This window comes from Litchfieldia alkalitelluris (genome assembly GCF_002153425.1).
Classification (GTDB): domain Bacteria; phylum Bacillota; class Bacilli; order Bacillales; family Salisediminibacteriaceae; genus Evansella; species Evansella alkalicola.
Window position 1 is genome coordinate 3,441,109 of sequence record NZ_KZ119600.1, and the last position, 98,127, is coordinate 3,539,235.

Annotated in this window: 70 protein-coding genes, 18 tRNA genes, 1 rRNA gene, 1 pseudogene, 1 riboswitch and 3 other annotated features (1 of these 94 only partly in view); of the genes and pseudogenes, 16 read left to right on the forward strand and 74 right to left on the reverse strand. The window is 37.5% G+C overall.

The genetic code is table 11. From position 1 onward, the window contains the following. On the forward strand, positions 1–398 hold the end of the coding sequence (locus BW724_RS16620; protein WP_235848995.1) for a polysaccharide deacetylase family protein. 514 nt of this gene lie to the left of the window's left edge; only the last 398 of its 912 coding nucleotides appear in the window; its start codon lies beyond the left edge, outside the window; it ends in the stop codon at positions 396–398. A gap of 75 nt (positions 399–473) precedes the next feature. Here BW724_RS16620 and BW724_RS16625 read toward each other — a convergent pair whose 3' ends face one another. Beyond that, complete coding sequence (locus tag BW724_RS16625; RefSeq protein WP_088076291.1) at positions 474–725, reverse strand: YuzF family protein; 252 nt, start codon at positions 723–725, stop codon at positions 474–476. Between the two features lie 249 nt (positions 726–974). Here BW724_RS16625 and BW724_RS16630 point away from each other — a divergent pair, with 249 nt between their 5' ends. Beyond that, on the forward strand, positions 975–1,766 hold the full coding sequence (locus tag BW724_RS16630) for a hypothetical protein (protein WP_088076292.1): 792 nt from the start codon (positions 975–977) through the stop codon (positions 1,764–1,766). A 106-nt stretch (positions 1,767–1,872) separates the two neighbouring features. On the opposite strand, the gene BW724_RS16635 is transcribed toward BW724_RS16630, so the two are convergent. Further along, positions 1,873–2,505, reverse strand: coding sequence for a hypothetical protein (locus BW724_RS16635; RefSeq protein WP_088076293.1), 633 nt, complete (start codon positions 2,503–2,505; stop codon positions 1,873–1,875). 130 nt (positions 2,506–2,635) lie between these two features. Here BW724_RS16635 and BW724_RS16640 point away from each other — a divergent pair, with 130 nt between their 5' ends. Further along, positions 2,636–3,379: a class I SAM-dependent methyltransferase gene (locus BW724_RS16640; RefSeq protein ID WP_176371444.1), complete on the forward strand. Its 744-nt coding sequence runs from the start codon at positions 2,636–2,638 to the stop codon at positions 3,377–3,379. A gap of 57 nt (positions 3,380–3,436) precedes the next feature. Here BW724_RS16640 and BW724_RS16645 read toward each other — a convergent pair whose 3' ends face one another. Next, positions 3,437–4,375 carry a glycerophosphodiester phosphodiesterase family protein gene (locus BW724_RS16645; RefSeq protein WP_088076295.1) on the reverse strand — a complete coding sequence of 313 codons (939 nt, stop codon included), beginning with the start codon at positions 4,373–4,375 and terminating at the stop codon, positions 3,437–3,439. A 1,849-nt stretch (positions 4,376–6,224) separates the two neighbouring features. Beyond that, complete coding sequence (locus BW724_RS16650; RefSeq protein ID WP_088076296.1) at positions 6,225–7,175, reverse strand: ABC transporter substrate-binding protein; 951 nt, start codon at positions 7,173–7,175, stop codon at positions 6,225–6,227. Between the two features lie 207 nt (positions 7,176–7,382). On the opposite strand from BW724_RS16650, the pseudogene BW724_RS16655 reads away from it, so the two are divergent. After that, positions 7,383–7,571 (forward strand): annotated as a pseudogene (locus tag BW724_RS16655) (alcohol dehydrogenase catalytic domain-containing protein); the annotation flags it as partial. A 115-nt stretch (positions 7,572–7,686) separates the two neighbouring features. Here BW724_RS16655 and BW724_RS16660 read toward each other — a convergent pair. Next, complete coding sequence (locus BW724_RS16660; protein WP_088076297.1) at positions 7,687–8,589, reverse strand: SDR family oxidoreductase; 903 nt, start codon at positions 8,587–8,589, stop codon at positions 7,687–7,689. A gap of 266 nt (positions 8,590–8,855) precedes the next feature. Between BW724_RS16660 and BW724_RS16665 the strand changes: the two genes are divergently transcribed. Continuing rightward, entirely contained in the window at positions 8,856–9,713 is an 858-nt protein-coding gene (locus BW724_RS16665; RefSeq protein WP_088076298.1) for a DegV family protein, read from the forward strand. Positions 9,714–9,823: 110 nt separating this feature from the next. Here the strand turns inward: BW724_RS16665 and BW724_RS16670 are convergent, their stop codons facing one another. Further along, positions 9,824–10,108, reverse strand: coding sequence for a hypothetical protein (locus tag BW724_RS16670; protein WP_088076299.1), 285 nt, complete (start codon positions 10,106–10,108; stop codon positions 9,824–9,826). A 241-nt stretch (positions 10,109–10,349) separates the two neighbouring features. On the opposite strand from BW724_RS16670, the gene BW724_RS16675 reads away from it, so the two are divergent. Beyond that, the gene (locus BW724_RS16675; protein ID WP_088076300.1) at positions 10,350–11,216 is read left to right on the forward strand and encodes a 5'-3' exonuclease; all 867 of its coding nucleotides are present in this window, start codon (positions 10,350–10,352) and stop codon (positions 11,214–11,216) included. Between the two features lie 183 nt (positions 11,217–11,399). On the opposite strand, the gene BW724_RS16680 is transcribed toward BW724_RS16675, so the two are convergent. Continuing rightward, on the reverse strand, positions 11,400–13,457 hold the full coding sequence (locus BW724_RS16680) for a cation:proton antiporter (protein ID WP_235848996.1): 2,058 nt from the start codon (positions 13,455–13,457) through the stop codon (positions 11,400–11,402). 513 nt (positions 13,458–13,970) lie between these two features. Here BW724_RS16680 and BW724_RS16685 point away from each other — a divergent pair. Genes BW724_RS16685 through thrB form a run of 3 tightly spaced genes read left to right on the forward strand, consistent with a single transcriptional unit; the run spans position 13,971 to position 17,246 of the window. Then, positions 13,971–15,266, forward strand: coding sequence for a homoserine dehydrogenase (locus BW724_RS16685; protein WP_176371445.1), 1,296 nt, complete (start codon positions 13,971–13,973; stop codon positions 15,264–15,266). Further along, a complete protein-coding gene (thrC, locus tag BW724_RS16690; protein WP_088076302.1) occupies positions 15,266–16,333 on the forward strand; it encodes a threonine synthase in 1,068 nt (355 codons plus the stop codon). Before BW724_RS16685 ends, thrC begins: the two co-directional genes overlap by 1 nt. Then, positions 16,323–17,246, forward strand: coding sequence for a homoserine kinase (gene thrB, locus BW724_RS16695; RefSeq protein ID WP_088076303.1), 924 nt, complete (start codon positions 16,323–16,325; stop codon positions 17,244–17,246). Before thrC ends, thrB begins: the two co-directional genes overlap by 11 nt. Positions 17,247–17,483: 237 nt before the next feature. Here the strand turns inward: thrB and BW724_RS16700 are convergent, their stop codons facing one another. The 27 genes from BW724_RS16700 to BW724_RS16830 all read right to left on the reverse strand — a co-directional run bounded on the left by BW724_RS16700 (position 17,484) and on the right by BW724_RS16830 (position 63,654). Beyond that, positions 17,484–18,932 carry an aldehyde dehydrogenase family protein gene (locus BW724_RS16700; protein WP_088076304.1) on the reverse strand — a complete coding sequence of 483 codons (1,449 nt, stop codon included), beginning with the start codon at positions 18,930–18,932 and terminating at the stop codon, positions 17,484–17,486. Between the two features lie 32 nt (positions 18,933–18,964). Further along, positions 18,965–20,005, reverse strand: coding sequence for a homoserine dehydrogenase (locus BW724_RS16705; protein WP_088076305.1), 1,041 nt, complete (start codon positions 20,003–20,005; stop codon positions 18,965–18,967). Positions 20,006–20,020: 15 nt separating this feature from the next. Further along, positions 20,021–21,229, reverse strand: a complete 1,209-nt coding sequence (locus BW724_RS16710) for a M24 family metallopeptidase (protein ID WP_088076306.1) — start codon at positions 21,227–21,229, stop codon at positions 20,021–20,023. A 235-nt stretch (positions 21,230–21,464) separates the two neighbouring features. Continuing rightward, entirely contained in the window at positions 21,465–23,135 is a 1,671-nt protein-coding gene (locus BW724_RS16715) for a PucR family transcriptional regulator (protein WP_235848997.1), read from the reverse strand. A gap of 450 nt (positions 23,136–23,585) precedes the next feature. Next, positions 23,586–24,872: a glycoside hydrolase family 27 protein gene (locus BW724_RS16720; RefSeq protein ID WP_088076308.1), complete on the reverse strand. Its 1,287-nt coding sequence runs from the start codon at positions 24,870–24,872 to the stop codon at positions 23,586–23,588. Positions 24,873–24,918: 46 nt separating this feature from the next. Further along, the gene (locus tag BW724_RS16725; protein WP_088076309.1) at positions 24,919–26,439 is read right to left on the reverse strand and encodes an arabinosylfuranosidase ArfA; all 1,521 of its coding nucleotides are present in this window, start codon (positions 26,437–26,439) and stop codon (positions 24,919–24,921) included. Positions 26,440–28,033: 1,594 nt separating this feature from the next. Then, complete coding sequence (gene tkt, locus BW724_RS16730; RefSeq protein WP_088076310.1) at positions 28,034–30,040, reverse strand: transketolase; 2,007 nt, start codon at positions 30,038–30,040, stop codon at positions 28,034–28,036. Between the two features lie 417 nt (positions 30,041–30,457). After that, entirely contained in the window at positions 30,458–31,573 is a 1,116-nt protein-coding gene (locus BW724_RS16735; RefSeq protein ID WP_088076311.1) for a GntR family transcriptional regulator, read from the reverse strand. 32 nt (positions 31,574–31,605) lie between these two features. Then, positions 31,606–32,655, reverse strand: a complete 1,050-nt coding sequence (locus tag BW724_RS16740) for an aldose epimerase family protein (protein ID WP_088076312.1) — start codon at positions 32,653–32,655, stop codon at positions 31,606–31,608. Between the two features lie 376 nt (positions 32,656–33,031). Next, positions 33,032–33,754 carry an HAD family hydrolase gene (locus tag BW724_RS16745; RefSeq protein WP_088076313.1) on the reverse strand — a complete coding sequence of 241 codons (723 nt, stop codon included), beginning with the start codon at positions 33,752–33,754 and terminating at the stop codon, positions 33,032–33,034. A 17-nt stretch (positions 33,755–33,771) separates the two neighbouring features. After that, positions 33,772–34,929: a sn-glycerol-1-phosphate dehydrogenase gene (locus BW724_RS16750; RefSeq protein WP_235848998.1), complete on the reverse strand. Its 1,158-nt coding sequence runs from the start codon at positions 34,927–34,929 to the stop codon at positions 33,772–33,774. Positions 34,930–35,067: 138 nt separating this feature from the next. Continuing rightward, the gene (locus BW724_RS16755; RefSeq protein ID WP_088076315.1) at positions 35,068–35,400 is read right to left on the reverse strand and encodes a hypothetical protein; all 333 of its coding nucleotides are present in this window, start codon (positions 35,398–35,400) and stop codon (positions 35,068–35,070) included. Positions 35,401–35,533: 133 nt separating this feature from the next. Then, on the reverse strand, positions 35,534–36,943 hold the full coding sequence (gene uxaC, locus BW724_RS16760; RefSeq protein WP_088076316.1) for a glucuronate isomerase: 1,410 nt from the start codon (positions 36,941–36,943) through the stop codon (positions 35,534–35,536). Between the two features lie 109 nt (positions 36,944–37,052). Next, entirely contained in the window at positions 37,053–37,691 is a 639-nt protein-coding gene (locus tag BW724_RS16765; RefSeq protein WP_088076317.1) for a bifunctional 4-hydroxy-2-oxoglutarate aldolase/2-dehydro-3-deoxy-phosphogluconate aldolase, read from the reverse strand. Between the two features lie 20 nt (positions 37,692–37,711). After that, positions 37,712–38,665: a sugar kinase gene (locus BW724_RS16770; protein ID WP_088076318.1), complete on the reverse strand. Its 954-nt coding sequence runs from the start codon at positions 38,663–38,665 to the stop codon at positions 37,712–37,714. A 344-nt stretch (positions 38,666–39,009) separates the two neighbouring features. After that, positions 39,010–40,080: a mannonate dehydratase gene (gene uxuA / locus BW724_RS16775; RefSeq protein ID WP_088076319.1), complete on the reverse strand. Its 1,071-nt coding sequence runs from the start codon at positions 40,078–40,080 to the stop codon at positions 39,010–39,012. 278 nt (positions 40,081–40,358) lie between these two features. Further along, positions 40,359–42,431: an alpha-glucuronidase family glycosyl hydrolase gene (locus BW724_RS16780; RefSeq protein WP_235848999.1), complete on the reverse strand. Its 2,073-nt coding sequence runs from the start codon at positions 42,429–42,431 to the stop codon at positions 40,359–40,361. An 83-nt stretch (positions 42,432–42,514) separates the two neighbouring features. Continuing rightward, positions 42,515–43,516: an endo-1,4-beta-xylanase gene (locus tag BW724_RS16785; RefSeq protein WP_235849000.1), complete on the reverse strand. Its 1,002-nt coding sequence runs from the start codon at positions 43,514–43,516 to the stop codon at positions 42,515–42,517. 291 nt (positions 43,517–43,807) lie between these two features. Continuing rightward, positions 43,808–44,737: a carbohydrate ABC transporter permease gene (locus BW724_RS16790; RefSeq protein WP_088076321.1), complete on the reverse strand. Its 930-nt coding sequence runs from the start codon at positions 44,735–44,737 to the stop codon at positions 43,808–43,810. Between the two features lie 12 nt (positions 44,738–44,749). Next, entirely contained in the window at positions 44,750–45,613 is an 864-nt protein-coding gene (locus BW724_RS16795) for an ABC transporter permease (RefSeq protein ID WP_088078007.1), read from the reverse strand. Positions 45,614–45,843: 230 nt separating this feature from the next. Then, positions 45,844–47,547, reverse strand: a complete 1,704-nt coding sequence (locus BW724_RS16800) for an extracellular solute-binding protein (RefSeq protein WP_088076322.1) — start codon at positions 47,545–47,547, stop codon at positions 45,844–45,846. Positions 47,548–48,202: 655 nt separating this feature from the next. Then, entirely contained in the window at positions 48,203–49,954 is a 1,752-nt protein-coding gene (locus BW724_RS16805; RefSeq protein WP_088076323.1) for a sensor histidine kinase, read from the reverse strand. A gap of 18 nt (positions 49,955–49,972) precedes the next feature. Next, positions 49,973–51,553, reverse strand: a complete 1,581-nt coding sequence (locus BW724_RS16810; RefSeq protein ID WP_088076324.1) for a response regulator transcription factor — start codon at positions 51,551–51,553, stop codon at positions 49,973–49,975. Between the two features lie 546 nt (positions 51,554–52,099). After that, complete coding sequence (locus BW724_RS16815; protein WP_088076325.1) at positions 52,100–57,538, reverse strand: endo-1,4-beta-xylanase; 5,439 nt, start codon at positions 57,536–57,538, stop codon at positions 52,100–52,102. Positions 57,539–57,892: 354 nt separating this feature from the next. Beyond that, on the reverse strand, positions 57,893–61,855 hold the full coding sequence (locus BW724_RS16820) for an endo-1,4-beta-xylanase (protein WP_088076326.1): 3,963 nt from the start codon (positions 61,853–61,855) through the stop codon (positions 57,893–57,895). Between the two features lie 543 nt (positions 61,856–62,398). Next, the gene (locus BW724_RS16825; protein WP_088076327.1) at positions 62,399–63,052 is read right to left on the reverse strand and encodes a YesL family protein; all 654 of its coding nucleotides are present in this window, start codon (positions 63,050–63,052) and stop codon (positions 62,399–62,401) included. Positions 63,053–63,102: 50 nt separating this feature from the next. Further along, complete coding sequence (locus BW724_RS16830; RefSeq protein WP_235849001.1) at positions 63,103–63,654, reverse strand: hypothetical protein; 552 nt, start codon at positions 63,652–63,654, stop codon at positions 63,103–63,105. Between the two features lie 342 nt (positions 63,655–63,996). Between BW724_RS16830 and BW724_RS16835 the strand changes: the two genes are divergently transcribed. After that, entirely contained in the window at positions 63,997–65,514 is a 1,518-nt protein-coding gene (locus BW724_RS16835) for a GH39 family glycosyl hydrolase (protein ID WP_088076328.1), read from the forward strand. 147 nt (positions 65,515–65,661) lie between these two features. Next, positions 65,662–66,807, forward strand: coding sequence for a family 8 glycosyl hydrolase (locus BW724_RS16840; RefSeq protein WP_088076329.1), 1,146 nt, complete (start codon positions 65,662–65,664; stop codon positions 66,805–66,807). An 870-nt stretch (positions 66,808–67,677) separates the two neighbouring features. Here the strand turns inward: BW724_RS16840 and xylB are convergent. From xylB to BW724_RS16855, 3 genes are all read right to left on the reverse strand, one after another. Continuing rightward, positions 67,678–69,180 carry a xylulokinase gene (gene xylB / locus BW724_RS16845; protein ID WP_088076330.1) on the reverse strand — a complete coding sequence of 501 codons (1,503 nt, stop codon included), beginning with the start codon at positions 69,178–69,180 and terminating at the stop codon, positions 67,678–67,680. Between the two features lie 150 nt (positions 69,181–69,330). Continuing rightward, positions 69,331–70,659, reverse strand: coding sequence for a xylose isomerase (xylA, locus tag BW724_RS16850; RefSeq protein ID WP_088076331.1), 1,329 nt, complete (start codon positions 70,657–70,659; stop codon positions 69,331–69,333). A 453-nt stretch (positions 70,660–71,112) separates the two neighbouring features. Continuing rightward, a complete protein-coding gene (locus BW724_RS16855) occupies positions 71,113–73,257 on the reverse strand; it encodes a methyl-accepting chemotaxis protein (protein ID WP_176371446.1) in 2,145 nt (714 codons plus the stop codon). Positions 73,258–73,594: 337 nt separating this feature from the next. On the opposite strand from BW724_RS16855, the gene BW724_RS16860 reads away from it, so the two are divergent. Next, positions 73,595–74,788, forward strand: coding sequence for an ROK family transcriptional regulator (locus BW724_RS16860; protein ID WP_088076333.1), 1,194 nt, complete (start codon positions 73,595–73,597; stop codon positions 74,786–74,788). A gap of 146 nt (positions 74,789–74,934) precedes the next feature. Here the strand turns inward: BW724_RS16860 and BW724_RS16865 are convergent, their stop codons facing one another. From BW724_RS16865 to BW724_RS23700, 6 genes are all read right to left on the reverse strand, one after another. Beyond that, the gene (locus BW724_RS16865) at positions 74,935–75,348 is read right to left on the reverse strand and encodes a hypothetical protein (RefSeq protein WP_140354991.1); all 414 of its coding nucleotides are present in this window, start codon (positions 75,346–75,348) and stop codon (positions 74,935–74,937) included. 895 nt (positions 75,349–76,243) lie between these two features. Next, complete coding sequence (locus BW724_RS16870) at positions 76,244–76,495, reverse strand: hypothetical protein (protein WP_088076335.1); 252 nt, start codon at positions 76,493–76,495, stop codon at positions 76,244–76,246. Between the two features lie 136 nt (positions 76,496–76,631). Continuing rightward, the gene (locus tag BW724_RS16875; RefSeq protein ID WP_088076336.1) at positions 76,632–76,985 is read right to left on the reverse strand and encodes a response regulator; all 354 of its coding nucleotides are present in this window, start codon (positions 76,983–76,985) and stop codon (positions 76,632–76,634) included. Next, entirely contained in the window at positions 76,985–77,467 is a 483-nt protein-coding gene (locus BW724_RS16880) for a chemotaxis protein CheX (RefSeq protein ID WP_088076337.1), read from the reverse strand. The genes BW724_RS16875 and BW724_RS16880 overlap by 1 nt, the downstream gene beginning before the upstream one ends. Before the next feature lie 80 nt (positions 77,468–77,547). Then, positions 77,548–77,631: riboswitch (cyclic di-GMP riboswitch) on the reverse strand. A gap of 219 nt (positions 77,632–77,850) precedes the next feature. Next, a tRNA-Ala gene (locus BW724_RS16885) sits at positions 77,851–77,926 on the reverse strand. A gap of 165 nt (positions 77,927–78,091) precedes the next feature. Beyond that, positions 78,092–78,250: a hypothetical protein gene (locus BW724_RS23700; RefSeq protein WP_176371447.1), complete on the reverse strand. Its 159-nt coding sequence runs from the start codon at positions 78,248–78,250 to the stop codon at positions 78,092–78,094. Between the two features lie 119 nt (positions 78,251–78,369). On the opposite strand from BW724_RS23700, the gene BW724_RS16890 reads away from it, so the two are divergent. Beyond that, positions 78,370–79,377, forward strand: coding sequence for a potassium channel family protein (locus BW724_RS16890; RefSeq protein ID WP_088076338.1), 1,008 nt, complete (start codon positions 78,370–78,372; stop codon positions 79,375–79,377). Between the two features lie 68 nt (positions 79,378–79,445). On the opposite strand, the gene BW724_RS16895 is transcribed toward BW724_RS16890, so the two are convergent. The 3 genes from BW724_RS16895 to BW724_RS16905 form a co-directional block, all read right to left on the reverse strand. Further along, on the reverse strand, positions 79,446–79,847 hold the full coding sequence (locus tag BW724_RS16895) for a YugN-like family protein (protein ID WP_088076339.1): 402 nt from the start codon (positions 79,845–79,847) through the stop codon (positions 79,446–79,448). A gap of 180 nt (positions 79,848–80,027) precedes the next feature. Continuing rightward, positions 80,028–81,386, reverse strand: coding sequence for a glucose-6-phosphate isomerase (locus tag BW724_RS16900; RefSeq protein WP_088076340.1), 1,359 nt, complete (start codon positions 81,384–81,386; stop codon positions 80,028–80,030). Between the two features lie 212 nt (positions 81,387–81,598). Further along, positions 81,599–82,765, reverse strand: a complete 1,167-nt coding sequence (locus tag BW724_RS16905) for an iron-containing alcohol dehydrogenase (RefSeq protein ID WP_088076341.1) — start codon at positions 82,763–82,765, stop codon at positions 81,599–81,601. A 211-nt stretch (positions 82,766–82,976) separates the two neighbouring features. Here BW724_RS16905 and BW724_RS16910 point away from each other — a divergent pair, with 211 nt between their 5' ends. Continuing rightward, a complete protein-coding gene (locus BW724_RS16910) occupies positions 82,977–83,204 on the forward strand; it encodes a DUF378 domain-containing protein (protein ID WP_088076342.1) in 228 nt (75 codons plus the stop codon). 112 nt (positions 83,205–83,316) lie between these two features. On the opposite strand, the gene yugI is transcribed toward BW724_RS16910, so the two are convergent. Next, positions 83,317–83,751 carry a S1 domain-containing post-transcriptional regulator GSP13 gene (yugI, locus tag BW724_RS16915; protein ID WP_088076343.1) on the reverse strand — a complete coding sequence of 145 codons (435 nt, stop codon included), beginning with the start codon at positions 83,749–83,751 and terminating at the stop codon, positions 83,317–83,319. A 410-nt stretch (positions 83,752–84,161) separates the two neighbouring features. Here yugI and BW724_RS16920 point away from each other — a divergent pair, with 410 nt between their 5' ends. After that, entirely contained in the window at positions 84,162–85,517 is a 1,356-nt protein-coding gene (locus BW724_RS16920; protein WP_088076344.1) for a sodium-dependent transporter, read from the forward strand. 159 nt (positions 85,518–85,676) lie between these two features. On the opposite strand, the gene BW724_RS16925 is transcribed toward BW724_RS16920, so the two are convergent. The 9 genes from BW724_RS16925 to BW724_RS16965 all read right to left on the reverse strand — a co-directional run bounded on the left by BW724_RS16925 (position 85,677) and on the right by BW724_RS16965 (position 93,571). Then, the gene (locus tag BW724_RS16925) at positions 85,677–86,855 is read right to left on the reverse strand and encodes an aminotransferase (RefSeq protein ID WP_088076345.1); all 1,179 of its coding nucleotides are present in this window, start codon (positions 86,853–86,855) and stop codon (positions 85,677–85,679) included. Next, complete coding sequence (locus BW724_RS16930) at positions 86,852–87,346, reverse strand: Lrp/AsnC family transcriptional regulator (protein ID WP_088076346.1); 495 nt, start codon at positions 87,344–87,346, stop codon at positions 86,852–86,854. The genes BW724_RS16925 and BW724_RS16930 overlap by 4 nt, the downstream gene beginning before the upstream one ends. A 392-nt stretch (positions 87,347–87,738) precedes the next feature. Next, entirely contained in the window at positions 87,739–88,020 is a 282-nt protein-coding gene (locus BW724_RS16935; RefSeq protein ID WP_088076347.1) for a ferredoxin family protein, read from the reverse strand. Between the two features lies 1 nt (position 88,021). Next, complete coding sequence (locus BW724_RS16940; protein ID WP_088076348.1) at positions 88,022–89,317, reverse strand: geranylgeranyl reductase family protein; 1,296 nt, start codon at positions 89,315–89,317, stop codon at positions 88,022–88,024. Next, the gene (locus tag BW724_RS16945) at positions 89,310–90,347 is read right to left on the reverse strand and encodes an electron transfer flavoprotein subunit alpha/FixB family protein (protein ID WP_088076349.1); all 1,038 of its coding nucleotides are present in this window, start codon (positions 90,345–90,347) and stop codon (positions 89,310–89,312) included. Before BW724_RS16945 ends, BW724_RS16940 begins: the two co-directional genes overlap by 8 nt. Further along, positions 90,344–91,174 (reverse strand): electron transfer flavoprotein subunit beta/FixA family protein, encoded by an 831-nt coding sequence (locus BW724_RS16950; RefSeq protein ID WP_176371448.1) that lies wholly within the window; start codon positions 91,172–91,174, stop codon positions 90,344–90,346. The genes BW724_RS16945 and BW724_RS16950 overlap by 4 nt, the downstream gene beginning before the upstream one ends. A gap of 490 nt (positions 91,175–91,664) precedes the next feature. After that, positions 91,665–92,453 carry an ABC transporter permease gene (locus tag BW724_RS16955; protein WP_088076350.1) on the reverse strand — a complete coding sequence of 263 codons (789 nt, stop codon included), beginning with the start codon at positions 92,451–92,453 and terminating at the stop codon, positions 91,665–91,667. Further along, a complete protein-coding gene (locus BW724_RS16960) occupies positions 92,450–93,352 on the reverse strand; it encodes an ABC transporter ATP-binding protein (protein WP_088076351.1) in 903 nt (300 codons plus the stop codon). Before BW724_RS16960 ends, BW724_RS16955 begins: the two co-directional genes overlap by 4 nt. Then, a complete protein-coding gene (locus BW724_RS16965; protein WP_246596175.1) occupies positions 93,353–93,571 on the reverse strand; it encodes a PLD nuclease N-terminal domain-containing protein in 219 nt (72 codons plus the stop codon). A 357-nt stretch (positions 93,572–93,928) separates the two neighbouring features. Here BW724_RS16965 and BW724_RS16970 point away from each other — a divergent pair, with 357 nt between their 5' ends. Beyond that, positions 93,929–94,780: a DUF6612 family protein gene (locus BW724_RS16970; RefSeq protein ID WP_088076352.1), complete on the forward strand. Its 852-nt coding sequence runs from the start codon at positions 93,929–93,931 to the stop codon at positions 94,778–94,780. Between the two features lie 180 nt (positions 94,781–94,960). Here BW724_RS16970 and BW724_RS16975 read toward each other — a convergent pair. The 18 genes from BW724_RS16975 to rrf form a co-directional block, all read right to left on the reverse strand. After that, positions 94,961–95,037: transfer RNA gene (locus BW724_RS16975), tRNA-Arg, on the reverse strand. 76 nt (positions 95,038–95,113) lie between these two features. Continuing rightward, a tRNA-Lys gene (locus tag BW724_RS16980) sits at positions 95,114–95,189 on the reverse strand. Positions 95,190–95,489: 300 nt separating this feature from the next. Beyond that, positions 95,490–95,564: transfer RNA gene (locus BW724_RS16985), tRNA-Glu, on the reverse strand. Positions 95,565–95,574: 10 nt separating this feature from the next. After that, a tRNA-Ser gene (locus tag BW724_RS16990) sits at positions 95,575–95,665 on the reverse strand. 5 nt (positions 95,666–95,670) lie between these two features. Continuing rightward, positions 95,671–95,746: transfer RNA gene (locus BW724_RS16995), tRNA-Asn, on the reverse strand. An 8-nt stretch (positions 95,747–95,754) separates the two neighbouring features. Continuing rightward, positions 95,755–95,831, reverse strand: a tRNA-Ile gene (locus BW724_RS17000). A 31-nt stretch (positions 95,832–95,862) separates the two neighbouring features. Then, positions 95,863–95,936: transfer RNA gene (locus BW724_RS17005), tRNA-Gly, on the reverse strand. Between the two features lie 227 nt (positions 95,937–96,163). Then, a tRNA-Arg gene (locus BW724_RS17010) sits at positions 96,164–96,240 on the reverse strand. A gap of 3 nt (positions 96,241–96,243) precedes the next feature. After that, positions 96,244–96,318 (reverse strand) — tRNA-Gly (locus BW724_RS17015). A 7-nt stretch (positions 96,319–96,325) separates the two neighbouring features. After that, positions 96,326–96,400, reverse strand: a tRNA-Gln gene (locus BW724_RS17020). Positions 96,401–96,407: 7 nt separating this feature from the next. After that, a tRNA-His gene (locus BW724_RS17025) sits at positions 96,408–96,483 on the reverse strand. A 23-nt stretch (positions 96,484–96,506) separates the two neighbouring features. After that, positions 96,507–96,580: transfer RNA gene (locus BW724_RS17030), tRNA-Trp, on the reverse strand. 5 nt (positions 96,581–96,585) lie between these two features. Continuing rightward, positions 96,586–96,670: transfer RNA gene (locus BW724_RS17035), tRNA-Tyr, on the reverse strand. A 29-nt stretch (positions 96,671–96,699) separates the two neighbouring features. Then, positions 96,700–96,775, reverse strand: a tRNA-Asp gene (locus BW724_RS17040). Between the two features lie 7 nt (positions 96,776–96,782). Next, positions 96,783–96,875: transfer RNA gene (locus BW724_RS17045), tRNA-Ser, on the reverse strand. Between the two features lie 19 nt (positions 96,876–96,894). Then, positions 96,895–96,971, reverse strand: a tRNA-Met gene (locus tag BW724_RS17050). A 23-nt stretch (positions 96,972–96,994) separates the two neighbouring features. After that, positions 96,995–97,070, reverse strand: a tRNA-Ala gene (locus BW724_RS17055). Between the two features lie 92 nt (positions 97,071–97,162). Next, positions 97,163–97,277: ribosomal RNA gene (rrf, locus tag BW724_RS17060) — 5S ribosomal RNA — on the reverse strand. A 100-nt stretch (positions 97,278–97,377) separates the two neighbouring features. Then, positions 97,378–97,639: a sequence feature (23S ribosomal RNA rRNA prediction is too short), on the reverse strand. Between the two features lie 19 nt (positions 97,640–97,658). Beyond that, positions 97,659–97,818: a sequence feature (23S ribosomal RNA rRNA prediction is too short), on the reverse strand. A gap of 19 nt (positions 97,819–97,837) precedes the next feature. Then, positions 97,838–98,006: a sequence feature (23S ribosomal RNA rRNA prediction is too short), on the reverse strand. Positions 98,007–98,127: the final 121 nt, after the last annotated feature.

Here is a 98,127-nt window from a genome sequence, read left to right on the forward strand (position 1 = left end):
TAAATGGAGGGACTGCTTGGGGCATCGCAGCAACAAATTCTGTAAGTGAAGTGATAGAGGAAGTGATGGGCAATCAAAATCTCATAACTGAATTAACAGGGAAGTCCCCCTCCTATTTTCGCTCAGGAACTGCTTTTTATGATGACATCGCAGTACAAATAGTAGAAGATTTAGGTTTAACCACAGTAAATTTCAATATACTAGGCGATGCTGGTGCTACCTTTACCTCAAGCCAAGTAACCAATGCATTAGTCAATGCTACCCCTGGATCCATTGCCCTTCTTCACATGAATCGACCAGAAAGTGGCACAGCAGCAGGTGTACAAGAAGCTATACCAATCCTCATTGAAAAAGGGTATGAGTTTGTCCACTTAACAGATTATGAATTAATAGAATAGTAGAACGTGATGTTTAAAGGGATGCTGTAATTGAGCCCCCACTCACTTACAGCATCATTCAATGGTCAATTCAAATTAAGACGGCATAACCCAAACAATTTCTTGTGTACGTATAAAAAAAGTCGCTTCTTTCGTTTGTATAGTTACATGATCTGGTTTTACATCAGCCAGTTTTCCACGGATACTACCTTTACTTGTTTCAACAACAACATGCCTACCTAATACTGATTGTAATGTTTGATATACAAATGGGTCATATAATGACACATACTCGACGTTACCGCCATGTCTCTCTTGTTCGTTGTATTGATGACTCTGATTGTACATAACGATTCCCTCCTCTATATTTCAATGTCATTGTATGCCTAGAAAAATGAAATGTGTAGATATTTACCTATATTACATTAGCCTATAATTTTCATTTCTTCACACCTGGGAGTCTTTCGTATTCATTTCATGTATTATTGTTTATACTATAATTATAGATGTTCCGTTTCAGAATATAATCCATTATAATAGAGATAATCAATTACATACTCTACCTTTTAATATCTAAGGTGCATCAGAGGTGAACCAATGACAAAAAACAAAGTGATTTATTTAAGCATCGGAGCAATTTTACTTATTATTTTATCATCTATATTACTTTACTTATATTCAAATGAACCTGATCATTTCGGGGAAGCACCGTCTTTAGATGCCCAGATCACTGACACTCGTGATTCTGCTGAGGTTAATGAAGGAATTACGGACTCAATCAATATCTCTCAAGGAGAAGATGAAGCTGGAGAGTTATATTCTATTGAAGAGTATGATCAAGAGGAATTAATATCCAGTGCTAAACAAGCTATTGAAGATATTGATTTTACTGGATCTTTTTCTGAACTAAACGAAAACGCCTTGTTTGATCAAGCACTGCTAAATGATTACTATTTCAGTCTTTTAGGAGATCAATTTGCAAATGAAGAGGAACAAGATGCAAATGCTGAGTGGGAAGCTCGTGAGTTGATGGCTTGGATCTCAGTAGCCGAAGCAACTGCTGATTTTCACTACGATGAAAATAATTTCCTTACTTTTATAGAAGCTGAAAATATACTTGAATCAGAGGATCTACGTACAACTGTATTATTAAATGAATTAGAAAGTGAGAATAGTGATCTGTATGTAAGGGGATTGGAACTACGTTATTTGAAATTTTTCATTTGGGAGGAAGTAAAGGGCACATATGAACAAGAACATGCCTCTGAAGCAGATGAGACTGACGTAGATTATGAAAATCGTTTGTATTGGCTGTTTGAAGATGAGGTTACCAACTACATGATCGAAAATTATCCTGAACTAATTGAAGACTATGAATCCTACGACTAACGCCCAGAGAGCGATCTCTGAGCGTTTTTTATTCTCGAGAAAGAAGAGACAGTTATCACCCTTGCACCAGTCTTATCAACTTTATCATTTTCTTCAGTCTACCTCTTTACCTATAATCTCGGAAGTCTAGTCGAAACGTAATTCTTTGCGATGGATTTAGTGGATCCACTACTTTCAAAATCGCTTCTTTCGTAAAATCTATATCATCAGTAAGATAAGTGACAGTTGTCATGCCCCCATTACCCACTTTCTCTACTTTTACTGGCTCAATTTCTCTATTCTCTTGATTTAATATAATATCGTAAACATACCCCTTATTTCCTTCAAAACGAACATGTAAAGGAAGGAAGTTATGATTGAGGTTACCTTTTACTTCTGATACAAGCACTTCCCGTCCAAACTGATGAAATGTCTTTCTAGCCAAGTTAACAGTAGTTAAAAAAGGCGTCTCAATAAATGCGAAGCTCGTATCCTCTTTTACCTTATTCTCAGATGAATTTGATGGCTCATAGGGAATGATATACTGATCTATTATGTCAGCCGCTGCCATTCCTAGTTCAATGGCTTCTACTACTTCAGAATCACTTATAAAATAAAAATAATCTTCATCAACCACATTCTTAGTATCAGCATCAAAGTTTTCATAACGAAGACTTTTAGTACTTAGATGAAATGCGATGATAACAATACAGATTATTAGAAATGTAACCAATATCCGTCTTAGCATTTTCTTAATCATATAACCCCATCCTTCCCCATTATTATACATGGTTCGAGTGAGGACATACATACATTTCCATAGGAAAGTGAGTTGTATCACTGCTTAAAATAGTTCATCATGGTTCAATAAAATGGAGGAGGTATGCGATATGGATTTTTACACAACACTTAGTACTTATTATGACGATATCTTCAAATTAAACAAAAAGGCTGTTAGTTTTATTGGAAAAGTGATGAATGATAAACAAGGTCAACATATTCTTGATTTAGGAGCAGGAACAGGGGAAGAAGCCATCGCATTTGCAAGAAAAGGGATGAACGTAGTGGCAACTGACAATAACGAGCTTATGGTAAAAAATATGCAACAAAAAGCTTCTGAGTTAAGCCTATCAGGAATAGAAACCCTTCAACTAGACATGAAGGACATATCATTGCTCCCCCACACAAATTCTTTTGATGCAATCTACTGTATAGGAAATACGTTTGTCCACCTTTTTAATGAAATAGAAATGGTGAAGGTGCTTAACGACTGCTATTCCCGCTTAAAACCTGGAGGGAACTTCATTATTCAAATTGTAAATTACGATAGGATTATAGAGGAAAACATTACGGAGTTACCTAAAATTAATAATGCTGATAAAGGCATTGAATTTCAACGTTTTTATGAAAAAATCGGGGAAAACCTTTCATTCAAAATGAAATTATCAAAGAAACAGGAAACAGGAAAAACCATCACCTTCGAAAGTAAAACAAAACTTTTACCAATCAAAATGGAAGATTTTCATTCTATATTACAAAAATCTAATTTTACTAATTGGGAATTCCATGGAAGTTATAACTTTGAAAAATGGTCTATCGATTCCCCTGCACTTATTGCAGTCATAAAGCGTTGATATAAAAAGGGACTGAAAAAAGTAAATTAATCTTTTTCAGTCCCAAAGGATTACACTTTAATATTCTTCCTCTAATAACTCTATCATAAGATCTGGCCTATCGGTGATAATCCCGTCTGCCCCAAGATCAATAAGCTCTCTCATCTCATCTTTATCATTGATTGTCCAATAATGAACGTCCATCCCTCGGCGGTCAGCTCCACGAATGAGTTTGGCATCTTTTAAATTAAAGCGCCCTTCCTCGGTTGGAATTTGAATTGCTTCTGCCTGTGGGCGGTATAAGGAGTTTAAAAATAATTTGTGGAACACAACAAATTTCGTTATTTCTCGTCTTCCACCCCCCATCGCTACCCTTCCACTTGATATATTAGTAACCATTTCCGTAATGTCTTGATCAAAAGATGCGATTAACACATTATCTTCTAATCGATATTGTTGAATTAATTCCCACAATTTTTCGCCGATGGGCTCGTACAGTTCTGGGTCATTCGTAGCTTTAATCTCAATTACCCAGCGCATATCTGGAATGGATTCGAATAATTCCTCAACTGTAGGTACTTTCACTCCCTTGCCACGAAAACTATAATCCCCACTTAAATCCTGAAAGTAATATCCTGCATCAAGTTCCTGAATCTCATCCAAAGTTAAATCATTTACTCTCCCTGTTCCATTTGTAGTCCTGTCAACAGTATTGTCGTGGATTGCAACAAGATGACCATCCTTAGTCATATGAATATCAAACTCTAGAGCATCTACGCCCATTTCTACAGCCTGATGGAATGCTTCAAGTGTATTGGAGGGAGCTAAATGTTCACCTCCTTGGTGTGCAATCACCATAGGACCTTCATTTTCGAAAAATGGTTTCATAGGCCTTTCAGATACAGGAAAAAAATAAATTACTAACCATAATATAAGGATAATGCCAATCATTAGTCCTAGTTTTTTAAAAGCTGAACTTTTCTTTGCATTTGAAACTCGAATGACAGATATTTTCATTTTCTCCCTCCTGATTATGTATTGGCAGCTATATAGATATATTATAAGGGAACGGCATGAGCTAGAGTGAATAATGTTTCTGAAAAAGTTATGATACTTGTCTCCTTTCACTCTCTTCTATCTGTATTCAAGGTCCCAAGGAAATATTAAGTAAATCTTCTATATTGGTTTGGATATGTAAAGAACAAAAGAAAGAAACTCACGTGAGATAGGACGCTTATCGAACGCGAAATTGAGCAAAAGCAAGAAACTCACGTGAGATAGGACGCTTATCGAACGCGAAATTGAACAAAAGTAAGAAACTCACGTGAGATAGGATGCTTATCGAACGCGAAATTAAACAAAAGCAAGAAACTCACGTGAGATAGGATGCTTATCGAACGCGAAATTAAACAAAAGCAAGAAACTCACGTGAGATAGGATGCTTATCGAACGCGAAATTAAACAAAAGCAAGAAACTCACGTGAGATAGGATGCTTATCGAACGCGAAATTAAACAAAAGCAAGAAACTCACGTGAGATAGGATGCTTATCGAACGCGAAATTAAACAAAAGCAAGAAACTCACGTGAGATAGGATGCTTATCGAACGCGAAATTAAACAAAAGCAAGAAACTCACGTGAGATAGGATGCTTATCGAACGCGAAATTAAACAAAAGCAAGAAACTCACGTGAGATAGGATGCTTATCGAACGCGAAATTAAACAAAAGCAAGAAACTCACGTGAGATAGGATGCTTATCGAACGCGAAATTAAACAAAAGCAAGAAACTCACGTGAGATAGGATGCTTATCGAACGCGAAATTAAACAAAAGCAAGAAACTCACGTGAGATAGGATGCTTATCGAACGCGAAATTAAACAAAAGCAAGAAACTCACGTGAGATAGGATGCTTATCGAACGCGAAATTAAACAAAAGCAAGAAACTCACGTGAGATAGGATGCTTATCGAACGCGAAATTAAACAAAAGCAAGAAACTCACGTGAGATAGGATGCTTATCGAACGCGAAATTAAACAAAAGCAAGAAACTCACGTGAGATAGGATGCTTATCGAACGCGAAATTAAACAAAAGCAAGAAACTCACGTGAGATAGGATGCTTATCGAACGCGAAATTAAACAAAAGCAAGAAACTCACGTGAGATAGGATGCTTATCGAACGCGAAATTAAACAAAAGCAAGAAACTCACGTGAGATAGGATGCTTATCGAACGCGAAATTAAACAAAAGCAAGAAACTCACGTGAGATAGGATGCTTATCGAACGCGAAATTAAACAAAAGCAAGAAACTCACGTGAGATAGGATGCTTATCGAACGCGAAATTAAACAAAAGCAAGAAACTCACGTGAGATAGGATGCTTATCGAACGCGAAATTAAACAAAAGCAAGAAACTCACGTGAGATAGGATGCTTATCGAACGCGAAATTAAACAAAAGCAAGAAACTCACGTGAGATAGGATGCTTATCGAACGCGAAATTAAACAAAAGCAAGAAACTCACGTGAGATAGGATGCTTATCGAACGCGAAATTAAACAAAAGCAAGAAACTCACGTGAGATAGGATGCTTATCGAACGCGAAATTAAACAAAAGCAAGAAACTCACGTGAGATAGGATGCTTATCGAACGCGAAATTGAGCAAAAGTTAGAAACTCACGTGAGATAGAATGCTCATCGAACGCGAAATTGAGCAAAATCATGAAACTCACGTGAGATAGGACGCTTATCGAACGTGAAAATGTGCAAAAGCAAGAAACTCACGTGAGATAGAATGCTCATCGAAAAATAAAAAAGAAGCTTAATGGAAAATCGGCCTGATCTCCATTAAGCTTTAGCACACTTATTCTCTATTCATTTGTCAGCTCTGGGTAAACTGTCTCCGCTAAAATTCTCACAGCTTGACCAATCCGTGGACCAGGACGAGACATTATATCTGAATCAACAAGGAACACTTCTCCGTTTTCTACTGCAGTAATCCCACTCCAACCTGAACGGCTCATTATTTCTCCTTCAGGGTCATCAGTAAAATTAACTGTAGTAATAATTATATCGGGATTTCTTTCCACTACATCTTCTTCATTGACAGGTATCCACCCTTCAACATCTCCAAATACATTCTCTACCCCAGCAGCCTCTAATACCGCTTGTTGAAATGTATTTGCTCCTATTGTATAAATATCAGGACTTGGGCTAATTTCAAAATAGACAGATGGTGTTTCCTCTACTGAATTTACTAATTGCTCAACTTCCTCCATCTCCGCTTGAATATCTTGAACTAACGCTTCTCCCTGTTCTTCTACCCCCATAACCTCTGCAATTTGAATGATATCATTGTATACATCATCAATCGTCAAGGCATCGGAAATAACAAATACAGGAATACCAGCAGCTTTAATAGATTGCAGAAGTTCCTGATTGCCAATTGTATATGCAAAAATCACGTCTGGATCTAATTCAATAATTCGCTCCTCATTGATATGCAGGGCATCTGATACATTTTCAATATCCAAAGCCTCTTCAGGATAATTATCATATTCCGTTACACCAACAACTTTATCTCCTTGTCCTAAGGCGAATAAAATTTCTGTATTACTAGGTGTCAAGGAAACGACTGTTTCAGGTACCTCCTCAAAAGTGAAGGCATCTCCTAAGTCATCTGTTACTGTATATGTAGTATCTTCCCCAACTTCCGATGTGTCTGTATCTGTGTCGGCTTCATCATTTTCCTCAACCTGATCCGTTTGACAACCCATTAATACAACTAATAAAAGTGTTATAACTAACCATGCTTTTCTCATTTCTTTATCCTCCATTACATTTTCAATGTTTGTAAATATCTTTTTTACCTAATACATATCAATTTTATTAGTATAGCATATTTGGGCAAAATATGAAGAAACTGTATTTATCTCTAACTCCTAGGGTCGAGCCAATCACACTTTACATAATCTATTATCTATTAACAAAATATCTTTTATAAAACAATAACTTTTAAGGAGAATACTATGAAAGCAGTTACTTATCAAGGTGTAAAGGACGTTAAAGTAAAAGAAGTCCCAAACGCTAAGTAAGAAAAAAATGATGATGTTTTAGTGAAAATTACTAGTACAGCAATATGTGGATCTGACCTCCATCTCGTTCACGGGATGATTCCAAATTTTCCAGAAGACTATATCATTGGGCATGAACCAGTGGTTTAAAAACCATAATAATTCCCAGATGAATGAAGCTTTTTAGGAAGAGACTCGAGCTATAGGTAAATACTATTTCCCTTGGCGTCTCTTCCCTTAAAGCTATTTTAACGTTTTTTTAAGAACCTGTTATTTCACCACCGTTAACATGCAACACTTGACCAGATACATATTTAGAATCATCTGAAGCCAGATAAACGTAGGTTGGCGCAAGCTCGAACGGTTGCCCTGGTCGCTTCATTGGCGTATCAACTCCAAATTCCTTCACTTTCTCCGCTGAAAAGCTCGATGGAATTAAAGGTGTCCAAATCGGACCAGGTGCCACGCCGTTCACCCTTATCCCTTCCTTTTGTAGCGATAAAGACAAGGACCTTGTAAAGGCTACAATTGCCCCTTTTGTTGCAGAATAATCGATTAGGTCTACATTCCCCTTATATGCAGTAACCGATGTAGTATTAATAATGGTACTTCCCTTTTTCATATAAGGTAGCGCTGCCTTTGTTAGATAAAAAAACGAGTAAATATTTGTCCTGAAAGTATGATCTAACTGTTCTGCTGATATATCAAGAATACTATCTTGAACATATTGAACAGCATGATTATTGACTAAAATATCAATGCGACCAAAAGAAGCCATTGTCTGCTCAATCGCTCTTTTTGACATACTTTCCTCTTTTAAGTCACCTGGAATCAACAAGCACCGTTGACCTAATTGCTCGATTCGAAATTTTGTTTCCTCTGCATCTCCATGCTCACATAAGTAAGGGATGACGATAGATGCCCCTTCCTTAGCGTAAGCAATTGCGACTGCCCTCCCTATGCCACTATCACCACCAGAGATGATCGCTACCTTTCCATCTAACTTGCCACTTCCATGATAATTTGGATTCTCGAAGATTGGACGTGGAACCATCATAGACTCAACTCCTGGGTGGTGCTCTTGGTGTTGAGGATAAAAAGACATTGGCTTATCTTTACATTCTTTCTCCATGCTATAATACGGATATTTTGGATAATCCATTTTAAAAATCCTCCTGAATATAAAACTTATTCAGATTAAACTATGCATGAATGAGGGCGTTTGGTGCGTAAGTTTAAATAGACAACCTTATGATTCTTACAATCACTAACTTTGATAAAGAAAAATAACCATATTTTATATTACTAGAAATAAATATGTGGTAATAGTATCAGGTACTATATATAATGAATACAAAACACTTTCTATAATAACAAGAGATATTCTCGAACTAGTACTTATAATCTTTTTGAAAAGGAGCATTTATTATGAAGAAAAAGAAGATTGCTTGGGTGACAGACTCAACTGCCTACCTTACACAAGATTTACTAGATCACCCTGATGTGTACCATTTACCCATTGTTATTATGTTTGAAGATCAAGTTTATGAGGATGGTGTTGATCTGACAACTGAAGAATTATATAAACGTCTACGTGAAGAGAAAAATATACCCAAAACCTCCCAACCTTCTGTAGGTAAGTTTGCTGAGTTATATGACAAAATAAAAGAAGAATACGATTGCGCCATCGCTATTCATATTTCTAGTAAACTTAGTGGAACATTGGACAGTTCAGTAGCTGGAAAGGATATGGCTCATTTTGATGTGGAAGTTGTAGATTCTCACTCCATTTCATACGCGATTACGACACTACTAAAAAAGGGAATCGAGTTGGAGAAGCAAGGGGTAGATGTAAAGGAGATTGCTAATCGTTTAAGAGAGGAAACGAAAAACTCAGTAAACTATATTTTATTAGGGAACCTTGATCAATTTTATAAAGGTGGTCGAATGAATGGGGCACAATTCCTCCTAGGAAGTGTCCTCCAGATCAAACCGATCATTCAGATCACTAAAAATGGAGAAATAGAGCTCTTTGAAAAGGTTCGTTCAGAGAAAAAAGCAATTAATAGAATCATAGAACTCTTAAAACAATCTTATAGGGAGCATAACATAAAGCAAGTACAGATCATGCATGGGAATACTCTTGAAAAAGCTGAAGAATTAAGTAATAAAATCAAGGAACATCTCCCTAATATAGATATTGTCATCGGGGATATCAGCTCCTCAATTGCAGTTCATGCAGGAGAAGGTACTCTTGGCCTTATTTGGCATAAAGAAAAAGAATAAACACAAAGAAAAACCGGGCAAATTGCTCGGTTCTTTTCTTATCAACAAATTTGCTTTACAAGATAGATAGGTTGCAGGCTTTGTAAAAAAAACTCATGAAAGATCCACGTTCATGAGTTTTTTACTTCCTTAAATACCTTAATAAATTCATTTGGATTTTCTTTTACATTATAGCTAAAAACCCCCTGATTCGTATGTAAATATAAAAAGCCTTCCTCTCCCCTAATTTGTTTAAAAGACATATCAATGACTGTATGTAGTAGAAATTCCTTTTTGGCAGTAACAATTTTCTCATCATATAATTTCATCACACAGTTTGTTTCTATATTCTTTTGATCTAAAGGAGTGACGACCCGCTCCGTTGTAACATAAGGGTGCTGACTAATTAAATTCATAAAATCCTCCACTCAAATAAATTGCTTTAGTTTATATCATGTACAAGAAATTATACGGTTGAAACAAAGAAAAGTTCCATCTTATTTATTTTTTACTTTCTGTGTGAACAAATACAAGAGTACGCACCCGCAATAAGGACGTTTACTAAATATATAAAATATGCCAATAGACAAAAAAACAACAGTTTGCCCCTTCTATTTGATATAATATACAAGATTATTGAATAAAGAGGTGTTTCTTATGGAAAAAAACAAAGTCATGCTCGTAGATGGAATGGCTTTATTATTTAGATCTTTCTATGCAACTGCTATGAGTGGCTATTTTATGGTTAATAGTAAAGGTGTTCCTACAAATGCCATTCACGGTTTCATTAAGCATTTATTTACTGCTGTGAACACATATAAACCTAGCCATGTCATTTGCTGTTGGGATATGGGCAGCAAAACTTTTAGAACAGAGCTTTACCCTGATTATAAAGGAAATCGCGGGGAGCCACCTGTAGAATTAATTCCACAATTTGATCTTGTAAAAGAAGTAGTAGAGTCTCTAGATATTCCAAACGTAGGCCTAGCAGGATATGAAGCTGATGATTGTATTGGCACATTAGCCCAACATTATAAAGCAGATTCTGAAGTCCTTATCTTAACTGGAGACAAAGATATTTTACAGCTAATCGAAGAAAATATTCACGTTATTATTCTTAAAAAGGGCTATGGTAATTATGGTTATTACAAGGAAGATTCATTTTTTAATGAAGTCGGAATCGCTCCAAATCAAATGGTTGATTTGAAAGCCTTAATGGGTGACAGCAGTGATAACTATCCTGGAGTAAAAGGAATTGGAGAAAAAACGGCAGTTAATCTATTAAAGAATTATGAGTCCATTGAAGGGATTCTAGAAAACCTCCCTTCACTAACAAAAGGTCAACGTACTAAAATAGAAAATGATCTTGAGATGCTACACCTCTCACGTAAACTTGCCAAAATCCATTGTGAAGTAGACGTGAGCTGTGAAATAGAAAAAGCTATTTTTAATGTAGACCGTGAAAAAATGATCGCTAAATTTAAAGAGCTAGAATTTAAAAACATCGATTCAATGATAGGTTAATGATCAATCTTTACATTCTTCAGTCCGCATTTATCAAAATGCGGACTGATATTTTAATTTTATCCTGATTCCGTATATTAGGTGTTGATATGACCTCCATCTACTTCCCTTTTACCACAGGCATAAGTGCGACATCAGCTCATTCTTCGCTGTGTCTTCTTTACCGCGGGCGGCTGATAAGCCTCAATCCCCGTAATTCGTGAAGAAAAAGTCTTTTGGAACTTCTGTACCACGACTTCCCCTTACATCTACTTCTTCCTCTTCTGCAGGATAAAAGACGATAAAACTTTCCTGTTCTTTTTTTGCTAACATTTTCGGAAGTCTTTCAAGCTGAGGATGCCAGGCAATCGTTCCCTTTCTTGCACTCAATATAATAATTAAGTCCTCTTCCTTCAACATGGGAACTACCTCTTCATAAAAGTGTGTCCAACTATCTGTAGTCATCAAGGTCGTTGGTGGATTCGGTTTTATTCCCTTCATATCATCTGCATAATGCCCAGACTGGTCATTAATAATAACACATAGCAAACCTACATTAAGTCTGCTAGCAATTTTCTTTATCTTTATCATTGCATGGTGAAAACCAGGTTTGTACCTTGAACTTTGTGGAATAATGACCACTACTCGATTTGTTGTATTTAAGGGGTGATCTATTTTTGTAACTAAGACTGCTTGATTAGTCCGTTGAATGAAACGGTCAATTACACTCCCATACAATTGCCTGCTAGTTGGTTCAGCATCCCAACCTGCTACAACAATATTAATCCTTTCTTCAGCAATGGCACGGACAATACCATCTGATATGTTTAAATCCACTTTCGTGAGTAAACGGACAGGCATCTCTGCCCCTGAGGCATACATAACAGCATGGCCTAGCATTTTCTCAGCTTTTGCAACCTCTCCTTCTGCATTTCCAACCTCTTTTTGTACAACAGTCAGTGGGTAAAGCGGTTGATCATCAGAAACAGACTTAATGATAAAAGATAAATCTAATAGGGACTCCATTGTTTCCGGATTAGAAAGGGGAATTAAAATTCTTTCAGGGCCTTCTTTCCTCACATATGGCTTTAACTCTTCACTAACTGCAAGTCTCCTTCCATATTTCTCCACAAGATATGGACCTATAATACAGGTGATTAAAATCATGATAATAACAGCATTTACAGTTGCTTGATCTAACAGTCCAACATCATAACCCACCAAAGTTGCAGCTAGAGTTGCAGCAGCTTGAGGAATTGTCAAACCGAACATTACTTTTGTTTCGATTGAATGATAATTATAAATTTTACTTGTAATAAAGGGAGCTGAAATTTTTCCAATAAAAACAGCTAAGAGTATTAGGCCAGTCACTAACCAAGAACGGGGATCGCTGAACAACACACTTAAATCCATAAGTAATCCAACTGACAATAGGAAAAAGGGGATAAACAGTGCGTTTCCAACAAAACGGATCCTATTCATTAAAGGACCTTGGTCGATAATAAATCGATTTAGTGCGAGCCCTGCTAAAAAAGCGCCAATGATTGGTTGCATCCCAGCGACTAATGCTAAAAAACCAGCTCCAAATAACACAACCATCACATAAGTGAATTCACTTGTTCCTTCTGGGTTGAAATTTTTAAAATACCATCGAGATAAATAGGGTGTTCCCCACAATACAACAAACACAAAAATGATTAATGAAATGACTAAGGTGGTCCAGAAATGAAAGGATAATTGACCTTGTGCTGCACCCACAATAACTGCAAGAACTAATAATGCAAGTGTATCAGTAAGAAGTGTACCCCCTACTGCAGTAGTGACCGCCTTGTTTTTTGAAACTCCAAGTCTACTAGCAATGGGGTATCCCAGTAATGTGTGTGATCCAACTATGGAACCAATTAAAATGGACGCCGCCAAGCTATAGCCTAAGAATAATGCAAAGAAAGTTCCAATAATAAATGGAATGATAAAGGATAAGGTTCCAAATAACACACTTCGATGCCTATATTTTTTAAAACCATCTATGTCCAATTCTAAGCCAGCAATAAAAATAATAAAAAGTAATCCAACAGTACCTAACAAAATAATCGTTTGATCTCTTTCTAAAATATTTAATACGTTAGGTCCAACGATAATACCAGCAAGTATAGGCCCAATAATTCCAGGGATACGTAATTTTTTCATTATCATTGGTGTAATAAAAAAAAGAAGCATTGTTAATGCAAATATGATGACGGGATCTTCTAGTGGTTGAAACAAATGTAGTCCTCCCCCCATGAATCAGTCAAAATGAATATATTTGACCTATGGCTATCGAACGAGCTTTCTCATAAGCTCTGTTAAACTTAGATCTTGATTATCAACATTATTCTTTAACAAAACTTTCTCATAAAAAGTTGTTATGTATGTAAGATTTAGTATTACAAATATACACAAATATAACTATTTTCCGAGGACATTGGTTTATACTTATTCCTATGAAAAAGGTGATGACGTATATTCAATGATTTGTCTTTTCCAATCATTTTATAGATTTCCCCAATGAACCTCAGCAAAAGTTATAATTTTTTTCTGAAATTTCATTTACTTCATGTATGCGCTTACTCCATTCGTACATCTGACTTATGGAATCCTAAACCCATTAAACCCTTGGTACAAAAGAAAAATTAGTGCATCTTAAGGGTTGTAAAAAGATCTTACACAGACTATAATGTCTTTTATATATATACAGGTGTCTTCTATAAGAAGACATAAGTGAAGGGCGAGGATATCATGGAGAGTATTTCGGTAGGTCTATTAGGCTTAGGAACAGTTGGGAGCGGTGTTGTTCAAATTATTGATCAGCATCAGGATAAACTGATGCATCAAGTCGGGTGCAAAGTCAGTGTAAAAAAGATATTAGTGAAAGATACAAATAAGAAAAGAGACGTTTATTTAAACGGAACAAGATTAACAGATGATCCTAATGAAGTTTTAGCAGATCCAGATATTGATGTTGTCATCGAGGTCATGGGTGGCGTAGACCAAACTAGGGAATACATCTTAAAAGCGCTAGAAAATAAAAAACATGTTGTCACTGCTAATAAAGATTTAATGGCCGTTCATGGAAGCGAACTCCTCCAAACAGCTTTAGAAAATAAATGTGACTTGTTTTACGAAGCTAGCGTAGCTGGTGGAATCCCAATTTTAAGAAGTTTGGCTGAAGGCTTGGCTTCCGATCGCATTACAAAGATGATGGGAATTGTAAATGGCACAACAAATTACATTCTCACTAAGATGTCTCAAGAAGGGCGCGATTATGAAGAAGTTCTGAAGGAAGCCCAGGAACTAGGTTATGCTGAGGCTGATCCTACTTCAGATGTGGAAGGCTTAGATGCAGCAAGGAAGATTGCAATATTAGCAACTCTAGGGTTTTCCATGAAAGTGGACCTAGACGATGTTCATGTTTCAGGAATTTCCCAAGTTACACAGTCTGATTTAAACTATTGTGACCAACTAGGGTATACGATGAAATTAATCGGTCTTGCAAATCGTACAAAGAGCAAAGTGGAAATAAGCGTACAACCAACCCTACTTCCACATTCCCACCCACTCGCTGCCGTTCATAATGAATTTAATGCTGTTTATGTGTACGGTGAAGCTGTAGGGGAAACCATGTTTTATGGTCCAGGGGCTGGTAAGCTTCCAACAGCTACTGCAGTTGTCTCAGATTTAGTGGAAGTCGCTAAAAACATGCGACTAGAGGTAAATGGAAATAGTGTCGTTCTTCCACAATATCCAAAGAACCTTAAATCAGATGATGAGATTAATGCTAAATATTTTTTACGAATTCATGCAAAGGACCAACCTGGAACATTTGCAGCATTAACATCTGTGTTTTCAGGACAAAACGTAAGTCTTGAAAAAATCTTGCAACTTCCACTTACGGAAGGCAATTTAGCTGAAATTATTATTGTTACGCATAAAGTATCTAAATTAAATTACGAAATTATATTACAGCAATTAAATGATCTAGATGCCGTCGCTGAAGTGAAAAGCAGCTACCGCGTGGAAGGAGAGGAAAATTGATGAGGTGGAAAGGATTACTACATCAGTACAAAGATTTATTACCAGTATCAGATAACACTCCAAAACTATCATTATGTGAAGGGAATACTCCTTTAATACCTCTGGAGCAGCTATCTGAGCAGCTTGGAATAGAACTATATGCAAAATACGAAGGCGCAAATCCAACTGGTTCATTTAAGGATCGTGGAATGGTGATGGCTGTTGCTAAGGCCAAGGAGGAAGGTAGCGAAGCGATTATGTGCGCCTCCACTGGGAATACCTCTGCAGCCGCTGCAGCCTACGCAGCTAGAGCAAAATTACGTTGTATCATTGTAATCCCTGACGGAAAAATCGCTATGGGGAAATTAGCTCAAGCAGTGATGTACGGTGCTGAAATATACGCCATTGAAGGAAACTTTGATCAAGCTTTACAAATGGTTCGGAAATTAAGTGAAGTCTCACCGATCACTCTAGTCAACTCAGTAAACCCTTATCGTATTGAAGGGCAAAAAACAGCGGCTTTTGAAGTTTGCGACCAATTAGGGAGTGCCCCTGATGTTTTAGCCATCCCAGTCGGGAATGCTGGTAATATTACTGCTTACTGGAAAGGTTTTGAAGAATATCATCAACTTCATCAAACTGGACTTCCAGAAATGCATGGCTTTGAAGCAGAAGGCGCTGCTGCCATCGTACGGAACCAAGTAATTGAAAGCCCTGAGACGGTTGCAACAGCCATTCGAATCGGAAATCCTGCCAGCTGGGATAAAGCAGTCAAAGCGGCCCACAATTCAAATGGTAAAATTGATGAAGTAACAGATAAAGAAATTTTAGAAGCTTATCAATTACTTGCACAAAAAGAAGGTGTTTTCGCTGAACCAGCTTCATGTGCCTCAATAGCTGGAGTCATTAAACAAGTACAGTCAGGTGAAATTCGCAAGGGAGCTAAAGTTGTCTCCGTACTAACTGGAAATGGCCTGAAAGACCCTAACTGCGCGATAGACACAGCTCAGATTGCACCTGTTAAACTACCAAACGATGAGGAAATGTTATTTGACCATATACTGGGACGTGTTACCCATGAAAGATAAAATGCTTTTTACTATCACGGTTCCAGGGAGTACTGCAAACCTTGGCCCTGGTTTTGATTCCATTGGTCTTGCACTCAATCGCTATTTAACCCTTGAAGTGAAAGAAAGTAGCGACTGGAGTTTTATTCCAAGCTCTGATAATTTAACGGGAATTCCAACAGATAAAAGTAATTTAATTTATGAAGTTGCCGAATCAGTTGCTAGAGATTACAATCTATCATTACCAACTTGTGAAGTATCTCTCTACAGTAACATTCCCCTTTCAAGAGGAATGGGAAGCAGTGCTGCAGCGATTGTTTCTGGGATTGAATTGGCAAATCAACTACTCCACTTAGATCTATCTGTGGACGAAAAAGCACGTCGTGCCAGTCTCATTGAGGGACACCCTGACAATGCTTGTGCCTCCCTCTACGGAGGTCTTGTCATTGGAAATCATAGTGATGAGGACACGAATATCGTCTTAGGGGGCTGTCCTGACTTTGATATGGTAGCACTAATCCCTGAAACTGAGTTAAAAACCAAGGCATCTAGAAGCATATTACCTGAATCTTTAGCGTATAAAGACGCTGTAAAAGCTAGTAGTGTAAGCAATGTTCTGGTTGCCTCTATTTTTCAGAAGCGCTGGGATATCATGGGGAAAATGATGATGAAGGATCTTTTTCACCAGCCGTATAGAAAATCAATCGTGCCTGAGTTAAAAACTGCATTCTCTATCGTAGGTGAATTGAATGCTTATGGTGTCACCCTAAGTGGTGCTGGACCAATCATACTTTTCTTCACATCAAAAGGAAATGGAAAAAAGCTAAGGGAACAAGTCCAACTAAAGTTTCCAACATATAACGTAGAAGAGTTGAGCGTCGATCAAAGAGGAGTAGTTGTTGAACGAGAAGTTAAGCAAAGTTATGCAACATAAGACTACCATTCAAGGCCGCTGAAATAAGTCGTAATGTAGTGTTTAAATCGCACCAATATTTAATGTTCCTTATTTAGAAAATGAAGAGATGAGACCTGAGCATTCGAATATGCACAGGTCTCATTCATTCATTCCTTAGGCGTTACCCGCGGAAGGCGTGTTCGTGAAGCACTCATCAACACACGATTACACTTAAAGTAACAACATACTATTCTGTAATAATTGGTTAATCATACGTTATAGCAGTCGTTCATTCAGTCTAAAACTAACAACTTTAGGTTCTGTCATTGACTCAATGGAAGATCGAACCCCTTCTCTTCCTAAACCAGACCCTTTAACACCTCCAAAAGGCATGGCATCAATTCGGTAGTCACTGCTGTCGTTTACCATGACACCACCAACATTTAACTTCTTTATTGTATAAAACGCTTTTTCAATATCGGAGGTAAAAATCCCAGCATGTAACCCATAGTCTACATTATTGGATTTTTCCACTGCTTCCCATATATTTTTAACGGGGTATATCAGAACAACAGGGCCAAAAATCTCTTCTTTTGCTATCCTTGCATCTTCAGGGACATCTGTTAAAACAGTAGGATAGTAAAAGGCCCCCTCTCTTTTACCACCAATTTGTAGCTTTGCTCCACGGATTACTGCTTCATTTACCCATTCTTCCACACGCGTAGCCTCTGTTTCATTTATCATAGGGCCAATATCCGTTAGTTCACCCATTTTGTCTCCTACATTTAAATCAGCAGTTCTTTCAACAAATCCCCAGACAAATTCTGAATATATATCTTCCTCCACATAGATCCTTTGCACTCCAATACAATTTTGCCCTACGGCAGAAAATGCACCAGATACACAGGATTGAACTGCATCTGACAAACATGCATCATCCATGACAATAACAGGAGAATTCGATCCGAGCTCCATACTCACCTTTTTTAATCCTGCCTGATGCGCGATCTTTTCTCCCGCTTCTCCTCCACCAGTAAAAGACACCATTTTTACTGCTGGGTGAGTGACAAGTATTTCCCCTAACTCTCTTCCTGATCCCGTAATGACAGATAAAAAGCCTTCAGGTAATCCAGCATACATAAATGCCTCCGCTAACAATAGGGCGCTTAATGGAGTTACTGAGGCTGGTTTAACGACAATGGCATTTCCTGAGGCAATAGCAGGACCCACTTTATGAGCAACTAAATTTAGGGGATCATTAAAAGGGGTGATGGCTGCAATAACACCAATGGGAAACCGATAATAGTAACCAATTCTATTTTCACTACCTTCGTTTTGGTCAAAATTTATCGTTTCCCCATTTATTCTCCTTGCTTCTTCTGCACTAATTCGTATCGTTTGAATTGCTCTTTTTACTTCTGATCGTGCTTCATTAATTGTTTTACTTCCTTCTGAAGCAATTGTGGATGCATATTTTTCTTTGTGCATTTCCATATAATCTGCAGCTCTATTTAAAATACTCATTCTTTCATGCACTGGCCATGACTCTTTTCTTTCGAAAGCCTCATGAGCCTTTTCAACTGCCTTTTTCATTTCAGATTTATTTGCCGAAGGTACTTTCGCAATTAATTGATTATCTTGAGGGTCATACACGTTAAACGTCTCATCTTTCCCCACCCATTCTCCTGCAAAAAACATCTTTTCTTCCCTTACCTTTAATTGCATATAGACACCTCCATTTACTTAATAGCCTCACCTCAAGAGTTTCTTTTAAAGTCGATCAAATCAATCAATAGGGAATACGCTGTTTCTTCCAGCCCAGCCCCAGCACCTGTTAATAAAATGGGGCCTGCAAGATCACATTCATATAAAATACCATTTGTAGCACCAGTTACTCCTGCTAACGGATCCTCCTCATTTATACACTCAGGTTTAACTTCTGCCGTAATCCTGTGATCTCCATCTTTTTTTATCTTTGCTAGAAGTCTCCACCGCTTTTTCAAACTTAGAGCCTCTTTAATCATCGCTTCTGTAATACCAGTTATTCCTTCACACTGAACTTCTTCTGGCTTTATATTTCCTCCCATTAAATAGTTTGCAAGAATAACAGCTTTGTAACGTGCATCATAGCCCTCTACATCACTGGTAGGATCCGCTTCTGCGTACCCTAACTCCTGAGCTTTCTTCAATGATTCTTCATACGAGTGACCTTTTTCCATTTCAGTTAACATAAAGTTTGTTGTGCCATTTAATATCCCTTTGATTTTCGTTATTTCATTCCCAGCCAATGTGTAAACTGGCATTCTTAAAGCAGGTGTACCACTCATTACCGTGCCTTCAAACCCCCAGTAAGCATTATTTTCCCTAGCTAATAGTGAAAGCTCTTCATACGCTAATGCTACTGGCCCTTTATTGGTAGTAACCACACTCTTTTGATGCCGAAAAGCAGTTCGACAGTGATCGATGGCTGGCTGACCTGTTTCCACATCTGTAAAAGTAACCTCTACAATCACATCAGCATTGGAATTTTTAATAGTTTCAAAGCTATCCCAACCTCGATAAATTTCTTCTCCACCCTCATAATCTTCCACATTTCCAGTTTTCTGTAATGAGTCCATCAATATTGGAATATCAAGTCCCTCTGGGGAATAAATGGAGCCTTTCATCATATCTGATACTGCCACGATAATTGGTTCAAGACCATATTTTTCCCTAAGTTCCTCTTGCTGTTTCCACAGTAAATTGGCTAACGACTGACCTACTCCACCAAAACCAATAAACGCAATTTTTACAGACATGCCAGCCCCCCTAAGTTAACTAATTTTGCCTCCGTGTGGGTGAATCATAAATGGATCTTTCACTATCAAATCTCTAGGATAGTTTGTAAATGTTTCACAGCCTCTTTCTGTGACACGGAAAGACTCACTTATCTCTATTCCATAATTGTCAAACCACAGCCCAGGAATAAGATGAAATGTCATATTTGGCTGCAACACAGTTGGGTCACCAGCCCTGATGCTTGCTGTATGCTCTCCCCAATCTGGTGGATAATTTAGTCCCACGGAATAACCTAATCTCGCCTCTTTTTCAATACCGTGCTTCTTAATACTCTTTCTCCAGACCTCTTCCACTTCCCCACAAGTCATACCTGGTTTTATTGCGTCCAACACTTCTTGCAATCCTTCTACAACGATTGGTGTAATACGCTCCAGTTTTGATGAGGGCTTTCCAATGGAAACCGTCCTCGCTAATGGTACATGGTAACGTTTATAGCAACCTGCTAATTCTACAATGACTGCATCCCCTTCTTCAAAAGATCTTTCAGACCAAGTTAAATGTGGTATTGCCGTATTTTCACCTGTTGGTAATAATGGAACAATAGCTGGATAATCTCCTCCATACTCCTCCGTTCCAGAAAGCATGTAATAATAAATTAATCCAGCTATATCACATTCACGCATCCCCGAACACATATTTTCCACACCTTTTGTCATCGCCTGCTCTGCAATGGTTGCAGCACGCTTCATATAATTAATTTCTTGCTCCGACTTTATCATTCGAACATAATTTACGAGTAGCTCAGCATCGTGAAACGTTGCATTTGGAAGGTTCTTACTAAGCTGCATATATGCTTTTGCGGAAAAATAATAGTTATCCATTTCAACTCCGATATTCCCCTTATCTTTTCCTAGATCAATTAGAACATTTGCCATATAATCCATTGGGTGGTTAATTGCTGAGTGTACGTAATAGTCAGGATAAGCATAAATATTTTCCTCATGTAACCAAGTCTTTGTTTTAGCACCCTTGGAATCTTGATAGCGTCCAATCCAAATGGGTTGTGCTTCATCTATCATAACGACTAAAATTTGATGAACATAAAAGGACCAAGCGTCATAGCCTGTAAGATAGTTCATATTGGCAGGATCCGTTACAAGTAAAACATCTAGACCTTTTTTTTCCATTCGCTGCTTTGTTTCCCGTAGTCTATTCTGATATTCAAACAAATCAAACGGCAGCATGGGATCCTCCTCCTTTGTTTTCTTTCGGTGTAATTGTCTGAATATTAAATCTTTTGTTATGTTATATAATATAAAAAAAACAAGTCCGATGTAATGTTCAATCTGTATGAACTTTTCTTAAAATTCGTTATACACATTGATCCGTAAGGGTTATACTGTCTTCAAATGTAAAGAATCGTAAGTGCAACAACAAAAAAATAACCATCATGCGTATGCATAGATAGTTATCTTAAGATCACTCCATATTCTTTTTTAACATCCAAAGGCGAACACTCAACTCCAACAAAAACAAATCGTCAGAATCTACAAGGGATAATTGTGTTAATGATTCTATGTTCCTTAACCGATGAAGGAGAGATTGCCTGTGCAAATTTAAGGCCCTTGCTGTCTGGCTGACATTACCTTTATATTTGTTGTATATCATAAACGTATAAATAAGATCTGTTTTTCTCTTCTTATCATAATCAATTAATGGTTGAATCGTATCTGTTACAATCTCTTCTATTTCCTTCTTTTGTGACAAAGTCATCAGTAATCTATTAATTCGTGTATCACTGAAAAAAGTACGACTACCTACACCATTCTCTTGTATACCAATATCTAAAGCTGTTTTAGCCTCATGATAACTATCGTAGAAAGCATAGTGACCATCTTTATGTGTAGCAATACCCCAAGATAAGTTTACATTTGTGAGAAGATCTTTCAAGCGTCTCTCTATGACATCTAAAAACTGATTAGCTGTTTCCATATATGGTTTATGATCCGCCTCTAAAAAAACGATAACTTCCCCTTCTTCAAAAGTGGCCATTGTACGGCGATGTAACAATTTCCCCGCACTGGTTATTTCCTTTTGCAAATAATAATTCATACTTTGCAAAGAGGAACTGGCAGGACTATCCTTTGAACCCTTAATCTTTTTTTCAAATAAATCCTGTTCTTGAAACTCTCCTACAATACAAATATAAGGACGAGTCAAATCATATCCGAGCAACTGCCCTTTCGAAATCAACTGAGTGGTTACTTCCGTGCTGCTTTTCGTTAAATTTAAAATAAAATTATCCTTTAATCTAACTTCCGTCATTTCAATCGCGTTTTCTTTCACGAAATAGAGAGCACATGCTGTGAGGGCGTGTTCCAATACGTTCATAACGAACCAAGTGAGATCTTGCCGATCATTTGGTTGAAATATTAAATAGCCTTGTTTTCGATGATTACTAGAAATAGTCAATCGAAAACACATTTCATGATCAATCATATATTCATCTAAATAGTGGGATAATGGGTGTTCTGGTAATAAGCCTGATGGAGGAATTTGCTGTAGTTGGCCGTCCTCTTCTTCATTTAAAATGTTCAACATTTTTTTGTTAAAATGACAGTTCGCCCTTGGTTCACCTAGGAGGTCAGTAATTACAATCGGTATATTAATATGTTTGTACAAAATATTAGAGATATCCTGTAAACCTTTTTCTTGCAGTACACAGTTAATTAACTCCTGTCTAACACCTTCCGCCTGCTGCCTTTCCCAACGTTTATCCTTATTAATTTCTTGGAAAACTGTATGAAGTATGTCTCCAAATCTTACTTCCCAAGGAATCTCGATAATGATAAATTCATAGTGCTCGGCAAGCTGCACTACCCTTTCAGGTATATCATAAATATATCTTCCTGTAGCAAAAGCCAATACTGAAGCACCTGAATCGATAACATCCTTTACAAACTGCTCTAATAAAATGGGGTCATCTTCACACCCGATTCCCGTACTGAGTACCAACTCATTTTTGCGGACAAAATTTTCAACAGGCACTTCTATCACTGAGATCCAGTCAACCTTTTTATCATTCACTAACTTCTTTCCACACTTCACTTTCGAAGTTTCCATGATTGGTAGTTGGATGACATCTTTCACCGTTAACCCAATAACCCCACCCCCAAATATCGAACCTTTTTAATTAGTTTAGTTTATGAAGCAGCCTCCTTAAATATCCAACTATTAGTAAATATACTAACATTACAATTTTAATTGAAGTAAAGAAACGAGGAAGGGTGTTCAATTGAATAAATAAGGGGAGAAATTACGCTTAAAAAATAAATAGCTCGAAAACAGTCTGAATAGACGGAGAAATTCCGCTTATGAACTCCAATCAATTAAAAAAGGGGAAATTCCCTTTGTAAGCCGGAAAAATTCCCCTTATTTGCCACTAAATTAGGTGAAAGTTGATTATAAACGGAATTTCTCCGCTTATTCTATTTCACTGCTAAGGATAGAAATATACTGTCTTGGCGATACGCTAGTTTTCCTAATTAATCCCCAATAAAACCTCATTTACTACAACAGAAATTACTTTTAGTATAAAGCCTAATAGAGTTTTAGAAAAACAGATGCATGTGGTGCAAGAGTAAAACTTAAATTGTGATGAGTTGACCCTAAATCTAAATCAACTCTTTCCCAAAGATTCCTTACATTTACGTTTGAAGTATATCCTAACTGCTCTAAATTAACGGTAACATTTTCCTCTGTATCATTTAAATTAAATATAGCTACAAATGTATTTCCATCATCATCTTTAGAAGACCATACGACTTTATCGTCATCCCTAAAAACTTGCCTAGCACCGTAGCTATGTTGATGAACGTGAAGTACTTCCTCATTTGTTAATAATGATAAAGTCCACTCATCATTATCACGTAATTCTCCACCAAACATGAGTGGTGAACGGAAAATCGACCATAGGGTCATCATTGTCCTCTGTTCATCTTTTGTAAATCTAGTAAATCGATCACTTGCTCCTCCATCCACTGATCGAATTCCAATATGACCTAATGGAAGCATATCTGCATCAGGCCAATGCCCTGGTCCACTATTTTTACTCCATTTATAGCACCGCTCAAACATGTTATAGAGTAGTTCCCAATGGTCCCAGAAATCATCAGTCATTCTCCACATATTCGCATTTTCCTCTAGTAAACTTGCATGTTCTAAAGGAGCAGGACCTGGTGACAAACTTAATACCATCGGTCTACCGCATTTATCAATTGCCTTACGTATCATTTGAATCTCTTCAGTGTGTGTCCCGTATAATCTTGAGTCTGCAATATCATCAACCTTTACAAAGTCAACTTCCCATTCAGCATATAACTCAAAAAGGGAATCATAATACGCCTGTGCACCATCTTTTGATGAATCAATGCCATACATATCAGTGTTCCACGGACAGATGGAATTAGGTTTGGCAATCTCTCTTGCAGTTGCTTTTGAATGTAAGATCGACGTATTTTGATGAACAGCTTGTCTTGGAATACCACGCATAATGTGTATACCAAACTTAAGGCCTAGACTATGAATATAGTCAGTTAATGGTTTAAATCCTTTTCCATTTGCGGCTGAAGGAAAACGATTCGTAGCTGGAATCAAACGTGAATGTTCATCCATATCTAATGGAACGAAAGGTCTATATGCAGAAGAAACAGCCCCTGGCTCGGACCATTGTATATCAACGACAACATACTCCCAACCATACATTTTTAAATTTTCAGCCATGTAGTCTGCGTTTCCTTTTACCTCGTCCTCAGTTACAGTAGCTCCATAACAGTCCCAACTGTTCCAGCCCATTGGTGGTGTTAATGCATATTTGTGATGGTTCATCCTTTCATCTCCTTGAGGATTCATTTATGAATAAGTTCGATTAATTTTATTTTCCGGACTTTTTTAAACGAATCATATTCCATGACATCTTAGGAAGAACACCTACTAATTTTCCATCTTCAAGATATGATTTTCCACCTTTATGCGGTTTTACTTGTTCATTTTCTAGTGTATTAACAGCTTTTGGATTATCATTTTCTAAAACAACATGCTCTATTAACTCCATTCCTTCAAAAGAGCGGATATCAATATCTACATTTAAACCGTTCTCCAGATGACGATTTGTTGCAAAGATAACTAGTTCTTCTTTCTCCTCGTTATAAACAACTGAAGAATCAAGATATGGTACATCCGTAAAGTCTTTACTATCATACTTAGGTGAATTGATTACAGGGTTTAACGCAACACCACGACCATAGACAGATGTGTAGTAATACGGATAGAAAATTGTCTGCTTCCAAGCGCCACCATCATTCTTGGTCATGATTGGTGCAATAACATTCACCAGTTGTGCCATAGCTGCAATTTTAACTCGATCTGAGTGTCGTAACATTGTATTTAACATACTTCCTACGAGCAGCGCATCTTCAAATGTATACACATCCTCTAATTGCGGTGGTGCAACGGACCAAGGTTCAATTTCTTTATCTTCCTCGTTTGAATGGAACCATACATTCCATTCGTCAAAACTTAAGTTGATTGTCTTTTTACTTCTTTTCTTCGCTTTAATGTAATCACACGTAGAAATGACAGTTTTAATAAAGTTATCCATATCTAAGGAAAGAGCTAAATAGTTAGCAGTATCACCATCACGGTTACCATAGTATTGATGAAGTGAAATATAATCGACATGGTCATACGTATGGTCTAATGTTGTGGCTTCCCATTCCGGAAAAGTTGGCATTTGTGCACTTGAGCTCCCGCAACTAACTAACTCAATCGAAGGATCAACCAGTCTCATTGCTTTAGCAGTTTCGGCTGCTAATCGTCCATATTCTTCTGCTGTTTTGTGTCCAACCTGCCATGGGCCATCCATTTCATTTCCTAGACACCAAGTCTTAATATTATGTGGCTCTTCATAACCATGTTCTTTCCTCAAGTCACTCCAATATGTCCCACCTGGATGGTTACAATATTCTATAAAATTTCTAGCAGCATCAATCCCTCTAGTTCCGAGATTAACAGCCATCATCACCTCTGCGTTTACTTTTTTGGTCCAATCGACAAATTCATTTGTCCCTACTTGGTTGGTTTCAATCACACGCCAAGCTAGTTCCAATCTCTTTGGTCTGTTCTCAAGAGGGCCAACTCCATCTTCCCAATTATATGCAGATACCATGTTTCCACCAGGATAGCGTACAATAGGTACTTGCAACTCCTTCACTAATTCTGCAACGTCTTCTCTGAACCCATTTTCGTCTGCTGATGGATGATCAGGTTGAAAGATACCGCCGTAAACAGCTCTTCCAAGATGTTCAATAAAGGAACCATAAATTCTTTTATCAATTTCTGAAATAACAAAATCCTTATCAACAACCATTCTTGCCTTTGAAAACTCTTGTCCCATTTTATTCACCCTTCCACATTAATTAAAGATATAAGCGCTTTCATAAAAAATAAAGTCTATCCTATATTCAAAGATTATCGCATATCCGTACAAGGGTCAATGACTGAACAACCAACTAGAATTGAACATATACGTACAATTTGGGGTAACATTAGAGTATTGCTTACTTTCAATAATATAAGTAGAATTGGCGGGATGTCTATTTACACTTCTAATAACTCTTCATCTATTTTCGAAATAATATAGAATATGTACGTATACCATTACAGCGACGATAAATAGGTGCAATTAAGTATTAAAAGACTTAGATTATAAAATAATTACTAAACTATGAATAGAATTGTGAAGATTCATTTTTGCTGTATTGGGAGGTTTCTCGTTCATTGAGTGACTAAAGATACTTTAAATAATGTTAACAACAAAAGTTAGAATCTCACGTGAGATAGACTGCTTATCGAACGCGAAATTGAACAATAGCAAGAAACTCGCGTGAGATAGGCCGCTTATCGAACGTGAAAATGAACAAAAGCAAGAAACTCGCGTGTGATAGGCCGCTTATCGAACGTGAAAAAGAACAAAAGCAAGAAACTCGCGTGTGATAGGCCGCTTATCGCACGTGAAAATGAACAAAAGCAAGAATCTCACGTGAGATAGGCCGCTTATCGAACGTGAAAATGAACAAAAGCAAGAAACTCGCGTGTGATAGGCCGCTTATCGAACGTGAAAATGAACAAAAGCAAGAAACTCGCGTGTGATAGGCCGCTTATCGAACACGTAATTGTGCAAAAGCAAGAAACTCGCGTGTGATAGGCCGCTTATCGAACGTGAAAATGAACAAAAGCAAGAATCTCACGTGAGATAGGCCGCTTATCGAACGTGAAAATGAACAAAAGCAAGAATCTCACGTGAGATAGGCTGCTTATCGAACGCGAAATTGAACAATAGCAAGAAACTCGCGTGAGATAGGCCGCTTATCGAACGTGAAAATGAACAAAAGCAAGAATCTCACGTGAGATAGGCCGCTAATCGGACGCGAAAATGAACAAAAGCAAGAAACTCGCGTGTGATAGGCTACTTATCGGACGCGAAAATGAACAAAAGCAAGAAACTCGCGTGAGATAGAGGCCTAATCGGACGCGAAAATGAACAAAAGCAAGAAACTCGCGTGAGATAGGCTGCTTATCGAACGCGAAATTGTGCAAAAGTTAGAATCTCGCGTGAGATACCAAGCTAGTAAATATATTAAATCTTCAATCTAGTGAGTAAAGTGCCATGGAAAACGACCTTGTAATGCATAACTAATATTTTTACAATAGTTCGTCCACTTTTCTCCTCCCACACCATATTTTTATACAAGGAAGCATGAAAGTTTTAGTTTCTAAGTTGATGTGTACGGGTAAAATTAAATGTTCTTTTAATACCTTTATAATCACTCCACTACTATACTTCACCACGATCCCCCCTCCCCATATATAAATCAATGAGTTATCCACAGGTCGATTATTTTATAATTTCCTGCTAAACAACAAAAAAAACTGCCCCTAAAGTAAACCAACTTTAAAGGGCAGTCTGTCTTTTATTTCGCTTAAATATATTACTTCACTGTCACAGCAGCAAGTACTTTATCTACGTTTGCTACTACATTTTCAACTGTGAATCCGTACTCTTTCATTACGATATCTCCTGGTGCAGATGCTCCAAATGTTGAAATACCAATGATTGAACCTTGATCTCCAACATATTTTTCCCAACCTTGTGGGTAAGCCATTTCAATCGCAACACGTGCTTTGATGTTAGAAGGGATGACAGACTCCTTGTACTCATCAGATTGTTGCTCGAATAGCTCCCAGCTCGGCATACTAACTACGCGAACTGCTACACCTTTTTTAGTTAATTCCTCTTTTGCTTCAACAGCAAGACTTACTTCTGAACCTGTAGCAAGTAAGATTACGTCTGCTTCTTTATCTGAATCAGATAAAACATAAGCACCTTTTCTTACGCCGTCATAAGCAAGTTCAGCAGATCCTTTTAATACAGGTAATTTTTGTCTAGTAAGCACCATTGCAACAGGAGCTTCACGTTGTTCAAATGCATAACGATATGCTTCTAACGTTTCATTTCCATCAGCAGGACGCATTACAGTTAAACCTGGAATTACTCTTAGTGCAGGTAATTGCTCTACTGGCTCATGTGTTGGGCCATCTTCCCCTACAGCAATACTGTCATGAGTAAGAACATATACAACTGGTTGATTCATCATAGCAGCTAGACGGATAGATGGACGTAAGTAATCAGAGAATACGAAGAACGTACCACCGTATGGACGAACACCACCGTGAAGAGCTAATCCGTTTAGTGCCGCTCCCATTGCATGTTCACGTACACCGAACCAAATGTTTCTTCCAGCAAAATCTTCTTTACTGAAGATTGGTAATCCTTTTAATGTCGTATTGTTTGAACCAGCTAAGTCTGCAGATCCACCAAATACTGTTGGAAGGTTTTTCGCAATTGCATTTAATGCATGACCTGAAGATTCACGAGTAGCCATCTTAGGTGCATCTAATGGGTAGTGCTCAAGATCCTTGTCCCAACCTTCTGGTAATTGATTATTGATCGCTTGTTCGAATTGTAGAGCAAGCTCAGGATGTGCTTTTTTATAGTCTTCGAATTGTGCATTCCATTCAGCTTCTGCTTTTTCACCAGCTACTTTTATTTTTGCATAGTGATCACGTACAGATGTAGGAATTTCAAATGGCTCATGCTCCCAGCCGTAGCTTGCTTTCGTTAAAGCTACTTCTTCCGCTCCAAGTGGGGCACCATGGGAAGCAGATTTACCTGATTTATTTGGGCTACCGTGACCAATAATTGTACGTACTTCAATTAATGTCGGTTTGTCAGTAACACTTTTTGCTTCTTCAATTGCTTTACCAATTGCAGCAATATCTGTACCGTCTTCAACGCGTACATAGTGCCATTGGTAAGATTCAAAACGCTTTTGCACACTTTCAGAGAAAGACATATTTAAATCTCCGTCTAAAGAGATATCATTTGAATCATATAAAACTACAAGTTTTCCAAGACCCATATGTCCTGCCATAGAAGCTGCTTCAGAAGAGATACCTTCCATTAAGTCTCCATCACCACAAATTGTGTAAGTATAGTGATCAACAATGTCAAATCCCTCTTTATTGTATGTTGCTGCTAAATGAGCTTCACCCATTGCCATACCTACTGCAGTAGAGATACCTTGCCCTAGTGGTCCAGTAGTCGCTTCAACACCAACTGTGTGACCAAACTCTGGGTGACCAGGTGTTTTACTTCCATGTTGACGGAAGTTTTTAAGCTCTTCAATTGGAAGATCATATCCAGTTAAGTGGAGTAAGCTGTACAGTAGGGCAGATCCGTGACCAGCAGATAAAACAAAGCGGTCTCTGTCAAAGAATGATGGATTTGCTGGATTGTGCTTCATGTGGTTAGCCCAAAGCTCATAAGCCATTGGAGCAGCCCCCATCGGCATACCTGGATGTCCAGAATTTGCTTTCTCTACCATATCAATAGATAAGGTTCTTAAACTATTAATTGCTTGTTGTTCAATCGTCATTACATTACCTCCATGTGTATAATTAAAAATTATTACCAACATAAAAACCTGTAGGGAAAATACACTGATAAGACTATTAAATTAAAGTTATGTATTAAAACAACCCTACAAACTATAGTTCAGCCCGTGTTTTCTTAATAATAATTTAAACATTCTATTATAACATTAAATCACACGAACATACACTATTAATCTTATATGTTACGACATTAATTGACAAGAGATTTCTTTGAATATTTCATGTCATTCACAGAATGAAGTCCACTTAAAATCATACAGATATGTCGTGGAATTTATGCCAATTTGATTATTTCCATAAAACAAAAAAACCTGATCTAAAATTAAACCAGGTTTTTCCTTATACTACTTAATTTGCCAATTAATGAATGTTTTGAGCGTTAATATAGAATAAGTCCCTTATTTATCTTCAATTTTCCTTGTGGATTGACGAATGACTAATTTCGGTTCATAAAGCACGTTTTCATACTTAGGAGATGCTTTCCTAGATGGAGAATGGTTTTCCTCCACTAAGTTCACGATCATTCTCGCCGCTTCTTCTCCCATCTCCATTTTAGGGTGCTTCACTGTAGTGAGCTTCACTTCTGTTGCCTCAGCTAAAAATGAATCATCATACCCTACGATAGATATATCTTTTGGAATATTGAGCTTTCTGTTTCTTGTTATATCAAGGAGCGATACGGCAAGCTCATCATTATAACAAACAATAGCCGTTGGTACATCAGCAGAAGCCGAAAGAAGCTTTTCTAACTCCTCATGAGGCTTTGTTTTTTTCTCCTCAGAAAAGAAACTAATAATATAATTTGGATTAATTGGAACTTGATGTTTCCGGTGTGCTTTAATGTAGCCCTTCATCCTTTTGACCCCTTGCGTATCATCCGTTTGGAAGAATCCTACGATGTTTTTATGACCAAGTTCAATTAAGTGCTCAGTTTGGGCATATCCACCCTTTTCATCGTCCATGACTAAACATAATGGCTCCAATTCTTCGTAAAATGCATTAATCATGATATAAGGAATGTTCATTCTTTCCAAATTAAAATAATAGTTAATATTTGGATTGGTAAAAGCACTCTTTGTTGGCTCTACTATAACGCCATCCACGTCTTGAGAAAGAATACTTTCCAGAACACGCTTTTCACTATCAATATTATTGTTTGTACTATAAATACTAACGTTATAGCCACGCTCACTCAAATAGGATTCTGCACCACGTATAATCGACGGGAAAATATAATCAGAAATAAACGTCGTAATGATTGCGATATTTTTCTTATTGGTTTTAGGTTTTTTTTCATTTGTTTTTCGGTCTGCGCAAAAAGTACCTGCACCTTGTTCACGATACAACCAGCCTTCATTTACAAGTTCCCCAACTGCAACACGAATAGTATGCCTACTTACGCCAAATTCCTTCATTAACTCATTTTCAGAATTAATTTTTTGATTGGGAACATAAGTACCATCTAATATTCTCGTCTTTATTTCTTGTTTCACCTTATTATATTTTGTCTGCATCTTATTAACCTCAATTCCACGTTAACTTCATTTTATTTTTTCACATTAAAAGAGTATGTTGTTTGTGAAACATAAGTTTCTTCAGGTGATAAAACGATAGATGCAAAATTAGGGTGATTAATAGCATCGGGATGTTTCTGAGTTTCTAAGCAAAGTGCAAGGTTTTTCTCCGCCTTTTTACCCCCAATATTAAAGTCACCGTTTAACATGTTTCCTGAGTAAAAGACGACACAAGGTTCATCAGTTTCAATCAACAAGTTACGACCACTTTGAGTATCCTCTAAGAAAATCTCCCTAGCATTGTTTTCGTCTAGTACAAAAGGATGATCATACCCATTTCCTGCAAGAACATTTTGATCGTGCTCAGAAGTCATTCCTTCACCAACTTTTCTCCCATTTCGGAAGTCAAATGGTGTACCATCAACATTTGCATACTCACCTGTTGGAATAAGCTCCTTATTTAATGGAATGAATTTGCTGCTTTTTAAAGTAAGTTCATGATCCTTAATATCCCTTTTAAGATTACCACTTAAATTGAAGTATGTATGATTCGTTAAATTTAAGATAGTTTTCTTATTCGTTTTTCCATTGTATTTAATAATTAATTCATTATCGTTGTTTACTATATATGTTACTTCTATATTAACTTCACCAGGGTAACCTTCTTCTCCGTCAAGGCTTACATATGTGAAAACGACGCCAACTTGATCAGGATCCTCGATGGTTTTTACATCCCATAACACTTTATCAAACCCCGTAATACCACCATGCAAGTGATTGTTCCCATCATTTATTGGCAGTTGATAAGTTTTTCCATCCAATTCGAATTTCCCTTTAGCAATTCTCCCAGCTACCCGACCAATAGTTGCACCAAAGAATGGTGAATGCTTCTGGTAATCTTCCATGTTATCAAAACCTAAAACTACATTCTCCACATTTCCTTTGTTGTCTGGAACCAATAATTCTGTGATGATACAGCCATAGTTAATACATGTTAATTCAAAGTTATGATCGTTTTTTAGAGTATAGGCATGTACGTCCTTTCCCTCTAATTGTCCGAACTTCTGCTGTGTAATATTCATCTTCTGTTTGCACTCCTTTAGTTTATTTAAAGGCTCTCTTAAACTTAGTTGTTGATTTTTTGTTACAGGTACTCGCTTTCCGCGGGCGGCTGGTAAGCCTCCTCCAAATTCCGCCTAAGTACATGCCCACGTCCTGTGGGCAACGGCGTAATGTCGGCGTCCTGCCTCCTGCATCTGCGGGGTCTTACCCCTGCCTTTAATCCCGCAGGAACGAGCATAAACATCACGAGTATGCTGCGAGTTGTCTCGACGGATATACTACATAGCATTTGCTTGTAGAGGAAGAGACAGGCATACCTTCCACAAAAAATCAAAAGTGTTAAATATCAACATTATCCTTTAACAGAGCTTATTTAAAAATTAATCTCATCGTACACTATTGAAATGTTTCAAATCCATTTACTTCTATGTAATTACGTATTTCCCTATATCCATTAAAATCTGATAAAGGTTTTCGTTTTCTAAAATTAAACCAAACACTATTCCACCCAGCGTGGTGTGAAGGAATCACATCATTAACCCATGAGTCCCCAACATAAAAACAGTTTTCTGGAGAGAGCCCTAGTTTCTCTTGTACATAGATGAAAATCCCTTTATCAGGCTTTGCAATTCCTACTCCATCTGACACAAAAATAAAATCTTCTGGAATAATATCTACAATGTGTAGCGTTTTCAACTTACTCAACTGATGATCCACAGGACCGTTTGATAAGATTCCAACTAAATAACCTTCCTGTTGAAGAGACTTCATAAGACTTACAACCCCTGCAAAAGGTATAATTCTTTGTTGATAATCTAAATAAATCTGTTGTAGCTTTTCAGCATTATCCTCACTTAATTTAATATCAAAATCATGAAATGCCCTAACTAATCTCTGAACTCGTAACTCCTGAAGACTCATTTCCCCAGTGCAATATGCTTCTTTCCATAGTGTATCACTATAATGTCTAACTGTCTTAAACAGTTTTCCATAATTAATGTCATTTAATATTCCTATTGATTTTGCAGCATTCTTAAATGGAACTAATTGGTCATATAACGTGTCATCTAAATCAAAAAAACACGCTTTTATTTCTCTTCTTTCCTTTACACCTATCATTTATGCATCTCCATTTTCTATTCATTATGACGAAAATATTTATTATAGAAAGCTAACATTGTTAAACGATCGCGAATTAAATGTGCTTCTTTTAAGCTAGCGTTTACAAGTCCTTCACTTATCCCAAGACTAGAAGGAGACGTTTCCCCTCCCACTTTTCTAACTAGACTTTTTAAGAAAGTATGGTCAGGAATTTCATCTATGATTTGAAAAACTTTGTCTTTTTTGTCCACCAAATCTGTTTCATTTATTCTGTCCTTGAAGGTAGATTTATATAATGTTGCCACCAAGCCACACGCAACTGCAACTTTTTCTCCATGAAGCTTCTGAGGTTTATGTTTCTGAATAAAATCCATTTCCCAATAGTGTGAAACATGATGCTCTGCTCCAGATGCTGGAAAAGATTGTCCAATTATGAGCATGGCAAGTCCTGAATGAACAAGTGCTTCCATCAGTGTTTTAATGCCATCTTCGTCTTTGGTCGCAATTAAATCTACATTTAATATACAAGAATCTAGCGCTTTTTTTGTTAAATCATAGGCAGTTGGACAGAATGGTTTCTCAGTCATTAGGTGATCAAATTTCCAATCAGCAAGTGACGTTGCCTTTCCTAATATATCCCCAAAACCTGCAGCAATCATTCTTGTAGGGGCTTCCATTAAAATTTTTAGATCTGCAAACATCGCGATCGGCGCATGAGTTTGAAAAGTTATTTTCTTTTCCTTCACAATTAATGGTGCACCCATACTTGTATATCCATCTACTGACGGAGCTGTTGGGACTGAAAGAAATGGCTTCCCCATTTTAAAACTAACGAACCTTGTAATATCATGGATGGTCCCTGCACCTGCAGCGATAAAGATATCTGTTTCGCTTGGACTCTCAATCATTAGTTGTATTAGGGATCTTTCATCTGCCACTACGTCACCTAAATCATTAGGCTCAATAATGACATGCTTACTTTCAAAATGAGTTTTTTCTCTTATCTCAATAGATAACTTTTTACCTATAACAGAAGAAGTGATATCGTCTGATACAATAACTGCATTTTTAAAACCCTTCTCCATTATATAGGTAATAATATGATCAAGTGTGTTGTTTCCAATATGTATTTTCTCTATTTCAATGGGATAATGTTGATTCCCACAGCTACAATCGAAATGATCGATATGCACAATGATTCCACTCCCTTCTTTTGCACCAGTATTTACACATATCCGTATGGCTTTATCCTTATATCATTATAAATCAATTTAATGGCAAACTAAAAGGGTTTATCCACATTCCAGTGAATAAACCCAATTCATTTCAAATTACTTGTTGCCAATAAAGCTTCCATCTACGTAAGCCTCTTCTTCTTGTAAGATAAGAAAAGCTTTTTCTAGATCCTCTTCCTCCACCTCAAACTCCAATAAATGGGTTAATTCTACTTGGCTCTCTTCCATGGATAAATCAGGTAACTTGCTTGGAATGATAGGCTTCATGGACCCAGACAAAGGTTGGTAATGGGAGGAAGGTATAAATAACGTGTAATCTTTTCCTTCTGGAATTTCATCGATTCGGTCATTAGATACTCTCAATTTCTTTAACCTGACAGAAGTGGAGAAAGCATCATTTTCATTTTTAAAATACGCCTGTAGTTTCATTTTCCCAACACCTTTCTGTCTCGTATTACTATCACTTTACCCAGCCTCGTCCATTTGAAACATTCCCTATGAAAAAAGGCCGCTGAGTATTTACTCAACAGCCCGAGTCTAACAACCATATTTGAAAAGATCCTTACTTTCCATTCACATCAAAATAATTCACTGCATTGTTATAACAAATATCTTGAATCATTTTACCTAAGAAAGCGTAATCCCTCGGCGCTTCTCCGGCTTCGACCCAACCACCGACTAATTGACATAGCAAGCGTCGGAAATATTCATGTCGAGTATATGATAGGAAGCTTCTAGAATCAGTCAGCATTCCAATAAAGGTACTTAATAACCCAAGGTTCGATAAATCTGTCATCTGACGAAGCATGCCATCCTTCTGATCATTAAACCACCAACCAGAACCAAACTGCACCTTCCCCTTTTGTCCTTCACCTTGGAAATTACCACAAGCGGTCGCTATCACGTAGTTATGATTTGGGTTTAAAGAATAGATGATCGTCTTAGGAAGCTCATTCGTTATATCTAATGCATTTAAAAAGCCATTCAACTGTTTGGCTAAGTTGAAATCATTTATCGAATCAAACCCTGTGTTAGCTCCAACCTTATTAAACATTCTCTCACTATTATCCCTTAACGGACCAACATGCAACTGCATCGCCCAACCTAATGAATGGTAAAGTCGCCCTAAGAATAATAGTGTATGTGTTTTATACTTTTCTTCCTCAACCGGTGCAATAGCTTCTCCCTGTCTTGCTTTAGAAAAAATATCAGCTGCCTCTTTCTCCGTACAAGGTTCATATGGTAGCGTTTCTAGCCCATGATCTGAAATTCTACATCCAACCTCATGGAAGTAATTTGCTCGTTTTTCAATTGCCTTAAGAAAGTCCCCATAAGAATTAATCGAAACTTCACTAACGTTTGCAAGCTTTTCAACATACTCATTAAAACCTGGCTTCGCTAGTTCAACTGCCATGTCTGGTCGGAAGGAAGGTAACACTTTGCAAGAAATATTTTCATTATTCTTGATTTGTTTATGATAGTTTAAGTCATCAATAGGATCATCCGTTGTTCCAATCAATTCAACGTTAGACTTTTCAATGATTTTTTGCGCCGAAAACTCAGGTTTTTGAAGCAACTCATTACAATGATTCCAAAGCTCATCACCAGTTTCCTCACTTAATAGAATATCTGTATCAAAGTATCTCTTCAATTCTAAATGAGTCCAATGGTATAGGGGATTACCCATTGTATAAGGAACTGTCTTTGCCCATTGTTGGAATTTATCATAATCACTGGCATCACCAGTAATATATTTTTCTTCCACCCCTAAAGCACGTAATGCTCTCCACTTATAATGGTCTCCATCAAGCCAGATCTCCGTCATATTCTTAAAAAATTTATTTTCAGCAATTTCTTGAGGACTCAAATGACAGTGATAATCATATATCGGCATATCCTTTGCATAACCATGGTATAGCGTTCGTGAGGCTTCGTTTGGTAGTAGAAAGTCATCATGAATAAAAGGTTTCATTTACCTATTCACTCCTTTTTTCCTATGTTATGAATACGTATTTCCATTTTCATAATAGAAATAGCTGGCACGGAGGAATTTCCTCCTCCCTGTACGCCAGCTTCTATTTCTAACCTCTTGCTTTCTTTACTTCATTTACAAACTGACTTGCTGTTTTTGTTAAGTTCTCCAAGTATTCTTCCGTAATCTCTACTTTCGTGTTCACTAAAGTACTTCCCACACCTGCAGCAACAGCCCCAGCTTTGATGTAAGAACCAACATTATCTACATTAATTCCACCTGTAGGCATCAGTGGGATATGCGGCATTGGTCCATGAACATCTTTAAAGTAACCAGGTCCCATTATGTTTGCTGGGAAAACTTTTATGATGTCTGCCCCATGCTCATATGCAGTTAAAATTTCTGTTGGTGTCATTGCCCCAGGTACACTTAAAACGCCATATCTCTTTGTCATTTTAATAGTTTCCGGATTAACGACTGGCGAAAAAACAAATTTAGCGCCAGCCATAATGGAAGCTCTTGCAGTTTCTGGGTCTAGTACAGTCCCCACTCCCACAACTGCTTCATCTTTTAATTCATCTACAGCCATTTCGACTAATGATAAAATTTTTGGGGTTTCCACCGTTAACTCTAGTGCCTTTACACCACCAGCACTCAAAGCCTTTGCAATTGGAATAATATTATCTTTGTTTGCACCACGTATAACTGCAACAATTCCACTGTCTTTAATTTGATCTATTAAAGTCATATTCTTTCCTCCATTCAACCTTATCTATCAACGTCGTCTCCGTCTGTACCTGCCATTAGTCTTTCTAACTCTTCCCGATCAGCTAATCCTTCAAAGTCACCTTCTACCTGTGTTGCCAAGGCACCGACAGCATTCGCTCTCCTCACTGCCTCATTTAATGGAAGCTCATCCAAAAGCCCTGATATAAATCCAGCTGCGAACCCATCACCAGCGCCCACTGGATCTACTACCGTTTTCATCGGAAAACCAGGTACTAGTGCATGGGCGTCTTTAGTGAAGTAATAAGCCCCACGAGGACCATCTTTCAGAATAACAACACTAGCCCCTTCTTTTAAGAAAAGCTCTCCTAATTTTTCTGGGTCCTTTTCATCAAACATGAATTTACCTTCCTCAAAACCTGGTAAAATGATATCTGACAAACCAGCAAGCTCCAATAAAACTCTCCTTGCTTTCTCTTCACTCCACAGTTTTTTCCTTAAATTAGGATCAAAAATCACTTTTATGTTATTTTCCTTTGCAATATTTACAGCTCTAAGAACAGTTTCATAGCAACTGTCACTAAGGGCAGGGGTAATCCCTGTTATATGTAAATACTTTGCCTTTTTTATATATGATTCATCAATATCATCAGGTGTCATTTGGCTTGCTGCCGACCCTTTACGATAATATTGCACTTTCACATTATCCCCACTACGAACTTCCTTAAAGTATAGGCCAGTTGGGGCAGTTTCATCTGTCTTCACTTGACTAACGTCTACACCTTCGCCTCTAACAAAGGCAAGCATCGCTTTTCCAAACTCATCCTTACCAACCCGACTAATCCAACCTGCTTGATGACCAAGGCGAGTTAATCCAATGGCAACATTCGTTTCTGCCCCACCGAATTTTCTTGAAAAAGTGTGTGAGTATTTAATTAAAGAAGAGGATTCTGGTGTAAATAAAACCATCGTTTCTCCTAATGTAACAACATCCATCAACGATCCCTCCTATATAATATGCTACCCTGTAAATTGATAACTTCTAGTGCCAATTCACACTTTTCTTTATAATTAGGTATCATGAATGATAATTTGCATTCTTTGGTAAGTGAATGATTGGAAGTCTACGAGACTCCTGCGGGATTGAAGGCAAGGGTAAGACCCCGCAGAGCGAAAGCACGAGGAGGCTTACCAGCCGCCCGCGGAAAGCGAGTAGGCTGAAAAGAATTCATTTACCATTGCACTCCCCTATTGATCAGGGTGCCTATTTATAAAGAAAAGGTTGACATCCTTTCATGTCAACCTTCTTAAGGAATTTATCATACTAATAAAATGTCCGTTTAGTTGTTTTCCTTATATCTGTTTAAACTATCCCATACGCCCCACATGTACATGATTCCCATACCTCTATCGTAAAGGCCATATCCTGGGCGACATTTCTCATCCCAAATGTGTCTTCCATGGTCAGGACGTGCATATCCAGTAAAGCCGATATCATGGTAAGCTTTCATTATTTCTAAAATATCAACGGAACCATCTTCACTTCTATGGGAAGTTTCAATAAAGTCTCCGTTATCGTAGCGCTTTAAGTTACGGATATGTGCAAATGGAATTCGATCCGCAAATTCCCTTACCATTTCTGCAACGTTGTTATTTGGGTTAGCACCTAAGGAACCACTACAGAGGGTAATTCCGTTATATGGACTGTCCACAAGCTTAACAAATCTTCTTAAGTTTTCTTTACCAGTAATGATTCGTGGTAAACCAAAGATTGGCCATGGTGGATCATCCGGGTGAATTGCCATTTTAATATCATTTTCTGCAGCAACTGGAATGATTTGCTCTAAGAAATATTGAAGGTTGTTCCATAGATCCTCTTCAGAAACTTCTTTGTATGCATCAAATAGTTTAGAAAGCTGCGCTAATCGCTCTGGCTCCCATCCTGGCATTGTAAAATCAGGGTTATCATTAATTGTATTAACTAAATCCATTGGATCCATGTCATCTACGATTGCTTTTTCATAAAATAAGGCTGTTGAACCGTCTTCTAACTCTTTAAAGAGATCCGTTCTTGTCCAATCGAAAACAGGCATAAAGTTATAACAAATTACTTTAACTCCTACTTTACCTAGTTTCTCAATTGTTTTTTTGTAGTTTTCAATATACTTGTCTCTAGTTGGAAGTCCAAGCTTGATATCTTCATGGATATTAACGCTTTCAACAACATCAATATTTAAACCATGCTCATCTGCTTGTTTTTTCACTTCTTCAATACGGTCCATTGGCCATTCAACACCTGCAGCCATATCATGTAAAGACCAAACAATTCCCTCTACACCAGGAATTTGTTTAATATGCCTTAGGTCTACCGTATCATTCCCTTCACCAAACCATCTAAATGTCATTCTCAAACTGAATCACCTCATGACTGATATTTATACTACATTTCATATTCCAATGATATTATATCGTTTTTCTAGAATAAATACATCTTTTACTGATAATTTAAAAGCTTATGTCTATAAAAACAAGAGAGCCTAGAACAAAATGTTTTAACATACGTTAACTTGAACTTTCGCTTAGGAATTACTTCGCATTGGTTGTAAAAAAGTTCGTATTCTTGTTAAACAGTTTACTAATGTCCCAGCCTCTTCTGTTTTTTGATAAGGTTTGGATCATCTATTATAAATTAATAGATTTTGCGATTCTTTTCGTCAGCAATACCAGACTTACGGTAGAAATACGTGTTGATAATATCTCTCCACTCTTTAGAGTGTTCAACCTGATGTTCAAATCTTTCTAGTACTCCTTGGAAGATCATCGGCGGAATTTTCCCTTCAAGTGATGACCAACGGGATTTTAATTCCTCCGCCTCTTCTACACCTTCAAAGTGAGTATCATAAATATGCTGAATAACTGTCTTTCCAGATTTCAACTTATGAGTGTATGGTACATGATGGAAGAATAAAAGCAATTCATCTGGACATGTATCAACATTTTCATACATCTCTGCATTTTCAGGGAAATATTGACCGGCATAACCTGTACCTGTTGCAACGGTACGGTCAACACCGATCCCTTTCCAATCAGCAAAGTGATACGTTCCCCATCTGTCATATTCATAGCCATCTACATTTGGACCATAGTGATGGTTTGGATTTACCATCCAGCCTACACCTAATGGAGAAGTATAGTTTTCATATGTTCTCCATGATCCAAGAAGCATTTCTGATACTTCTTTAACAACTACTGGGTCTGTACCGAAAGTCATTTTTACCCACTCATCCGTAATTTCCTCGGAAGATAATTCAGGATTCCACGTAAGACGTCCATACCCGTATAAGTTAGCTTGTGCCAACGTATGACCAGTCCAGTTTTCATCATTTCCACTGTTTGAAACTGCAGTAATTCCGCAATATGTATAAGGGAATTTACTACCATCAACAACAGATTTAATTGGAGTACCTTCTCCCTGAGCATACGTATCAAAATCTAAAATTTCTTTCCATTGCGGAATAAGATAACATAGATGTCTTTGTTGACCTGTATACTCTTGTGCAACTTGGAACTCCAACACTTGATTTGTTTTTGGCATAGCACCAAATAAAGGAGAAACACCTTCCCTTACTTGGAAATCCATTGGGCCATTTTTAATTTGAAGAACAACGTTGTCATTAAATTCACCATCAAGTGGCTTGAAGTGATCGTAAGCTGCTCTAGCACGGTCAGTAGATCGATCACGCCAGTCCTGTAGACAGTTGTATACAAAACATCTCCAGAATACAATTCCACCAAATGGCTCGAATGCTTCTGCAAGCATATTGGAACCATCAGCATGATTTCGTCCATAAGTAAATGGGCCAGGGCGATGCTCAGAGTCTGCTTTTACTACAACTCCACCGAAATCAGGGATATATTCGTAAATTTCCTTTACTTTCTCTTTCCACCAGTTACGAACATTTTCATCTAATGGATCTGCAGTATCTAATCCGCCTAATTCAATTGGACTCGCATAATTGATACTTAAGTAAGTTTTAATTCCATAAGCTCTGAATATATCCGCCACTTTTGCTACATCTGGTAAGAATTCTGGAGTAATTAACTTTGATTCTACTTCGTGTACATTCACGTTATTAAATGCAACAGCATTTAGTCCAGATGAGGATAGCATTCTAGCATAATCTTTAATTCTATCCCAATCACGAACAAAACGGTTATCTTCAAAAAATAGAGAGTTACCTGAATATCCACGTTCAACGCTTCCATCCATGTTATCCCATTCATTAAGCATTCTAATTTGGTTTCGTGGATTTTCCACAATATCTATGTTCTGCAAACTAGATTCAGTTTGTAGTAATCGAAGTAAATGGAATGTTCCATATAAAATACCTTTGTCTGTTTTACCAAGAATAATGATACTATCACTCTCTGGAACAGACTTCATTAAGTAACCCTCTGAGTTTAACTGTGCTACTTTATCAGTGTCAATGAGGCCGTCAACTTGCTCTAAATCATCTGCAGTGGCTAAAACTATGTTAGATGTTCCTTCAAACACAGTGGAAATAGTTAATTCAACCTGAAACATTGAAGAAATTCCACGAAGAAGTTCCTCTTTAGATGAATTGACAACTACAGAATCCTTCTTAGGTAGTACGATGTTTTTTAAGAATGGTTTATAATTACTCTTCGTTACTTCACTCTTTGGGAGATATGCTAACCAGCTTTCATACCCATTTTCTTTTCTATTTAAGATGTCTGTCACGATGCTGCCTCCAATCATTTTGATGTAATGTAATTAGAAGGTGAATACAATCATCTTTAAGTTACATTACATCAAAGCATAGTCTAAAAGTTTACGAGCTTCCAAAAAGACTCTTTAGGGTTTTGATCTACATCAAATACAAATGGCCAGTTTTTTCTACCTCTTACTGGGAAGTCACTTAACCAAGTATACCTGTCACTTACACCCCAGAATGTTACTCCCGTGATAACATCACGATATTCCCTAAGTAGTTTAAAGAATTCATCGTAACGTTTCTCTTGAAGTTCTAAAAGTTCTTCTGTTGGTTCTGTAAGGTCAGTACGTTTGTCACCGTGCTCAAACACAGATACATCAAGTTCTGTAAGTTGTAGTTGTAGACCGAGTGACGAATAACGCTCAATTGCAGCTCTAATATCATCAATAGTTGGACCATAAATATTCCAATGGGCTTGTAAACCAACACCGTGAATTGGAACACCTTTATCCTTGAGAGATTTTACTAATCTATAAATCTTCTCTCGTTTTTCAGGGTCCGACTCATTGTAATCATTATAGAATAATGATGCTTCTGGATCCGCTTTATGGGCAATTTCAAAGGCTATCGAAATAAAGTCTTCACCTAGAATGTCAAGCCACTTTGATTTACGTAAGTACTCTCCTTCATGATCAGAGATCACTTCATTAACAACGTCCCAAGCATAGACACGCCCTTTATAACGGGACACTACCGTTGTAATATGTGTTTCCATTCTTTCAATCAGCTTTTCTCTACTTACTTGAGTACCATCCTCATTTTCAAAAAACCAATCTGGTGTTTGGTTATGCCATACTAGCGTATGACCACGAACCATCTTATTATTTGCTTCTGCAAACGCAAACATTTCATCGGATTTTTCAAATGTAAATATGCCCTCTTGTGGCTGTAGAAGAATTGGCTTCATTTCATTTTCTGCAGTAATACTATTAAAGTGTTTCTTTAATAATTCTTGTTCAGAATGAAGTGTTTTTGAATTCACTGCAGCTCCGATAGGAAAATAATCTTTATATTTGGCATACAGTGAAGGGGGCATTGACTTGTTTTCCATGCTTTGCCTCCATTTTTATTATATTAATATCTCTTTAACGATAAAAGTCTGGATGAATGCCATTGCTTTAATGAATAAGATTCACCTTCGCTAATGGCATCACCAGAGAGATTAGATTAATATAATAGATTTATTTTTTGAATCATATAACAGTGCATATTCTAGAAGAAATGAACATCATATAAAGAATTAAATTATGTTTCTATATAGTATAAACAAGACTACAAATAGTTTCTTAAGCGCAAACTCAAATCAACCGTTTTTATAATATATTAGGTTTGAAGTGGACTATTAACCTTTAACTCCACCAAGAGTTAGACCTTTAACAAAGTATTTTTGTAGGAATGGATATACACAGATGATCGGAACACTTACTACAATTGTCATCGCTGCACGAACTGCCTGTGGTGTTACTGTTTGAACAACCCCACCTTGCGAAGCTGCGAAGGCACCTGCTGCAGAACCAGAACCTAGTGATGCGTTAGAGTTTTGAAGTACTTTCATCAACTCATACTGTAATACACTTAAGTTTGGATATGATGAGTTGTAGATGAACACATCAAACCATTGGTTCCATTGGAATACTGCAAAGAATAATGCAATTGTTGCAATTACCGGTAAACTTAGTGGTAAAGCAATTTTTATAAATTGAGTCCATTCACCCGCACCATCAATACGTGCTGATTCGAAAATCGTCTCTGGTAATCCTTCAATAAAGGAACGCGTAACGATTAATTGGAAGATACCAACAATATGTGGAATAACATAAATCCAGAATGTACCGATTAAAGAAAGCTCTCTCATTAATAGGTAAGTTGGGATAAGACCACCATTGATGTACATTGTTAATACGAAAATTAAAGTTGTAAATTTACGTAGTACGAAGTATTGTCTACTAATAGTATAAGCTACCATTGCTGTACAGAATACTGATAGTGACGTACCAATTACTGTACGTAAAATCGAAATAATACCTGCTTGTAAAACTTGTGCTTCACCAAAAACGTGCTCAAAGTTGTATGTTGTCCATTCCCTTGGTAATAAGTGAATACCACCACGTACTGTATCAGTAGCATCGTTAAAGGAAATTGCCAACGTATTTATCATTGGGTAAAGCATTACTACGACTAGCAATACCATGAAAATAACGTTAAGTGTATCGAATACAAGGTCATCTACACCACGACGACGGCCTGTAAACTTAGATAAAAATTTCTTCATGATGTCCCTCCTCTAGAATAATCTCGCTTCGCCAAGTTTCTTCGCTATTGAGTTTGCTGAGAATAGGAAGATGAAGCTGACTACTGTTTTAAACATACCTGCTGCTGTTGCTAAGGAGAAGTTCCCCATATTAATACCGTATCTTAAAACGAATATATCCAAGTTCTCCGCATAATCCATGTTCATTGGGTTCATTAATAGATATTGTGCTTCAAAACCAGACTCTAAAATATAACCAATGTTCATGATTAGTAGGATAACGATTACTGGTCTCATACCAGGTAAAGTAATGTGCCAGATTCTTTGTAGACGGGACGCTCCATCAATTTCTGCTGCTTCATATTGTTCTGTATCGATCATTGTAATTGCAGCTAAGTAAATAATTGAGTTCCAACCTACGTTTTTCCAAACATCAGAGAGCCCGATAATTCCCCAGAAATACTCTCCAATACCTAAGAACATAACTGGTCTATCAATAATTCCAATATTTGTAAGGATGATATTAATAATACCATTTTCCATTGACAATGCTGCTGATACTAAACCAGCTGCTACTACCCATGATAAGAAGTGAGGCATGTAACTAATTGTTTGTACAATTCGCTTAAATGTTACGTTACGTAATTCATTTAATAATATGGCTAAAGAGATAGCTGTCACAAAGCCTAAAATGAGGTTAATGAAACTCATTGCAAGGGTGTTACGCATTACTTCCATAAATCTCGGATCTGTAAATAAGAACTCAAAGTGCTTAAATCCAGCCCAATCTTGTTCAAACATTGGTCTAGCCGGTCTAAAATCTTGGAACGCCATTACCCAACCAGCTACTGGTAAATATCTGAAAATAATTAACCAGATAATAAACGGGATACTCATATAAAGTAATACTCTTTGTTCTTTACATCTTCTTAAGAATAATTTAAAACCAGTCGGATTTTTAACTGAACCCTTTGGGCTCGGATTTGGCGCCGTTGGCGTTGGTGTTTGTTGTAATGACACTGGTCTCCCTCCTCGTTATGCACCTTAAAAGGTAAAAAAGGGAAGCTATGACATCCCTTCTATTCGGTTTGTCACAGCCCCTTGATACCATCAATCAATCGTTCAGATTACCATTCGCCTCTTAGACGTTGTTCAACAACTTCTGTAAAGAAGTTCTCAAAAGCATCTACGTCAAGTGAACGATAAGCTTCTACAAAGTCATTCCACTCTTTTTCGAAGTCAGCTGGGTCAGCTAATACGATACGAGCAAAGTGACGCTTTTTCATTTCTTCAGAACGCTCTTCAAAGATCTGTACATCAGAACCTTGTTCAATGTTTGCACTCCATGCAGGGTACCATGGACGATCTTGTGGTTGTGCGAATAATTCAGCAAAAGTTTCAATACCATAAGCTTCTAGATATTCTCTATCAGCTTCGCTGTAATCAGCTAAAGCAACTTCTGCTTGTCTACGTGGTTCAACTGCATTTCCATCAGAGAATGAACCGTTGATTCGCGGCCAGTTCCATTCGAACACAGACATTCCAACTCTATCTCTTTCAGACTGTTCTGCTGTAAGAACTAGTTGCTCATCAGTACGATAGAACATACCATCTTCATCTACTTCGTAATGCTCACCTTCAAAGCCCCACATAATAAGTCTTTGGTTTTCTTCTTTTACAAGGTTATCCCAGAATTGAATAATACGTTCTGGATTTTCTGCATTAACAGTGATCGCTGCACCACGGTTTTGTGTGAATGCTGGTGGCTCAATATACTGATCTACAATATCTTCGTCAAATACGATTGGTAATGCCATAAATTCTTTATCTGGATCTCCAGCGTCTCTTAATGCATCACGTGCATTACCCCACTGCCATCCATAGTCAAAGAATCCAAGTACACGACCAGAAGTTAATTTTGCTAAATACTCATCATAGTTCATTACGAACATTTCTTGATCTAAATAACCTTCAGCGTTAAGTTCGTTTAATTTTTGTAAGTAACGCTTAGTGTGCTCAGAATCAGCATAAACTGAAGCTTCATAAGTTTCCATATCAACCATAACGTCTCCATCGTTAGGGAAACCAGCTAAGTGGTTAGGAGCGTTAGCAAAAGCAAAGAATCTCCAGTCATACGTTAATCCAGTAAATGGAATCGTTCTCATACCATCAATTTCAGGATTTTCATCTGCATACTGTGTAATAAGATCAAAGTACTCATCTAAAGTTGTTACTTCTGGGAAGCCATTTTCTTTTAGTACTCCTCGTTGAATCCAGAATGCACCTTGGTCGATATTAGCCATAGGTTTGAATTCGTTTACAGTTGCACCAAATGGGATCCAATAGATGTTTCCGTCTTCCATTGTGAAGCGGTCGATATACTCGTCATACATTTCAAGGATATTAGGACCGTGCTCTTCAAGTAAATCATTCAATGGAATGAATGCACCTGCATCTAACAATGTGTCAATTGCAGCATCTGGAACGATTACATCTGGGTAATCTCCACTAGCTACCATTACACCAATACGTTGGTTAATGTCACCAACAATGTGCTCAAGGTCAAAGTTAACACCTGTTTGCTCTTCAAAAAGCTGACCTAGAACCGTTTCGTTTGTGTTAATGTCACGACCTGAATCAGCAGCGTTAAAGAATGAATAAGTTACAACCGGCTCTGTTTGATATTCGCCTGTAGCTTCTCCTGAATCAGTAGTTTCTTGATCTTGCCCTTCAGCTGCATCTGCTGGAGTATCATCGTCGCTTGAACAAGCAGCGAATACTAGAAGCAAAGACAACGCTAACATTAATAATAAATTACTTTTCTTAAACATGTGACAGCCCCTCTCGCTATTTTAAAAGTTCGCTTCCTTCTGTGAAAGCACTTTCATTATAGCGCTTACAGGAGACTTTCTTCACCCACCAAACTATAGTTTAGACTTCGAAAAATATAGATTCCTAAACTAAATATGTATAAAACCTTATAAAACTAGCATTTTCTGTACAAAAAAAACTTCATTTGTCCAAGAAAAATCACTTGAAACGTGCGAAAAATGTCTAATTTTGTCACTAACCGGTGTCGAATCTGGAATGATTTGGAATTAAATTTGATAGGTTAATATAGTTTTTCATCGTTTAGTGAGCTTAATCTTTATTTTACTCAGCACATTTAATACATTATTCGATGGATTTCTCACCTCCAGAAAGTACTATTTTCATATAAAATGATCACGATGATTTTATTAAATCATAAAATTTGATTATGGGCCTTTCAATATGTGAATAATTTTAAAACTTTGATCATATAGCTTTTATTCTTTAATAGAAAGCTCTGTTAAAATGGTAATGTTCATTTTTTGTTACAGGTACACACTTTCACGCAAGGTACAAGTGCGACATCCGCTCAACTTTCGCAGTGTCTTCTTTGCCGCGTACGTCTGGTAAGCTTTCCAAATAGAAAAGAGATTGGGCAAATGCCCAACCTCAATTTTAATTAATATATTCACGCTCAGATTTTAGTCTAATCTCTACCGTCGTTCCTTTTCCTGGAGTGCTTTTTATACTAAAACCAAAATCTGTCTTATAGTATAGTTTCAAACGATAATAAACATTTTTAATACCTATGGATTCTCCCATACTTTCTTCATTCTTTAAGCTATCTAGCATTTTATCTAGCTTGTCTTTTTCAAAACCAGAACCATCATCTTGTACAGTAAACACCACTTCATCATTTACTTTCTTTATTTTAATTTGGATGAGTCCCGTATCTTTTACAGATTCTATACCATGAATACTTGCATTTTCCACAAACGGAAGAAATGCCATATTCGGGATAAGACTGTCATAGACGTTTTCGTCAATATCAATTGAATACTCTAGCTTATCACCAAACCGGTACTTTTGAATTTCAAGAAAACAGAGGATGAGGGTTAGTTCTTCTTTGACGGTTACCCATTCCTTCCCCCAGGTCAAGGAGTTCCTAAATATTTTTGCCATGTTCTGAATGATCTTAGCTGTTTCCTTTTCCCCTTTAATTAGACTTCTCATTCTAATAGTTTCAAGGGCGTTAAATAAGAAATGTGGATTGATCTGACTCTGTAGTGCACTTAACTGGGCTTGCTTTTCTTTTAGCTCTAAATCTTTCTTATCAATATTTGCAACATATACTTCATTTATTAGCGTTCTAATCGTTCGAGTCATCTTGTTGAATTCGATTGTTAATTCACCTATTTCATCCTTTGCTTCTTGTGAGTCAATTGTTTCAAAATCTTGCTCTTTCATTTTTTTCATATATTTAAGTATTCTTGCTAGCCTCACATGTAGTGATCTCGATATTAGAATAATGATAATAGTAGGTATTGTAAAATTTAATAATGCAAAAAATAGAATAAATTGGACTGATTGATGTAATTCTTCTAGAATGTCAGACTCAGAAATAACCCCTACCATACGCCAACCCTCTATATAACTTTGAGGAAGGACCTTTTCGTCCAACAAAATAGTATCTTCATTCAGAGAGATTGAGTTAAATGAAACCGTTTCACTACGCCAATTAATAGAGTAGTCATTTGAGAATTCAATTTCACCTTCATTATTTAATAAGTAAACATTTCCCGGGAAGGTAACATTATTAAATATTTGTCTAAGGGACAATGGATTAATATCAATACGAATAAATTTTTCATTAGCACTATATGCACGAAAATAATCTAAAGATCGTATAACACTAAATAGGTCCCCCTCTTCCTGGGGATCAGGTTTGACAAAAACCGGGTGTGACCCAGGAGCCGATCCATCATACCATCCCTCTTCAAATGCCTCCTCTAATGTACGAATTCCCCCTGCATATATCACAGTCGGGTTGTTCGTATAGTAGGATATATCTTGAATGGAATAATATAGAGGACTATAAACATTATAATGGCTGATGAAATCTTCAAATGCTTCAATGTATTGAATAGAGTTCTCGTAATCAGTGTCCAAAAATTCATACAGCCTTGTATTGGAATAAAAACCAGCTGAAATCCCCATTGCTTGATCAACAACATTCAAAAATTCATTCGTAATTTGTTCTAGTACTAAATCCACATCGTCCATTTTTTGATTTTTAATGTTATTGGTCGTTACACTATAAAACGTCACATTTGTAACGACAATCGGAATAAATACACACAATAAATAAAGGATCAGCAGCTTACTTCTCAGTTTTAAATTATTAAAAAATCTTATAGGAGATTGCATCGGAATAATCCTTTGTTTTTATTTTTTTAGTAATTCGTTTCGATATTCTGTTGGTGTTAATTTATTTATTTTTTCGAACTGGGTCACAAAGTAGTCTGTACTACCAAATCCAACTTTTTCAGCGACTTCGTACACTCGCATGTCCGTCTGCCTCAACAACCTTCTCGCTTCATCAATTCTCAGTTGAAGTAAATATTCCTTAAAGTACATGCCAAAGGTCTTCTTAAATAACTGCCCCATATACACAGGGTTCATATAGTACTTACTTGCAATACTCTTCAAACTAATATTCTCATGAAAGTTCTTTTCCATATAAGATTTAACTTTATAAATATCGCCTTTCATGTTTTCTTTTCGTAATTCTTGAATATATGTGGCACTATCCAGGATAAATGCAGTGAAAAGTTTTCTTAGCTCTCCGTATGTCAAATTATACTTCTCCCAGTGCATCATAGGTGTGAGGGAGGACAATTCTTGTTCATTCCCTTCCATAGTATTAATTCTTTCAATAACACCATGTATGCAACGATTGATCGTCGTACGAATCGCCTTAGGAGCAAAACTTTTATCTTGAAACTCCTTAAATATTTTTTCTATTGTTTCGTTAACTTCATCCTTGCTGTTTTCCTCTAATTGCTCCATAAATGAAACGAATAGCTCATTCCGCAATTCATTATAGATTACTGGAATAACCTTCACGTCTTCATAACATATAGAAGATTGATCTAATAAAACATATTTAAATCCTCGAATGCTATTTGCCGTTTCATAGGAATCCTTCAAATATTTAAGATTATCTATTTTTTTACCAGCAAATGCTGTTATTATTTTATTACTTTTTCGTGATGCCTCTTTCGCCAGCTTCTCCCCTAATGGAACAATCTCGCCATCGAATTTTTTCAAATCATCTGATGCGATGAGCAACCCAATCGCGTTGTCTTGCTGCTCGTACATCATTAAATGATCATCATTACTAGTGATCCTATACATAGTATTTTTGATCACTTCTTTGAGGTCTTCTCCATCGCCATCTTCACTTAATCCAGCATCAATGTTGAGGTTATTTATCTCTAATAATAAGTAATGATAGAAATCACTTTTTTCCACTTTTAAAGCCTTTGACCATTCAAACATATCCTCATCGTCTACATTTCCCTCTAAGGATTGGACAAATATTTGATTAACCATATACTTTTTTCTCGTAGTATTCTCGCGCTTTTCCCCATCTAGCTTTTCCTTCAGCTTTTGAAGTGTCTCTTCCAATTCTTCCTGATCTATCGGCTTTAAAATAAAGTCTAATACCCCAAACCTGACTGCTTTTTGAGCGTAGGAAAAATCATTATAGCCACTTACAATAATGAATTTTTGATCACTATTTAAATTTTTATGCACATTTTTAATTAACTCAAGTCCATCAACAACAGGCATTCTAATATCTGTTATGACAAGGTCTGGAGAATGCTCTTCAATAAGCTCAAATGCATCTTCACCATTCCCAGCTTCTGCAATTACTTCAAATCCAAACTCTTCCCAGCTAATTAAGCTTAATAAGCCTTGTCGTACAAAAACCTCGTCGTCCACTAATAAAACTTTATACATCAGCCCACTCCCTTATATTGATGTATTTATATGACAATTTCCCCTATAAAAAATAAGTCCGTGTCCATATAAAATTCCTATATTATCCCCCTATTATACAACATGAGCCTCTCTCATTTCACCTAATATGGCGAAGGGTGTCGAAGAGGCGTGTGGATTACTTAATTGTTTATTATAACGGTGGACTTATTGATATTAAGATATGTGGCGAGAGTAGGTGGGGTGTTTTGTGAGTTTGTTGATGAAAAAATTGGGGTCATATATATATACGGTTATTCCTAGGTGGTTGGGACAGTGCCACAAGTAAGGAAGACGCGACGAAGTAGCTTCGGTGAAAGGCCCTAGGGTGAAGTACACCTTGAATTCGATTCAGATAGTATATTGTTGGAAAACTCTCATCGAGCACTTGGAATAAGGATTACTACTATTAATGATAAAGTCATACATCACAAATGGCTTAATTGATTCGTGAATATTGAGAAGAAAATGAAAAAAGAAGAAGCTCCCAAAGCCTGCTTGGCATTGGAAGCTTCCATTTAATAATTATTAGTTAATCAGTTTTTCACGACGATTAACGATTACTAAGAAGATTGCTCCAGCAAGTAAAGTAAGGAAACCAATCAACAGCATAGTAAAGTTGTTCGTTGCTGTGTCAGGAAGTTTCTCTCCGTCTTTCTCATCTTTGGCTGTTTCTTTGTCATCTTTAGGAGCATCTTTCTTTTCTTCTTCACCATCTTTTGAGTCTTTTTCGAGTTCTTCAATTAATTTCTTTAGTGCTGCTACTTCATCACTTAATTCTTGATTAGATTCTTCAAGTGATTTTAGTTGAGCTTCTAACTCAGAAACCCTAGTTTTCAACTCATCTAATTCAGCATCGGAAGTATTTTTTATATCTTTAATTAAATTTCTCAACTCGTCAATTTGTTTTTCGAGTTCTTTAACCGGGTCTACTGGGTCTACTGGATCTACCGGATCTACTGGATCTACTGGATCTACTGGATCTACTGGATCTACTGGATCTACTGGATCTGGATCTACTGGATCTACCGGATCTACTGGATCTGGATCTACTGGATCTGGATCTACTGGATCTACCGGATCTACTGGATCTACCGGATCTACTGGATCTACTGGATCTGGATCTACTGGGGCCACTGTAAAGACTCCATATGTTGAGAATTCAGTCACACTTAGACGAATAACATGTCTCTCTTCATCCATTGTTCCTTCTTCACGATACTCCCAAACATTATCACCTAGATAGTAGTAGATAGCAGCCTCCTCAAATTCTGGGTTATAAGCTAACTCTAAAGTAAAGTCGCCTGTGTAGTCTTCATATCCCTCAGGGAATGTTAGATTAACAGTTATTACTTCACCAGCAAGCTTAAGAACTACATCATCAGTTGTTGTATAGTTTTCACTGTCAAACGCTTCAACTTCAATCCTTGTACCTAGTGGTAAATCAGCTGGCATTGTGACTGATGAATTTTTATCTTTTACAACCACCTTCTGTGAAGGGAATACAGTAACTTCATTACCAACTTCTATCTCAACAGGATTTGATCCTAGTAAAGCCAATAATTGCTCTACTAATGCTCTCAAAGCTAAAAGTTTGTTGTTCAACCTCTCAATCTCTTCATTAAGATCAGATATATCGCCTTCCAAATCAACTTTTAGTTTTGCAATATCTTCTTCTAATTTATTTACTTGGGAAGTTAGTTCACTTATTTCATCATGATGTGATTCACTATCTTCTTCAAGTACAGAAATTCTTCTGTTTAACTCTTCTACTAACTGCTGTAGCTCATAGATTTGAATCTCTTCATCTGTTGCTTCTAAAACAGCGAATGTACTAAAGTGAGACGTTTTAGCAACAATAACTCCTTTTACTTCATCATATTCGGAGTCACCAATAATTTCCCACTTTTTAGTGCCTTCATTGTAATAGAACGCTCGTAAGTTACTAACTTTAGTATCATCACTAATAACCACTGGTAACTCAAGAGTAACTTTTTCATTAAACTTAGTAGTATCAACTCCATCAAGTTCAAACTTATAAATTGAACTCTTAGCTCTTTCACCATTTACTACTTCACTCACTCCACGAGTGGTTACCGTTAAGATAACGTTCTCATCTTCTGTGTCTACCTTTTCAAATACACTAATTGGGAAGACGATATTTACAGACTTATCATTTATTTTAGAAGTAAAATTCAATGATGTTGATTCAGCAATTCGTGGGTTAAACTTCACAGGCTCTTCTGTAATAACTATTTTTTCATCAGTATACCCACTTAAGTCAACAACACCATTTACTGGTTCATATGCTCTACCTCTAAGAGTAAGATTACCAAATACAGATGGATCAGACCACCCCATACCAGTTGTATCACTCCAAGCCATAGCCCCTCTTCTTCCACCAACCTCTGCATCATTTACTTGGAAGTCAAATCCAAGAACATGTCCATTAACTGGTTCGATTGCATAAAGCGGGATTTTCATTTCAACAACGTAACTAGTTCCGTTAACATTTGTTGCTGTTTTAACATCTGTATAAGGACCACCATCACCATGTGTAAACACATTATTAAAGTTCACTCGATATTGCCCAAATCCATCATTCTGAATATAACTTGGAAGTTTTGTATTTTTTTGATCTAAGAATACTTCAACTGAATCTTGTTCCCAAGGATTAGAATTAGAGTCCACTAACTGTGTAGCTGCTACCTCCAATAACAAGTATAAAAAGTCTTCATCCCATAACGCACGAGTATTAGCTTCAGCAGTTTGCCATGCCTGTTGCGCACGATTGGCTGTCATGACAGGAGCTTCATTCCATACATCATCAATTTCACCATTAATTGTTGGCGCTTGATCTGTATAAATAGCTTGACCTTGTCTAGGTGGAATTACAGTTTCTTCGTACTCTTCTAGGAAACCAATCGGATCAACTACAGCATAGAAAGCTGGCTTTGCTTGAAGTCTACGGTCAAAAATTAGAGGGTTTTGCTCACCTCTCCAACTATTTGCGTCACTAATTCCCCAAAACGTTACACGTGAGATATGCTCACTTCGATCCAAATAAATTTCAAAAAGTCTTGCATAAATCCAAGCTTGCTGGTTAGCTTCATCTTCGGTTAATTGATGATTGTCGCCCGCTGTAACATCTAATTCTGTTACACCAATCTCAACACCTAGGCTAATAAAACGATCCATTGAAAGCGCAACATTATCTGGATTTAGATTAATGTTGTAATGCGCCTGCATACCTACACCTTCAATTAGAAGGTCATCTGTTTCGTTTTTCTCTTGATAATTTTCGTTTATTTCTTTTACCATGTAGTAAATAATCTGAGCTTTCGATTGGATATGATCATTGTAATCATTATAGAAAAGAGTTACATCTAGATCTAATTCTTCTTTCCAATGTTTAGTTATTTCAAAGATCATCTGAACATACTCAGGTCCGAATACTTGAAGTGCTCTCGTATTACGTAAATGTTCTCTCCACTCTGTATATGGCTTACTATTATCTACAACAATTACTTCATTTAATACGTCCCATGATATTAACTCGCCGTCATATTTTGCATAGTTTCTCATAACGGCTTCAATGTAATCTTCTAAATTTTTGAGGGCATCTTCTTCGCTTATTCCTTGTGGGAATAACCTATCATAGTTTGATTGTGAATGCCAAGCAATCGCATGACCATGGACTTTATAACCTTCTTCGATTGCTTTCTCAACAAACTCATTTTGGCTATCAAAGTTTAAGTTTCCATCAGCATCATAGAGATACTGAGGTTTCATAGCATTCTCAGCAGTCACTAAATTGAAATGCTTATCAAGTAACTCTAAATTTACCCCTTCAAAATCACTCATGTTAACTGCACTACCAATTAAGAAATGTTCAGCATAAACATCTTTAATTGAAGGAAGCTCAGGTTGTATTTCAATCGGAGCTGATTCCAATTTGACAAAACTAAAATCATCAATGTAAAACGATTCATTAGCTCTCGGAGTTTCTAGGTATATAGAGATATTTCCTCCACCAGAACTGCGGAATGTATAAGTACCTTTTAGATTTACCCACCCATCAGCAGTTACTGTTGCATTAGTAATTTCCGGATAACTTGCATTATCACCAGAACCCATTTGCACTTTTAATTGAACGTTAGAACTTGCAGGTTCTTTCATTTTCACCCATACGGATACTTCATACTCACTACCTAAATCAACATAATCAAATACATCGATCATCGGTCCGTTCCATTCTTGAGTTCGATTTTCTGTAAGTAATGAGTAGTTACCATCCTCAGTACGGTTAACCCCTTCAACGATTGTTAACTCTTCTACTCCGCCACGACCTACAAAACCAGCATTAAACTCGTCTGATTCTTCATCTCGATATTCAGGCTTTTCGAAAGTGATTTTTTCCATTACCTGAGCTGGTGCATCATCTAAATCTTCAGGTGGTGCAACCATTTCAACTGTTATTGAATCAAGGTAATAACCTGAAGTAACATTACTAGATTCAAAATATACGTCAATTGAATCTTCACCGAGTCTTGTTTGATATTCACCAGTGAATTCAGTCCAATCGCCAGTAGTAATTTCTTTTTCTGCGAATGTAGACCATTCACCATTGTCTAGCGTCGCTTTAAATGTTTCATTACCATCAAAATTAATGATCTTAACATACCCAGTAATTCGGTACGTTGCAGTAGGGTATATACCTTCACTTAAAGTAACAATTGTTCCATGCCAATCTACTGTACGTCCTGTTACTTTTAAACTATAGTCACCGTCGTAACTAGCTTCGCTCGAACGCTGGGCTCTTGCATCCCCACGGTCACGGAACCCATGTGCATTTTCTTCGAAATCAAATGACGCAATAGTTTGTGGTTCAAATGGTTCTTCTGGAGTTTCTGGTGCTCCTGAGTCTTCACCATCAACTAAAACTTCAACTTTAATACTCAATACATAATATTGAAGTCCAGCAGCATTCCATGTTTGAAATCGGATCTGGTTTTCTTGTTCATTCTCTAATAGACCATTAAAAGTAACTTCAACTATTTCGCCTGCTACAATTGACTTGTGAACATCAATTTCTTGATTACTGCCGGCATTCGTGGTTAATTGGTAATTCCCATCAGAATCTGTGTCAGTATAGAGCTCCGCAGTAATTCTATATGTTTCTCCATATTCTATACCTGCATCACTATAAGATAAAGTTGGAGAGTTCCATTCTCCATCTGGACGATTACTCATAAAAAAGCCATTATAAGTTTGGCCATCAATTGTAACCTCTTCTACATCTCCAGTACCTCCAGCATCTGTTCTTACATTATGATCATTTGAACTAAAATCTGTTTCGTAAACTGTTCTATGAGTTGGCCTTTCTTCACCTTCACCTTCACTTTCATCATCAGCTAAAACTTCAACCTTAATACTCAATACATAATATTGAAGTCCAGCAGCATTCCATGTTTGAAATCGGATCTGGTTTTCTTGTTCATTCTCTAATTTACCATTAAAAGTAACTTCAACTATTTCGCCTGCCACAATTGACTTGTGAACATCAATTTCTTGATTACTGCCGGCATTCGTGGTTAATTGGTAATTCCCATCAGAATCTGTGTCAGTATAGAGCTCCGCAGTAATTCTATATGTTTCTCCATATTCTATACCTGCATCACTATAAGATAAAGTTGGAGAGTTCCATTCTCCATCTGGACGATTACTCATAAAAAAGCCATTATAAGTTTGGCCATCAATTGTAACCTCTTCTACATCTCCAGTACCTCCAGCATCTGTTCTTACATTATGATCATTTGAACTAAAATCTGTTTCATAAACTGTTTGATATGATTGACCTACTTCATCCGCACTAGCAGTTGCCGAGAAGTTAAACAACCCTGGTGGTAAAACTAGCATAATAACTAAAAGTTTAATAATGAATGCTTTTAAACGTCGTTTCCTCAATTTACTAGCCTCCTATGTAATATATTTTGTGAAAATATAAGCAAAAACTACTAATCCCTCCTTCCTAAATATCGACATCTATCACAACTATATAAAACGCTTTCATAACTAGAAACCCTATAAACTTTATATCAAACCTCATAAACTATAGTTAGTTAAGCGTTTACAAGTCTGAACATTTTAAAAAGTGTTTTTGTATTGTAGTATTAGTAGTCTATTATCAGATAGTACTATTTTACTGTTTAAAATAGTACTTTCTAAATATACTAAATTCTTCATATAAAAAAGGTACCTCCAAAGTTCTATATACTTTGAAGATACCTTTATAAATTCTTCAGTTCAGCTATTTATCTTTTATTTTCTTTGTCCAGGAGGTCCGTCAGGATGTTTTCCTGGAGGACCTTCCCCTCTATGTCCAGGAGGTCCATCTGGGTGTTTTCCTGGTGGTCCATCATCCCTATGTCCCGGAGGTCCATCTGGGTGACGTCCAGGAGGTCCATTATATTCGGAGTCATCATCTTCATCAACTGAATAAACAAGGGTCAGATTACCGAATACGGAAGGATCGCTCCAGCCACTTCCTTGGAGGTCATTCCACGTTGCAACACTTCGACGGGTTCCATCTTCTGCATCATTGATTTGAAGGTCGAAACCAATTTCCGTGTTGTTCTCTGGCGTGATTTCAGTGAAAGGTATTTTTATCTCCACTGTATATCCTTCGCCTGATTCATGAATGTGGGTTGCAGATTCAAATCCTTCCCCAATACTTCCTGGGTTAAAACTAGTTTCATTATCAAAGTTCACTCTGTATTGTCCATGGCCGTCTTCGTAGAATACTGATTTAGAATTTAGTTGATCTAAGAACACTTCTACAGAGTCTTGCTCATGGGCCTCAGGAGAGGATTTATCGAGCTCAGGATCATTTACTTCAACGAGCACATACAAGTTTTCATAATCCCAAAGGACTCTACCTTCACCAGTTGCTCCTTCCCATGCAGACTGATAACGGTTAATTGGTAAAACTGGAGCATCGTTCCACACATCGTCTATTTCACCATCAATAACTGGTGTTCCAAAGACACCATTACCTTCTCTAGTTGGATCTATTTCGTCCTCGTCATAATTCTCAATATATGTTTCAGGATCGATGACAGCATAATATGCTTCTTTTGCTTGCATATTGTGATCGAACAAAGTAGGATTTCTATCCCCTCTCCAACTTTGTGAGTCTGCTAATCCCCAGAATGTTACACGGGAGATATGGTCAGCATGCTCTTTATAAAGTTCGAACAACTGAGCAAACAGGTAAGCTTGCGCCCTCTCCTCTTGCTCCGTCAATTCGTCATCTGAACCAGCCATGATATCCAATTCAGTAACTCCAATTTCTACTCCTAGTGAAATGAAACGCTCTAACGACATTCTTACTCTTTCAGCAACATTCGACTCATCGATAGAGTAATGACCTTGCATGCCGACACCACCGATGAGAAGTTCTCCATCGTTTTCTGCAGCATACCTTTCATTAATATCCTTTACCATATAATAAATCACTTGTGCTTTGTCTTGTACATGATCATTGTAGTCATTGTAATAGAGTGTGATATCCAAATCATTTTCATCAATGACACGTTTTGTAATTCGGAAAGCCTGTTCTACATAATCATCACCGATTGCGCGTAACCAACCAGTGTCACGTAATGAAGCTTGCCAATCTTCTAAGTTTGAACTATTCACTACGATTGCTTCATTTACAACATCCCACGACGTGATAGAATCGCCATAATTCAGAATGTTTGTTTCTATATGCTCTTCCATATTGGCAAGGGCCTCTTCACGGCTTAGAGGTTCACCATCTTCGTCCTGCCACAACCAATCACGTGACTGATTATGCCAAACAAGGACGTGTCCGTGAATATCAAAACCTTCCTCAAGCGCTTGATCTACTAATGTATTTTGATCAGCAAAATCAAATTCACCATCATCATTATAAGCGTATTCTGGCTTCATCGCATTTTCAGCCGTAACAAGATTATAATGCAGATTAAGAAGGTCTAGACTTACTCCTTCAAAGGTAAAGTCAGAGATAATATTCCCGATCATGAAGTAGTCTTCATATACTTCTTTGATTGGTGTTAAATCTCTTTCGATATCATCAGGGTCTGGATCACTTTCCTCATACCCTTCAATAATTGCCCAATAAGCAGGTTTCGATTGTAAGTTATGGTCAAATACAAATGGTGCATTTGTACGACCGCTCACTGGGAAGTCATGTAACCAAGTATGGTCATCTCCAATACCCCAGAATACTACACTACTAATGTAATCTTCTAATCTTCTAAACTCGTTAAATAGATCTTCATATCGATCTGCCTGCGTTTCAAAGACTTCATCTGGAATATTATCGAAACCATCATAGTTTTGGTTGTCATTTGTGTAAATGCTTACATCTAATTCCGTAATTTCATTATCTAAACCAATTTCACCGAACATTTCAATAGAATCTGTAATTTGTTCCATCGGTGGATACTCAATATTAATATGTGTTTGATGTCCAATCCCATCAATTAACCCATCTTCAACTAAATCCAATTCATGGATCATGTCAAAAATGTAGTCTCTCTTTTGAGGACTATGGGTACTATAATCATTATAATAGAGCTTCCCACTAGCGTTATGAGTTTCTAATTCTCTTTTCGTGATTTCAAAAGCATGGCGAATGAAATCTGTACCAGTGATTAGATAGTACTCACTTCTACGGTACCCGTCATCTTCATGAGCAACGATAACTTCATTGACAACATCCCAAGAATCGATGCGATCATGATATCTACCAACAACTGCAACAATATGATCCTCAATTCGATCCAAAAGCAATTGTTTGTTCGCTTCAATATTATCTGGATCAGTAACTTCTCCATTCACTACCATCGGGTTACCTTCTGCATCTTCAAACATCCAGTTAGGTGATTGACTATGCCACACCAACGTATGGAATCTAGTTTTCATACCGTTTTCTTCGGCAAAGTCTAGCATTGCATCAGCTCTTGACCAGCTAAATTGGCCTTCTTCTGGTTGAATCGCTTCTGGCTTCATCACATTTTCAGCCACAAGCATATTATAATGCTTCTTCAGCATTTCACCATGACGTCCAAACATTTGGTCACGTTCAATTGCAGCTCCAATATCGAAGTAATCTGCAAACACTTCTCTTAGCTCAGGAATGTCTTCAATTTCCTCAGAAACTTGTGCTTCTGCCTTGAAATCATCTAAGTAGAATGAAACTCCAGAATCTTGGTCTTCGTCATACGGTTCTTCTACATAAAAGAATAAGTCCGTTACACCAGCGGTTAGTGTGTAAGTCCCTTCTAATAACACCCATTCCTCATCCGTAACTACTCGTGGCGTTACAACAGGTGGCCAATAGTTAGTACCATCAGAATCTGTTTCAGCTCTTGAAACTTGTAGTTCTGTCGGCTCTTCACCCTCAGCTAACTTCACCCAAACACTAATGTCATAGGTAAAACCTTCATGCATATTATCTAGAAAATCTAACATCGCACTGTAAAAAGAGCCTTGTCGATTTTCAATTAATAGGCTGTACTCACTATCTCGTCCAGTTCCTGGATTTACTGACAATTCTTCTGGACCTTCACGGGGCTCCCAGCCTTGTAATGTACCATCTTCAAAATCAGTAAAGACTGCAATTTCTTCCCCATCTGGTATTTCATTATCATTTGAGGAAGTGCTCTTTGTAATTAATATATCGCCTAGATAAAAATCAACTTCTTGTCCTTCCTCATTTGACTGAACACGAAGCGCAATATCTTCAGAAGCATCAACTGTATATTCACCACTAAGGGTAAAAGCCTCACCAGCAACATAGTCTGCTGACTCATAAAACCCTTCATAACTTTCTATATTTTGAAATAATGCTTGTCCTCCCTCAGGTACCTCTACATCTTCGTCGATATACCCTTTGACAGTAACTGTATACGTATTACCGTCTTCCATCCCTACTGCACTAAATGGAATATCTACTCCATGCCAACCATCACTTCTCCCAGTAACGTGAATTCCTTGTCCATTATCATTCCCATCAAAAATCAAATCAGAAACATGGTCCAATTGTGCAGGTCCACTAGGTTCTACGATACCTGTACCTTCGTCAAAACTCTCATGGTAAACGGTTTCAATATTTTCGTCGGAACTATCACCTTCAGCTAAAGCATTAGTCTCAAAGTGAAATAAACCTGGTGGTAAAACTAGCATAATTACTAACAGCTTAATCAAAAATGACTTTACGTGCTTATTCCTCATTTACAAACCTCCTGTGTGTATTTGAGTCATAAATCTATGAAGCTTCTATTTCTACCCTCCTCCCTTGAACAGACATTGTACGTACAACTATATATAACATTACGTCTTTTATAAACCTAAAAAACTTTATGTCAACCATTACAAACTAAAGATAATTAAAACGCTTACATTTTTATGGTTATATCGTATTTTGCACTATTATCCAGTAAATATCACTAATATAATACTTTTCTCACACCATGACCAAAGTATTATATTGTGACTGAAATTTGAACATTTCGACCATTTACAACAAGATACCCATAAACTCCCCTATTTTTTGGTACTTTTTTCATAGGATAAACGTACAAGTTAACTACAATATACAGTGTTAACTTGTATGGAAACTGATCAAATACATAGTGAATTAGTCCTTGAAGTCCCATAAGTAAAAAGTACTCCCTCTAAAATTGTCACGATGACAGACGCCTTAATTAATTTTCACAAAAAAAGACCTAGGGATTTCACCCTAGGTCTGATCATGCATGATTATTTCATTTTCATTTAGTTTTCCTCAGAATTACCAGCATTCGCCATCTCAATCTTCTCTTTTTTCCTATCAATTCGGTTGAATGACAAGTATGCTGCCCACATTATCAAGAACCCAACTAAACTCGGTCCGAAGAATGGAATGATTCCTGGAATTACATATAGGATATAAACTGTTAATGCTATGCTAATAATGAGGGAAAGGATCGCTAATGGATTCACTACCCCTACTATAAACGCCGTTTTAATGTATTGCATGAGTTTTAAATCAAAATGAACATATACTGGAAAAATATAAAGGAGCGTAATCACATAGACAAATAGCCCTGTGTACCAGCCAATTGACATTACTGTATGTTGCACACCCTCGATTACTCCTAAATAGTGATAGTTAAAAAAGAGGATATAGCCTAAAACTGCAAAGATAATTCCTAGAATGTTTACTTTCAGAAAATCCTTCTTTAGAGAACCAATATATGTTTTAAAAATACTAATTTCCGTATCACCCATTAACCATTTTCTAAAAACGGTTAGCATTGCTACTGTAGCTGGAATTACCCCTAGAAAGAAAAGTCCCAGGGCAGTTGTTAGTAGCCACAGCAGATTAACATAAGCTAATCTCCATATCCATTCAGTCGTACGATAAAATTTTCCACCCATCCAGCTCATTTATATCACCTTTCATTTACAAGAGATCATCCAAAGTAATTAGAAGAATTTTAAATAAACTCTTTTAGTAGTTTAATACCTATTTCTTTATGTGGGCTTGTTTGAACGACAACAGCCATTAAATTTGATGAAAAAGAAAGCCCCATATCTTGAACTAAGGTCGAGTCATTATCTAGTGGAATAGCATACAAATGATGTTTTCCTGTATCCTCATCTTGCATGATGTATTCATCATAAGATGGTGTATCAGGTAAATCGTCAATTAAATCATCTAATGGCGTTAAACCATAAGGGTCCAATATAACATGCATCAAAGCCTCGTCCACAATAAAGATATCCACTTCTCTCTCAACAATAGCAATTGTGAGCATGTCATGGGAAACTTGAGATATTCGCGTATTAAAGGCTAAGTCCCCTACCAAATCATCTCCAAGAATCTCCCTGAAGTAAGGTTCAAAGGAATCCTCATATCTCGGTGGCACATCTGCTAAAAACATTACATTCACTTGTGAACTATCATGATGCCCTTCTGGATCAAGACTACATGCTGTGAATGCCAATATACTTACGGATATAATAAACATTTTTAATATCGTTCTCATGATTCAACCAACCCTTCACGCTTGAGCGGTATTTTTTGAAAGCGCTTAATATAAAAACAAGTTAAGATATAAAAACACCTACTATCTTAACATGAATTTCCTATAAGAAAAAAGTGTCAAACTATAGAGAATACCAAAACTATTTAATATGTATTCCCTAACCTATGAGTGTTTTTGCAGGTTGGTCAAACTCCAAGACCTAAACCTGCACAACACTCACACCAGCGTACTACTACCAAAGTAAACATACTATAGTTTTCCACGGTTGATCTTTAGTTTGGTTCATATGACTATTTTTAAATATTTGATATAATTTGACATAAAAAGAAAAGGAGGTTTGATATGGAAAAAGTAACCATTCTGCAGCAAGCAGAAGCAGCGTTTAGGGACAATTGGAAGTTTTGCATTGGAACTGGTAGACTGGGTCTTGCTTTACAGAAGGAATACATTGACCATTTGAAGCTCATACAAGAGGATATTCATTTTGACTATATACGCGGTCATGGCTTACTGCATGATGACATTGGCATATATCGTGAATTAACCTTAGAAGATGGCTCTGTACAGCCATTCTATAATTTCACTTATATCGATCGGATTTTTGACACGTATATGGAATTGGGAATTCGACCTTTCATTGAATTTGGTTTCATGCCAAGGCTACTAGCTTCTAGCGATGAAACTGTCTTTAGTTGGAACGGTAATGTTACTCCTCCAAATGATTATGACAAATGGTACGATCTTATCCAGGCAGTAGTGAGTCACTTCATTGAGAGATACGGCTTGGAAGAAGTTCTGAAGTGGCCATTCGAAGTATGGAATGAACCTAATTTAACTAACTTCTGGAAGGACGCAGACAAAGAAGAATACTTTAAGCTATACAAGATTACTGCTATTGCAGTTAAAGATGTTCACCCTGATTTACAAGTCGGTGGCCCGGCCATTTCCGGAGGGGCAGATCATTGGATTAAAGACTTTCTTGATTTTTGCGAAAATGAAAGCGCTCCCGTAGATTTCGTAACAAGACATATGTATGCGTCAAATAAGGCGAAGAAGGTCACACCTGAGCTGTGTTATCAAGATTTATTTGAAAACACTATGATGCTTGATGAGTTAAAAACTGTTCGGGAAATGATTAACGCGTCACCATTCCCTGACTTGCCGTTTCATATCACTGAATATAATACGTCATACAGTCCAATCAATCCAGTTCACGACACACCATTAAATGCTGCATATCTAGCAAGGACTTTAAGTGAGGCTGGAGATTATGTCGATTCATTCTCTTACTGGACCTTCAGTGATGTTTTCGAGGAGACAGATGTTCCAAAAGCACAATTCCACGGCGGATTTGGTTTGATAGCACTCAACGGCATTTATAAACCTACCTATCACCTATTTTCGTTTTTCAATAAATTAGGTAGTGAGCAGTTGCACCGTGACGAGAATATGCTTGTAACTAGACGTGAAGATGGCTCTATCGCCATTGCACTCTGGAATCTGGTCATGGACAAAGGAGAAGGCTTTGAGAAAGAGTTCGAGTTAGACCTCCCTGTTCAATTTAAAGATGTATTTTTAAAGCGTCAAACCATTGATGAGGATCATGCAAACCCATGGAATGTTTGGAAACAGATGGGACGACCTAGATTCCCTGACAAAACACAAGTGGCAACGTTAAAGGATATGGCCCAACCGCTTCGTAGAACAGCACGATTAGCAAGTAATAATGGACGGTTAAAGCTATCCTTTACAATAACGAAAAACGAAGTCAGCCTTGTTGAACTTATCCCAGTCAAAGACGAAACATCAACTTATATCGGAATAGACGATAGTCTCATTCCATCTTATTCAAGAGACTAAAGAAAACATTTATTTTAAATAATGATTTTGCACTTATTTGATTAGATAGGCTGTTTTATATGTTTCTATTGTTGCTTATCACTATTAGCGACTTTTTCAAATACGGCCTATTTTAATACACTATTAAACAAAAAAGGGGATTTTATCATGACCAAAAAAGAAGGCGCTTTCTTTACTGGAAATTACCGAAATCTATTTAAAGAATTAGGACATTCAGAAGCTGAAATCGACGCACGAGTTGAAGACACTTGGAATCAGCTATTCTTCGGAGACAGTGAAATGAAGATTTATTTTGAAGAAGGCGACGACATGGGGTATATGGTTGACACAGGTAACACGGATGTAAGAACAGAAGGTCAATCTTACGGCATGATGATGGCTGTTCAAATGGACAACAAAGAGGTATTTGACCGCATCTGGACTTGGACAATGAAGCATATGTACATGACTGAAGGAAAGCACGCTGGTTACTTTGCATGGTCTTGTCAGCTTGATGGTAAAAAGAATGCATATGGTCCTGCTCCAGATGGAGAAGAGTACTTTGTTTTAGCTCTATTCTTCGCTTCAAACCGCTGGGGAGATGGAGAAGGTATCTATGAATACAGCAAATGGGCTAAAGACATTCTTCGTTCCATGATACATAACGGAGAAAATGGTGAAGGCTTCCCTATGTTTAACCCAGAAAACAAACTAATTAAATTTATTCCTGATTGCGAATTCTCTGATCCCTCCTACCATCTGCCTCATTTCTATGAGCTGATGAGTCTTTGGACGTATCCAGAGGATCAACAATTCATTAAGGAAGCTGCTGCAGCAAGTCGCGAATACTTGAAAACAGCTTGCCACCCTGAAACTGGTCTAGCTGCAGAGTATGCACACTATGATGGATCACCAAATCATATTCGCGGATTCGGCCATTTCTTTAGTGACTCTTATCGTGTAGCTGCAAATATTGGTCTTGATTGGGAATGGTTCCGTGGCGATGAGTGGGAAATTGAAAATGCTAATAAGATCCAAGCTTTCTTTGCAGATAAAGAGATGGAAGACTACCGCCGTTATAAAGTTGACGGAGAGCCTTTTGAAGAAAAAGCTTTACATCCAGTAGGTTTGTTGGCAACGAACGCAATGGCATCTCTAGCAGCTGATGGCCCACATTCTAAAGAGTTTGTAGAGAAGTTCTGGAATACGCCATTGCGTGACGGAGACCGTCGCTATTATGACAACTGCTTGTATTTGTTCGCAATGCTTGCATTGAGTGGTAAGTTCCGAATCTGGTTTCCTGAAGGGGAATAATTAGTTTTATTTGTATATGTTTTTTTGGAAATATGGTTTATTGTAAATATGTTTTATGGGGAAATCGTTTTACGGTAAATATGGTTTAGGGTAATATGTTTTATTGGCGAAAACTGCCTTTGCTAGCTTTTAGAAGCTGGTGAAGGTAGTTTTTCTATTTGGGGAGGCTTGGTTGGCTTCTAACGACAGAACTTCGTTAGTTCTTTATTGTTTTGTCGTTAGTTGCTTATTCTAACGACAGTACTCCGTTACTCCCTCATCGTTTTGTCGTTAGTTTGCTATTCTAACGACAAATATCCGCTACTCCCTCATCGTTTTGTCGTTAGTTGCTTATTCTAACGACAGTACTCCGTTACTCCCTCATCGTTTTGTCGTTAGTTGCTTATTCTAACGCATATCTCCGCTACTCCCTCATCGTTTTGTCGTTAGTTTGCAACTCTAACGACAAATCTACTCTGCTCCTTCTTCGTTTTGTCGTTAGTTCCTTATTCTAACGACAAATATCCGCTACTCCTACACCGTTTTGTCGTTAATTGCTTATTCTAACGACAAATCTTCGCTACTCCCTCAACGTTTTGTCGCCAATTATTAATTTTAACGACAAATCTCTGCTGCTCCTCTAGCGTTTTGTCGTTAGTTTCCTATTCTAACGACACTACTCTGCTACTCCCTCATTGTTTTGTCGTAAGTTCCAATTTCTAACGACAAATCTTCGCCAACTCTCCTCCTACTGTCGTCAAATCCTTTATCAAGTGCTCTAGACACTATTTCAAATCTTGAAAAATTAACAACAAAAAAGCCATCTCACAAACGCACCCAGCATCAATCTGGTACGCCTATGAGATAGCTTACAAATCAAAAAAACTAATATTAGCTCTTACGGAACTTCTTCAGTCCTTCGTTTAAGCCTTTTGTTTGTACATATACATCTTTGTATAACTTGAATAATTCTTTATACTTCTCTACGTTTTCAGGAATTGGTTCGTAGGAAACATCTTCTGCAGTGAATACATCTGCACATTCCTGTAATGAACCGAACCAGCCACATCCGTAAGCTGCTAACATCGTTGCACCAACAGCTGGACCTTGCTCACTGGAAAGCTTCACGATTTTTGCATTGAAAACATCAGCTTGGATTTGAAGCCAAGTTTCATTTTTCGCACCGCCACCAATTGAAATAATTGTGTCAATCGTTTTGCCACTCTCTCTAAAAATCTCGATAGATTCGTTTAGGGAGAATGTGATTCCCTCAATAACTGCACGAGCAAAATCGATACGGTCATGAGAACCGTCCATACCAATGAAGCTAGCACGGATTACTGCATCTGCATAAGGAGTTCTTTCCCCAACTAAGTAAGGAGTGAACAGAAGTCCATTCGCACCAATTGGAACATCACCAAGACCCTCTAGTAAAGACTCGAAGCTCTCTTCCTTCGCGAATGTATCTTTAAACCAGCTTAAGCTGTATCCAGCAGCTAATGTAACACCCATTGTGTAGAAAGCATCTTCTTGACCATGGTTAAAGTAGTGAACTTTTCCATCAAAGTCACGATCTTTTGTTTCCTCGTAAGAAAGGACAACACCAGATGTACCGATACTGCACATGCTTTTTCCATCTTGAAGAATGCCAGATCCAATCGCTCCACAAGCATTATCAGCGCCACCTGCGAAAACTTTAGTAGATTCTGCTAATCCTGTTTCAGCTGCGAACTCAGGAGTTAATGTACCTGCTAAACCGTGAGATGGAAGAAGTGGTGGACATAAGGAACTCTCTATACCAACTAGGTCACAAATTTCCTTACTCCACTCTTGCTCCCCAACATTTAATAACAATGTACCAGCAGCATCAGAGTACTCACTATGGATTTGACCAGTCATTTTATAACGTAAGTAATCTTTAGGAAGCATAAAAACAGAAGCTTTTTCTAAAATCTCAGGTTCATATTGTTTTACCCAAAGAATCTTAGGAAGTGTAAACCCTTCTAATGCAGGGTTCTTCGTAATTTCAAGCAACTTCTTTTCGCCAACAATGTCATAAATTTGCTTACATTGTTCAGTTGTACGCGTATCATTCCAAAGAATAGCATTGCGTAACACTTCATTATTTTCATCAAGTAAAACAAGTCCGTGCATTTGCCCGGAATAACTAATTCCTTCGATGTCTGCAACATCACCGTCAAATTGTGCAACAAGCTCTTTTAGGGCCTCAGTCGTCTTCTCAACCCACTCCCTTGGCTCTTGCTCACTGTAACCGGATTTTTCTTGAATTAGTGGATATGCTTTAGAAACTTCGTTAACTACTTCACCTTTTTGATTCATCATCAAAACTTTTACAGCACTAGTTCCTAAATCCACTCCAATTGCGTATTTCATATGATTTATTCCCCTTTTATAAACTTTTTTTCACTTGTAATACTAACACGCCAAGCGACAAGCTAGCTAAAAAACCTTAAAAAATATGCTGGAAAACGAAGTGTAATCCAGCATATTTAAATATTTAATTAGTCTGTGACTTTAAAGGAATTATCCTTGTTGTAGTGCTTCAAGAATGTATTTGTTAAGTGTTTGCTTAAGGTACTCTTGACGACCAGACTTGTTGTTGCTGATTACATCTACTTTTAATGCATGGTCAGCAAGCTTGTGGAAGTCAGTGTTTCCTTCAACGATGTCTTTACCAATTCCTTCATTGTAGCTGCTGTAACGATCAGCGATGAAGTCTTCAAGAACACGGTCATCTAGTAAACGCTTCGCTACTTTAGTACCGATAGCAAATGAGTCCATACCAGCAATATGAGCGTGGAATAGGTCATCAGTGTCGAAAGATCCACGACGTACTTTTGCGTCGAAGTTCAAACCACCAGTTCCAAGACCGTCGTTTTTAAGGATTTCGTACATAGCAAGTGTTGTGCTGTAAAGGTCAGTAGGGAATTCGTCAGTATCCCAGCCAAGTAAAGTATCACCTTGGTTAGCATCAACAGAACCAAGCATACCGTTGATACGCGCTAAGTGTAGCTCATGCTCAAATGTATGACCAGCTAAAGTAGCGTGGTTAGCTTCAATGTTGAACTTGAATACATCTTCTAAACCATAAGTACGTAAGAAAGCAATACCAGTTGCTACGTCGAAGTCATATTGGTGCTTCGTTGGCTCTTTTGGTTTTGGCTCGATTAAGAATTGAGCATCGAAGCCGATTTCTTTAGCATAGCTTTTCGCCATGTGGAAGAAACGTGCAAGGTTGTCTTGCTCAAGCTTCATGTCAGTGTTTAATAAAGTTTCGTAACCTTCACGGCCACCCCAGAATACATAGTTTTCTGCACCTAGCTCTTTACCAACTTCTAAACCTTTTTTAACGCGAGCTGCTGCATAAGCAAATACATCAGCGTTAGGAGCAGTTGCTGCACCAAACAACCAACGTGGGTGTGTGAATGCGTTAGCAGTGTTCCAAAGAAGTTTAACTTTACTAGTTTTCATGTATTCTTTAATCATTGCAACGATTTCGTCTAGGTTATTGAATGTTTCAGATAAGCTATCAGTCTCAGGAGCAATATCGATATCATGGAAACAGAAGTAAGGAACGTCCATTTTTTCAAAAAACTCAAATGAAGCTTCTACACGCGCTTTCGCAAGGTCCATTCCAGAGAACTTGTCATACGGACGTACAGCTGTTCCTGCTCCAAATGGATCAGTACCTTCTCCAACAAACGTATGCCAGTAAGATACACCGAAGCGTAGGAAATCTTCCATTGATTTTCCGTTGATTTGTTCTTCTGGGTTATAGTATTTAAACGCGAATGGGTTTGATGAATTAGCACCTTCGAACTTAACTTTACCTACATTTTGAAAATAACTCATTTTCATTCCTCCAATAATATTAAAATGAATTTATATTAAAAATGACAAGCTAACCAATTTATCTCTATCGCCTTAGCCTATCACCTTTTACCAAGGGAAGCCCTTAGTCTCTCGTAATGTATCATACCCTTTTCTCATTAGATTATGGGTAAAAATGAATAAATTTTTATAAAATTCACCATAAATCTTCTTAATTTTGATAACGATTACATTAGGGAGAGGTAAATACTTCAGACACAAAGTCTGAATCAATATCTATACAGATTGTAACCTACGAAACTTAGTTTGTCTATCGAATAAACTAAGTTTTTTCAAAAAAATATTTCGCACCTTCACAATTTAATCAAATTCATTGATTAACCCTATAAAGGCTTGTACAAAAGGAAAGAGGGAGATTCTACACTCTCCCTCTAAGCTTGTATTAGTTTTACTACAAAAATATCAGGTAATCGATTAAACTTTAAATTTATTGATCATTGCTTCTAGTTCTCTCATTGAACCAACTAGGCTTTCAGAAAGATGATCAAGCTGTTCTGCAGATGCGGCTTGTTCCTCTGTCGTTGCGGTAATTTCTTCTGTTGTAGAGGACGATTGCTCCGCCAACATAACCATTTCAGAAATCGCATTTTCCACCTGGTCCTTCGCTTTGTTCATTTTTTCAATAGAAGCTTCTACCATCGACATTTCGTCAATCATAGATCCAGTCGTCTCGGCAATATTTTTGAATGAGCTACTAGTTGTATGAATAACCTCGGTTTGTTCGTCAAAAACATTTAAGGATTCTTTTACTAATCCAACGGACGTTTCTGTTTGCCCAAGTATATTATTGATAACATTTTCAATTTTTAATGTAGCACCTTTTGACTCTTCTGCTAATTTCCGTACCTCACCAGCAACAACGGAGAATCCACGACCTGCCTCACCTGCTCTGGCCGCCTCAATACTTGCATTAAGAGATAAGAGATTCGTTTGATCACTAATATCTTTGATCATTTTAACAATGCCCTTTATCTCAGCCACTTCTTGATTTAACCTCAGAATAGTTTGATCTACAAGCTTAAGTTTTTCACCCACATCTTCATTCTTAGTGGTTAAATCCGTAACATGCTGAATGGAGGAACTACTTAATTCTCTCGTATTAGACATTGCTTCTGATACATGGGACACATTACTTGATACAACAGTGATCTCCTCAGATAAGCCATGCATCACTTTATTAGTCTTTTCTGCGTAATCAACTTGCTCCACTGCACCTTTAGCAACCTCTTCAATCGCCGTTGCGATTTGCTCTGCTGTATAAGTGGAATCTAATGATATACGTTTAAGATCTTCTGCACTTTGAACAGCTTGTTCAGAAGCCTTTTTGTTACCTTCAATAATTTGTTTAATATTTCTTAGCATAGCGTTAAAACTATAACCAAGTTGTCCAATTTCATTATTATTCACATAGTCTGATCTAACAATAAGATTTCCTTTTTCCGCTTCCTTCATCAAACCTACCATTTTATTAATAGGTCTCGTTACACTTAATGTAATAATGAATCCACCAACTACTGCAATAACAATAAATACAATAACAACTAAAATGATAAATGGTACAACAGCGTTAATCTCTGACATTAAGTATGATCTTGACGTAGCAATTACAACATTCCAGCCATTTGAAGTCTCATTAATAGAAAGGATATTCTCCCTATCTCCTTCTTGACTAGAAACAACGTACTCCATACCTTCTTCTTCTGGATTATTACTGGATACAATCGTATTATTCTGGTCTACAACAAAAATCGTTGACTCTGAATCTGATAAGTTGAAAACGGTATCAAAAGCAGCCTCACTAAAGGTTAATACAAGGACACCTATATCTACCCCTGATGTATTTCGTAATTCTCTTAAAACATAAATATTTTCAAAATCACCTTCTAGTCCACCTAACCAAAGGGACCCACTTACTTGCTTTAAATCTTCCATTATTTCAGTCCCTATGAAAAACTCTGTTTGAACTTCACTATTATTATTCCCATAGATACTGCCGTCATTTCTTACAAAGAATAAATTATTCACAAGTGGACTGTTTGATACTTGCGCGTTCATATAACTTCCAACTTCTTGCCTTAACTCTAGGAAATCCGTGCTTGATAATGTACTTGGATCAACACTTAAGCTATCTAGTATATCCCTGTTTGAGTACGGAGAAGATAAAACGTTCTCAGCATCATCTAAAATATTATTAATATTATGTGTAAGCTGAGCTCCAACCTCAAGACTCATCTCCGACACTCTATCTTCAATCGCATTTCTTGAAACTCCGAATACGATACTTGCAACAATAACAGATGGGATAACGGCATATAGAATAAAGGACCCTACAAGCTTTGTTTTCAGCTTCATTTTTTTCTTAATCTTGTCATCTTGACTATTATCATCAAGAATACCTTCTAAAACAACATCCTCAGCACTTGTATCTGCCTCCGAGTTATTCTTATCCCAAAACTTCCAATCTATATTTTTCACTTTCGTCCACACTGTATTCTTTACTTTTATAGATCCGTCTTTTATTTTCACAACATTTTGTCTGAGTTTCTCTTTAATCCCCAATGTCATATCCCCATTCAACTATATTTTGTGTTAATCTATGGTCTCCATCCTCTTCTTCTAGTTAACATTAAAAGGTGATATAAACTTACATAATTCCCCTTTTTCCTCCCATCAACCTCCTTCTTTTTTAGGAATAAAGTCACAATAATTAATAGATATAATTGCTTATAATTGTAATAATTTTATCATTCTTTGTTTACTTTGTATATCGGACTTACTAAGATTTATTTTTAGTTTTATTTATGATATAACTATGGAAGAACTAATAACGTTCCATAATATAGTAACTAATACTATTTTACGTCATAAGAAGTACATAATAGAGGAGATTTTATTCATGCGTTGGAACCAGCACATTGTCAAGGTTAATAATAAATCCTTGGTTTTACATACAATTAAACAGCATGCCCCCTTGTCACGCGCGGACATTGCGAATAAATTAGGTCTAACAAAGGGGACAGTGTCTACTTTAGTTAATGAATTACTTGAGGAAAAACTATGTTATGAAACTGGTCCAGGAGAATCGAGTGGTGGACGACCACCAGTGATGCTTTTATTTAATCAAACTGCCGGCTACTCCATAGGGATTGATCTTGGTGTTAACTATATTTTAGGTGTATTAACAGATTTAGACGGAAATATAATAGACGAAAAAATGATCAATTTTAATCAGCTTACCTATGATGAAACTCTAAGCTTAATTAAAGAAACCATTCATTTTTTAATAAATAGTGCACCGAAAAGTCATTATGGTGTAATTGGAATAGGGGTCGGTGTACCAGGGATCATCAATAAGTCTGGGGATATATTACTTGCCCCAAACTTAGGGTGGAAAAATATTAATCTACAAAGGGAAATTGAAGTGGAATTTCAGCTTCCTACAATTATTGAAAACGAAGCAAATGCTGGAGCCTATGGTGAAAAATGCTTTGGTGCTGGTAAAGAAATTGAAGATCTTATATATATTAGTGCTGGTATTGGTATAGGTGTCGGTTTCATTTTAAATGATGAACTTTACCGTGGTGGAAATGGTTTTTCTGGAGAGTTAGGACATATGATTATTGAGATTGATGGAAAACAATGTAGTTGCGGTAGCAAAGGGTGCTGGGAATTATATGCATCTGAGAAATCAATATTAAAAGAAGCTGAAAAATACATAGACGGTGAATGTGCTATATCTGAAAAACATCACAAATTAGAAACATTGATCGATGAAACAAAGAAATCAGAGCACTTTGTGCCAGTATTTGAACAAGCAGGATACTATTTAGGAATTGGAATTAATAATATTATTAATACCTTTAACCCAAAGCAGATCATCATTGGAAATCGTTTGGCTATGGCTAAAGAGTGGTTGGAAGATCCTTTGAAGGAAGTAATTGAAAACTACACACTAAAGCAACACCAAACAAATCTACAAATTACGTTTGCTGAGCTATCGATATACTCAGCAGCATTAGGGGTTTCAGCCTATGCTACTGAAAATTTCTTGAAAACAGATGTGTTGAAGCAACAAGAAGGACAAAACTAACATCAGTGTTTAACAAAGCCCCCGATTCGCCCGCGGAAATCGAGTAGACTGTAGGTTGTTCCAACATGACCTATTTTCACGGTAACCTAAAAAAGGATATCTATATAAGGAATGCAGCAGTTCCTTATAAGATATCCTTTTTAATTCTATTGATTATTAATAGCTTCAACAAGTTCTTCCGCTAATTCTTCTGAAAAACCACCGTCTATGACTACTACACCATTTGTAATCTCTTTCGTTACAAACGGCGACGCCAATAATTCCTCCCCAAAATAAAAGTCTATCGATTCATTGAGGTTATCTTTCGTGATTTGTTCTAGCTTCTTTGGATCAGTAAATTCAGCTTCAATGGCAAGAAATCTTATACCTGCTTCAAAAGTGACTTCTGCTGAACCAGGAATAAAATCCTCCGTTGTTGCAAGGATATTACCATCTTCATCCTTCAAAACGATTTCCGTACTAGTACGCTCTGAATCATTGGCACTTGCCGTATCTTCGCTACAACCTAATAATGCTAATGGTATGACGGTCAAAAATAATAAAATAATAAATCTTTTCATCACATTCTCCCCTTCCATTTTTATTTCTTGCCTTTAGCTATAAATACTGTTCCCCCCCCCTCCAAATGTAAGCGTTTTCTATACTTTCATTTTACTCACGGATTTATTGGTCTGTCATTGAGTTTTCTATATGTTTCACTTCAATTACTATAGGTGTTTGAATGTTCTAACTATTTTTAAACTCAGTAATCGTATATTGTATGTGAATTCGCTACAGTCTTTGATCAAGAACAAAAGTTAGAAACTCGCGTGTGATAGACTGCTTATCGAACACGAAAATGAACAAATTTAGGAAACTCGCGTGTGATAGACTACGTATCGAACGCGAAATTGAACAAATTCAGGAAACTCGCGTGAGATAGACTGCTTATCGAACACGAAAATGAGCAAAATCATGAATCTCGCGTGAGATAGGCCGTTAATCTCACGCGAAATTGAGAAAATGTAAGAATCTCGCGTGTGATAGGCCGCTTATCGAACGCGAAATTGAACAAATTCATGAATCTCGCGTGAGATAGACTGCTTATCGAACACGAAAATAAGTAAAATCTTGAATTTCGCGTGAGATAGGCCGTTAATCTCACGCAAAATTGAGCTAAATCATGAATCTCACGTGAGATAGACTGCTTATCGAACACGAAAATGAGAAAATGTAAGAAACTCGCGTGAGATAGACTTTAGTTTCTAAGTTGGTGTGAACCGTTTAAAATCAAAATGATCTTTTAGTATCTTTTTAATCACTCCACTACTATGCTTCACCACGATCACCGCTACACATATATTAATCCATGAGTTATCCACAGTTCGAGAATTTTATAATTTCCTGGTAAGCAACAAGAAAAAGCTTAGGGAAAACTCCCCAAGCTTCTAACGTGCGATAATTATTATGTTAATTCTATGAAAAGAAAGGGATAACATACCACATAAAAAGGGTCGCCAGGATAATTAAACTTACAAAGAGTGTAATTGTAGCCTGTGTTTTCTTTTTATTAGTAGTAAGAGTTTTATAGCGAAATGCCATTACTCCAAAAATGGTACTCCCTAATAAAAAGTGTATTAAACCTCTTTCCTCTTCAAAGAAATAGAGACGTAAAACAAATATCCAAAATATTAAAAAGATAATCATTGCTACTCTGTTTTGGTACATTGTATCGATTCCTTTCAAGCATTCTATTGTACTAGTGTACAATTAATATGATGGAAAAACAATAACCCTTACGAAGCGCAATGAACAGGTATAATAAAAAATGATTGCATTAATAATTTTTGTCTATAATACTTACTTATGAAACTTTCTCTAACGCTTCAGAGATTCGGTCTTGATTAAATGGTTTAACAATAAAATCTTTAGCACCATTCTGAATTGCTTCTAATACCATTCCTTGTTGCCCCATTGCTGAACACATAATAACTCGTGCATGTGGGTCAAAACTTTTAATTTCTTTTAATGCATTAATTCCATCTAATTCAGGCATGGTTATATCCATTGTAACTAGATCTGGCATTAATTTTTTATATTGTTCAATGGCATCTTTACCGTTTTCTGCTTCACCTACAACTTCATGTCCCAATTTAGATATAATATCCTTTAATTGCATACGCATGAATGCAGCATCATCTGTAACTAATACCCTCATTATTCTGACTCCTTCTTCATCATCATAATAATATTTATTACTTTGTCTGTATTGAAGGTTACAGACATCTTTATCCCTTTTTCAAACGCAGTGAACTTTGATCCACCAACAACAACCGTCGGCGGGGAAATATTTAGAATGATGTCACTGTTGGATATATGAGTAGCCATGTTTCCTGATACCATATTCCCAAATTCACCTACAAATGACTCAAGCATTTCACCTTCAACTTTCATCCCAAACATCACTTCTGCAACAGAACTGAATGCATCCAAGTCTCCTTCGATTAAAACTTGTCCACCTAAATCACCAGTAAGTCCTATTAGTACACCAATATCTCGTTGGTGAAAGGCACTTTGGATTAAAGATGGTGGTCCAAAGGATATTTCTATCGGAATAATCCCCTTAATACTTGCCATCATACCGTTAATACTTTCTTTTACTGCATAATTTTGTGAACTTTTTAAAGCTGGTTCCCCCATTTTGTCACCATCCTATCCCTTTTTTTAAAAAATAAAAAGTAGTATCCCCCAAAAACAGGCATACTACTTTAGCACCAGTCTTCGGCAACTCGACCACCATAGTGTAGTACCTTAGGCTCGAAGCTTTGCGTCCTCCCCTTTCGGAAAGTTTGCCTTTATCTTATTTTAGTATTTATTTAATGGTATAATAGTCCCTTACAAAAGTCTACTAGTTTCTACACAATTTATCCATTAATATTTGTTAAACTTTTGAGCTATAAAAAAACGACACAACTCCTCGCTTAAGCGAAAAACTGCGTCGTTATACACAATATGTAAGGCAAAACACGGTTGTGAGTTTGTACTCACTAAAGTAAAGTTTTCACTAGTACCTAAGTATATATTGGTGGAGCATAGCGGGCTCGAACCGCTGACCTCTACGCTGCCAGCGTAGCGCTCTCCCAACTGAGCTAATGCCCCGTAGCTTAATTCAATGATGATGAACCATGATGCTTACGGACGATGTGTTGCTTTACTCATGAATTGAATTATAACCACTTAAGATGCGTAAATCAAGACTTTTTAAATAAAAATATATATTAATTTGTGAAAAATCGATCAATCTCACAATATATCCCATTATGGTTAAAAAATGATAAATAAAATATACCAGAAAACTCCAGCAATAATAGCTGCAACTAAACCTGCCCAAACATTTTCAATAATGATTTTTTTATGCTTAATTCCATCGAAAATAACCCAGCCAATAAAAATCGTAATCGCAAATATAAGCGCTTGGAACATATCCCCCGCCCCTTTCCTATTTCACTATCGTAACAAAAAAACATAAACGATGCATCATGTTTGTTAAACAAGCATTACGTCCATAATGGTTTTATATAGAGAAATAAGGGGAGGATCTCATGTACCGGTTTGATTTCATCGTACAATCTTACGCAAAATTCCATAATTTATTGCGCATGACAGGAATTGTTTTCTTATTCACATTGATCATAGGAACGATTATTCACTTACTTGAGCCAGAAGCATTCCCTTCTGTATTCGACGGACTATGGTGGGCAGTCGTGTCCATTTCCACAGTGGGTTACGGTGATTTTGTACCAGAGACAATCATTGGTCGAATCCTCGGAATTATACTCATTATATCTGGAATTGCTATTTTCTCATTTTTTATTACAAACCTAGCAAGTTCAACAGTTCTTTCAAGACAGGAAAAAGAAAAGGGGAGAGTCAGTCATCAAAAGGAAGGGCATTACATTATAGTTGGCTGGAACGAGCGAAGTCATGAGTTAATTAAACAACTTCAAAAAATTCATCCTGGGCTAGAAATTGTTCTTATAGATGAAACACTACAGAAAAAGCCAGATCAATGCCCGAAAGTTATCTTCATTAAAGGCTCACCTACAGTGGATGAGACTTTTGAACGGGCAAACGCAATGAAGGCACATACCATTATTATTACATCAAACTTGCACATAGACGAAAAGGCTGCGGACGCCAATACGGTTTTGACCCTATTAACCGTAAAGGGAATCCACCAAAATATATACGCTATCGTTGAACTAGTGACAAAAAATCAAGTGAAGAATGCAGAACGAGCAGGGGCAGATGAAATCATACTGAGTTCAAATCACCTTAGTTTACTTATGATTAATGGCATACTATTTCACGGAATGACAAGTGTTATAGAAGAAATGCTAACACACGGAGAAAAGGATCAGTTAGCTTTTAAAGAATTGCCAATTGAATTAATCGATAAAAACTTTGGTGAAGCTATAGAAACTTGCCAAACAGAAAATTCCTTTTTAATTGGTATTAGGCGCGAAAATGAGACGATTTTACACCCTAGTAGAGGCTCCAATCTTCTCAAAGGAGATAAACTCATATTTTTTAACCGATTGTCTCACTGACCAGAAATGATGGCACATTACAGTGACTTTTTGCGCCATCATTTTCATCAGCTCAGTACACTCTTCCGTTAATCCAATAAAACTGCTTCTAATTCGTGAATATATTTTTGCCCAGTTGCAATCCATTCAGCTGGAAAAGGCGCGTCTGGATCATGAGGTGCAGAAAACTGGTTTGTTAATGGATTGGGGTCCGCGACATTATCGTGGTCTAATCCACCTTCATAATCATGTGCGAGTAGAAATGGTCTCCCTAACTTCACATGCACGCCCTTAGTATCAAGTTCTCCATCTACAGCTGTAAATGGAAGTCGAACAAATAGATAGGCACCATTGTCTTCCATTTTATAATCAAAGTATCCGTGATCGTACTCCCAACCACCGCCAATTACATATCCAAGGGGCTTTAATTTATCTTCTAAGTCCTGTAATTTGTACTCTTTATTTTCTATCAGTGATTGTACTGCATACATGTGCTATCCCTCCAGCGAAACTATGCTGTCTTTAGCTTGTCCTTAAAGACAGTTTCATATGAAAAAAATCCAGCACCGGGAGCCAGATTATTTAAATAGCGCGTAAACCAGCTCTCCCAACTTTCCCAATGTAAAAAACAGGACGCCGCTTCATGCAACGTCCTGTTATCACTAATTAAATTACTTCTCATTCAAACGCTTTTCTAAAGCTGCTTTTTCTTCCTCAAAGCCTGGCTTTCCAAGAAGTGCAAACATGTTCTTCTTATATGCTTCTACACCTGGTTGATCAAACGGATTTACTCCTAGTAAATATCCGCTGATGGCACACGCCTTTTCAAAGAAATACACGAGATAACCAAAGTGATATTCATTCATTTCAGGTATATTTAAAATGAGGTTAGGAACATTGCCATCAATGTGAGCAAGAAGTGTTCCTTCAAAAGCTTTCTTGTTAACAAAATCCATCGATTTACCAGCTAGATAGTTTAATCCATCTAAGTCAGATTCCGCTTCCTCAATTAAAATTTCTTCCTTCACGTTTTCCACGTTAATGACTGTTTCAAATAGATCTCTACGACCTTCTTGAACATATTGCCCCATAGAATGAAGGTCAGTGGAGAAATCAACTGCTGCTGGAAAAATTCCCTTGTTATCTTTCCCTTCACTTTCTCCGTAAAGCTGCTTCCACCATTCAGATACGAAATGTAGTGATGGCTCATAGTTAACAAGTAGTTCAATTGTTTTTCCTTTATTATAGAGAGCATTACGAACTGCGGCGTATTGATAAGCTTCGTTCTCCGATAAGTTGGGGTTATCATAGGCTTCTCTCGCATCTGCAGCCCCATTCATCATTGCATCAATGTCTAGCCCACTGACTGCAATTGGCAATAAACCTACTGCTGTTAAGATGGAATATCTGCCACCTACATCATCAGGAATAACGAATGATTCATATCCTTCCGTAGTAGCTAATTCCTTTAAAGCGCCTCGTGCTTTATCCGTTGTTGCATAAATTCTTTTTCTTGCTTCTTCCACACCGTATTTTTTCTCTAAATAATCACGGAAAATGCGGAATGCAATTGCAGGTTCAGTAGTTGTCCCTGATTTGGAAATCACATTAACGGATACATCTTTTCCTTCAATCACCTCTAATAGATGACGAACATATGTAGAACTAATATTTTGTCCAACAAAGAACACTTGAGGCGTTTTACGACCATCTTTTTCTAGTGTATTGTAAAAAGAATGTTGCAGGGCTTCTATTGCTGCACGTGCACCTAAGTAAGATCCCCCAATTCCGATTACAAGTAGTACATCAGAATCAGATTTTATTTTTTCTGCTGCTTTTTTAATACGTGCAAACTCTTCTTTGTCATAATCTACTGGTAAATCTACCCATCCAAGAAAGTCGTTACCTGGACCTGTTTTATTATGAACGGCCTCATGCGCTGCTTTAATAGCATCCTGCATATAGTTAACCTCATGTTGAGATAAAAAATCGGTTGCTTTTGAATAGTCAAACGATATTGTTTTTCCCATTTCTTAAACCCCTTTTCCAAATTAAATCGTTCCAACTTTAACTTTATTAGATTGTGAAGTAATAATCAAGCCATTATCATAATTAGATTTCCCATTCCTGAACAAATCATGTTCTTAAGTAAGATATTTTGCGCAGATCACTGTAACAATGAACAGTAGCCTAGGGATAAAAAAGAAAGTGCCGCAATTTGGAATTGCAGCACCGCGATTTTCTATAAACACTCTTTTAGAATGGATAGCACATCTTCTTTTTGCAATCGATTAAAGTTTCCAAATGGTCCACGTACCATCGTTTTATCTGCAATCTCATCAAGCCTGCTATCATCAATGTCATAATCAGCTAAACGGCTTGGAGCCCCAAGACTAGTCCAGAAGTTTTCAAGACGTTTTATTCCTTCTTCTGCAATATCTTGCTTTGTCTTACCATCAGGATTAACTCCCCATACATTGACAGCTAAGTTTACAAGCTTTCTTTCTCCAAGCGTCTTGTGGTGACGAAGCCATCTTGGAAAAATGATAGCTAATCCACCTGCATGTGGAATATCATACACGGCAGAAACTGCGTGCTCTATATTGTGAGAAGCCCAATCTCCCCTTGTTCCCATTTGTAGCATTCCGTTAAGGGCGATTGTCCCTGCATATAAAATCGTTTCCCTTAGCTCAACATTCTCTAAGTCCCCCACTAATTCTGGACCAGCTTCAATAACCGTTTTTAACACTGATTCACACATATTTTCTTGCAATGGTGTATTCGTTTGTTGGTGAAAATATTGCTCTAGTACATGTGACATCATGTCAACAATACCATAGATTGTATGATCTTTTGGAACGGTCACTGTATTTTTTGGATCTAATATAGAAAATTTAGGAAAAACAAGGGGACTGCCCCAACCATATTTTTCATGCGTCTCCCAGTTAGTAATAACGGATCCTGAATTCATTTCAGATCCAGTAGCAGCTAAAGTAAGGATAGTACCGAATGGTAATGCCTCATTCACAGAAGCTTTACGAGTGACTAGGTCCCAAGCATCTCCATCATATTTCGCCCCAGCAGCGATTGCTTTCGTACAGTCAATGACACTCCCGCCGCCAACAGCAAGGAGCACATCAATATTATTTTCTTTACAGAGGGCTACCCCTTTATGTACTGTACTTAAACGTGGATTCGGTTCCACGTCAGAAAGCTCAGTAACCATAAATTCCCCTTCATTGAGTATGGATAGTACCTCATCATACAATCCGTTTCGCTTAATACTTCCGCCACCATATACGACAAGAACATTTTTCCCATAGTTCCCTAATTGTTTTGCAAGCTGTTCTTTTACTTGGCCTTCACCAAAAATCAGCTTTGTAGGATTATGAAAGATAAAATTCTCCACAATATCACCTCTTCTATAATAGTCATTTTTGAGTAATCCTCATCCATCAAATATTATCTCTCACAACTTTGTTGAAAAGCAAATGATAAAGAAATTAAAGTTTTTTTCAAGTTAATGCATAAATGAGGGCATCTTTAATCATTCTATAGGCAGGAGCATAGTAATAGCTTCTGCAACTCGATTTTACCCCTAATAAGGAGGTGAGGAGCGCATGAGCGGTATTCAGCGTACAGCATTGACGTTAGCGATTATAGGTGCAGTGAACTGGGGATTAATTGGTTTCTTCCGATTTGACCTAGTTGCAGCTATTTTCGGTGGTCAAGCGGCTGGTTTCTCCCGCTTCATATATGCCCTCGTAGGTTTGGCAGGGTTATATTGTATTTCAATTCTGTTTAAACCCGATGAAGAGTTGGAGCGTAGTCCGGAACCACAAAGATAAGATGTTCATGTCACTTGCCTAATCGTTTGTTATTATTCGGATGAACACTTTTCATTCGAAAAAAGAGGTAGCTCTATTACAGAGCTACCTCTTTACGTTTATGATGTGACTGTTATTTTTTAATACGTTTGTTTAAATCAGCTTGAATTTCGTTTGACTCTTTAAGCCATGTTTTAAGTTTTTCTTCAAGAGTATTAAATCCTTGAGCAGATTGCTGGCTTTGGTTTTGACGATTACCGCCACGACCTCCACCGCTTCCACCAGCTGGACGTTTTGGACGCTCAGGGCGTTCTTCTCTTTCTGGCTTTGGCTGTGTTTCACGAATAGATAAGGAGATTTTTCCACTTTCCTCATCAACAGATAAAATTTTCACCTTTACTTCATCCCCAACAGATAGGTGATCATTAATATCTTTAACAAAACCGTGTGCAATGTGCGAAATGTGTACAAGACCTTGTTTTTGGTCATCTAATGCTATAAAAGCACCAAATGGTTTAATACCAGTCACTTTACCTTCAACGATACTTCCTACTTCATAACTTGACATGAAAACAACTCCTAATTATTTATTAACTGGTTAATTATATCACAATTTTTTCTCTCTGACAAAACCATAAGAGATTCAACAACTTTTCATCAATATACGAAAAGGGTTTGACAACCATCAACACTTTCAAATATAGTGAAAAAATGCATCTCATTTGCAGATTTAGGACTAGCTTATACAGTCTTAGTTTGCAGTTTTGATGAAGGCAATATTCTTTAGAAATACTTCCTGTGAACACTTATTTTATGAGAAATGGGCAAAACCCCGCAGGTACTAGGAAGACAAGCGGCTTGCCCTGAGGTAAAAAAATTCCCTGTGCTAACAAAGAGCAGATGTCGCACTTGTACCTTGCGTGAAAGTGAGTATAGCATAGGTATTTCCAACAACCGATTTTTAAAGGAGATGATATTTTGGAAAATAAACAAGAACAATGGACTTCTAAGTTAGGTTTTATACTGGCTGCAGCTGGTTCAGCTATAGGACTAGGAGCAATATGGAAGCTTCCATACGTTGCAGGAACAAGCGGTGGTGGTGCATTTTTCCTTATTTTTATACTATTTACCATATTTATTGGTTTACCATTGCTGCTTGCAGAATTTACGATAGGACGTCACACACAAAAGGAAGCAATAAGCGCTTATAAAACTTTAGCTCCAGGTACACAATGGCATTGGATAGGGAAACTAGGTGTTGGCACCTCCTTCCTCCTATTATCCTTTTATAGTGTTGTGGGAGGATGGATTGTCATCTATCTGTTCCGCTCACTTACTGGTGGATTAAGGGGTATGAAGGCCGAACAGTTTGGTCAGTTATTTGATAGTACAATATCAAACCCAACCTTAGTGATATTTGCCCACTTTATTTTTATGCTAATGACAGTACTAGTTGTTCAAGGTGGCGTTCAAAAAGGGATTGAGCGTTCATCTAAATTCATGATGCCCGCACTATTTTTGTTATTCTTACTTATTGTTTTTAGATCCGTAACATTAGATGGTGCATCAGAGGGAATTCGATTTTTCTTAATGCCGGACATTAGCTTATTAACTGGAGAAACGATCCTTTTTGCACTTGGTCAGGCATTCTTTTCCTTAAGTCTTGGAGTATCCATCATGGTTACATACAGTTCCTATTTAAACTCTCAAGAAAGTCTGCCTAAGTCTGCCACATCAATTGTTGGTTTGACAATATTTATATCTATTTTAGCAGGATTGGCTATTTTTCCAGCAGTTTTCGCCTATGGGATTGAACCAGCAGAGGGACCACCTCTTATCTTTATCGTTTTACCTGCCGTTTTTAGCAGCATTCCACTAGGAGAATTTTTCTTTGTACTATTCATGGTTTTATTACTTTTTGCAACCCTTACTTCTGCTTTTTCCTTACTTGAAATGGTCGTTGCATCCATAACTAAAGGTGATAATAAGAAAAGGAAGAAGGCAACTTTGGTTACAGGATTTCTCATTTTTCTAATGGGAATACCATCAGCCCTTTCGTACGGTCCTATGTCAGACCTTTTAATCCTTGGTAATAATTTCTTTGATAGCTTGGATTATGTTGTAAGTAATATTATGTTGCCTTTAGGAGCGCTTTTGATTTCCTTATTTGTGCCATATCGTGTGAAAAAAGCAGTGATATATGAGGAACTCACGAAAGGCTCTAACATGAATAAACATATTTTTAATATTTGGTATTTCCTTGTGAAATATATTATTCCTGTTGTAATTATCCTCGTATTTTTAAATGTTTTAGGAATATTTGATTTATTTTAAATTTGCATAAGGGAATTAAATAAGGGAAATACTAATAGTGTGTACAACCTAGTATTCCCCCTTTCAAAACGGCTTGTGGTAGTTAACCACAAGCCGTTTTTATATATGCGCAGGTCTCATCAAGTCTTTATGACGGTTTATCTTTTAAGCTTCATTACATTAACAGTTTTTAATAAACCGGTCTATTCGTTTCAACGCTTCTTCTAGCTGTTGAAGTGAAGTGGCGTAGGAACAACGTATATGACCTTCACCTCCTGCACCAAACACCGTGCCAGGTACAACTGCCACATGTTCTTCGATTAAAAGCTTTTCTGCAAATTCCTCAGAAGTTAATCCAGTAGAAGTTATGGAAGGGAAGGCATAAAAGGCTCCTCCAGGAATATGACAATCTAAGCCAATTCCTTTTAATGATTTAACAAAGAAGTTTCTTCTCTGCTTATAACTCACCTTCATATTTTCCATTTCTTCCCTACCATTTGTCAGTGCTTCAATTGCAGCATATTGCGCCATTGTTGAAGCACACATCATAGCATACTGATGTATTTTAAGCATTTCCTTTGCATAAACTTCAGGTGCAGCAACATAGCCAAGCCGCCAACCCGTCATGGCGAACGACTTTGAGAAACCAGAAATTAAGATTGTTCTCTCCCACATGCCTTTTAGGGCTGGCACACTTACATGGTTTACATCATAAGTTAGCTCTGCATAAATTTCATCTGAAATCACTAACAGATCATGCTTCTGGATGATTTGTGCAATTTCTTCCAACTCATCTTTTTCCATAATCGCACCTGTCGGGTTGTTTGGATAAGATAAAAGAATACACTTTGTTTTATTTGTTACTCGCTGTTCAATCTCAGTAGCTATTACTTTGAATCCATTTTCAATCGATGTTGGAACAGCTACAGGAATTCCTCCAACGAGAGAAACTAACGGAGCATAAGATACGAAACATGGCTCAACAATAAGCACTTCATCCCCAGGATTGATTGTTGCTCGTAACGCCAAATCTATTCCTTCACTCGCACCTACCGTAACTACTATTTCATTTTCAGGTGAATAATTTGTATCAAACTTACTAAGATAACCTGAAATTAATTGGCGTAATTCTAATAAACCAGCATTAGCTGTATAAGAAGTAATCCCTTGCTCCAAAGAAGCGATACTGGCTTCACGAACATTCCAAGGCGTTGAAAAATCTGGTTCACCAACCCCTAAGGAGATAACATCTTCCATTGTAGAAGCTAAATCAAAAAAACGTCTGATTCCTGACGGCTTAATCTGTTTTACAGTTTGAGAAAGTCTCGGCTGATGCTTAAGGTGATTTGACATGGTCATGGTGATACCACAATCCTATGATCTTCATCTCGGTCTTCGAAAACAATTCCATCGTGTTTATATTTCTTAAGTTGGAAATGGGTTGTTGTTGATATGACGGAATCTAATGTAGATAACTTATCAGAAACAAACCTAGCTATTTCCGACATAGATTTCCCTTCAATCACAACAGATAAATCATAGGTTCCTGACATTAAATAAAGAGCTTTTACTTCTTTAAAACGATATATTCTCTCTGCAACCTCATCAAAGCCTACACCACGCTTTGGTGTTACTTTGACATCAATCATTGCTGTCACAGATTCTGAAGTGTTCACTTTACTCCAGTCTATAATGGTTGAATATCCAATAATTACTCTCTCTTTTTCTAATTTTTGAATCATAGATGTAACATCTTCTACGGTCACATCCAACATCATTGCAATTTTATCCTCACTCATACGACCTGACTTTTCTAACAGCTCAAGTAATTCCCTTTCTTTCTCTGTCATCCTGTTCCCTCCAATAATCAGCTTTCACACAAATAGAATTATGCTTCATTAAAAAACAATATTATCAATATCTGTTTCTGTTAAGGAGTTATATTGCGATATATTATAACTAATTTTTTCCCAAGACTCTTCTGTGCTTGTAGAAAAAAACTTTAACAGATCAACATATAAAAAACATTATATCACGTATTTAACCACTTTTATCTGCTACAATCTACACAAATCAGAAAATTCTCTTTTTTATTTTACATTTACACAGAAAAATAATTTAGTTATAATAACAACATACTTATAGTATTAATGTCTCACTCTTTACTTTGCCATACTCCCTAGAAAAAGACCTCAGGATAATCCCTGAGGTCTCATTTTTTATTGTACCTTTACAAAAATGCTTATGCTAAACGGAATACAATTCCGTGTCCACCCTTTGGATATTCCCATTTAATGTTGTCAAATGGACAACCAATTCGGCAGCTGCCACATTCGTGACAACCTTCATATCCAACAAACATTCTGTCCCCTTCCCACTTATACACATCTGCTGGACAGAAAATAGTACAATCCTTATCTGGACATTTTGTTGCACAAACATCATGGTCCTTCACTTCAAGATGGGATTTCGTGTCACAGTTGAAGCGAACCAAATACTGTTTTTCTTCAAGTGTTTTCGCCATGTTATTTCACCACCCTCCATGCTCTATAAAGGTCTTTCGCCACCCCAAGCTTTCCTCTTCCTGCTGTAAATGAATTCATAATCTTCTTCTGCTTATCCCACTTTGCTGTTCCATCTACAGTAAACATGGTACTCATCGCACGGTTCATGAGTGGTACATATTGTTCAAAATACACAGGGTGCTCTTCAAATGTGTGTGCTGCATCTTTGTATTTTTTCAAATCTTTACCTATGAAACTATCATAAAGATCAGTTCGATAAGAATCTAAGTTTCTTTCTGTGAATTCCCCTAGCTCTTTTGCTTTTAGTATCGTTTCCGCTGCCATTTTCCCAGAAGCCATAGCCATGTTGGAACCTTCTCGATGAATAGCATTAACAAGCTGTGCAGCATCCCCAATTACCATCACACCATCTCCCACAAGCTTAGGGATGGAGTTATATCCGCCTTCTGGGATCAAGTGAGCAAGATACTCTAACGTTTCAGCCCCTTCTAGATATGGCTTAATCATTGGGTGCGACTTTAACTCCTCCAGTAACTGGTGTGGCTTCATCTTCTTCTTAATCATTCCTGATAACGTCGTGCCAACACCAATATTAATACTATCTTTGTTCGTGTATAAGAATGCAGTTCCAAGTGCACCTTTTGTAGATTCTCCAAAAATCTCTACAGATACCCCTTGATTATCCTCTACATTAAAGCGTTCGTTGATAGACCCCTTCGGCATTTTCATAACTTCCATGACTGTGAGGGCAACCTCTTCTGGCTTCCATTCTTTATGGAATCCTAGTTTCTTAGCAAGTAATGAGTTTACACCATCCGCTAAAACAACGACATCTGCATAAATTTCTCCATCAGGACGGTCCGTTCTAACTCCTACTACTTTTTCGTCCTCAACAATACACTCTGTAACGACTGTTTCATTAATAAGAAGGGCCCCTTGCTCTACTGCTTTATCTGCAAACCATTTATCGAATTTCGCACGAAGTACAGTAAAGTTATTGTAAGGCTCTTGGGCCCATTCCAAGCCTTTATAACTCGTAGTTACCATCGATTCTTTATCCATAAACCAAAAACGTTGCTCTACAACAGGTCGTTCTAGAGGCGCTTCCTTCCAAAACTCAGGGATGATCTCTTCCATTTGCTTACGATATAATATTCCACCCATTACATTTTTGGCACCAGGAAATTCACCACGCTCTATTAATAGAACCTTTAATCCATTTTTGGCAGCTGTATATGCGCAACTAGTACCAGCAGGTCCAGCTCCAACGACAATGACATCAAATTTTTCAGACATGGGCGACACCCCCCTCTTCTGCTCCACTCTGTAGCACCTTTCTAAATTCTTCTGTTAATAATGGTACGATTTCAAATGCATCCGCTACTACACCATAATGTGATGCATTAAAAATAGCAGCGTCTGGATCTGTATTAATGGCTATTATTAACTCTGAGTTCTGCATCCCTACCACATGCTGAACAGCCCCTGATATACCAATGGCAATATATAGTTTTGGCGTTACTGTCGCTCCTGTTTGACCAACTTGATGCTCGTGTCCGCAAATTCCCATTTCCACAACGTCCCTACTTGCACCAACCGTAGCATTGAGAACATCAGCTAATTCCTCAACCATTTTCCATCCTTTTTCATCCTTAATACCTTTTCCTGCTGCAACAATAATATCTGCTTCTTCAAGATTTACTGCTTTATTGGTATCTCTAACAATATCAATAACCTTCGTTTTTAAATTCTCTTCCTGGACAGATATGCTTTCTTCAATTAACTCTCCTTCTCGTCCAGGCTGTGGATCTGCCTTTTTCATTACTTTAGGTCGAACTGTAGCCATCTGTGGTCGGTGCTTTTTACACAGAATCGTAGCCATAATATTACCACCAAAGGCAGGACGACTTGCTTCAAATAATCGCTTATCTAAATTTACATCAAGTAATGTTGTATCAGCTGTTAATCCAGTCATTACCTCTGTAGCAACTGCACTCGCTAGATCCTTTCCATTTGCTGTTGCACCATAAAGGAATATTTCTGGTTTATATTTTCTTACGAGATCACCCACTGCTTTCATGTATGTCTCAGTACGATAAAGTTCTAAAATTGGATCGTCTATGACGTATACTTTGTCTGCTCCATATTCAAACAGATCCTTTGCACGATCCTTCACATTGTGTCCCAGGAGAATACCACATAAATCAACTTCTAACTTATCTGCTAGATCACGACCTGCTCCTAACAGTTCTAGTCCTACGTCCACTAGCTCTCCGTTTCGTTGCTCAATGAATACCCAAACACCTCTGTACTCTTCCATGTTCATACTTTCTCCCCACCTTTCACTTCAAAAAGCTCACGTTTCTCTAGCATATGTTCTACTAGTGCTTTCGCTTGCTTTTTGACATCTCCATCAATCATCTCTGCACCAGCACTTTTTTCAGGTGGCCACATTTTACCTACAATTGTTGGAGAACCTTTTAAGCCAAGTTGCTTAATATCCACATCATCTAAATCATCTACTGTCCAGACTATTGGATTATATCTTGCAGCTTTTATCATGTTAGGAAGAGGAGAATAAGCTACATCATTAATTTCCTTTTCAACTGTCAATAAACATGGTAATTCCGATTGTATTAATTCATAACCATCTTCAATTTTTCGGCGTACTTTCATTCTCTTTTCTTTCAGATCCACTTCCTCTACCTTTATCACATTAGTAAGTGGCGGGATCTCCATCCTTCTAGCAATACCTGGTCCAACTTGACCAGTATCACCATCAATAGCATGCTTTCCACATAAAACGAGGTCGATGCCTTGTTCATCCATCAGCTTTTGAATCGCTTTGTATAGGGCATAGCTAGTAGCTAAAGTATCTGCACCTGCAAATCGTCTGTCTGAAATCAAATAACCTTCATCTGCACCAATCTCTACACATTTTTTTATTGCAACCTTTGCCTGGGGAGGACCCATAGATAATACCGTTACTTTTCCTCCGTGAACCTCTTTTAGCCTCACTGCCTCCTGAACAGCATGGGCATCATAAGGGTTTAAAATTGCTGGTGCGCTGGAACGGTCCAGCGTATTCGTTTTTGGATTGATTTTAATGATCTTCGTATCAGGCACTTGCTTAATACAAACGAGAATATTCATAATCTTTCCCCCACCCTCTTTCAAGCTTCTTTATTAAGTTTTTACCAATGTACATGTCATGAATGCTCCCTCTTGTTCAATCATTCACGAACAAAAGCACACTGAAATATAAATTGATTTAGTTCGTTTTCATTGTGACTTAAGTGATAGGATTGGATTGCATGCAGGTTTGATTACAGATTGTAGTGCGGTTAATGGATGAATGATGTGGATCCCCTAGATGAAAAGTGCGTTAACCTCCCCTCGTTAACATCTTTCCGTCAGTAGATTAAAATTGGAAATGCCCCCTACTTTTCAGAGATAAAAAGTTGTAAGCGGTTTCCTTATTCTATTTATATCAAAAATTCTGAAGAGTAACAACCAAAAAATCATAAATTATCTAAAAATACGAAATTTTATAACATTTAAACTATATTCATGTTGGAAATGTTACTAATGATAAAAAATGGCAAACAGCTTTATAAAAAACACTGTTTACCATCGACATTCCTTATGTTGTATGTGAGACCACTTCTTTGTTTTTAAAAATGTAAGTTGATGCTACTAAACTAATGAATATAATAACAGCCGTAATTATAGCCGCAAGCCAAAAACCATCACCGGCAGATCCTGTTTCAAAAAAACGGAACGTGTGGGACACTAACATACCTGGTGACCACGCCATTAGCTTTGGTGTTAAGCTACTTAATAAGCTTAATGTAATCGTCGTACCTAATGTTAAAGCAGCAACTGCTGCCGTACTATTAAATAATACACTAAATAATAGAAGAATCGAGGTAATAAAGAGTAACCATAGACAATACACTAGCATACCTTTAAAGACATGACTCATTGGAACAGTTCCAATTAATTCAAACGTATAGTATAGAGCTATAAGAAAGCCTAAGAGGAATGCTGAAATCATTAATAGGGACATATGTACCCATTTTGTCGTAATGTATGTGCTAAAAGGGACTGGTTTAACTAGTACCATCACATTAGTACCTTTATTCCTCTCCCCTGTTATAATTCCCATGAACGCCAAGACAATAATCAGAACACCTATTTGGTTAAACTGTCCGATTGTCTCTGCTAAAACTTGGGCGGCTGTAGGTACAGGAAAATTCAAGATTGCCCCCTCAGGTAAATCACCGAAACTCTCAAGAATATCTGGTAAAAAGTAAGAAGTTACTGGTTGCATAATGCCAAGTAATATTAATACAAGTGGTATCCAAAGCCACTTAAAGTTCCGCAATGATTCTTTAAATTCCTTTTTAAACAGGATCAACCAGAGTCTCATTTTGTCACCTCCATAAACAAGTCTTCTAGCGTTGTTTTAGCAACCTGAAAACTCTTAATATTTAAGTTTCTCAATCCAGTGTTATTTAGAATGTATTCCCTAGCTACATCAATATTTTCCACAGTAATTGTTAATTTAGTGTTGTCTGCCTCTATGTGACGAAGCCACTCGATATCCTTTAAAGACTGACTCCAACTTTCCAATGGTTCTTCTGTCTCTATATAAATCGTAGGCTTTTGATACTTCTTTTGTAATTCTCCTAAGTTTCCTTCAACGACTACCTTACCTTTTTTAATAATAAAAATATCTTCACATACCTCTTCCGCATCATGTAAAACATGGGTTGAAAATAATATGGAGGTTTTTTTCTTTAAAGTTTTCATAAGCTCCAATACTTCTCTTCGACCAATAGGGTCTAGTGCTGATACAGGTTCATCGAGAATCAAAAGCTTGGGGTCATGAATAAGTGCTTGTGCTATTCCAAGCCTTTGCTTCATACCTCCAGAATAACCTGCAATTTTTTTCCTCTTATCGTCACTTAAGCCCACCATAGCTAATAAATCGTCTGTTTTTTTTATTGCTTCTTGTTTGGATATACCACCTAGCTGCCCTGAATAAATCACATATTCCTCACCTGTCATCCAACTATAGAATTTTGGGTACTGTGGTAAATATCCAATATACTTTCGCCTATCTCCTGAATACCTCTTATCAAAAATAATATTTCCTGATGATTTTTTCATCAGACCTGTTAACATATTTAAGGTTGTCGTTTTCCCAGCACCATTTGGACCTAAAAGGGCTGTACATACTCCTTCTTTAATCGAAAGATCTATTTGGTCAACAGCATTTGTTCCATTAAACGTTTTCGTCAATGCTTCCGTCAAAATAAGACTCATTTAATCATTCCTCCTGCCAAAAATAAAATAGGCTATTGGCCCAGCGATGTTTATGAATACAATAACCAAAATCCAAACCCATTGTGGCCCATTCGTCCTCCCGTGTTTAAAACAATCAATAAATGCAATAACCATTAAGATAAAGCTTAAAATTATGATTGGCGCAACTAAACTCCACGGTACACTTTGTAGATCATTAATAAACGATTCCACCTTCATCACTCTTTTCCTTATAAATAATTACAAGATTATAATTCCCTTAATTTAGCCCTCCTTATTTACGGAACTACCATAAATATAGTTTCAAAAAGTTTTGGGACCAGGTCCCCGCAGTTCGGGGACCTGGTCCCCGAACTTTTTGTGAACGTCAATAATTTATCTAGGTCTATAAAAATGCTACAAATGAATCTATCTTTTTATGGTAATAGTTAGTAAAATTATAATGTCTCAAAATATACCAATACATAATAGTAGGTAACTAAAAAGCAAAATAATCGAAAAGGTACAATTCTTTGGGAACATATTTACATCTCATTCGTAGAATTATTAATAAATTAATTTTGGAGGTCTTTTTTTATGAGGAAATTTGGATTGACACTTTTATTTTTTGCATTTTCATTATTTTTAATTGCATGTAACGATTCTGATGTTACTAGTGATGGCTTAACAGTCGAAGATATTCTTAATGAGTCAATAAGTGCAATGGAAGGTTTATCTAGTTATTCTATGAATCTTAATTCTGAACAGTCGATAGGGGATGGGGAAGAGGACGTAACCATCAGTATCGCTTCAGATATGGACTTAGTTCTAGATCCACTTACCTTTTTCCAAACCATAAACATGGATATGGGTATGATGGGACTTGATATGACTTATGAATCCTATTTTTCAGAAGAACATGGTTTTTTTATGGAAGAACCATTTTCAGGTCAATGGTTGAAGTTGCCTGCAGAGTTTAGTGATGAATTCATGGAATTATCAGATATGCAAATTAGTCCACAAGAGCAGCTTGAACCATTTAAGGATTATATATCAGAATTGACTTTAACTACTGAAGATGATCATTATGTAATAAAATTAGTTGGAGAAGGCGCTGATTTTCAAAGTTTACTTGATCAACTAGACGGTTTGTTTGGTGAAGGGTTAGATGGTATAGATGAAATGCTGCAAAGTAGTTTGCCTGAAATGGATATAAAAAATATAGAATACGAAATCATAATTGATAAAGAAACTTTTTATCAAAAGGAAGCTAGCATTAATCTAGAACTTTCAATGGAATTTATGGGTGAGACTATATCAGTAGAACAACAATCCCATATTTTAATGTCTAAATACAATGAACTAAACGACTTCACAATACCTGAAGAAGTCTTAAATAATTCTATTGAAATGAACGATGATGCTTTATTCGGTGAGTTTGATTTTTAAATTATATAAATATACATAGTGTCGTGACTTCCACGACACTATTTTCTTTTGTTTAAAAGCAGTCGTAAATATTTAATTAATAATGTATTAGACCTTTGCTGGAGACTTTCCACTACTTAAGTACAACACAAAAAACACTTCCAAGAAGTGAAGTGTTTTATAAAACAAATATTCATTTACTGGCGCGCCCTAGAGGATTCGAACCTCTGACCTACAGTTTAGGAAACTGTTGCTCTATCCTGCTGAGCTAAGGGCGCACATTATTTACCTTATTATACCATTGTTCTTTTTTATAAAAAAAGACTTGTAATAGACAAGTCACGAATTAAAAAATGGTGAGCCATGAAGGACTCGAACCTTCGACCCTCTGATTAAAAGTCAGATGCTCTACCAACTGAGCTAATGGCTCGTAGCTTATTTCTACGAAGTTTATTCATGTTGCTTACGGACGAAGTTATGCTCCGTAGTCTTATCTGTCTCTTCCTCTACTAGTTTCTCTTAGGCGCTAATGCGTCGAGACAACTTGAAGTAGACTCGTGAGGTATACGCTCTTTAACCAACTGTGTTTCTTCCTCTACTAGCAACACTTCGATGTTTATCCGTCGAAACAAGTCGTAGCAGATTCACATTAGCTTTGCTCCTAGCTAATGGCTCGTAGCTTATTTCTACGAAGTTTATTCTTGTAAAATACTAACGATGTTTTAAAAAATGGTGACCCGTACGGGATTCGAACCCGTGTTACCGCCGTGAAAGGGCGGTGTCTTAACCACTTGACCAACGGGCCACTAAAAGAATGGCGGAGAAGGAGGGATTTGAACCCTCGCGCCGCTTACACGACCTACACCCTTAGCAGGGGCGCCTCTTCAGCCACTTGAGTACTTCTCCACAAATGGCTCCACAGGCAGGACTCGAACCTGCGACCGATCGGTTAACAGCCGATTGCTCTACCAACTGAGCTACTGTGGAACAGAATATGGTGGGCCTGAGTGGACTCGAACCACCGACCTCACGCTTATCAGGCGTGCGCTCTAACCAGCTGAGCTACAGGCCCAATTTGTAATCTAGTTACAAATCGGAAAATTTGGAGCGGGTGATGAGAATCGAACTCACATCATCAGCTTGGAAGGCTGAGGTTTTACCACTAAACTACACCCGCATAATATTCTTAACTTTGCTTCTTTTATTGCTACTTTATTCCCTTTTTCGTCCACTCGCCTTGATCATGTCTCTTCCTCTACTAGCTGTGCTCTGATGCTTTATCCGTCGAGACAACTCGCAGTTTATTCCTAGGAGTTATGCTCGTGGCTGAGGTTTTACCACTAAACTACACCCGCATAATATCTTAACTTTGCTTTCATGCCCCGCATGTTTTATTAATAATAATGGCGCGCCCGAGAGGAGTCGAACCCCTAACCTTCTGATCCGTAGTCAGACACTCTATCCAATTGAGCTACGGGCGCTCATGGAGCGGAAGACGAGATTCGAACTCGCGACCCCCACCTTGGCAAGGTGGTGTTCTACCACTGAACTACTTCCGCATATAAATGGCTGGGCTAGCAGGATTCGAACCTGCGCATGACGGAATCAAAATCCGTTGCCTTACCGCTTGGCTATAGCCCAATATAAATGGGGCGGCTGATGGGAATCGAACCCACGAATGCCGGAACCACAATCCGGTGCGTTAACCACTTCGCCACAACCGCCACAGCAATGTTAATCGGATAAATGGCAGGGGTAGTAGGAATCGAACCCACATCAAAGGTTTTGGAGACCTTCGTTTTACCATTAAACTATACCCCTATATATGGTGGAGGGGGAGAGATTCGAACTCCCGAACCCGTAGGGAGCGGATTTACAGTCCGCCGCGTTTAGCCACTTCGCTACCCCTCCATATAATATGGAAACTATGAAATTAATAATGGCGGTCCCGACGGGAATCGAACCCGCGATCTCCTGCGTGACAGGCAGGCATGTTAACCGCTACACCACGGGACCTAAAATATGGCGGAGGAAGAGGGATTCGAACCCCCGCGGGCTTTGACACCCCTGTCGGTTTTCAAGACCGATCCCTTCAGCCGGACTTGGGTATTCCTCCGTATATGAATATAAATAAATGGTAGCGGCGGAGGGGATCGAACCCCCGACCTCACGGGTATGAACCGTACGCTCTAGCCAGCTGAGCTACACCGCCATAAAATAAGTTAATAATATTAATGGTGGAGCCTAGCGGGGTCGAACCGCTGACCTCCTGCGTGCAAGGCAGGCGCTCTCCCAGCTGAGCTAAGGCCCCGTAGATAAGTCAATGATGCTTATGCGTCGAAAGACTCGTAGTATATTCAGAGTTGCTTAGCTCATAGCTGAGCTAAGAACCTAAATAATATAGCCCAGCAACGTCCTACTTTCACAGGGGTGAACCCCAACTATCATCGGCGCTGGAGAGCTTAACTACCGTGTTCGGCATGGGAACGGGTGTGACCTCTCCGCTATCGTCACTGGACTTGATTGAGATAAAACAAAATGAATTGTCCTCTCAAAACTAGATAACATATTGGATTGATAAGACTTAAAGAAGTTTTAAAAATATTTTGGTTAAGCCCTCGATCGATTAGTATCTCTCAGCTACACATGTCGCCATGCTTCCACACGAGACCTATCAACCTCATCATCTCTGAGGGATCTTACTCACTTACGTGATGGGAAATCTCATCTTGAGGGGGGCTTCATGCTTAGATGCTTTCAGCACTTATCCCTTCCACACGTAGCTACCCAGCGATGCTCCTGGCGGAACAACTGGTACACCAGCGGTGTGTCCATCCCGGTCCTCTCGTACTAAGGACAGCTCCTCTCAAATTTCCTACGCCTGCGACGGATAGGGACCGAACTGTCTCACGACGTTCTGAACCCAGCTCGCGTGCCGCTTTAATGGGCGAACAGCCCAACCCTTGGGACCTACTTCAGCCCCAGGATGCGACGAGCCGACATCGAGGTGCCAAACCTCCCCGTCGATGTGGACTCTTGGGGGAGATTAGCCTGTTATCCCCAGGGTAGCTTTTATCCGTTGAGCGACGGCCCTTCCATACGGTGCCGCCGGATCACTAAGCCCGACTTTCGTCCCTGCTCGACCTGTATGTCTCGCAGTCAAGCTCCCTTATGCCTTTGCACTCTGCGAATGATTTCCAACCATTCTGAGGGAACCTTTGGGCGCCTCCGTTACTTTTTAGGAGGCGACCGCCCCAGTCAAACTGCCCACCTGACACTGTCCCTGAACCGGATCACGGTTCGAGGTTAGAATTTCAGTACAGCCAGGGTAGTATCCCACCAACGCCTCCACCGAAGCTGGCGCTCCG

Coding starts and splice junctions, on each gene's coding strand:
- BW724_RS16625 (WP_088076291.1), bottom strand. CDS start 725: ATGTACAATCAGAGTCATCAATACAACGAACAAGAGAGACATGGCGGT.
- BW724_RS16630 (WP_088076292.1), top strand. CDS start 975: ATGACAAAAAACAAAGTGATTTATTTAAGCATCGGAGCAATTTTACTT.
- BW724_RS16635 (WP_088076293.1), bottom strand. CDS start 2,505: ATGATTAAGAAAATGCTAAGACGGATATTGGTTACATTTCTAATAATC.
- BW724_RS16640 (WP_176371444.1), top strand. CDS start 2,636: ATGGATTTTTACACAACACTTAGTACTTATTATGACGATATCTTCAAA.
- BW724_RS16645 (WP_088076295.1), bottom strand. CDS start 4,375: ATGAAAATATCTGTCATTCGAGTTTCAAATGCAAAGAAAAGTTCAGCT.
- BW724_RS16650 (WP_088076296.1), bottom strand. CDS start 7,175: ATGAGAAAAGCATGGTTAGTTATAACACTTTTATTAGTTGTATTAATG.
- BW724_RS16660 (WP_088076297.1), bottom strand. CDS start 8,589: ATGGATTATCCAAAATATCCGTATTATAGCATGGAGAAAGAATGTAAA.
- BW724_RS16665 (WP_088076298.1), top strand. CDS start 8,856: ATGAAGAAAAAGAAGATTGCTTGGGTGACAGACTCAACTGCCTACCTT.
- BW724_RS16670 (WP_088076299.1), bottom strand. CDS start 10,108: ATGAATTTAATTAGTCAGCACCCTTATGTTACAACGGAGCGGGTCGTC.
- BW724_RS16675 (WP_088076300.1), top strand. CDS start 10,350: ATGGAAAAAAACAAAGTCATGCTCGTAGATGGAATGGCTTTATTATTT.
- BW724_RS16685 (WP_176371445.1), top strand. CDS start 13,971: ATGGAGAGTATTTCGGTAGGTCTATTAGGCTTAGGAACAGTTGGGAGC.
- thrC (WP_088076302.1), top strand. CDS start 15,266: ATGAGGTGGAAAGGATTACTACATCAGTACAAAGATTTATTACCAGTA.
- thrB (WP_088076303.1), top strand. CDS start 16,323: ATGAAAGATAAAATGCTTTTTACTATCACGGTTCCAGGGAGTACTGCA.
- BW724_RS16700 (WP_088076304.1), bottom strand. CDS start 18,932: ATGCAATTAAAGGTAAGGGAAGAAAAGATGTTTTTTGCAGGAGAATGG.
- BW724_RS16705 (WP_088076305.1), bottom strand. CDS start 20,005: ATGTCTGTAAAAATTGCGTTTATTGGTTTTGGTGGAGTAGGTCAGTCG.
- BW724_RS16710 (WP_088076306.1), bottom strand. CDS start 21,229: ATGCTGCCGTTTGATTTGTTTGAATATCAGAATAGACTACGGGAAACA.
- BW724_RS16720 (WP_088076308.1), bottom strand. CDS start 24,872: ATGAACCATCACAAATATGCATTAACACCACCAATGGGCTGGAACAGT.
- BW724_RS16725 (WP_088076309.1), bottom strand. CDS start 26,439: ATGGGACAAGAGTTTTCAAAGGCAAGAATGGTTGTTGATAAGGATTTT.
- tkt (WP_088076310.1), bottom strand. CDS start 30,040: ATGACGATTGAACAACAAGCAATTAATAGTTTAAGAACCTTATCTATT.
- BW724_RS16735 (WP_088076311.1), bottom strand. CDS start 31,573: ATGCAGACAAAATATAATAAGGTGAAACAAGAAATAAAGACGAGAATA.
- BW724_RS16740 (WP_088076312.1), bottom strand. CDS start 32,655: ATGAATATTACACAGCAGAAGTTCGGACAATTAGAGGGAAAGGACGTA.
- BW724_RS16745 (WP_088076313.1), bottom strand. CDS start 33,754: ATGATAGGTGTAAAGGAAAGAAGAGAAATAAAAGCGTGTTTTTTTGAT.
- BW724_RS16755 (WP_088076315.1), bottom strand. CDS start 35,400: ATGAAACTACAGGCGTATTTTAAAAATGAAAATGATGCTTTCTCCACT.
- uxaC (WP_088076316.1), bottom strand. CDS start 36,943: ATGAAACCTTTTATTCATGATGACTTTCTACTACCAAACGAAGCCTCA.
- BW724_RS16765 (WP_088076317.1), bottom strand. CDS start 37,691: ATGACTTTAATAGATCAAATTAAAGACAGTGGAATTGTTGCAGTTATA.
- BW724_RS16770 (WP_088076318.1), bottom strand. CDS start 38,665: ATGGATGTTGTTACATTAGGAGAAACGATGGTTTTATTTACACCAGAA.
- BW724_RS16785 (WP_235849000.1), bottom strand. CDS start 43,516: ATGGAAAACAAGTCAATGCCCCCTTCACTGTATGCCAAATATAAAGAT.
- BW724_RS16790 (WP_088076321.1), bottom strand. CDS start 44,737: ATGAAGAAATTTTTATCTAAGTTTACAGGCCGTCGTCGTGGTGTAGAT.
- BW724_RS16795 (WP_088078007.1), bottom strand. CDS start 45,613: ATGAGTATCCCGTTTATTATCTGGTTAATTATTTTCAGATATTTACCA.
- BW724_RS16800 (WP_088076322.1), bottom strand. CDS start 47,547: ATGTTTAAGAAAAGTAATTTATTATTAATGTTAGCGTTGTCTTTGCTT.
- BW724_RS16805 (WP_088076323.1), bottom strand. CDS start 49,954: ATGCAATCTCCTATAAGATTTTTTAATAATTTAAAACTGAGAAGTAAG.
- BW724_RS16810 (WP_088076324.1), bottom strand. CDS start 51,553: ATGTATAAAGTTTTATTAGTGGACGACGAGGTTTTTGTACGACAAGGC.
- BW724_RS16820 (WP_088076326.1), bottom strand. CDS start 61,855: ATGAGGAATAAGCACGTAAAGTCATTTTTGATTAAGCTGTTAGTAATT.
- BW724_RS16825 (WP_088076327.1), bottom strand. CDS start 63,052: ATGAGCTGGATGGGTGGAAAATTTTATCGTACGACTGAATGGATATGG.
- BW724_RS16830 (WP_235849001.1), bottom strand. CDS start 63,654: ATGAGAACGATATTAAAAATGTTTATTATATCCGTAAGTATATTGGCA.
- BW724_RS16835 (WP_088076328.1), top strand. CDS start 63,997: ATGGAAAAAGTAACCATTCTGCAGCAAGCAGAAGCAGCGTTTAGGGAC.
- BW724_RS16840 (WP_088076329.1), top strand. CDS start 65,662: ATGACCAAAAAAGAAGGCGCTTTCTTTACTGGAAATTACCGAAATCTA.
- xylB (WP_088076330.1), bottom strand. CDS start 69,180: ATGAAATACGCAATTGGAGTGGATTTAGGAACTAGTGCTGTAAAAGTT.
- xylA (WP_088076331.1), bottom strand. CDS start 70,659: ATGAGTTATTTTCAAAATGTAGGTAAAGTTAAGTTCGAAGGTGCTAAT.
- BW724_RS16860 (WP_088076333.1), top strand. CDS start 73,595: ATGCGTTGGAACCAGCACATTGTCAAGGTTAATAATAAATCCTTGGTT.
- BW724_RS16865 (WP_140354991.1), bottom strand. CDS start 75,348: ATGAAAAGATTTATTATTTTATTATTTTTGACCGTCATACCATTAGCA.
- BW724_RS16870 (WP_088076335.1), bottom strand. CDS start 76,495: ATGTACCAAAACAGAGTAGCAATGATTATCTTTTTAATATTTTGGATA.
- BW724_RS16875 (WP_088076336.1), bottom strand. CDS start 76,985: ATGAGGGTATTAGTTACAGATGATGCTGCATTCATGCGTATGCAATTA.
- BW724_RS16880 (WP_088076337.1), bottom strand. CDS start 77,467: ATGGGGGAACCAGCTTTAAAAAGTTCACAAAATTATGCAGTAAAAGAA.
- BW724_RS23700 (WP_176371447.1), bottom strand. CDS start 78,250: ATGTTCCAAGCGCTTATATTTGCGATTACGATTTTTATTGGCTGGGTT.
- BW724_RS16890 (WP_088076338.1), top strand. CDS start 78,370: ATGTACCGGTTTGATTTCATCGTACAATCTTACGCAAAATTCCATAAT.
- BW724_RS16895 (WP_088076339.1), bottom strand. CDS start 79,847: ATGTATGCAGTACAATCACTGATAGAAAATAAAGAGTACAAATTACAG.
- BW724_RS16900 (WP_088076340.1), bottom strand. CDS start 81,386: ATGGGAAAAACAATATCGTTTGACTATTCAAAAGCAACCGATTTTTTA.
- BW724_RS16910 (WP_088076342.1), top strand. CDS start 82,977: ATGAGCGGTATTCAGCGTACAGCATTGACGTTAGCGATTATAGGTGCA.
- yugI (WP_088076343.1), bottom strand. CDS start 83,751: ATGTCAAGTTATGAAGTAGGAAGTATCGTTGAAGGTAAAGTGACTGGT.
- BW724_RS16925 (WP_088076345.1), bottom strand. CDS start 86,855: ATGACCATGTCAAATCACCTTAAGCATCAGCCGAGACTTTCTCAAACT.
- BW724_RS16930 (WP_088076346.1), bottom strand. CDS start 87,346: ATGACAGAGAAAGAAAGGGAATTACTTGAGCTGTTAGAAAAGTCAGGT.
- BW724_RS16935 (WP_088076347.1), bottom strand. CDS start 88,020: ATGGCGAAAACACTTGAAGAAAAACAGTATTTGGTTCGCTTCAACTGT.
- BW724_RS16940 (WP_088076348.1), bottom strand. CDS start 89,317: ATGTCTGAAAAATTTGATGTCATTGTCGTTGGAGCTGGACCTGCTGGT.
- BW724_RS16945 (WP_088076349.1), bottom strand. CDS start 90,347: ATGAACATGGAAGAGTACAGAGGTGTTTGGGTATTCATTGAGCAACGA.
- BW724_RS16950 (WP_176371448.1), bottom strand. CDS start 91,174: ATGAATATTCTCGTTTGTATTAAGCAAGTGCCTGATACGAAGATCATT.
- BW724_RS16955 (WP_088076350.1), bottom strand. CDS start 92,453: ATGAGACTCTGGTTGATCCTGTTTAAAAAGGAATTTAAAGAATCATTG.
- BW724_RS16960 (WP_088076351.1), bottom strand. CDS start 93,352: ATGAGTCTTATTTTGACGGAAGCATTGACGAAAACGTTTAATGGAACA.
- BW724_RS16965 (WP_246596175.1), bottom strand. CDS start 93,571: ATGAAGGTGGAATCGTTTATTAATGATCTACAAAGTGTACCGTGGAGT.
- BW724_RS16970 (WP_088076352.1), top strand. CDS start 93,929: ATGAGGAAATTTGGATTGACACTTTTATTTTTTGCATTTTCATTATTT.